The following is a 110,480-nucleotide window of genomic DNA, read 5'->3' on the forward strand; positions in this document are numbered from 1 at the left end:
CGGGCCTGGCTGGATACGCGCGGCGCGGCCTACACATTTCATGACTACAAGAAGGCCGGAATCGACGCTGGACACCTGGGTGAATGGATTGACCGAGCCGGCCTTGACGTGGTGCTTAACCGCGCGGGAACGACTTTTCGCAAGTTGCCTGAGGCGCAGCTCCAGGGATTGGACAAAGACCGCGCCATCGCCGTGATGATCGCGCAGCCCAGCTGCATAAAACGCCCGATCGTGGAACATCCGGGCGGCTTGCTAGTGGGTTTCAAACCTGGTGAATGGGAAGGCGCGTTGGCATGATCCTGTCGGACGAAACGCTATGGCTGCTGGAATGGGTGGCAGCAGCACTGGGCGTGATCAACATCGCGCTGCTGATCTTCCGTTCGCAGTGGAACTTCGCCTTCGCCATTGCCTCGGTCGCGATCTATGTCTTCATCTTTCTTGAAAAGCGCCTCTACGCTGAAAGTGGCTTGCAGGTGTTTTTCATCCTGGCCAATGTCTGGGGCTGGATTCTGTGGCGGCAAGTGGCGGCGAACCAGGGCATGGGCGAAGTGCCGGTGCGCTGGCTGGATTGGCAGAGCCGTGCAGTTTGGCTGGCGGCAACTGCCGCGGTCAGCCTAAACCTGGGCTGGGTCATGCACCGCTACACCAATGCCGCCATGCCCTTTGCCGACAGCGCGATCGCCGGGGCCAGCGTGGCCGCGCAAATCCTGCTGGGGTACCGCCGGATCGAAAACTGGGTGATCTGGATCGCGGTCGATGTGGCGGCCGTGCTGCTTTACATCAACCGCGGGCTGTATCCCACCGCCGGGCTTTACGGCGGAATGCTGGTGATGAGCTTGTTCGGCCTAAAGGAATGGGTCGAGGCTTTTCAGCGCAAACCGGCAGCCGCGTGATCACCGTCTGCTTCCACGGCGCAGAGAGCACTGGAAAGTCGGTGCTGGCGGCCAGGCTTGCCGAAGAACTGGATTGTCCCTGGGTCGCGGAATATGGCCGGACCTATTGCGAAGAGCGCGGCACCAGCCTTGTCATGGATGATTTGCTGGCCATCGCCCGCGGCGAACAGGACGCGATCGACAGCGCTCGCTCAACCGCGCCGGACCTGCTGATCCTCGATACCGATCAGCTCATGACCGCCGCCTGGGCGCAAAAACTGTTCGGCTGTGTGCCGGATGAACTTATGAGTTATCCGCGCGCCGACCTTTATTTTCTGTTCGAAGCCGATGTCCCGTGGCTGGATGATGGCACCCGCTTTTTCGGCGAGGCCAGCGAACGAGCTGAATTTGCCGCCCTGGCTGAACATGTACTGGTTAGCGCCAACGTGCCGTTTTGCCGCATTGGCGGAACGTGGGAACAGCGTGCCAGCACCGCCCGTCACATGCTAGATCAGGTCACGTCCGGGAATGATCCAGTCATTTCGTCACCGGGAACCTGTCGGTGATGCTTGCCAAGCGACGGCACATTCCATAGCCATGCCCCGCGGACGGCTTTAGCCGGGCCGCACGGAAAACAATTTGGGAGTAAATTGATGCGCAAGTTTGCTATCGTATCGCTTGGTGTTGCCAGCCTGGCGCTCGCCGCCTGCTCGGAAAAGACCGAAGACGCTGCCGCCACCACCGCCGATTCGGCTGCCAGCGATGCATCTGCTGCCGCTGATGCTGCCGGCGCCGCCGTAGCCGATGGCGCCGCGACAGCTGCCGCCGCTGCTGGCGCTGCTGCCGATGCAGCCGCTGATGGTGCGGCCAAGGTAGAAGGCGAAGTGCAGGGTCAACCTGCAGCCGAAGCCAAGAAGGACTGATCCCGCTCAAATTAGCGGACACGTCTAAAAACTGACCGCCGGGCGCCTGTGGACCGCGCCCGGCGGTTTGTTTTTATGCCGTGTTAGAAGCGGTTAACCGGTCCTTTGACCTTGCCATGCCAAAGCCCAGGCTCCAGGACAGTCGGGAACGACAACCACGGATGATGAGCGCATGACACTTCCCGCTGCGGTGACTTTGCTTGCTGCTATGGCTGGCAATCCCGATATCGGTGTGCCGCTGCAGGTCGATCTGGTCGCGCCGGCGATCAGCGCCGCACAGGAACCTGACCAGCCTTCAGGGACAGCGGCACAGACCAATCCTGCGCCGCCGCCAGTCGATCCGACAGCGCCAGCGCTTCCGCCCGAAGGCCAGGTGCCCCCGGCCGTGCCGAATGAAATCGTCGTCACCGGGCGCGGGCGCCCGCCTAAAAGCGATCCGCTCCAGGCGATCAACGCCCAGACCTTTGAAGTCGTCCAGGCGGTCGACAGCGCGATTGTCGCTCCGATTGCCTATGGCTATCGCTCGGTCCTGCCCGAACCGGTCAAGGACGGCCTGCACAACGTGCTGATCAATCTGACTGAACCCATCGTCTTCGTGAACGACGTGCTGCAACTGAAAATCGGGCGGGCGTTCAAGACGTTTGCCCGGTTCGTGATCAATTCCACGATCGGTGTCGCGGGACTGTTCGACGTTGCCAAGAAAAAGCCGTTCAAGATTGACTACCACGTAAACGGCTTTGCCTACACATTGGGTTATTACGGGGTCAAACCCGGTCCCTTCCTGTTTGTACCGCTGCTGGGCCCGACGACGGTGCGCGACATCATCGGACGCACGCTCGATCTGGCGCTGCTCCCAGGTGTGGCCGGCAAGCCATTCAACGATCCGATCTATGCCCTGGGCAGCGGCGCGCTAAAATCCATCGACGAGCGGCTGGAGCGGGACGACATGCTGGCCGCGATCCAGCAGGATTGTCCTGACCCCTATGCCGCCGAACGCGCATGGTATCTGGAAAAGCGCCAGGCGGTGATCGAAGGCCTGCACGGCCGCCAAGTCGATGTGATGTCCAAGCTGCCGCAGTGCTTGGCTGAAGGGCTCAAGAAACGGGCCGCCGCTCGCGCCGCTTTGCTTCCGGCAGGCGCACAGCAGTCCGCCACGCCGACCGATCTGTCGCCCCGGCCTTAGGTCCGCGTCACCGCGACAATGTAATTCAGCGCAAGGTCGTCCGACAGGTGTAACCCTTTGCCCGGACTCCAGGCGATCCCGCGCGGGTTGCCCATAGCCAAGCCGTGCGCTGCCAGCAGGTCGTGCAATTCAAGCGGAGTGGCAAAATCGTCCCAGTGGTGCGTGCCGCGCGGGACCATGCCGATACGTTCTGCCCCTTCGACCAGCAGCACCCGCGATCGGACTGTGCGGTTGGGTGTGGAAAGCACCATCAATCCGCCCGGCGCCAATCGTGCGGCCAGCATCCCAATGAAAGCGGACTTGTCAGCAACGTGTTCGATCACTTCCATGGACGTGACCAGATCGAAAGTGCCGGGGGCCAGTGTGTCCAGTTCGCCGTGGCGATAATCAATGGTCAGCCCTGCCCCTGCTGCATGGACCTTGGCTACGGCGATATTCTCTGCCGCTGCGTCCACCCCGGTTACCGCCGCGCCCAGCCGTGCCAGCGGTTCGCACAGCAGCCCCGCCCCGCAGCCTACATCCAGCGCCCGCTTGCCAGCCAATGGCCGGACGGCGCGCGAATCGCCCGCCCAATGCCGGTCGATCGCATCGCGCAGGAACACCAGCCGCACCGGGTTCAACCGGTGGAGCATGGCGGATGAACCCTTGGGATCCCACCAGTCCGCCGCCAGCTTGCCAAAATGCGCGGCTTCATCGGGACGGATCGTCGTAGTCGAACTTGCATTAGCCATGCCCCGACCCTAACAGGGCGCCCGCCGCAGCGCGAGGGGTGCTGGCGGCAATTTTATTGCGCAAGGAACGGGATTTTACGTGGCCCGCATCGTGATGAAGTTTGGTGGCACTTCGATGGCGGGATCGGAACGGATCCGCCGCGTGGCCAATATCGTTCGCCGTCAGCAGGCCGCCGGGCACGAAGTTGCCGTGGTGGTCAGCGCCATGGCGGGCGAGACCGACCGGCTGGTGGGCTTCTGCCGCGAGGCGAACCCGTTGTACGACCCCGCCGAATACGACGTCGTTGTGGCCAGCGGAGAACAGGTCACGGCCGGTTTGCTGGCGCTGACCCTTCAGGCGCTGGGTTGCAAGGCGCGGTCGTGGCTGGGCTGGCAATTGCCGATCCACACCGACAATGTCCATGCCAAGGCGCGGATCGAAGGAATCGATGCACAAGCGCTCCTGACCAGCATGGCCGCTGGCGAAATTGCAGTGATCCCCGGCTTCCAGGGGCTGTCCGATCACGGCCGCATTACTACGCTTGGCCGCGGCGGGTCCGATACATCGGCCGTGGCGGTTGCCGCCGGGATCGGCGCGGACCGCTGCGATATCTATACCGACGTCGACGGCGTCTACACCACCGATCCGCGGATTGTCGCAAAGGCGCGCAAACTCAAATACGTGACCTATGAAGAAATGCTCGAGCTGGCATCGGTCGGCTCGAAGGTCTTGCAGACCCGTTCGGTCAGTCTGGCAATGAAGGAAGGCGTCCGGGTACAGGTCCTGTCGAGCTTCATTGACGACGATGCAACACCGGCGGACGAAATCCCCGGCACGCTGATTGTCAGCGACGAAGAATTGGCCAGATTGACGGAGAACGTGGACATGGAACGCCAGCTGATCACCGGCATTGCCGCCGACAAGAACGAGGCCAAGATCATCCTGACCCGGGTGCCCGACCGGCCCGGCGCGGTGGCAACCATCTTTGGCCCGCTGGCGGGCGCGAATATCAACGTCGATATGATCATCCAGAACGTCGGGCGCGACAAAGGCGAAACGGACGTGACCTTTACCGTGCCCAGCGCCGACCTGCTGCGTGCCCAGACCCTGCTGGAAGCGCAAAAGGAAGCGATCGGTTACAACCGCATCATTACCGACGGCAAGGTTGCCAAGATCAGCGTTGTCGGGGTCGGCATGAAAAGCCACGCCGGTGTCGCCGCCACGATGTTCCGCGCGATGGCCGATCGCGGCATCAACATCCAGGCGATCAGCACCAGCGAAATCAAGGTGTCGGTCCTGATCGACGAAGATGAGACCGAGCTGGCTGTCCGCGTGCTGCACAGCGCCTATGGCATGGATGCAGAAGGCGAGGCCGCCTGATCAGCCGCCCCGGCGCGGGCGGGTTTCATAGTCGATCCGTATCCGGACCCATTCGCCTACCTTGTAGACCCCGCCCAGCCGCGGTGGGCGGACGCGGAATTGCCAGGCAGCGGCCAAAACCGCGCGGGCCATGTTGGAACCGGACGGATATTCGTCCAGCGCAACACAGTCATCCACCCTCCAGTCGGATACGGTGCGGCAGGCGATCAAGGCATAGGCCGGACCCTGCGCGGTCGAAAGATAGCCGGCCAGTTCGCCGTCCGACGGTTCGCGGTACCACGCCGCGGCGTAAAGCGGCTGGCCGTTGGGCGCCGATCCCACCCGCTTGCTGTCCCCTGCAACGCCGTTATCGGCTGGCCCGTACAGCGCCTTGGCCGGTCCCGGTGCAGGCGCCGTGCGCGGGACGCGCGATATATCAAGGGCGGCCATCTGGTTCTTGGGCACGGCGATATAGGCGGGCGGCGGTACGGCTGGGGCGACCAGCGGGGTTGGCGCGGGCGTCACCACATTTGCCTGCTTGGGCTGAACGCGCGAGGTCGTGCGGGCCGGCGCGGTTTTTGCAGGAGCCGCCTTTTCCGTCTTTGGCTTGTCATCGTCAGCGGGTCTTATGGCGATGCTGACCAGCGGCGTGCCGGGTTTGGTTTTTGGCTGATCCGGCGCCAGACCAAGCGACAAAACCGCCAGGATCAGCACCGCCTCGACCAGCAAGGTCAGGACAAGCGACGGAATACGCTGGCCATAACGGCTGCGCAGGCGGGCCAGCAGAGGCGTGGTCAATTCGGGCAATTTGTCGCGCACGGGTCACTTCATGGCTGGTCAGAACGCTTCAGGCCGCCTGGGCCAGCCGCCTGTCATATTCCGCCTGCGCCGCGCGGATCTGGTCCATGTTGGTTTCAGCCCAGCGCAGCAGCGGGCCGACATTTGCGGTCAGGCATTCGCCCAGCCCCGTCAATGCATATTCGACCGTTACCGGCACAGTTGCAAAAACCTGGCGCGTTATCAGGCCGTCTCGCTCTAGCCGCTTGAGCACCTGGCTGAGCACTTTTTGCGACAGCCCGCTAATCTCGCGCCGCAGCGCGTTGAACCGGGTCGCACCCTGCGTCAGCCGGTTCAGTACAAGCAGCGCCCACTTGTCGCCAACGTGATCAAGAACCGCCCGGGCCGGGCATTCAGCACTGTAGACATCATAGGCCATCGGCGTTCCTTCCGGGCAGTTTCCCTTGCGTAACCTGGTGTCAGGCGAGTGCCCTCTGGTCAGATGCCACATAGGACCTATGTAGCGATTCGTCATCAAGTTACTTTTAGAAACCAGCAACCACAGGGAAACCGTCATGACCAAGACAATCGTTATCTATCATTCGGGCTACGGCCATACCAAAGTCGTCGCCGAGCAGGTTGCCGCAGGCGCGCAAGGAACGCTCGTTGCGATCAGCCCCGATGGCGAGATTACACAGGACGACTGGGCCGCGCTGGACGCTGCCGATGCAATCGTGTTCGGCGCGCCCACCTATATGGGCAGCGCCAGCTGGCAATTCAAAAAGTTTGCCGACGCGACATCCAAGGTCTGGTTCACCCGCGGCTGGGCCGACAAGATATTCGGCGGCTTCACCAATTCGGCCAGCCCCTCGGGCGACAAGCAGGTTACCCTGATCGGAATGCAGACCCTGGCCAGCCAGCATGGCGGGATCTGGGTCAGTCTGGGCCTGGCACCCAGCAATGCCAAGGCATCAAGCCCCGCCGATCTCAACCATCTGGGCGGATCGGTCGGACTGATGACCCGCTCACCTTCTGATGCATCGGCCGAAGAAGTGCCCAGCGGCGATCTCGCCAGCGCACGCCATTACGGAGAACGGGTGGCCGCGATCGCGGGACGCCTCAAGGGCTGAGCTGAAACTACAAAGCAAAATCCCGCCCCGGTTGCCCGGGGCGGGACCTTGCGACCCTTTACGGGCTGTTGCTTCAGGCGGGTTCAACACCCTTGCCCAGATCAAAGCGGTCGGCGTTCATCACCTTGGTCCAGGCCTTGACGAAATCGCGCACGAACTTTTCCTCGTGCCCGTTTTCGGCATAGACCTGCGCCACGGCGCGCAGTTCACTGTTGGAACCGAACACCAGGTCGGCGCGGGTGGCGCGCCAGCTTTCGCCGCCCTTGGTCCGGTCGGTGGCGACAAACTCTTCCTCGTCGCTGCCGTCGACCGCTTTCCACACGTTGGTCATGTCGAGCAGGTTGACGAAGAAGTCATTGGTCAACTGCCCGGAACGCTTGGTGAAGCTGCCGTGTCCGCGTCCGCCGTGGTTGGCACCCAGCACGCGCAGGCCACCCACCAGTACGGTCATTTCGGGCACTGAGAGACCCAGCAGCGATGCCTTGTCGAGCATCAGTTCTTCGGTCTTTACCCGCAGCTTCTTGGGCAGATAGTTGCGAAACGCATCCGCCTGCGGTTCCAGAGGCGCGAAGCTGTCAGCATCGGTCTGATCGGCGCTGGCATCGCCGCGCCCGCCGGTGAACGGCACGGCGACGTTAAAGCCGGCGTCCTTGATCGCCTTTTCCAGACCGACCACGCCGCCCAGCACGATGGCATCGGCCATCGACAGGTTGCCGCGCAGGCCGTCCAGCACCGAAAGCACCTTGGCCAGTTCCGCGGGTTCGTTGGCGTCCCAGTCCTTTTGCGGAGCCAGCCGAATGCGTGCGCCATTGGCGCCGCCGCGGTGGTCCGACTTGCGATAGGTGCTGGCCGATGCCCAGGCGGTCTTGACCAGCTGGCTGACCGAAAGCCCGCTGCCGGCAATCGCCGCCTTGGCTGCTGCGATATCTGCTGCTGAAGGCGTGGTCCCGGCCGGCACCGGATCCTGCCAGATCAGGTCTTCGGCTGGAACTTCGGGGCCAAGGTAACGCACCTTGGGGCCCATGTCGCGGTGGCACAGCTTGAACCAGGCGCGGGCAAAGGCATCCTTGAAGGCTTCGTGATCGTTGCGGAACTTTTCCGAAACTGCGCGAAACTCGGGATCCATCTTCAGCGCCATGTCGGCGGTGGTCATCATGGTCGGCACCTTGACGCTGGCGTCCCAGGCAGCGGGGGCCATGTCTTCGGGCTTCTGGTTGATCGGCTGCCACTGCTGCGCGCCGGCGGGAGAGCGGACCAGCTCGTAATCGTAGTCAAGCAAAAGACGGAAGTAGTTCTCGCTCCAGGTGGTCGGGGTATTGACCCACGATCCCTCTATCCCGCTGGTCACCGTGTGCTGGCCGATCCCGCCATGCTCCTGGCTACTGACCCAGCCAAAGCCCTGCGAGATCATGTCACCGCCAGCCGGAGCATGCCCCAGAGTAGCCGCATCACCATTGCCGTGGGCCTTGCCGAAGGTGTGACCGCCAGCGGTTAGCGCGACGGTTTCTTCGGGGTTCATGGCCATGCGTTCGAATGTCGCCTTCATATCGCGCGCCGATTGCAGCGGATCTGGGTTGCCGCCCGGTCCTTCGGGATTGACATAGATCAGGCCCATCTGGATCGCGGCGAGAGGCCCGTCGAGTTCATCGAAACCATCATCGGGGCGGATGCGGGTGGCAACGCCTTCGTTGACCCACTTGTCTTCATCGCCCCAGTAGATGTCGCGTTCAGGCTCATAAACGTCCTTGCGGCCACCACCGAAGCCAAACACCGGGCCGCCCATCGATTCGATTGCGACGTTTCCGGCCAGGATGAACAGGTCGGCCCAGCTGATATTCTGGCCGTACTTCTGCTTGATCGGCCAAAGCAGGCGCCGCGCCTTGTCAAGGTTGCCGTTGTCCGGCCAGGAATCGAGCGGGGCAAAGCGCTGCTGACCCGAATTGGCGCCGCCGCGCCCGTCGCCGGTGCGATAGGTGCCGGCAGCGTGCCAGGCCATGCGGATAAAGAACGGGCCGTAATGGCCATAATCAGCCGGCCACCACGGCTGGCTATCGGTCATCAGCGCGGTCAGATCGGTCTTGAGAGCGTTGTAATCCAATGCATTGAACGCCTGCGCATAATCAAAATCCGGGCCCATCGGATCGCTGGCGCCATTGGGCGAGAGGATGTCGACCGCCAGGGCATCAGGCCACCAGTCGCGGTTCTGCCGGCCAAGCAGGGCCCGCACGCCGCCTTCATGAAACGGGCAACCGCCCTCGCTCGAACTGGCTTTCATATCCATGGCGTCTCTCCTGCATCTGTAGAATCTGATCCTTGCAATGTAGCGCAGGCGATAAATCGTTATAAACGATCATATTCACTTACTGTCTGTCAATTTATCGATTAATCGACCGGACTGCTTTCCGCCCTGCAAGGTCAGCCACTTGCCGTTGGCACCGGCCCTGCCTAAGCGTCGCCGGCATGACCACTTTTTCCCATACGCGCCGCCTGATGCAACGCGGCATCGACTTTCTGGGCACCGAATACGCCGTGCTGTGCGGCGCCATGTCGTGGGTGTCAGAACGCAGCCTGGTCTCGGCGATCAGCAACGCAGGCGGGTTCGGCGTGATCGCCTGCGGGGCCATGACCCCCGATCTGCTTGATGCAGAAATCACCGCGACCAAGGGGCTGACCGCCAAGCCTTTCGGCGTGAACCTTATCACCATGCACCCGATGCTGTTCGACCTGATCGCGGTCTGCGCCAGGCACAAGGTCAGCCACGTAGTCCTCGCTGGCGGTATCCCGCCCAAGGGCAGTGTCGATGCGATCAAGGCATTCGGCGGCAAGGTGCTGGTTTTTGCCCCCACCCTGGCGCTGGCCAGGAAGCTGCTGCGCAGCGGCGCCGACGCCCTGGTGATCGAAGGCAGCGAAGCGGGCGGCCACATCGGCCCCGTCGCAACCAGCGTTCTGGCGCAAGAGTTTTTGCCCGCACTGGCCGAGGACTACGTCGTTTTCGTTGCCGGCGGGATTGGCCACGGCGACATGATAGCCGCCTATCTGGAAATGGGCGCGTCGGGCGTGCAGCTGGGCACCGCCTTTGCCTGCGCCAGCGAATCGATCGCCCACCCCCTGTTCAAGAAGGCTTTCTTCCGGGCCAATGCGCGCGATGCGGTCGCATCGGTCCAGGTCGATCCGCGCCTGCCGGTCATCCCGGTCCGCGCATTGAAGAACAGGGGCACCGAAGAGTTTACCGCCAAGCAGCGCGAAGTGGCCGGACTGCTGGATGCCGGCGCCGTCGACATGGGCGAGGCGCAGTTGCAGATCGAACATTACTGGGCCGGCGCCCTGCGCCGTGCAGTGATCGACGGCGATGTTGAAAACGGCAGCCTGATGGCCGGCCAGTCGGTCGGCATGGTCACTGCCGAGGAACCCGTAGCAACGATCATGCAGCGCCTGGTGGAACAGAGCGAGGCAGCGCTGGGTCGCTAGACGGGCATCACCTTTCCGCCAATGCTGACAAAAAAGGGGCCGGAGCTTTGCAGCTCCGGCCCGGTTAGTTGCGTTCGCAGGAGGAACGTGGGGTGGCGGGATCGGGGGAGGAGAGGAGGAACCCAACCCCGCCAAGCTCGGATGCTCAGTAATTGTAGGCGCGCTCGCCATGTTCGCCGAGGTCAAGACCTTCGCGCTCGACTTCGGGGGTGACGCGCAGACCGGTAACGGCTTTGGCAGCATAGATTGCGATCACGGTGCCAATTCCCGACCATATGATCGTAGTGGCCACTGCCTTGAATTGGGTGGCAAGCTGGTCGGCCATCACCCAATCTTCACCCGCTGGACCGCCCAGTGCCGAAGAATAGACGATACCGGTGCCGATCGCCCCGATCATCCCGCCGATGCCGTGGATCCCGAAGGCATCCAATGCATCGTCATAGCCCAGTTTCGTCTTGAGCTTGGTAACCGCCAGATAGCAGATAAATGCCGCTACCGCGCCAAGGACAATCGCGCCCAGCGGCCCGGAATTGCCGGCAGCCGGGGTCACCGCGACCAGACCGGCAATGATGCCCGAGCAAAAGCCCAGCGCTGACGGTTTGTGTCCGGAAACCTTTTCGGCAAGCATCCAGGCCAGACCTGCGGCAGCCGTGGCGACGAAGGTGTTCATCATTGCCAGCGCGGCCGACCCGTTGGCTTCAAGCGCCGACCCGGCGTTGAAACCGAACCAGCCCACCCACAGCAGACCTGTACCGATGCCAGTCATGGTCAGTGAGTGCGGTGCCATGATTTCCTTGCCGTAGCCAACGCGCTTGCCCAGGATCAGGGCGGCGACCAACGCGGAAACGCCTGCGTTGATGTGCACGACCGTGCCCCCGGCAAAATCGAGCGCACCCATCACGAAGAACAGCCCGCTGCTGGCCCAGACCATGTGCGCGATGGGGAAATAGACGATGGTCAGCCAGATTGCGGCAAACACCATCACAGCCGAAAACTTCATCCGTTCGACTACCGAACCCAGCACCAGCGCCACGGTGATCGCGGCGAAAGTCATCTGGAAACAGACGAACACATATTCGGGGATGGCCACGCCGTCGGTGAAAGTAGCCGCGGTCGATTCTGACGTGACGCCCTTGAGGAATGCCTTGTCGAAGTTTGAAATGAACTGCTTCAGCGTGTCCCCGGCAAAATCGTTGCCGAACGACATCGAATAACCCCAGCCGACCCAGATCAGCATTGCCAGGCAGGCCACGGCGCCGATCTGCGTCATCACCGACAGCATGTTTTTCGTGCGGGCAAGACCGCCATAGAACAGCGCCAGGCCCGGCAGGATCATCATCAGGACCAGCAGAGTGGACGTCATCATCCACGCGGTATCGCCCTTGTCGACAGTTGGCGCAGCGGCTGCGGCAGCCTCTTGCGCGAAAGCGGCGCTGGCGGTCAGGAGGCTGGCCCCCACCGCGCCCACGCCGCATAGAAGTTTGCGGATCATTGGGAATTCCCCCCTGGTCAAGTTGATGTACGCAGCGCCGCTCACAGCGCGGTATCCCCGGTTTCGCCGGTGCGAATGCGGGTGGCCGATGCCAGGTCGAGCACGAAAACCTTGCCGTCGCCGATCGCTTCGGTACTTGCGCTTTGCTGGATGGTTTCGACCACCTGCGGCGCCAGGGCATCGCTGCACGCCACTTCGATCTTCACCTTGGGCAGCATGTTGGTGGAATATTCCGCGCCGCGGTAAATCTCGGTCTGTCCTTTTTGCCGGCCAAAGCCCTTGACCTCGGAAACGGTCATGCCGGCGACGCCGATGGCGCCGAGAGCGTCGCGCACCTCGTCGAGCTTGAACGGCTTGATGATGGCGATGATGTATTTCATGCCGACCCCCTGTTAGCCCGCCGGCCTCGCGCCGACTTCGCAATCGCAGCAAGAGCCGTGCCAAGCGGAACTTGTACAAGGTTTTCAGCAGTCGATTTGAAACGGCGCTGCGCCAGACGGGTTGCACAAGCGCGAAACCTGCGCACCTGCCTATTTTTTAGGCAACTCCAGGCTCGCCATCACGGGCAGATGGTCCGAAGCCTGGGCGGCCAGGGCGGAGTGGTGGACGCGGGCGCTCGACACGGTCCAGTCTTCGGACACCACGATCCGGTCGAGCTGTGCAACCGGACGGCGCGCGGGGAACGAGCGGCCGGGACTGAGCACGCGCCACGGGCCATGAAACTCACGCCAGCAGCCGCCGTGGATCGCCCATTCGTTGAAATCGCCCATCAGTACGGAAGGACAGGCCGGCCCGCACTTTTTCACGTCTGCAAGGATAGTGCGCAGCTGATGGCGGCGGCGCAGGCCGGACAGGTCCAGGTGCATACCGACCACGCGCAGCCGTTGGCCCTGCGCCAGCAGATCGGCACGCACGGCGCCGCGCGGCTCCAGTGTCGGCAAGGGAACAATCCCCGCCTCTGCCACCGTGATACCCTTTTTCACCAGCAAGGCATTGCCGTGCCAGCCGATCGAATCAGGGCGGTGGTTGAGCGGGACCGCGCGATAGTCCGACAGATCGTCGAGCATCTGGCGCGGCAACACCGTTTCGCGCCGGCCATAACGGCGGTCCGCTTCTTGCAGCGCAACGACATCGGCGTCGATTTCATGCAGCACCGCCAGGATGCGGTCGGGATCGCGCCGCCGGTCTAGCCCCACTGCCTTGTGGATGTTGTAACTGGCGAACGTGAGGCGCATTCAGCCCGCGATGTAGCGGTCGGTCGGCCGGGTCGGCAGTCCATCGATCGAGCGGGTGCGCTCTGCCATCTTTGCTTCCCACTTCGCCGGATCGGACTGGGCGTGGTATTTGACCAGCGTTTCGCGGGGATGATCAAGCTGCATGATCGGTACGCCCCACCCGCAGCTGGTCTGCACGCTGTCCACCGCGATGTCGAAGATCTGGCGGGTGCCGGGCAGCAGGGTGAAATGGGCCGCAAGCTCGTCCCAGGCAGCGTCCTGTGGCAGCACCGGCCTGCCAGTACCGTAAAGCCGCAGGATCAGCGCGGGCTGTTCAAAATTGCACATCATGATCGTGATCCGTCCATCTGCGGCCAGATGGGCGTGGGTTTCATTTCCCGACCCGCCAAGGTCGAGATAGGCCGCACGCCTTGGCCCGAGAACCTTGAACGTCCCGTCAAGCCCCTTGGGCGAAAGATTGATCCGGCCATCGGCAGCGGCAGTGGCAATGAAGAAAACCGATTGCCTGGCAATCATGGCGCAGTGCGCGTCGGTGATGTGGTCGGTGAACTCCATAGCCGCAGGTTAGGCGGGGCGTGGTTGCGGGGCAAGAAGAAGGATGGTCTACGCTGAGGCGCGAAAGACGTAAGGAAGGAGCAGTGGCGGCTCGGCGGACCCAAGGCCCACTTCCTGTTCCGCCGCGGCAATCGGCGGCAAAAAAATCACGAAAAGAGGCTGCTTCGCCGTAATCGTAAAGTCCCTGCGCCTGCGTTTATTATCCGCGTCCCCGCAGGAACCGCTGTTTACCGTTCCTTGGTCGCCGAAAACACCAGATCGGGGTTCTTTTCCTGCTGATAGGACACATCCCAGCTGCTGCGCGCCATGAACACCGGATCGCCATCGCGGTCCTTGGCCAGGTGAGCCATGTTGAAATCCGTAAAGCCCTTGAGCGCGGCATCGCTGCCTTTAAGCCAGCGCGCGGTTTCAAAAGGCGCAGCTTCCAGCATCGCCTCAACCTTGTATTCCGCTTCCAGCCGGCTGATCAGCACATCCAGCTGGAGCTGGCCGACCACCCCGACGATCCATTGCCCGCCCAGTTCCGGATAAAAGACCTGGATCACGCCTTCTTCGGACAGGTCATCCAGCGCTTTACGCAGCTGCTTGGTCTTGGTCGGGTCCTTCAGCGCGACGCGGCGCAGGATTTCAGGCGCAAAATTGGGCAAGCCGGTGAAGCGCACCTTGTTCGTCTCGCTCAGTGTATCGCCGACCCGCAAGGTGCCATGATTGGGGATACCGATGATGTCGCCCGGTTCGGCGGTATCGGCAATTTCGCGGTCCTGGGCAAAGAACAGGATCGGTGAATGGATCGCCACCGGCTTGCCCAGGGCGGACGGGGTCAGCTTCATCCCGCGTTTGAAGGTTCCTGAAACCAGCCGCATGAACGCGATCCGGTCACGGTGCTGGGGGTCCATATTGGCCTGGACCTTGAAGATGAAGCCGGTCACTTCCTTACCTTCGGGCGAAATGGTCCCGGCATCGCTGGGCTGCGGGCGCGGCGGCGGGGCATAGCGGGCGATTGCATCAATAAGTTCGGCCACGCCAAAGTTCTTGAGCGCCGATCCAAAATAGACCGGGGTAAGATCGCCGTGGCGGTAGGCCTCCAGATCAAAAGCGGGATAGCCGCCGCGGGCCAGTTCGATTTCCTCGGCAATGTCGTCAGGAATACCCTCGGCCGCAGTGCGCTTGCCCAGAAACTCGCGGCTGTCGCCTTCAGGGCGGCTGATCGTGTCAGTCGCAAAATCAAGCACGCCCTGGAACACGCCGCCCATACCGATCGGCCAGGACATCGGGCAAACATCAAGCGCCAGCGCATCGGCGACCTCGTCCAGCGTTTCGAACACCGAGCGGCCTTCGCGGTCGACCTTGTTGACAAAGGTGATGATCGGGACCGAGCGCAGGCGGCAGACCTCGAACAGCTTACGGGTTTGCGGTTCGATCCCTTTGGCCGCGTCAATTACCATGATCGCCGAATCGACTGCGGTCAGCGTGCGGTAGGTGTCTTCGGAGAAATCCTCGTGCCCCGGGGTGTCGAGGAGATTGAAAGTCACCACGCTGCCATCGGGACTGGTGCGTTCAAATGTCATCACGCTGGAAGTGACCGAAATGCCGCGCTGCTGCTCGATCTTCATCCAGTCCGACCGCGCCCGCCGCGCCTGACCCCGCGCCTTTACCTCGCCAGCAAGGTGGATCGCCCCGCCCTGTAACAGCAGCTTTTCGGTCAGCGTGGTTTTCCCGGCGTCCGGGTGGGAAATGATGGCGAAGGTGCGGCGGTTGGACATGGTGGGCGGCCATTAGCGGGGCAGCCGCGCAAGGTCTAGCCAAGCCCATCCCTGAGCAGTGCATTGGCCGCTTCTGCCACCTCGCCCAGGTTCGTTTCACTGTCCATCACGCCGAACCGCAGACCCAGAAACACGTTCATGCCCATAATCGCCCAGGCATGGACCTCGCTGGGAGCCACCTGCAATTCGCCTTTGTCATAGGCCGCTTGCAGGCGCTCCAGAATGCGTGCGGCCGTGCTCAGGTAATGGGCGCGCCAATCATCTGGCGCGACGAACTCGGCCTCGTCGATGATCCGGTAGATTTCCTTGTGTTCACGCGCGAAGCGAAGAAAGGCTCCGAGCGCGACGCCTTCGGCCGCGACAGCAGTGCCGCTGTGGCCGCGCAGCGCCGGTGCAACCTGATCGCGCACCCGCCCGCTCATGTCCTGGACCAGCGCCTTGAACAGCGCCTCTTTCGATTCGAAATAGGTATAGAAACTGCCCAGCGCGACGCCCGCACGGATGGTGATCGACACGATCGAACTTTCGTGAAAGCCGCGCTCGCCAAACTCGGCCGCGGCGGCATCGAGAATGGCCCGCTGGGTCCTGCGGCCACGCTCGGTCCGCGGGGTGCGCGATGGCTGTGCGGCACTGTTTGCAGGCACGCGTTTCCCCTTGATCTGTGCGCCAGAAGCAAAAGCCTGATGTGACATTCGCGCCACGTTTGCGCACCATTCCCTCTTCCCGGGCGAAGCGCAAGCATAACCAAGTTGAAAGTTGGTTCAACTTTTATATAACGGGACCAGAAAGCCGGTCGCAGCATCGGCTTCGCATTTTGAGGGAGAGATTTTCCGATGCACACGCGCACTCTGCTTTGCCGCGCTTCACTGATCGCCGCAGCAACCGCCGGCCTTTACGCCATGCCAGCTTTCGCACAGGAAACTGCGGGGCAGACCGCGGCGGACGAGGATGACGGCGCAATCATCGTCACCGCCCGCCGGCGCGAAGAAACGCTGACCAACGTGCCGATCGCGATCACTGCCATTTCCGGTGAAGAACTGGCGAACAGAGGCGCAATCGACATTACCGCGATTGCCGAACAGGCACCGAACGTGACGCTGGAGGCATCGCGCGGCACAAACTCGACCTTGTCGGCCTTCATCCGCGGGGTTGGCCAGCAGGATCCGGTGTCGGGTTTTGAACAGGGCGTCGGCATCTATCTTGATGATGTCTATCTGAACCGTCCGCAAGCCGCCGTGCTTGATATCTATGACGTCGAACGGATCGAAGTTCTGCGCGGACCGCAGGGCACACTCTATGGACGCAACACCATCGGCGGCGCGGTCAAGTACGTGACCAAGCGGCTCGGCGATGTCGCGCATCTCAGCCTTCGCGGCACTTATGGCAGCTATAACCAGGCTGACGGCGTAATTACTGCCAGCACCCCGATTGGTGACGGCACCGTGCGGATCGGGGGATCGCTTGCACGGCTGACCCGAAACGGGTTCGGGACCAACCTCACCACCAATGATGAAAACTATAACAAGAACATCTGGGCCGGCCGCGGTACGATCGAGCTTCACGCGGCTGACTTTTTTGCGCGCGTGTCAGGCGATTATTCGCGTGACACGTCGAATGCGCGCGGCGGCCACCGTCTGATGATCGGTGCACAAAGCGGCGCACCGATCCTTCCTAACGTGTTCGATACCCGCGGCGGGTTGACCTCACCCAAGCAGGACGTCGAAGCGTGGGGCGCCACCCTGTTCATGGAAGGGCATCCGACCGACAGCCTGACAGTCCGATCGATCACATCATACCGCAAGGACGACAGTTCTTCTCCGATCGATTTCGATGCGCTGCCGGCGACCGATGTTGATGTTCCGGCATTCTACAAGAACACCCAGCTCAGCCAGGAAGTGCAGGTACTGTACGATAGCGGGCCGGTACATGGCCTGGCGGGCTTCTATTACCTGGACGCCACTGCACTGACCCAGTTCGATGTACGCTTGTTCACGACACTGAACGGGCTGACGGCCTATACCAATGCCGATGTCCGTACCGAGACGATGGCCGGTTTTGCCAACTTCACCTTCGACCTCAATGACCAGTTCAGTGTGGAACTGGGGGGACGTTATACCTGGGATCAGCGCAAGGCCCGTATCCTTCGGCAGAATTACCTGGGCGGCGGGTCGACCACTTTCGGCGGCACCGGCGCCCCCTTCGGCGGGCCATCAACCAACTTTCGGGGTACCAACGCTTTCAAGAAGTTTACGCCAAAGGCATCGCTCGCGTGGAAGCCCAATAGCGACAACACGCTTTACGCCTCGTATTCGCAAGGCTTCAAAGGCGGGGGATTTGATCCGCGCGGGGTTGGCACCAACGCACCGGACGTCAACGGCAATGGCACCCGCGAGGATAGCGAGATCGCGGCTTACCTCAGCTTCAGGCCCGAAAAGGTCAACAGCTATGAAGTGGGCTACAAGACCCGCCTGTTCGATCGCAAGCTGTCGCTTAACCTGGCGGCGTTCCATGCCGACTACACCGATGTGCAGATTCCGGGCTCGGTGGCCTGCACGGTGGCTGGCCTGCCCAGCTTCTGCGGCGTGGTCAGCAATGCCGGCAAGGCCCGGATGCGCGGTGTCGAAGCCGAAGCGCGCCTGCGCACCGGCGGTCTGACGCTGCAGGGGTCACTTGGCTACATCGATGCCAAGTTCCGGCAATATATCACCAACATCGCCAGCAAACCTACCGATGTGGCGGCCTATCGCAAAATCCAGAACACGCCGGCCTGGACCGGCAACGTCAGCGCCGATTACGGCGTCGATCTTGGCGAAGGGTCACTCAACTTCGGTGCGGGCCTGTCCTGGAAGAGCAAGACCTACCAGTTCGAAACGCCCAGCGACTATCTTGACCAGCCCGCCTATGCACTGGTTGACGCAAGCCTGGTATATCACGCCCCCGACAAGCGTTGGTCGATCGGCGTGTTCGGCAAGAACCTGACCGACAAACGCTACAAGACATCGGGCTATATCTTCATTGCCGGCAATGCCGTGACCGGTGTTCCGGTCTTGACCCCCGGCGGGCAGCCGATCCCGACGCTGGGCAAGGAAGGCGTGCTGACTGCCTATTACGGCAATCCCCGCCAGGTCTATCTAACCGCTACGCTGAACTTCTGATTGCTTGCGATGTGCCGGGGATCACTGTCCCTGCGGCGCCATGATCAGGCCGCGCCGGCCCTGCAGGGTCAGCGCGGCCTTTTCATGATGATATAGATTGCCCCTGCCCCGCCATGCTTGCGGTGGGCCCCGCGCACTGCGGCGATGCTGCGGGCGTGGGGACCGGCGGCGAGCCAGTCGAGCACCTTGGCACGGATCGCGCCGCGCCGCTCGCCCCGGTCAGCGGACTCTACGGGACGCGGACGGCCGGTGATCACCAGCACCAGACGCGCGCCCATCGCGGCGGCCTGGGACAAGCCGCAGTCAAGCCGGGCGTGCGCCGCTTCAAGGCTGTGGCCGTGCAGGTCAAGCGTGAAGTCAGGCTGGATCGCCGCGCCTTTCAGCTTGCGCTCCCACGATGTATCGAGCCCGTGGCGGTCGAGCGGCCTTAGCGTGGGCCGCGGCTGGACCGGGCGCGCAGCGGGCGGCGCCGGCGGCGCCTTGGGACGTTTCGGCTGTGGCTGTGGCTGGACCGGCATGGACGTGGGCGCCGGGGCGGCCCTGGACGGGGCGGGGCGCTCCACCCGGGGCAGCGGTTTGACCGTGCGCGCCACCCGGCTCCACAGATCGGCCTCGTCCGGCGAAAGGCCGCGCGGCGGGCGCATTACTTCTTGTTCAGGCGGGCAAGCGTTCCCTTGGGCAGCAGCAGCACGGCCTGGCCGCGCCCGCTCATCCCGCCAGCAGTGCTCCGCGCCGCTGATCCCGCGCCCCAGAAGGTGTCAAACCGATTGGCGCCCTTGATCGCGCCGCCGGTATCCTGCGCGATCCACAGTCCGCTTGCTTCGCTCCGGTCAAGGGAAAGCCAAACCGGCGCACCAAGCGGAACATAGGCTGGATCGGTGGCAACACTGCTTTTCGCGCGGACCGGAACGCCCAGCGCTCCAAGTGGTCCCTCGCCATTCAATTCCTTGAAGAACACCCACGATTGGTTCTGCTCCATCAGGGCCCGGCCCTCGACCGGGTGCTCGCGGATATATTGCATGATCCCCTGCATCGAACCGGGATACTGGCCCGGCTGATCGCCGATCAGACCCTGGGCGCGCATCACGCCGCCGATCCCGGTGTAGGAAAGCCCGTTCTGCCCGGCATAACCGATCCGCATTACCGTGCCATCTGGCGCACGCAGCCGGCCCGAGCCCTGCACCTGCAAAAAGAATAGCTCAACCGGATCCGCCGCCCAGCCGATTTCCAGACCTTTGCCAGCCAACGCACCGGCATCAATCTGGGCGCGATCGTAATAGGGTACGAATTGGCCCGCCTCGTCGTAGCGGCCAAGCGGCTGGTTGCCCTTTTCGGTGGGTGGCGCGTCTTCAGCGCGGGCGCGAACCAGGTCAGGCGGCATGCGGTAGACCGGCACGTCGAAACCGGGCTGGCGGATGCGGACACCGGCGATTTCCGGTTCGTAATATCCCGTAGCGTAGGCCTTGCCGTCGCCAATTCGCACCGGCTCGAGCCAGGTTGAAAAGAACGCAGCGGCATTGCCAAGCGGCCAATTTGTTGCAGCCGAACAGGCCGCTTTCCAGTCCTCCGGCCGGGTCAGCCCCGACAAGTCAGTGCGGGTGGTTACGCGCGGGCAGCTTTCGCGGAACGATGCCAATGCTGATGCCGCGTCATCGCCGGCCAGGCCGAGCGAGGCAATCGATGGACCGGCCATCGCACCAAGCAGAAGGGCGCTGGAAAGAGTGGTTGCGGGCGGGGCAGGCACCGCCAGGGGCGGCCTGACGGGCGGAGGCGGAGTGCGAGTTTGAGGAATAATACGGCCGCAAGCCGCCAGCAGGGCTATCAAGAATAGCGCGGCCAACCGGCGAAAGGGCAGCCGCAGCACGGGCGCTTACCCCTCGTCGGTTTCGTCGAGCAGCCAGTCCGGACTTGCCGCAGCCGTGTTGCGGCTGAAAGTCCACATATCACGCGCTTCGATTGCATCGTCGAGCGAGCCGGCAATCATTACGCCCTCGGCATTTCGGGTCAGTGCCGCGATGTCGGCAAGAAATCGCACGGTGATCCGTGCGGTTGGCGCCTGGAAAGAGGCCGCAGCAATTGTCGCTTCCTCAATACGAACCAACCGATTGGCGAGCTGTTCGCCGGCTGCCTCGCGTGCGTCGATGGCAGCGGTGAAGCTGGCAAGCACAGCAGGGTCGCACAGGTGGGCAAGCGCTTCCTTGTCGCCCTTCCAAAACGCTTCCAAGACCATGCGGTAAGCCGCCTTGGCGCTATCGAGAAAGGCCAGCATATCAAACCGCCGGTCGGCAGCGGCGATTTCCTTGAGCCCGCGTTCGATCGCCGGGGTAACCCCGGGTACCAGGGCGCGGGGCGGCATGACACCGGGTCCGCTGGCGGGCATTTCCGGCGAAAGCGAGCGCGGCGCAGTGTCGGCCTTGGGCTCGAACCGCGGCTGAACAGGGCGTTCTTCGTGTTCAGCCCGGCGGCCGAGCACGGAATAAAGGCGCAGCCCAAGAAAGGCGGCAACCATGGCCAGGATTACGATTTCTACGGTCTTGTCCACAAATCCAGTCCTTGCCGCGAAAGATGCAAAAGCACGCAGCGCTCGCATCACTTTAGCCAGAGATAGGTAACAAAGACAAATGAACAACGCGTGGACAGCGCTGGTCGTGTATTTTTTAGGCTGAACCTGTTTACCGCCCCCTGAAGTTCGCAGTGCTGCTTAAGCGTTGCCGCACCGTCGGCGTGGTGCTAGGCGCGCGGCCACGTTCCAACCATTCAGCTTTGCAGGAAGCGATCAACCATGTCCGACGACGGCAGCATCATCACTGATCTTGGCCTTGAAAACCCGGTTCCAAACGGCGCCGATACTTCGCCCGTGGCGGGTGTCATATCGCAGTACGTCCGCGATCTGTCGGTGGAAAATCCCAATGCGCCGGAAAGCTTCCAGTGGCAGGACCCGCCGCAGATCGACGTGCAGTTCAACATCAGCGCGCGCCAGCTTAACGAGGAAGTGAGCGAGATCGCGCTCAAGATCGATATTACATCGAAGTGCGAAGCGGGCACCGCCTTCATCGTTGACCTGACCTATGCGGGCTTGGTCGGCATGCGTAATCTTGATGAAGGGTCAATGCACGCCTTCACCTATGCCGAAGCGCCGCGCATCCTGTTCCCGTTCGCCAGGCGCGTGGTGTCCGATGCCGTGCGCGATGCGGGCTTCCCGCCGCTGCTGCTCGAACCGATCGATTTCAACGGCCTCTACGTCCAGCAGCTACAGGCGCAGCAAGACGCCGAGACTGAAGCGGCGGAAGGTGCCGCGACCAATTGATCAGGTGTTACGCCGGCATGGTCTGCGGACAGGCTGACCGATGAACCTGGCCAAGGCGCTGGGATCGATCGGTGGCCTGACGCTGGCCAGCCGGGTCTTGGGCCTGGTCCGCGACAGCCTGTTCAGCCGCTATCTGGGGGCAAGTTTTGCTTCCGACGCGTTTCTGGTGGCGTTCCGACTGCCCAACATGTTTCGCGCGCTGTTTGCCGAAGGTGCGTTTTCCGCGGCCTTTATCCCGCTGTTCAACAAGAAGGTCACCGATCCTGACGGCCGTGGGCTGGACGATGGTATAGCCTTTGCCGAAGCCGCGCTGGCGGTTCTGTTGCCAGTCTTGCTGGTAATGACCCTGCTGCTTGAGGTTTTTGCATGGCCGGTCACTCTGGCGTTGTCGGGAAAATTCAACGGGATCAGCCCCGAACAGTTTGCCTTTGCGGTTCAGCTGTCCCGCCTGACGATCCCTTATCTGCTTTTTATCAGCCTGGTGTCGCTGCTCGGCGGGATTCTCAATTCCCTGCACAAGTTCTGGGTCAATGCCGCCGCGCCGATCCTTCTGAACCTGACGCTGATCGCAGCGTTGCTGGCATTCCACAGCCACGAGCCGCTGTTCACCGCGCGCAACCAGGCGATCGCCGTGTCGGTTTCGGGCCTGCTCCAGCTTGTCTGGCTGGCCTGGGCCTGCCGCGCCAACGGGGTCAGTCTGACACTGCGCCGACCGCGACTTACCCCAGAGGTAAAACACTTGCTCAGCCTGATCTGGCCCGCCGCTGCGGGCGCGGGAGCGGTCCAGATCAATTTGGTCATATCAACTGCGCTGGCCGCATCGCTGCTGGCGAGCGGATCGGTGACTTACATCTACATGGCCGACCGTCTGAACCAATTGCCACTGGGGCTGATCGGAATTGGCCTTGGAACGGTTCTTCTCCCGCTCATTTCGCGCCAGCTGGGCGAAGGCGATGAGGGCAAGGCGATGGATACGCAGAACCGCGGCATGGAACTGGCCCTGCTGCTGACCCTGCCAGCCACAACCGCGCTGGTCCTGTCGGGCGAACCGATTGCTGCTGCGCTGTTCGGCTATGGCCGTTTTACGCCGGAGGATGTTCATTTCACGGCCCAGGCGCTGGCCGCCTTTTCGGTAGGGCTGCCCAGCTATATCCTGATCAAGGTGCTGACCCCAGGCTATTACGCGCGCCACGATACCAAGACGCCGGTGCGCTATGCGATGATTTCGATGGCTGTGAACCTGGCGTTGAACCTGGCGCTGATCGTCCCCTTGCAGCACATGGGACCGCCCTTGGCCACGGCCATTGCCTCGACCGTAAACGTATGGATGCTTTACGCCACGCTCAAGCAACGGGGGCAGTTCGCTGCCGATGCCCGGCTGAAACGGCGTGCGCCGCGGCTGCTGCTGGCTGCACTGGCGATGGGTGTGGTCTTGTGGGCGGCGCAGGGGTGGATCATGCCCTATACCCACGGCCTGTGGTGGAGCCGGGTGCTGGCGCTGGGGGTGCTGGTCAGCGCCGGCGCGGTGGTCTATGCGCTCGCCACGGTAGTTCTTGGTGCCTTCAGCCGCGACGATATCAAGCTATTGCTGCGGCGCAAAGCCGCCTGACGACAGGGATTTTCGATGCGTATCGTTTCCGGCATCCAGCCGACAGGCAACCTGCACCTGGGCAATTATCTGGGCGCGATCCGCAACTGGGTGAAGATGCAGGACGAGGTTACCGGCGGCGGCGGGCAGTGTCTGTATTTCCTGGCCGATCTCCACGCCATTTCAATGCCGCACGATCCCGCTCAGCTGTCCGCGAACACCCGCGAAATGGTCGCTGCGCTGGTTGCATGCGGGATCGATCCCGAAAAATCCGTGCTGTTCAACCAGGCACAGGTTCCCGCGCATGCAGAGCTGCAGTGGCTGCTCAACGGCACGGCTCGCACCGGCTGGCTGAACCGCATGACCCAGTGGAAAGACAAGGCCGGGAAGAACCGCGAAGGAGCAAGCGTCGCGCTTTACACCTATCCGGTGCTGCAGGCCGCCGACGTGCTGCTCTATCAGGCGACCCACGTTCCGGTGGGCGATGACCAGAAGCAGCATCTGGAACTGGCCCGCGACATCGCGCAAAAGTTCAACAACGACTTTGCTGACGAAGGCGCCCCGGTCTTTACCCTGCCCGAACCGACCATTCCCCCCGAAGCAGCCCGGATCATGAGCCTGCGTGACGGCTTGGCCAAGATGAGCAAGTCCGATTCAAGCGACATGAGCCGGATTAATCTGATCGACGATGCCGACACCATCATGTCCAAGATCAGGAAAGCAAAGACCGATCCCGAAGTGCTGCCGTCTGACAAGGCCGGGCTGGACGGACGGGCGGAGGCGGCGAACCTGGTCGGGATTTATGCTGCGATGGCGGGCAAAACGGTCGATGCAGTGCTTGCGCAGTACGGCGGCGCGGGCTTCGGCCGGTTCAAACCCGCGCTAGGCGAATTGCTGGTCGAAACACTGGCCCCGATCAACGCCCGCTTTGTCAGTCTGCGGGAAGATGGCGAAGCGCTTGACGCGGTCTTGGCAAAGGGCGCGCTAAGGGCGCGCGAACTGGCCGCGCCAACTCTTTCAGCGGCCTATCAAGCGCTGGGGCTTGTCCGCTTCTAAACAACGCGGCGGCCGAAGCCACCTGCCGGTCGCTGGATCCCGTGAACTGGCCGGTGAACGGCGGGCGCGACTGGATTGCGCTCGTCGTCCGCAGCGAGGTCCTGGCGGGCAGCCAAAGCCCGTGCAATGGCAGCATCCCAGCCGGCCTCCTCATCTTCACGGGACAAGGATGCGGCAGGCGCGACTTCAGGTTCATAACCCTGCGGCATGCGCGCAGGCTGCGCCGTGGCCGCGCGATTGGCGGGACGAACGGCCGAATAATCATCGTCATCGGGTTCAAAGTACTGGGCGTAACTGCCTGAGCGGCTCTGGCCCTGAATGCAGCCGATTGCGATCATAAAGCCGAAGTCGATCAAGCTGACCAAACCTGCGACGCCGCCAAGACCCGGGCTGCGCAGTCCTTCAAGGCCTTGCGAAAAGCGGGTCAGGGTTGCCAGAATGCCCGCGCCGAACAGAATCCACGGCAAGGCTGCGGGCCAGCCGATGTCGCGGCAGCGGCGCATCATGATGACGCGGAAATATATGCCTACAGGCGCGACAAGCAGGAACAGCAGGACCGCTATGGAAATGTGTCCGCCAAGGGCCGCAGCTATGCACGCGCCAAGCAAACCGATGATTGCAACGATGTTGATGACAAATGCTGTCCAATAGCCTGAGCGGCCGAGACGCGATTTGTCCTGAACTGAGAATGACATGGGCCTTCCCCCCCCATTTGTAATGGGTGTACTGTCGCACCGCATTGATAAGGAAAGGATAACGTTCCCGCGCCGGGTCATCGCACCGGTGCAACCATTCAACCGCGATTAAGGCGGCTTGGCCCAAACCATCGTTAATTATACACTTTTCGCCGTTCGCACACGATTCGCGAGATTACGGCTCAGGAGGATCGGCACGATGTCTTACGATAACAGTTCGCTGGCACGCTGGGTCAGGGCGGCGCTGGTGCCGCTTATGCTGGCCGCACTTGCAGCTTGCGCTCAGCCCTTCAACGCCAAGGTATCCCGTTTCCAAAGTCAGCTTCCCGCCCCGCAGGGACAGACCTTTGCCGTCGTTGCCGATGATGCAGCGCTGGCAGGGGGTCTTGAGTTTGCGCAGTATGCCCGCCTGGTCGAAGGCCAAATGGCCAAGCTGGGTTACACGCCGGCAAGTCCCGAACAAGCCAACCTGCTCGTCCGCTTTGATTACGGCGTCGACAAGGGCCGCGAAAAGGTTAGCCGTTCGCTGGCGATGTACCGCGATCCGTTCTACAGCCCGTGGTACGGTTACAGCCGCTATGGATTTGGCTACAGCCGGTTCGGCTATGGCCGGCCGTGGGGATACGGCTGGTACGATCCGTTCTTTGATTCGGGCTATGAGAGCTATACGGTCTATACCAGCGGCATCAGCCTGAAGATCGACCGCAAGGGTGACGGCGCCCGCCTGTTCGAAGGCAAGGCTGAAGCTGCGTCAGTATCCAACCGGCTTGGCTATCTTGTTCCCAATCTGGTCGAAGCAATGTTTACCGATTTTCCCGGCAATTCGGGCGAAACGGTGCGCATTTCGGTCGCTCCGGAAAAGAAGATGAGCCAGCGCTAAGCGTTCGGTTTTGCGGCAATACGATAACAGGCGGGTCCGGACGCGGGCCCGCCTTTTTCGCATTCAGCTTCCCAGCGCCACCACCCCGCCGGTCGATCCAAAGCCGCCTTCACCTCGAAGGGTTTCGTCCAGCTCTTCGACTTTCAGCCAAACCCCTTGCGTGACCGGCGCCACCACCAATTGTGCCACCCGATCGCCGCGCCGCACGGCAAAGGGTTCGCTCCCGTGGTTGATCAGGATCACCTTCAGCTCGCCCCGATAGTCACTGTCTATCGTGCCAGGGGTATTGGGCACCGTAATGCCGTGCTTGAGCGCAAGGCCGGAACGCGGACGCACCTGGATCTCGAACCCGTGCGGAATGGCCACCGCGATACCGGTCGCAACGGCATGGCGCGCTCCGGACGGAAGGGTCACATCCTCTGCCGCCAGCACGTCCATGCCAGCGGCACCATCGGTGGCGTAGGCGGGCAGTTCCAGCCCCTCGAAATGAGGAAGACGCTTAACCGGGATCGGCACTGACGGGGTTGAGGGCATCGGCAATTCTTTCGACAAGGGCGGCGGCGACTGCGTCTTTTGCCATTTCCGGAAGACTTTCGACACCCGTTTCGGTGATGATATGCACCGCGTTCACCTCGCCCCCCATGACATCGCCCGACACGTCGTTGGCAACGATCCAGTCGGCGCCCTTGCGCTTGCGCTTGTCCTTGGCGTGGTCGATCACTTTTTCGGTTTCCGCCGCAAAGCCGACCACCAGCCTCGGGCGCTTGGGACTGGATGCGACAGAGGCCAGAATATCGGGATTTTCAGTCAGCCGCAAAGCCGGCGGTGCCGATCCGCGCTTCTTCATTTTTTCACCAGCGACTTCGGTGGTGCGCCAATCGGCCACGGCCGCAACCATCACCGCAGCATCAGCAGGAAGCGCCTTTTTCACGGCATCGGCCATTTCGACCGCAGTTTCCACGAACACCCGGTCTACCCCCGGTGGACATTCCAATGCCACCGGGCCGCTGACCAGTGTCACCTTGGCCCCCATCCGCGCAGCGGCCGCAGCAATCGCATAGCCCTGTTTGCCGCTGGATCGGTTCGCGATGTAGCGCACCGGATCTATCGGTTCGTGAGTCGGACCTGCGGTCACCAGCACATGCTTGCCCTCCAGCCGGTCGCTGACGGGGGCAAAGGCATCATCTCCGGCAAAATCGGGTTGGCCGAACAGGGGATCGTCGATCAGTGCATCGGCCAGCTTGCTGCCGGCAAAGCTGTCACCCTTGATCGGTTCGGGAACGGTCTGCCCGGTAACGGTATGGTTGATCGCATCGGGGTCGGTCGGCGGGGCCGACTTGGCCCGGCCCTTTTTCGACAGGATGGGTGCTGCCAAAAGCACTTCATCCGGCGGTGTTTCTTCAGGTGCCGGCTCGTCATCCGCAGAAACCGGCGGGATTACCTCACCCTCGATGGTCAGATCATCGTCACCAAACACAAGCTTTGATGTGGTTGTGCGCTTGATCAGGCCGGCTGCCAACCCGCCCAGGCCCAGGTCGACAGACTGGGCGAAGCTGTCGAAATCACGCGGAGCTTCGAGCGCGAGTTCGGGTTCCGGCGCAGGCAGCGCCAGTGCTTCCAATTGCAGCATCTGGCAGATCGCGTTCCACACCGCGACAGGTTCGGGCAGGCGCCCGGCGCCGTATTCGCCGCAGGCCATTGGGCCTTCATCGGGGTCAAGCACCGCGACGCCGCGTTCCATCAGAGTGCGCACATTGTCCTGTGTGGCGGCATGTTCCCACATCTTCACGTTCATCGCCGGCACGGCCAGAACCGGTTTGTCGGTGGCAAGCAGCAGCGTGGTCGCCAGATCATCGGCGATCCCCTGGACCATTTTGGCCATCAGGTTGGCGGTGGCCGGACAGACCACCACCAGATCGGCGGCCCGCGACAGCTGGATGTGGCCCATCTCAACCTCGGCCGTCAGATCCCACAGCGTGGTATGCACAGGATTTTCCGACAGAGCGGCCAGAGTCATCGCGGTAACGAAGTGCGATCCGCCTTCGGTCAGCACGCAGCTGACCTCGCCCCCGTTGCGGCGGATCAGGCGCACCAGTTCGCACGCCTTGTAGGCGGCAATCCCGCCGCCGACGATCAGAAGTATCTTGGGCCCGTTCATGGCGACCAGCTTGTGCAATTCCCCAGCCCCTTGCGCAACAGGCTTTGCATAAGGGTTTCCCTGCGCCACAAAGGATAAATCGCGGTTAACGGGGAGCGCCTTACCATGCGAATCATCTTGACGATCCTGGTCTTTCTGGTCGGATTTTTCGACCTTTTCATGGGGCTGAACTTCCTGTTTAACCCGCAGATCGCGGCACCCGGTCTGGGCGTCAGCGCCGCCGCAACCCAGGGCTGGTCCACCATCCGTGCCGATTTCACCGCCTTTTTCGGGGTTATCGCGGTGTGCATGATGCTGGGCGCGTGGCGCCGTAATGCCGACCTGTTGCTTGTCCCGGCTGCCCTGATGGGCACAGCATTCACCGTGCGGGCGATCAGTCTGGCACTCGACGGATTTTACCCCGGCTGGCCGCTGCCGATGTCCGTCGAAGGGTTTCACGTCTTGCTGCTGATCGCGGCGTGGCGTGTTCTGCCGCATCACCGGATAGAAGAATTGACCTCGTGATCGCCTAAACCGATCAGAGACTTCATGCGCGTAAACTTGCGCTTCATCCGTGCGCGCTTACATTGGCGGCACGAAAGGAATTGCGCGCATGAACGACGAACAACCCAGCGGTAACCCGTGGGTCAAGAACCTGCTGATCTGGGGCGGGGTGTTCCTTGTCCTGTTATCGGTGGTATCGCTGTTCAACGCGCGCGGGGACACTGCCGCGCAGCAGCTGGGCTATTCCGATTTCCGCACCAAGGTGAACGAAGGCGCAGTCGCTTCGGTCGAAGTCGGTGAAAACCGCATCACCGGGAAACTGAAGACGGGTGAGACATTCTCTACTGTCGCGCTGCCCAAGGATGAAAGCCTGGTTCCGCTGCTGCAGGACAAGGGCGTCAAATATGATGGCAAGGCGCCCGAACAAGGCAACATCGTCTTTGCGCTGCTGTTCAACATCCTGCCCTTCGTCCTGCTGATCGCTCTGGCGTTTTTCGCCATGCGCCAGTTACAGAAGGGCGGCGGATCAGGCGCGATGGGCTTTGGCAAAAGTAAGGCCAAGATGCTCACCGAAAAGCAGGGCCGCGTGACCTTTGCCGACGTTGCCGGGATCGACGAAGCCCGCGAAGAATTGGAAGAGATCGTCGACTTCCTCAAGGATCCGCATCGCTTTTCCAAGCTGGGCGGGCAGATTCCCAAGGGCGCGCTGCTGGTCGGATCGCCCGGCACTGGCAAAACCCTGCTGGCCCGCGCCATCGCGGGTGAGGCGGGCGTTCCGTTCTTCACCATTTCTGGCTCGGATTTTGTTGAAATGTTCGTTGGCGTCGGCGCCAGCCGCGTGCGCGACATGTTCGAACAGGCCAAGAAGAATGCGCCGTGCATTGTCTTCATTGACGAAATTGATGCGGTCGGCCGTCACCGCGGCCACGGGCTGGGCAATTCGAACGATGAGCGCGAACAGACGCTGAACCAGCTGCTGGTCGAGATGGACGGGTTTGAGGCTAACGAGGGTATCATCATCATCGCCGCCACCAACCGGCCCGACGTGCTCGATCCGGCGCTACTGCGACCAGGCCGCTTTGACCGCCAGGTGGTGGTGCCCCTGCCCGATATCGAAGGCCGGGAAAAAATCCTGGAAGTCCACATGAGAAAGGTGCCGCTCGCCCCCGATGTCGAAGCGCGGACGATTGCGCGCGGCACGCCCGGTTTTTCGGGTGCGGACCTGGCAAACCTGGTCAATGAGGCTGCCTTGCTGGCCGCCCGCCGCAACAAGCGGTTGGTCGCCCGGCAGGAGTTCGAGGATGCCAAGGACAAGGTAATGATGGGCGCCGAACGCCGCTCTATGGTCATGACCGACGAGGAAAAGAAAATGACCGCCTATCACGAGGCCGGTCACGCACTCGTCTCGGTGTTCGAAGCGGCGTCGGACCCGATCCACAAGGCCACGATCATCCCGCGCGGCGGCGCGCTGGGCATGGTGGTGCGGCTGCCCGAACGCGACCGGTATTCCTACCACCGCGATCAGATGCACGCACAGCTGGCCGTGGCGATGGGCGGACGCGTGGCCGAAGAAATCATCTTTGGTCACGATAAGGTTTCGTCTGGCGCATCGTCCGATATCCAGCAGGCCACTTCGCTGGCCCGCAACATGGTCACGCGATGGGGCATGTCAGACAAGCTGGGCCCGCTCCAGTATGAGGAACAATCTGAAGGTTACCTTGGCTATGGTTCAGCGCAGCGCACCATGCAGTCTGCCGATACCAACAAGCTGATCGATGCCGAAATCCGCGGTCTGGTCGAAGGCGGGCACAAGCGCGCGACTGACATCCTCAAAGGCAACGCCGAAAAGCTTCACCAGCTGGCCCAGGCCTTGCTCGAATACGAAACGCTGACCGGGGAAGAAATCGACGAGCTGGTCGCAAACGGCAAGATCGACCGGCCTGATGCGCCAAAGGGCGATGCATTGCGGCCCGTACCTGTGCGCGGATCTGCCATTCCCAAGGCCGGAAAGCGGTTTACCGAAGCGGCGCGATCGGCCCACAACGATTAGGCCGCTTACCCGCCTGTTTCAGCCACGATCAGGACAGTAAACAGGATCAGCGCGCTGGCTGCGATGAACAGCAGCGCGCCGGTCCGCCATAGTGCGCCAAGCCGGCTCAACTGATATGTGCCGCGTAGCTGCCTGTACATGTGAATGGGCGGCACGAGCAGACCGATCCCGGCCAGGAACGATGCGCCGGCCAGGTTTCCCACGACAATAGCCGTTGTCAGCAGGGTCATGAAGCAAAGCGAATAGGTGACAAATACCGTATGGTCATACAGCCGGAAGCGGCGACTGAACGGGAACAGCAGCCACACGAACGGCACCGAAATCGGGATCAGCGCCCAGCTGAATTTATAGGCATTTGTCTGCAGCTTGAACAGGCCCAGCCCGGGGTTCGCGCGAAAATCCCTGAAGGCCTGTTCGACCGCCGGCAGCTCGCTGTGGATCTTGACATCCTTCGAGTCCGCCGTTGGCTTGCCTGCCAAGGTTGCCTGCACTTCGCGAACCGATGCAAGCCCGGCTTCGCGCCCCGAAATCTCGCCATCGATTACGTCGGTCGGCTTGCCCGCCTTGGCCAGGGCATCCCGCTTGATGCGCAATGCCGCCAGTTCCCTTTCATTGGCCGCAAGGCCTGTCACCGTCTTGCCGTTAACGTCGATCGAGGCGAGATTGTCGAGCGACCCGCCGGCCTGCTTGATCACTGCAAACATCAGAAACACGCTGAACAGGAACAGCGCGATCGGGCTGATATAGCTGGCGCGGCGTCCGTCGATATATTCGCGGGTCAGCTTGCCCGGCCGCCAAGCCAGCAGCGGCAGCGTTCGCCAGATCTTGCCTTCGAAATGAAACACCCCGTGCAGCAGATCGTGAAGAAACGCGCCAATCGTCTTGTGAACGTGTGCGGCCTGGCCGCAGGAGTGGCAATGACTGCCGACCAGTGCGGTCCCGCAATTCAGGCAGGCGCTTTCAGCGGAGTGTCCGTCCGCCGCTTCGCCGTGGGTCGGTTCGACCGCCCGTGCCGCCATCGCGCCTTCTGCAATGCCCCCGATGATTTCGCCGCTCCCACTCAAGAAAGATACTCCCCTGTCGATACCGCTGTTCATGGTCTTGTCAGCTTGCTGCGGTCAAGCCACCGTGAAACATCGGATGGAGAGCGATTGATGAAGCGACTGAGTCTTGCCGTTACGGTTGCACTGACATTCGCGTCCCCCGCATTGGCCGCCGAACGCACGACAGAAGCGTTCTATGCCGATGCGGCTGCCCTCAAGGCCAAGGGCGCCATGGCCCTGTTTTCGGGCAAGCTGCGTCCGCTGATGCAAGAGGGTCAAGCCACTGGAGAGGCTTTGCGGCAACAACGGCAAGCGGCGATCAAGCGCGGCGAAAAGCCCACCTACTGCCCGCCCCAGAATGCCAAAATGGGATCTGAGGAGATGCTAAGCGGATTGGGGGCAATCCCGCAAAATGAACGCAGGGCCCTGCCGCTTAGTGTCGGCATGCTTCGTGTCCTCCAGGCAAAATGGCCGTGCCGCTGAAACGGCGTCACGGTTCGGCGATACCTAGCGCCGTACGTGTCACGTGAGGCCACCAATCGCTGTACCACAACAGCATCGCAGCGATCTGTCCTGTAACGAGCAGCAGGATGCCGTTCCGTAAGACCCGGTGCACCATTCCGCGGGTCAACCAGTCGTAACATGCGGCGGCGATCAGCAGTGCATTCATGCCGCTGTAGAGATGCGCCCAGGAATTGAACGGCCCGGTGCCGGTAAAGGTGTCGATCGCGGATCCCCACCAGCGCTGGTACGGTCCGCCCATGACCGCGGCCGTGGCGAGGTACATCAGCCGCTTGTGCCTGGGCGAATCGCCGCGATCGCGGATCGCCAGGAACGAGCAAGCAGCAAAGGCAATCAGGACATAGAGAGGAAATGTGAAGAACCGGACGTTTTCAGAGTCGGTCTTGGCCCAGAACCGCTGGCTGTAGATTTCTGCCCCCAGCCCCGTTGCGATCACCAGCACGGCCAGCAGCGCCCCGCCCATTCCCGCTAGCCGGTGCAGGTCTGGCCGGCCCCGGTTGACCAGGCTGACCTGAAGCGTCAGCAGCAGCAGCCAGCCGAAATAGACAAAGACATGAACCACCAGGATCGGCGGCGCGGCATAGGGCGCCTGGCCCGCATAGCGCTCGGCAATCGGTTCGCCGAAACCCATCGCAACAGCCAGCCAAGACGAAGCCACAAACGCCAGCCAGAACGCGCTGTCCCACTGATGTCGCTCTTGAAAACCAGTCTTCTGCATCGCCCCGCCCCCCGGTTTGAAGCCGGAATGCAAACAGGTTGGCGACGGGCTGTCAAATCAAGGCGGTGCAGCGTTGCAATCTTACGAAAAAGCCCGCGCAGCCGGTGGGGCGCGCGGGCTCGAATCGTTCGGATCAGGCCAGTTTAGCCTTCGTAATCGCCGCCCAGCGACGTGTTGCGAACCGGAGCCGCAGCTGTGATCCGCAGCGCCTCGGCCTGCTGGCTGAGCGAACCGATGTCATCGACATCGTCATCATCATCCGGCAGCACGCGCTGAAGCGAATTGACCACCGATTCCTTCAGCGCATCGGGGCGCACAGTCTGTTCGGCAATTTCGCGCAAAGCCACGACGGGGTTCTTATCCCGGTCACGGTCGATCGTCAGTTCGGCGCCGCCCGAAATCTCGCGCGCACGTTGCGCGGCCATCAGGACAAGATCGAACCGGTTGGGGATCTTGTCGACACAATCTTCAACGGTAACGCGCGCCATCGGGCACTCCTAATTCAGCACAAAAATGCGGGAATGATCGCTGTTACGCGTCGGGCGATTCGCAAGTCAAGAAAAATTACTATAAGATGTTGTTTTTATTAGGATAATTCTATCACTCATAACTGTGTCCTGCCAACGAATCATCGGCCAGGTCGCTGAACCGGGTGATGCGCGATTCAAACCGCATGCGGACCTTGCCGGTCGAACCGTGGCGCTGTTTGGCAACGATCAGTTCGGCGGTGCCATAAACCCGCTCCATCTCGGCCTGCCAGGCAGTATGGGCCTCATGCGTCTTAATATCGTCATTGTCCTGCGGCACCTTGGGTTCGCGCGCGGCGACGTAATAGTCTTCGCGGAACACAAACCAGACCATGTCGGCGTCCTGTTCGATCGAGCCGGATTCGCGCAAATCCGACAGCATCGGACGTTTCTCTTCGCGCTGTTCGACCGCGCGGGACAGCTGCGACAGCGCGATCACCGGCACGCTCAGTTCCTTGGCAAGTGTTTTGAGTCCCCGGCTGATTTCCGAGATTTCATTGACCCGGTTGTCGTTGGCCCGGCCCGAGCCCTGCAGCAGCTGCAGATAATCGACCACCACCAGCCCGATATCGTGCCGCCTTTTCAACCGTCGGGCGCGGGTGCGCAGCGCCGCGATGCTCAACGCCGGGGTGTCGTCGATATAAAGTGGCAATTCGGCCAGACGCTGACTGGCATAGGACAGCTGCTGGAAATCATCCCGGCTGATCTTGCCCATGCGCAGCGCCTCGCTGCTTATCCCTGACTGTTCCGCCAGGATACGCGTGGCCAACTGATCCGCGCTCATTTCAAGGCTGAAAAATGCCGTCGCCGCTCCGACCGACTTGTCGGCGTCAATACCGTCGGCGAGGTCGCGGCGCAGGCGGTCGGCCGCGTTGAAGGCAATATTGGTGGCGAGCGAGGTTTTGCCCATGCCGGGACGGCCCGCCAGGATGATCAGATCCGAATCGTGCAAGCCGCCGATTTTCTCATTCACGCTGGTAAGACCGGTTGTGGTCCCTGAAATGTGCCCGCCCGACAGCAGCGCCTGCTCTATCATGCCCAGCGCCGTTCGGGTGGCGACGGCAAAACCCTGTGCCTCGCTGCCCGTGCTCGCTCCCTCGGCCACTTTGTACAGCGCCGCTTCGGCAGCGGCGACCTGTTCCATCGGCTCGACGCTTTCCGAGGTGTCGAGCGCGTTGTTGACCAACGTGCGGCCGACCGCCACCAGTTCGCGCAGCAGAGCCAGGTCATAGATTTGACCTGCCAGTTCGCGCGGCGCCAGCAGGCCCTGTCCATCGGCTGTCAGCCGCGCCAGATAGGATGCTCCACCAAGATCCTTGAGCGCCTCGTCCGCCTCGAAATACGGTTTCAGCGTAATCGGCGTAACCACCGCCTTGCGGTCGAGCAGCTGGAGAATGCGCTCGTATATGCGGGCATGGATGGGTTCGAAGAAATGCTGGGGCAAAACCTGGGTCGTCAGCTCCTCGATCACCCGGTTATCGATCAGCACCGCGCCCAGGAACGCGGCTTCGGCCTCGACATTGCTGGGAAGGGCGCGCGCGGCAGTTTCGTCGGGGCGGGTGATGAGTTCGAGTTCGGCCATGGTTGCGCGTTCTTTGCGAAGACCGGCCTGCGGGTGCAAGCAGGGATTGATCCCTTATTACTCCACAGCCTGTGGAAGGCCAGCTGCCCCTTGCCCCGCCATTTTGCATCTGCGAAAAGCGCGGCGACCATGGCCGACCCAAGGATCATCGACATCGCGCTGGACGAAGCGACGATCCTGTGGCGCAACGCCGATATCGAGCAAGAGCGGCGCATCGCGATCTTCGATTTGATCGAGGAAAATACCTTCAAGCCGCTTCGCGCCTGGGACGCCGGACACCAGGGCCCATACCGTCTCAAACTGTCAGTCGACGATGGCCGCCTGATCATGGAAGCAAGCAGCGATGACGGCGCCGTGCTGGAAACGCTGATCCTTGGCCTGGGCCGGTTTCGCCGCCCGATTCGCGAATATTTCGCAATCTGTGACAGTTACTACCAGGCTATCCGGCGCGCTACGGCAAGCGAGATTGAAACCATCGACATGGCCCGCCGCGGCGTCCACAACGAAGCGGCTGAAATGCTGCTGGAGCGGTTGACGGGCAAGGTCGACACCGACTTTGCAACTGCCCGGCGGCTCTTTACCCTGATCTGCGTCCTGCATATCAGGGGCTGACATAACCGGGGCGCACGCGAAAAGTCATGGCTCGAAAATCACCGTCACGCCGGCTGCGGCTGCGTCTCTTGGGCGTCGCGCTGCTGATTGCGCTGGCGGGCGGCGCGTGGGGCTGGTGGCAGGTCAAGCACTGGCAACCCGACCGCCGGGTATTCCCGATGCAGGGCGCCGAGGTGGGCAGCGCCGACGGGGTGATCGACTGGCGGGCTTTAAAGGCGATCGGCGCAGAGTTTGCCTATCTCGACGCATCGGCCAGCGCCTTTGCCCGTGACGACAGTTTTTCGCGCAATCTTGAGGATGCCAAAGTGGCGAAAATCCAGGTCGGGGCGCTCCACCGCTATGATCCGTGCCAGCCGGCCGAACGGCAAGCTGCCAATTTCGTCACCGTAGTGCCGCGCGATCCCAAGATGCTGCCCCCGGCAGTCGAGCTTGACATGCTGGGGGACGATTGTCCCGTGCCGGTCAGCGACCAGAGTATCGAAAGCGAGCTGACAACGTTCCTCAACCAGATCGAAAACCACACCGGAAAGGCCGCCATCCTGAAGCTGACTCCGCGGTTTCAGTCGCGTTACCGCATAGCCTCGCAGATCGACCGCAACCTGTGGCTGGTCCGCACGCGCTTTCAGCCGGACTACGCAGGCCGGCCGTGGATGCTGTGGACCGCCAACGGCCAGCTTAGCAATCAGGCAACCAAGGATGGCCTGCGCTGGGTTGTCGTGCAGCCATGAAAGACAACAGGCCATGATTGACCGCGACACTCTTATCGCTGCAGCGAAGGAGGCAGTGTCCCGCGCATATGCCCCTTATAGCCGCTTTCAGGTCGGCGCTGCGTTGGGTTTCGCCGACGGCAACATTGTTACCGGCGCGAATGTCGAGAATGCCAGTTACGGGCTTGCCCTGTGCGCGGAGACAGCGGCAGTGGCGCGCGCCATGAACGACGGGAAGCGCAGTGATCTGGTTGCTATCGCGGTTACGGGAGGGATCGAAGGGGTTCTTGGGGATCCGGTAACCCCGTGCGGGCGCTGCCGGCAAGTACTGAGCGAATTGGCGCAGCTGGGCCAGACTGATCCGTTAGTGTGGTGTGTTGGATCGCACTCAATATCCGAACATAGGCTGTCCGACCTTCTGCCGCACGCCTTTGGCCCTGCCAGCTTGGGTTGAAAAAGACCGGGCGGCCGGTTTGAATACCACCAGCCGCCCGATACGTGCCTTACTTGGTAGCGTTGTCGGCTGCCTGCTTGGCGGCATCGCCAACGTCCTGCGCGGCAGCACCAACATCCTTCGCGGCATCGGCAATCGCGTTGTTCTTGGCCGCGTTGCTGTTCGACTGGTTCATGAAGAACACCACCCCGACGATCAGCGCGATGATCAGCACGATACCGATCAGCCACGATCCGCCGCCGCTGCGGCCTTCTTCCTTGATGATTGTTACATTGGGTTCATCAGACATAGTCACCTCCTGCTTTAACAGGGGCAAAAACGGACCATGGCGGCAAATGTTCCCGCAAATGCACACCAGTGCACGCAGCGGTCAGGCGGCTTGGCGCCCTTCCAGCCATTCGAGCAGCGCCCCCAGGCACTCGCGGCCAAGTTGGGCGGATCGTTCAGGTGACCAGTTCTGCACCAGACACGGCAGGTCGTCGTTGTCCTTGAACGGCATTTCGAGCGTCATGCTGACCGCACCGAACCGCTCGGCCAGCTGGTTGGTCGACATGGTCAGGTTGGCCTTGCCCGCGCGCGCCGCCGGGTAGCCCAGCCTGGTCTGGAAATCGGGCGTGCGCCGCGCCAGAATCCTTTTATAACCATCAAACCCGGCCTGCTGCGCCTCGTTCCATGACGGAATCCCTTCAAATCCCGCCAGAAACACTGCCGGGATCGCCTCATCACCATGCACGTCCATAGCGAAATGCACCCCGGTTTCGTCCATCGCATTGCGGATTGCCAGAACTTCGGGAGAACGTTCCGCAGAAGGGTGGGCCCATTCGCGGTTGAGGTTCACCCCGGCAAAATTGGTGCGCAGATGACCGCGGCACGACCCGTCGGGATTGGCGTTGGGCACTACATGGAACCGGCACAGCTGGCGCAGCCGCCGCGCGACCGGATCGGCGGGGTCAGTCAGGCAATCCAGCGCGCCTTCCATCCACCATTCGGCCATCGATTCGCCTGGATGCTGACGGGCATAGAGCCACACCTGCGTCTCACCTTCGCCCATTTCAAGGCAATCGATCGGCTGTCCTTCAAGGCTGTGTCCAAGACATCGATAGTTCACACCCTGAGAGCCCGCCGCCTGCGCGACCAGATCGTGGTGGCGTTCCATCGAATAGGGCGCAAAGTATGCAAACCAGCAAAGGTCGCTTTCGGGGGTATAAGTGATGGTCAATGAGCCATCCGCCGCTCCCTTGTCGAAACTGCACTCCGCGCGGGCCCAGAACTGGCGGTCTTCGCTGACCGCAGCGCGGTATGCCGGCCAGCCATCGGGATATGCCGAAGCATTGAGCCCGGTAATCTTCAACGTCAGCGTCTGCCCCGCCGCCCCGGCTGCGCGGAAATGGAACCACTGGAAAAAATCGGATTCGCGATCCTTACGTATCCTGAGCTGCGCGGTGGTTCCGGAAATGGACAGGACTTCGATGTTGCCGCTATCAAACGCGGCATCGATGCAAAGGGTGGATGCGGTCATTTAACCTCGATAGTCTCACCCGATTGACCAGGAAACCCCTCGAACAGCGCCTCAGCCATTTTTGCCGCGGCCAGGTCTGTGCTGGCCAGCGGCGATTTGGCATCAACGCTGAAGCTGGCACGTCCTTCCCACAGGGTGCGCGCGCTGACGCGGTCCTTGATCACTACACCAAGCTCGGTCTGCATCTGCTGGCCCGATCCGCCGCCCAGATTGAAGCCCAGACCCAGGCCAAGTCCGCTGCCATAGCTGCCGGTTGACCCGCCCACGCCCACGCTGACCGGTCCTGATTTGCGCGCCGGATCGGACAGGCTGCGGCTGACCCGCATTTGCGCAATCTGTCCGCCCTGTCCGGCAGCCGCTTCGGCATAGCCCAGCAAAGCAAGCTGGCGCTGCACGGCAAGTCTGTAGGTCTGCCATTCCAGCGATTTGCCATCGGTCCCCGGGGCCGGTTCGACCGCCACGGTACCGCGCGAAAGCGAAGCAAACTCAGGCGCATGAAACCGCGTAACCTGAACCGGACCGACCGGCGCAACACAACCTGACAGCGCCGCAAAGCCAAGTGCAGCGGCGGCAAGGGGCAGAAACTTCATGGTCCGGCAACCTCTCTTCCGTGTCACGTATCCAGACAATGTGTCCCTGAAAGTCGTTTCATGCAAGGATGTTAGCGTTTCAGGCTTTCCTCGCCGGTGCGGCCGGGAAAGCCATCGAACAGGGCTCTGGCAAGGCGCACTGCAACCGCGCCGTCATTCCATTTGTCGTCGCCTTCACGTGTGGCAATGGCGGCGCGGCCTTCCCACAGCACGGTGCCCGAAGCGCGATCGCGTATGCGCGCTTCCAGCATGGTCGACAGCAGTGCCCGCTTGGGCCTGGTTCCATCGACGTAAAGCCCCAGCCCCAGCATCGAGCCGCGGTTTGACAGCCCGACGCTCATCTCGCCGCTGACCGGCTTGCGCTTGACCTCGGCGGGCATCAGTTCGCTGCGCAGGATACGCACTTCGGCCACCTGCCCGCTTCCAGCAGACGGTGCGGTCCGATAACCTGACTGGATCAGTTCGCTTTCGACCGCCGCCTGGAACGCTGCATCCTGACGCAAGTCCGATCCGCCGCTGCCATCGGGCATCGCCACCACCGCGATCGTTCCGCTTTGCAGGGCGAAGGCTTCTTCGGCCCGGAACCGCGCCACTTCGATCTTTCCTTCGACGTTGCGGCTTGCGCGCGAACGCCAGTCGGGCTGATCGTAGCCGCGCCCAAACGTGTCATCCATGCCGCGCCACGGGCCTGCCTGGGCCAGAACCGCGGTTCCGCTCAAGGCCAGCAGAGCGGCGGCGGCAAAAGACGCTGGGCGGGACATTGGCATGGACGATCTTTCGCAGGGCAAGGCTGACAGCCAGCGCCTTACGCTTTCAGTCCCGCCACCTTGCCTTGTGATGAACGCCCCATACTGTATTGCGCCTTTTCCAAGTGTCGGCCTGAAGATCGAAGGACAGCGCCCCATGATCCCTACCCTTCCCGTTCTTGTCACTGGCGGCGCTGGCTACATTGGCAGCCATGCGGTTCTGGCCCTGACCGATGCCGGCTGGCCCGTCGCGGTGATTGACAACCTGACCACCGGTTTTCGCTGGGCAGTGCCCGACGGCGTGGCATTCTATCAGGGCGATATCGAGGATGCGGATCTGCTGGCGCGCATTTTTGCCGAACAGAAGATCGGCGCGATCATGCATTTTGCCGGATCGATCATCGTTCCCGAATCGGTCGAAAACCCGTTGAAGTATTATCACAACAACACTGCCAAGAGCCGGGCGCTGATCGCCGCTGCGGTCAAAGCCGGGGTGCCGCATTTCATCTTCAGTTCGACCGCGGCGACCTATGGGATTCCCAGGGTCTCGCCGGTTACTGAAGACAGCGAAAAGGCGCCGATCAATCCTTACGGGATGTCCAAGCTGATGACCGAGACGATGCTGGCCGATATAGCCGCGGCGCATCCCATCAACTATTGCGCACTACGCTATTTCAATGTCGCCGGGGCTGATCCGCGCGCGCGCAGCGGCCAATCCACCGCCGGGGCGACGCACCTGATCAAGGTCGCGGTTGAGGCGGCGCTGGGCAAACGCGGCCATGTCGAGGTGTTCGGCACCGATTATGCCACCCCCGACGGAACCGGCGTACGCGATTACATCCATGTCGCTGATCTGGCCAACGCACATGTGCTTGCCCTGCAGGCACTGATGGCCGATCCAGGCCGCTCGCTGACCATGAACGCGGGATATGGCCGGGGCTTCTCGGTACTCGAAGTGCTCGATGCGGTTGACCGCGTGACCAACAATCCGATCTTGCGCAAACTGTCGCCGCGCCGGGCCGGTGATCCCGATGCGCTGATATCGGACAACCGCCGGATCAAGGCGACCTTGCCGTGGCAGCCGCAATATGCCGATCTTGATACGATCGTCACCCACGCGCTGGCATGGGAACGTCGTTTGTCGGAAATCCGCGACACTTGATAGAGCGCCCTTGGCGACCGGGCTGCTTCATGGCAGCACCGCATCCATACCAGACAAGGGGCTCCATCGATGATCAAGCATGCCTTTTTTGCCGGCGCAGCCGCGCTGGCGCTGACCGCCATCTCCACCGCTGCCCATGCCGATGCCAGCGATGCCCAGATCGATGCGGTGATCGATGAAGGCCTGAACCGCAGCGAAGCGATGACCACTGCCTCGGCCCTGATGGACGGAATCGGCCCGCGCCTGACCAATTCTGAAGGCTATCGCCGCGCCGCCGACTGGGCGATCGCGCGGTTTGATTCGCTTGGCTTGCAGAACGTCCATCGCGAAGCGTTCGATTTCGGCCTGGGCTGGAACATCGACAGCTACAGCGCCCGCATGGTCGAGCCGCGCATGGTCAGCATGACCGCCATACCCGTGGCCTGGTCTCCGCCGACCAATGGTACGCTGCGCGCGCCGGTCATCGTCGCCCCGGTTGGCAATCCTGCCCGGTTCGAACTTTGGAAGCAGGAATGGAAGGGCAAGCTGGCGGGCAAGATCGTGATGACATCGATGCCCGGCAGCACGACCGAATCGGACAAGCCGGTGTTCCGCCGCCTGGATGACAAGGACCTTGGCGGCTATGACAAATACAGCCTGCCCAGCTTTGATCCCGATGCCACCGACCGCCGACTGCGCCGGGTCAACGTACCGCTGGATATCAGCCGCTTTCTGAAAGACGAAGGCGCACTGGCGATGGTCAAGATCAGCTACCGCGACGGTATGCTGGTCCACGGTGAGGGCTACAATTACCGCGCTGGCGAAACTCTGGCCTTGCCTGCCTTTGAACTGGCGGCAGAGGATTACCGCCGCCTGGTCCGCCTGGCCAAAACGGGCACCGCGCCGCAGATCGAATTGAACCTTGCCGCCCGCTATGACGACAAGGTCACCCGCGCAGAAAACCTGTTCGGCGATATCGCCGGCAGCGATCCCAAGGCCGGATACGTAATGGCCGGCGCACATTTCGATTCGTGGATCGCCGGCGACGGCGCGGCGGACAATGGCGCGGGCAGCGTGGTGGTAATCGAAGCTGCGCGCATCCTCAAACGTCTGGGCGTCAAGCCGCGCCGCACGATCCGATTTGCCCTGTGGACCGGCGAGGAACAGGGTCTGCTCGGCAGCCGCGCATATATCGAACAGCATCTGGCTACCCGCCCTGTCGATAGCAAGCTAACCGGCATCGCCGCCTATTCGGCCTGGGCCAACGCCTGGCCGATCACTCCCAAGGCGGGCTACGGCGATCTCAAGGCCTATTTCAATCTGGACAACGGCGGCGGCAAGATCCGCGGAGTCTATGCGGAAAACAACATTGCCGCCGAACCGATGCTCAAAAAGTGGCTCAGCCCGTTTGATGGTCTGGGTGCAAGCCGGGTCGTGACCAGCAAGACCGGCGGGACTGACCACGTCTTCATGCAGGCGATCGGGCTGCCCGGATACCAGTTCATCCAGGACCCGCTCGACTATGACAGCCGGGTCCACCATTCCAACCTGGATACGGTCGACCATTTGCGCGGCGACGATCTGCGCCAGGCGGCCACGATCATGGCCGCGATGCTGCTGCAGGCTGCGAACAGCGACAAGGACCTGCCGCGCCAGCCGCTGCCGGCCAAGCCCGTGCCGACCGATCCGTTTAAGGTGGCCGATCCGGATGAATAAGAAGGTGCCGGGGCGCGAATCTCTTGACTTCGCGGCCTGGCACCCATAACGGCCCCACTTCCAATTTCAGCGGGATTTGCCCGCACGAGAGAAACCATGAAGATTCGCAACAGCCTCAAGTCGCTCAAGGACCGCCACCGGGACAACCGCGTGATTCGCCGCCGTGGCCGGACCTATGTGATCAACAAGACCAACCGCCGCTTCAAGGCGCGCCAGGGCTAAACTGCTCTGGCTGGCGGGCCGGACCCGCCGGTTGCCAACGGCCCGCCTCCGCACAGGGGAGCGGGCCGCTGCCGTTTATGACCGGGAGGTATGGCGCCATGACACAGATCGAAGCGGTCGTGTTCGATGTCGGCAATGTGCTGGTGCGCTGGGATCGGCGGCTGCCTTTTGTCGGCCATTTTACTGATCCCGAAGACCTTGATCGTTTCCTTGAGGAGGTTATCCCCCTGTCATGGCACGCCGAGCACGACGCTGGCCGGCCCGCCGCTGAAATGGTGGCTGAACGCAGCGCGCTGTTCCCGGACCATGCCGCACTGATCGCCCGGTGGTTCACCCATTTTCACGAATCAGTGCCCGGGCCGGTGCCCGGTAGTCCCGAACTGGTGGAAGCCCTGCATGCCCGCGGCGTTCCGCTTTACGCGATTACCAATTTTGGCGCGGATACCTGGGCCGGATTTTCCCCGACTTTCAACTTGGCACAGCGCTTTCGCGACATCGTGGTGTCTGGGGTGGAGAAGCTGTCCAAGCCTGACCCGGCGATCTTTGCACTGGCAGCGGGGCGGTTTGGCCATGCGCCAGGGACGATGCTGTTTGTCGACGATAGTCTGCCCAATGTGGAGGCCGCCCGCGATTGCGGCTGGCATGCCCATCACTTTGTCGATGCGGACGGGCTGGAGGAAGATCTGCGCAACCGGCGCTTGCTGGCCTGATCCCACACAAAAAAGGGCCCCCGTTCAAAGGAACGAGGGCCGTTTGAGGGTGGGCTGTCAGGATGCCTGGTTTACGCTTCAGGCGGCAGCGTTGCAGTGCTGAAGGTCTTCAGCGCTGAGTTCGCCCTTGGGGGTGGCGAATTTGGTGACGGCGCCAAAAGTCTTGACGACCTGTCTGCATGTGTTGACCGCGCGCGATCCGTCGACCGGGCCGACGCAGGCATCGCCAGCGCACTTCCACAGAACGCCGTTGACGACCTTCTTGGCCGGGGCTTCAAGCCCGCTGACCAGAGTGGCGGAATAGGCATTGGTCCCCGCCTTGGCCGGCGAAACAGTCGCGCCGAAGCTGGCGATCGTGCCCGCCATGGCAAGGCCGGCGGCGAACAGCATGCGCGGCAGCGGATTCTGGGTCTGGATAATCATGGTTATTCCCCTTGTATGTCTGGAACGCAGGGACCGGCATTTCCTGGGAGGGAGGCTGTGTCGATTTGCGTTGCGAATCACTACCTATCAAGATAAGTTTTTAGTTGCAACCTGAAACTGTTCAGCGGGGCAAAGATTTTTTTGTGCAACCTTAAGCCAGATTGGTTTAGGGTCGGCCCATAGAAGAGGATCGCCAATGGGAAAGCTTCACGAACCGCTGGATTGCCAGAACTGCGGCCTGCCTGCTGCTCTTGAAGTGATGGGCGAACGTTGGTCGTTCATGATTCTGCGCGCCGCATTTAACGGCCTGCATCATTTCGAAGAGTTTCTTGGCGCGCTGGGCATTGCCCGCAACATCCTGTCGAATCGTCTGGCCCGTCTGGTCGAACACGGCATCATGAAGCGTGAGGCGCTTCCCGACGATCGCCGCAAGATCGAATATCGCCTGACAGAAAAAGGGCTTGATCTACTTCCTGCCATGCTGGCGCTGCGCCAGTGGGGAGAAAAGTACGGCGAAGGTGTGCCAAGCAATCCTGTGCTGTGCGATGTCCGAGACGGGCTGCCGATCGGCGCTATCAACATTCGCGCCCATGACAGCCGGGTCCTGGGGCCCAAGGATCTGGAATGGCGTGACCGCGCTGATGTGGGCGCAGCCATTCATAACGACGACGATGCACCGGTCCGTCCGGCGCTGAACGCATTGGGTTAGCAAGCAGCCAGACCAACGCTTACGTATTCCGGTTTGCGTTTCAGTCCATCTTCAATCACTATGCTGCAATGCAGCAAGTTCAGAAGCTACCCGATACCGACGAGCGCAAGTTCCTCGAAGCCATTGCCCGGCGTGTCCTGATCCGCGCCGACTATAATGGCGCGCAAATGCTGCTGGCCCCTCACCAACTGTTCGAACGGCACGATGAACTCTATGTGGGCGCGCTCAACATGGGCAAGGCCTGGCGCAGCGACGACGAGCGCCGGCTTGGCTTCTTCAAGCTTAAGGGCCTTGGCAACGTCAGCCTGACCGAAGATGGCTTTGAGCCGCTCGACCTTGAAGCGGCAGCTCTTCCCCGCCCCGAAGACCGCCTGCTGTTCGCGGTTTAAGCGCGGTTATGCGCGCGGCGCGGTGCGGCGATAACTGAGCGCTTCGGCCACGTGGATGCGCCCGATGCCTTCGCTGCCCGATAAATCGGCGATGGTGCGCGAAACCCGCAGCATTCGCGTATAGCCGCGCGCTGACAGGCGCATCGCTTCTGCCGCCTGCAGCAGCAGTTTGCGGCCCGGCTCGTCCGGCGTCGCGTGCGCTTCCAGCAAATCACCATCCAGTTCGGCATTGCTGCGTTTGGCCGTACCGCTAAGCCGCGCCATCTGCACTTGGCGAGCGGCAGCCACCCGTGCGGCCACTTCGGCGCTGCCTTCGGCAGGCGGCGGAAGGGCAAGGTCGGCGGCACTGACTGGATCCACCTCGACATGCAGGTCGATCCGGTCGAGCAGCGGTCCCGATACCTTTCCTTGATAATCGGCGGCGCAGCGCGGCGCGCGGCTGCAACCCAAGGCCGGATCGCCCAGATGCCCACAGCGGCACGGATTCATCGCAGCAACCAGCTGCACCCGCGCCGGAAACGTCACATGGGCATTGGCGCGGGCGACATCGACCACCCCGGTTTCGAGCGGCTGACGCAGGGAATCGAGCACGGCGCGCTGAAACTCGGGCAGTTCATCCAGAAACAGCACCCCCAGGTGCGCCAGGCTGACCTCCCCCGGTTTGACCCGCAGCCCGCCGCCGGTCAGCGCCGCCATCGAAGCCGAATGGTGCGGCGATCGGAACGGCCGGGCACGGCTGATCCGACCTTCTTCCAGCGTGCCGGCGACCGATGCGACCATCGACACTTCCAGCGCCTCTGCCGGAGACAGTTCGGGCAATATTCCCGGCAGGCACGAGGCAAGAAGCGACTTTCCCGCGCCCGGCGGCCCGATCAGCAGCAGGTTGTGCCCGCCCGCTGCGGCAATTTCGAGCGCACGCTTGGCCACTTCCTGGCCCTTGACCTGTTTAAGGTCCGGCCCGAAGCCTGGGGGATCGGCCTGACCGGGCTGCGGCGGGCTGAGCTGCTGGGTCCCCTTCAGATGATTAAGCAGGCTGACCAGATCGGGCGCGGCAACAACGGAAACGCCGCCCGCCCAGCTTGCCTCTGCCCCCTGGGCCGCGGGACAGACCAGCCCCTTGCCTGCGCTGCCGGCATGGATCGCTGCCAGCAGCACCCCGGGCGTCGCAACGATCCGCCCGTCAAGCGCCAGTTCGCCAACCGCGACGAAATCGGCCAGCTGCTCCGCATCGGTGACACCCATCGCCGCCAGCAGCGCCAGCGCTATCGGCAGGTCATAGTGCGATCCTTCCTTGGGCAGATCGGCAGGGGAAAGATTGATAGTGATCCGCTTGGGCGGCAGCGACAGGCCCATTGAAGCCAGCGCGGCATGGACCCGTTCGCGGCTTTCATTCACTGCCTTGTCGGGCAAGCCAACCAGATTGAACCGCGGCATGCCCGGCGCAATCTGGCACTGCACCTCAACACTTCGCGCCTCTAGCCCGAGATAGGCAACCGTAGAAACCAGCGCGACCACGCGTAAACCCCCGAACTAACGTATAATTACAGCGTGATGCAGGAGCGATCCCGCGCTGTCGAGGGGCGCAGCGGTAAAAGTGGCAGTAACTCGATTTTAACCGGCCTGCTTGGCAAAGCAGCAACACGCGCGGGCCGATTATGCACTGATGCGCACGCTTGCCGCCCTTCTGTTGCCGCTTCTGGCCCTGACCGTTTCGCCCGCCGCCGCGCGGGCAGCGGACGCTGGGTCTGTGGTTGTAACGGTGGAAGAGGTGGTATTCGAAAGCCAGGGGGGCTCGGAACGGATCGTGGGCGTGGCACCGCCGGCACTGCCGCGCGGCATTGCCACCTACGGTCCGTTCCGGGTGCTGGACGCTGGGCATGCCGCGCTGGTCGACGTGACCGACGCGCGCAGTCCGGCGCAATTCGGCGCGATGCTCAAGGCCCATCCCGGCATCGCCGTGATCGAAATGATCGAATGCCCTGGCACCGAAGATGACCGCGCCAACCTGCTGCTGGGCCGCATGATTCATGCCCGCGGGATAGCCACGCACGTCCCGGCAGGCGGATCTGTGCGCTCGGGCGGGGTCGAACTGTTTCTGGCAGGTGCCCGGCGCGTGGCCGATGAAGGATCTGAATTTGCCGTCCACGCCTGGGAAGACGAAGACGGCCGCGAGGCGACCGACTATCCCGCCGATGCTCCTGAAAACCGTGCCTACCTCGATTATTACCGCGAAATGGGCATGACCGCGCAGCAGGCCGCATCGTTTTATGCGATGACCAATTCAGTGCCTTTCGCCAATGCCAGGTGGCTGACCGCCGCCGACATGCGCGGCTGGGTCAGCCTGAACTAGAGCCAGGCACAGCTTGACTCCGGCACGTCCGTCACGTAACGGCGCGCCTCTGTTATTCGGTCGTCCAGATGGACGGTCTACTTGCCATAGAGATTCGAAGGTTTTGTCATGAAGCGCACTTTCCAGCCCAGCAACCTCGTTCGCGCCCGCCGTCATGGCTTTCGCGCCCGGACGGCTACGGTTGGCGGCCGCAACATTCTGCGCGCTCGCCGCGCCCGCGGACGCAAGAAGCTGTCCGCCTGAGCGAAAAGCCAAAGATGTCGGTCCTGACCAAACGGGCCGATTTTCTTGCTGCAAACCGGGGCTTGCGGGTAGCACGCCCCGGTTTTGTGTTGTTGGTAAACCGCAACGATTGCGATGCGATCCGCTATGGCATCACCGTGACCAAGAAGATCGGTAATGCCGTTGTGCGCAACCGGATGAAGCGCCGCTTTCGCGCACTGCTGCGCGAACTGTTGCCAAGCGCCGGGCTTCCCGCCCATGATCATATCCTGATCGGCCGCGACGGCGGGGTCGAACGAGAGTTTGCCAAACTGCGCGAGGAACTGGCCATGGCGCTTTTGCGCGCGGCGCAGGGCAAGGGCGATCCGCCCCGCCGCCCCAGAACCGGCCCGCGATGAAACAGCTGCTGATCCTGATCGCCCGGGGCTGGCAACTTGGCCCATCACGGATCTTGCCATCAAGCTGCCGTTTCGCCCCGTCCTGCTCGCAATATGCGATCGAGGCCTGGAAAAAGCACGGGGCGATTAAGGGTAGCTGGCTGGCGGCGAAGCGTATACTGCGCTGCCATCCGTGGGGTGGGCACGGCCACGATCCGGTGCCGTAACCCGCGCGGCCCGCTTGATCGTAATGCGCTTTCCCCCAATCTGACCTGCAACGACCGACAATACAGGACGCCTTCGTGGACAAGACCAATTCGCGTAACATCATCCTGGCCGTAGTGCTGACCGCGCTGCTGCTGTTCGGCTGGGATGCCGGGGTGCGCTATTTCTACCCGCAGGCGAACAAGCCCAAGCCCGCGCCCGTTGCCGCCGCATCGGCGCCGTCAGCCGCCGCTCCGGCCAAGCCGACGCGCGAAGGCGGGCTGACCAGCGCGGCCGATCAGGCGCTTGAAGCGCGTGATCTCAAGGCTGCGCTCAACCCTGCCGGCCGCGTGCCGATTGCGGCACCGGGACTTTCGGGATCCATCAACCTTACCGGCGGCGTGGTCGATGACCTGACGCTCAACCGCCATACCGCCGCGATCGACAAGAACAGCGGACCACAGCGGATCTATTCGCCCGCCGGGACGCCTGCGCAGGAATATGCGCAGTTTGGCTTCCTGGGCCAGGGCATCGGCGCACCCAATGCCGGCACGGTGTGGACTGCGCCCCAAGATGCAAAGCTGACCCCGCAGACCCCGGTCACCCTGACCGCCAGCAACGGCACTGGCCAGACCTTTACACTGACCTACGCGATCGACGCCGATTACATGATTACGGTTACCCAGACCGCTGCCAATACCGGCACCGCGCCAGTGGTGGTAAAGCCCTATGCACTGCTCAGCCGGACCAACAAGACCGCCAGCATCGACAGCTTCAACGTGCATTCCGGCCCGTTCGGCGCCTTTGACGGCAAGGTCAGTTTTGGTCCGAATTACAAGGATGTTTCCGAGGCACAGCAACAGGCCAATCCCGGCAAGACCAACTGGGTCGGTTTCACTGACATCTACTGGATGTCGGTGCTGATCCCTGACGCTGCCGGGGCGATCAGTGATTTCCGCAGCCTGGGCGCGGGCCAGTTTCGCGCCGATCTGGTCTATGGCGATATCGCCGTGGCGCCTGGCCGGCAGATCACCCGCACCACGCGGCTTTATGCCGGGGCCAAGGAATCCACTGTGCTCGACCGCTATGAAGATGCGGGCGTCACCAACTTCGGCCTGGCGATCGACTGGGGCTGGTTCAGCTGGTTTGCCCGTCCGATCTTCTGGCTGCTTAAGGCCCTGTTCGGCGCGGTCGGCAATTTCGGCGTGGCGATCATGCTGCTGACGGTGATCGTCAAAGGCATCATGTTCCCGGTATCACAGCGCCAGTTCGCCTCGATGGCGGCGATGAAGGCGATCCAGCCCAAGATGAAGGCGCTTCAGGACCGCTACAAGGACGACAAGCCGAAGGCCCAGGAAGAGATCATGAAGCTCTACAAGCAGGAGGGCGTCAATCCGCTCGCCGGATGCTTGCCGATCTTCCTGCAGATCCCGGTATTCTTTGCCTTGTACAAAACCCTGATCCTGTCGGTCGAAATGCGCCATCAGCCGTTCGTGCTGTGGATCAAGGACCTGTCTGCGCCCGATCCGGCGCATGTGCTCAACCTGTTCGGCCTGCTCAACTTCACCCCGCCGGCATTCCTTGGCATCGGGGTACTGGCCCTGCTGCTGGGCGTGACGATGTACTACCAATTCAAGCTGAACCCGGCGCAGATGGATCCCGTCCAGCAACAGATGTTCGCGATCATGCCGTGGGTGATGATGTTCATCATGGCGCCGTTTGCGGCTGGCCTGCTGCTTTACTGGATCACCAATAACGTGCTGACCATTGCGCAGCAGACGTATCTCTATTCCAAGCACCCGCAAATGAAGGCGCAGACCGATAAGGACGCGGCCGACGCCAAACGCGCCAAGGCCAAGGCCTGATCCGGTGGACGAAGCCGAAGTCCTCGCCGAACAGGCGCGCCGCCTGTTTGCAGGGCGTGTCGAGTTCCTCAAAAGTGCGCCCGGGCTGCAGTTTCTGCCCGATCCTGATTTTCCGGAACTGGCCTTTGCGGGCCGCTCCAACGTCGGCAAGTCCAGCCTGATCAACGCCGTGACCGGGCGCAAGGCGATCGCCCGCGCCTCGGTCACGCCGGGCCGGACACAAGAGCTGAACTTTTTCGACGTCGGAGAACCGACCAAGCTGCGGCTGGTCGACATGCCCGGTTACGGTTTTGCCAAGGCACCGATCAAGGTGGTCGATGCCTGGAAGCGGCTGGTCCGCGATTTCCTGCGCGGCCGCGCAGTGCTCAAACGCACTCTGGTGCTGATCGACAGCCGCCACGGGGTGAAGGACGTCGACCGCGACATGATGAAGATGCTGGATGAGGCCGCCGTGGGCTATCGCCTGGTCCTGACCAAGGCGGACAAGATCAAGGCAAGCGAACTGGAAACGGTCCTGATCGCAACCCAGGCCGAAGCGCGCAAGCATTCCGCAGCCTTTCCGGTGGTCCATGTGACGTCCAGCGAAAAGGGCATGGGCATTGCGCAGTTGCGCGCGGCGATCCTTGAAGACGCGGCGCTATGACCCGGAACGCTTGAGCACGGTGCGATTGCGGGGCAGCCATTCGTCCTTGCCATCATCCACCGGGTTGACCTCTTTCACTGTGATCATCGAATTGCCGGAACGAGTGGTTGTTTCGCGTACCTGGGCCATGCCATCGCCGTCGCGTCGCAGCTCGGTTTCCACCAGGATCCAGTGCCGCAGGTCCGTTGCAGGCTGCGGCTGGATAAGCCGGGCAGTGCCGCTGTCCAGGGGCCGGCCTTTTCGCGCGATGGCATAAGCGATAGCCGCGCTGGCCAGATCGACCTGCCTTACCGTCGTAATCCAGACCAGACCTGTCTGCGGACCGTCATCGAACTCGGCAGTGCGGACGGTGGTCACGCCGTCGCGCTGAGCGACCACAGAAACGCGAACGGGTAGTCCTTGCCACGCGTTGCTCTGGTAATCGCGGTATTGCAGTTCGCCGCGCCATTTGCCGGCTGTGCCCGCCAATAACTCATCAGGAGAAAGCGGGGCCTGGCCCGATACAGGCTGGGCCAGCACGACCAAGGTGGCAATGCCGCTGATAACGGATCGGAACATGTCGGCTACCTTTCGCAAATGGGAAAAAGACCGCCTGATCGGCAGCCCGCCCTTTGCATTTGCCGGGGGGCGCGGTCGCCTCATTCCAGCGCAACTTCATCTTTTTCAGGATTTGAGACGCGTCAGATCGCTATCGGGCAAACAGCTGGCCCAGATCGGCAAAGGCTTTCATCTCGATCGCGTTGCCCGATGGATCGCGAAAGAACATCGTGGCCTGTTCGCCCGGTTCGCCGCGAAAACGGACGTAGGGTTCGATGTCGAACCGGGTGCCAGCTGCTTTGAGCCGCGCGGCCAGATCTTCCCAGTCCTTCAGCGCCAGAACGATACCGAAATGCGGCACCGGCACGCCGTGCCCGTCAACCGGGTTGGTACCGGCGTCTGCGGCGGCCTCACCGGTGCAGTGCGCCACTATTTGATGGCCATAAAAATCAAAGTCGATCCACTGGTCGCTGCTGCGCCCTTCGGGACAGCCCATGACCCCGCCCCAGAAGGCACGTGCCTCAGCCAGATCGCGGACGGGAAAGGCAAGGTGGAAAGGACGCAGGCTCATGCGCTTACTTGGACCGATTCGTCTTTCCTACACAAGCGTCATTCCCGCATGGCATCGCGATGCTCCTGCGCCGCCCCAAACCTGTCCGCACCCGTATCCCGAACGCCCATATGCAAAACGGGCGCTGCACCTTGCCCCAGCCGCTTTGCCCGGCACGCGGCGGGGTCCCGTTTCTTCCGCATGGACACTGTGATTTCTGTGATCATGTTCAGCCTCGACAGGATAAACCTGAACGGTTACGGGTCCGTGGCATGAAGCTGATCCTGGGCAACAAGAACTATTCAAGCTGGTCGCTGCGCGGCTGGCTGGCGGCCAAGCAATCGGGTCTTCCCTTTGAAGAAATCATGGTACCGCTTTACGGCGATGATTGGGACGAGCGCAAACGCGACAATGATGCGATCGCGCCGTCATCGGGTAAGGTCCCGGTGCTGTGGGACGGCGACGCGGTGGTATGGGACAGCCTGGCGATCATCGAGTACCTTGCCGACAAGGTCGGGCGTGACCGGTTCTGGCCCAAGGGCGATGCTGCCCGGGCCATGGCCCGGTCGATGGTCGCTGAAATGCACAGCTCCTACCTCGCGCTGCGGCGCGAATGCCCGCTCAACGTGCGGCGCCGGGTTGAAGGCGCGCAAATCAGCGAAGCGGCCAAGGCCGATGTGGTGCGCATCCTGACCCTGTGGGCCGAAGCCCGCGCCCGCTTCGGCCAAGGCGGACCATTCCTGTTCGGCACCTTTTGCGCCGCAGACATCATCTATGCCCCGGTAGTGAGCCGATTTATCAGCTATGGCATCGGGGTGCCCGGCTTTGCCCTCGCCTATATGGAAGCAGTGTGGGAGCACGAGTGGATGCAGGCCTGGGTCTCCGCCGCTGAAGCCGAGGACTGGACCATCGAACAGTTTGAGACCGAGCCGGCGCGCCGTTAATCGTGACTACCGCGCCGCCCCCCGTCCTTCCCCTGGCCGAAGCCCTGATTGCCTGCCCCAGCGTAACCCCGGCAGCTGGGCTGGTGTTCGATTGCCTGGAAGGCCAATTGGCTCCGCTGGGTTTTGCAGTGCACCGCTTTCATGCGGGTGAGGCGCCCGATGGTCCGGTAGAAAACCTGTTCGCAATCCGCACGGGGCCTGAAGGTACCCGGCACTTCGCCTTTGCCGGCCATGTCGATGTTGTGCCGCCCGGCGAAGGTTGGGCCAGCGCGCCCTTTGCTCCCGAAGTGCGCGGCGATCTGCTCTATGGCCGCGGCGCGGTCGACATGAAGGGTTCGATTGCGGCAATGGTTGCTGCGGCTGCCGCGATACCCGCTGAAGCCGGCACGATCAGTTTCATCATCACCGGGGATGAGGAGGGCCCGGCGCGGTTCGGCACGGTCGCGCTGATCGAACACATGCGCGGACTGGCGTTCATCCCTGACCTGTGCCTGGTGGGGGAGCCGACCAGCGTCAACCGGCTGGGTGACATGATGAAGATCGGGCGGCGCGGCTCGGTCAACATCTGGCTGGAGGTTGAGGGCAAGGAAGGCCATGTCGCCTATCCGCATCTGGCAGACAACCCGATTACCCGGCTGATCAACATGCTTGCTGAACTCAAGGCCATGCCGCTGGACGATGGCAACACCTGGTTTCAGCCTTCAAATCTTGAAATTACCGATGTGACCGTGGGCAATCCTGCAACCAACGTCATCCCCAGCCGGGCCGCCGCGCGCCTGTCGATCCGTTTCAATGATGAACATACCGGGCAGGAACTGGCCGACCGCGTCATTGCCATTGCGGCAAAGCACGGCGGCACCGCACGCCCGGTTATCTCGGGCGAAGCGTTCATCACCCCGCCTGGTGTGTTCAGCGCGATGATTGCCGATGCGGTCGAAGCCGAAACAGGTTCGCGCCCCGAAGCCAGCACGACCGGCGGGACCAGCGACGCGCGCTTCCTCAAGAACCTGTGCCCGGTTATCGAGTTCGGGCTGTGCAACGCGACCATGCATAAACGCGACGAAGCGGTGGCAGTTGATGATCTGGATACTCTGGCGCGGATCTATGCCCGGATAGCCAGGGCTGCGTTGGCGGGCTGATTGCATTCGCCGGATCACGCGTTACCATCGCCGGCAAGATTGTTACAAGACGGGGAGCAAGCATCATGGCAGAACGGCGATCGGCAATAGGCTGGCTGCTCCACGTGTTGAGCGTCCACCTGACCCGCTGCATCATGATCGGGCTGGCGCTGGGAATCGTGGTCGGCTGGATGGTCAACCAGGGCCTGCTTGCCAGTATCGCCACCAATGAAACCTGGGCACGCAGTTTTCAGGTACTTTCGACCATCTTCCTCAACCTGATCAAGATGCTGGTCGCACCGCTGGTGCTGGCCACGATCATTTCCGGGCTGGCCCATATGGGCGATAGCGCCGCTGTTGGCCGGATCGGATTCCGTGCGATTGTGTGGTTCATCATCGCCAGCTTCATTTCGATCAGCCTGGGCCTGCTGATGGTCAACCTGTTTCAGCCTGGTGTCGGGGTTGATCTGACCGCCCCGACCCAAGCCGTGGGCGAGGTGAAGAAGCTCGATATGTTCGAGTTTATCGAACACGTATTTCCAAAGAATATCATCACCGCCATGGGCGAAAACAACGTTCTGCAAGTGCTTGTTTTCGCGCTGTTTGCCGGGATCGGCCTTACCGCCATCGGCGAAAAGGGCAAGCCGCTGGTCCGTGCCGCCGAAGCCCTGGCCGAACTGATGCTGCAAGTGACCGGCTATGTCATGCGGTTTGCCCCGTTCGCGGTGTTTGGCGCACTGGCCAAGGTGGTGGCGGAAAACGGCCTGGGCATCCTCGTCACCTATGCCAAGCTGCTGGGTGAGTTCTACTTTTCGCTCGGCTTGCTGTGGGCGTTCTTGCTGGGCATCGGCTTCGTCTTCCTGGGCACGCGCGTGCTGATGCTGGTGCGCTATGTCCGCGAACCCGTGCTGATTGCCTTTTCCACCGCCAGCAGCGAAGCGGCCATGCCCAAGTTGTTCGAACAGCTTGACCGGTTCGGCGTGCCAAGGCGAATTTCGGGCCTGATGGTGCCGCTGGGCTACAGCTTCAACCTTGACGGGTCGATGATGTACGCCAGCTTCGCAACAATCTTCATCGCCCAGGCCTATAACGTTGTACCTGATATAGGCACCCAGATCCTGATCCTGCTGACCCTGATGATCAGTTCGAAAGGCATTGCCGCAGTTCCCCGCGCCAGCCTGGTGGTGATCGCGGCCACGCTTGCCATGTTTGACTTGCCAGTCGAAGGAATCGCGCTGGTACTGGCCATCGACCAGTTCCTGGATATGGGCCGCACCGCTACCAACGTGCTGGGCAATTCGGTAGCAACGGCCGTGATCACCAAGTGGGAAGGCATGCTCCAGCCCCCGTTCGATCCCGACATGGACGAGCCCGACGCGCCCAGCCAGACGCCCGAGCATGGCAAGCGCGGACTGCATCTTGATCCGCGGCAGTAACTGTCAGCCAGGGCGCACGGGCTCGCTGCTTTTGGCCTTGAATACGCAAAGGTCGGCCACCGGGCAGCGCCAGCATTCGGGCCGCCGCGCTTTGCAGATGTAGCGGCCGTGCAGGATCAGCCAGTGGTGCGCGCCAATGCGGAACGGGGCGGGCACTTTCTTTTCAAGTTGTTTCTCCACTGCCAGCGGGGTCTTGCCCCTGGCCAAACCCGTCCGGTTGCCAACGCGGAAAATGTGGGTATCGACAGCAAACGTCTCGGCCCCGAAGGCGCAATTCATCACCACGTTGGCGGTCTTGCGGCCAACTCCCGGCAAGGCGGTCAGGGCATCGCGGTCCGCGGGAACCGCGCCCGCGTAATCGCGCACCAGTATCTCAGAGAGGGCGATGACATTCTTGGCCTTGCCGTTGAACAGACCGATGGTCTTGATGTGCTCTTTCAGTCCATCGACCCCCAGCGCCGCCATCTGCGCAGGGGTGGTCACATCCCGGAACAGCGCCCGGGTCGCCTTGTTGACGCCCACATCGGTGGATTGCGCTGACAGCACTACGGCGACCAGCAGCTGAAAGGTGTTGCTGAATGCCAGCTCGGTTTGGGGGGACGGGTTATCCTCGGCAAGGCGGCGAAAAAACTCGAACGTGTCGGCCTTGGTCAAAGCCCCAGCACCTGTGCCATGGTATAGCGTCCGGCGTCCCGGCCGATCAGCCACTGCGCCGCACGAACGGCCCCTTTGGCAAAGATACGGCGATTTTCGGCCAGGTGCGACACGGCAATCCGCTCATCGTCACCCAGAAAGTTGACCGTGTGATCGCCTGCCACGGACCCCCCGCGCAGACTTGCAAAGCCGATTGCGCCCGCAGTACGCGGACCGGTCATGCCGTCGCGCCCTCGCTCGCTGGCCGATGCCAAATCGATTCCGCGTCCCTGCGCTGCGGCTTGGCCCAGCAGCAGCGCCGTTCCTGACGGTGCGTCTACTTTCATGCGGTGGTGGGTTTCGGAGATCTCGATATCCCAACCCTCGCCCAATCGGCTTGCCGCCTCGCGCACCAAATGCGCCAACAGGGTCACCCCCAGCGAAGTATTGCCAGTTTGCAGCACGGCCACCTGCTCAGCCGCGTTGTCGCACAGGAAATGGTGGCGTTCTTCCAGTCCCGTTGTGCCGATCAAGATCGGAACCCGCGCCGCAACCGACGCATCAAGGTTTGCTTCCAGCGCGTGGGGGCTCGAAAAATCGACCAGCACATCACTGGCAGCAGCAAGCGCGCCGACATCGTCACCCATGTCGGCCCCGCCGGCGAACACATCGCCTCCAGCAGCAATCGCCTCGGCGAGTGCCTGCCCCATGCGCCCGGCGCTGCCAATGATGCCGATCCGTGCCATTGAATGTCCCCTTCAAGCCGTGCTTCATGGGCGACATGAACCGAATCCGCAATATCGTGATCCTGACTGGAGCGGGCGTGTCTGCTGAAAGTGGCATCGACACCTTTCGTGCCGGTACCGATGGCGGTCCCAGCCTATGGGAGCAGCACCGCATTGAAGACGTTGCAACGCCTGAAGGCTTTGTCCGTGATCCCGATCTGGTCCACCGGTTCTACGACATGCGCCGTGCCGCCATTCAGCAGAAGCAGCCCAACGCTGCGCATATGGCACTTGCCCGGCTGGACGCTGTCTGGACGGACAATCTGCTGATTGTCACGCAGAACGTCGATGACCTGCACGAGCGCGCCGGCGCACGCCGCGTCCTGCACATGCACGGCGAGCATCTTAAAGCATGGTGCACCGCCTGCAGGTCACGCAGCGCTTGGCGTGAAGCTCTGTTCGGACGGCCCCCCTGCCCCGTGTGTCAGTCGCGGTCACTGCGGCCCGATGTGGTCTGGTTCGGCGAGATGCCCTACGAAATGGACCGGATCCATGCTGCCCTGCTCGATGCCGATCTGTTTGTCAGCATCGGCACGTCTGGCGCGGTTTATCCTGCTGCCGGATTCGTCCGTAACGCCCGTGATCTGGGTGCGCAAACGCTCGAACTAAATCTCGAACCTAGCCAAGGTTCAGCCATGTTCCATGAAACGCGCCTGGGCAAAGCGGGCGATCTGGTCCCAGCCTGGGTAGCGGAGATATTAGGCGGCGGGTGAACAGCCTCTGCACGAAGGATCTTTGGTGATCCGCATCGTGCGCATGGCCGGCGCGAGCCCTTCGATCACGTGCAGCTTGCCCCATTGCGGATCGCCTAGCGATGCGTTTCCTTGTAGCAGTACGCGGATAGCCTGCATCGCTGCAAAGGCACCTATCATTCCAGTCATGGCCCCCAGCACACCGTCGGCAGCGCAGGTATCGCAATCGTCCACATCAAAGGCGTCGCCAACAAAGCAGCGATAGCAGCTTTCACCCGGCAAGTGACCGGCAAAGTTCGCGACCTGCCCCTGGAAGCGCCCGATTGCCGCACTTGTCAGCGGAATGCGAAGCGTAACGCAAGCATCCGACACCGCCAGACGCGTCGCGAAATTATCACATCCATCAAGGACCAGGTTCACACCCTCAAGTATCCGCCCAGCGTTGTTGCCATTTATCCGCCCGCTATGCGCGCGGACATCAAGTCTCTGATCAAATCGCCGGACCCACTGCGCGGCAAGCTCAGCCTTCGGCTTGCCGACATCGGCGGGGGTGAATACCGTCTGGCGTTGCAGATTGCTGGTCTCGACATGGTCATCGTCGATCAGCAGCAATGTACCCACACCTGCTGCGGCAAGATATTGCAGCGCGGGTGACCCAATTCCGCCGCATCCGACCAGCGCGACCGCCGACTTGGCTAAGGCAATCTGTCCCGCCCCGCCAACTTCGGGCAGCACTATGTGGCGTGCAAAGCGGTCAAGGCGGTCCGGCGGAAGCGTCATACGAGCCGCCTTACGCATAATCGCCGCGTGAGGCGAGACTATCGCTGCTTGCCCCATTGGCTCGTCTGCGGCATGCCTGTCACAAAGAATAAGACGGGATGAGCGATGCACTATGCCGAGCTGCGTCAAGCGCGCGCGGAACTGACCGGACCGGGCGGCCAGTTCGAAATTGTCAAAGAGGATATCCTGGGCAATCAAATCCTAGGCTACAAGAATGCCCCGTCTTCGGTGCGCGAACTGTGGCTGGCCTCGGCCGTCTTCGCTGACCGGACCTATTTGGTGTATCAGGACGAGCGGTTAAGCTATGCCGAGGCGCATAAGCAGGTCGCGGCCGTGGCTGCTTGGCTGTGGAACCAAGGCGTCCGTGCAGACGACCGCGTCGCTATTGCCATGCGTAACTATCCCGAATGGATGATAATTTACTGGGCCTGCGCCTGCATAGGCGTAGCGGCTGTGGGGATGAACGCATGGTGGACAAGCGAAGAAATTGATTATGCGCTGAAGGATGCTGATCCCAAGGTGCTGTTCTGCGATCAGGAACGCCTGACTCGTATTCGCGAAAGCGGCGATATTGCCGCAGCTTTGCCGCTGGTTGGCGTCAGGGTGACCGGCCACGCAGAAGGCGTAACCGATTGGAGCGAGGTACTGGCCCAGTCCGGCTCTATGCCTGCAGTGACGGTCGATCCCGATTCGGATGTCTGCATTTTCTACACCAGCGGCACAACTGGCTTTCCCAAGGGTGCGCAGTTGACCCATCGCGGCTGCGTGGCAAACCTCATGAACCTGCTGTATGCCGGGCTTTCGACTGCGACGGCCATGCAGCACGCCACCGGTGACCCGATCCCTGCCGATCCGCCGTTGCCGGTCACTCTGATCACGACGCCGCTGTTTCACGTTACCGCCAACAATTGCGGCGCCTATCCGGTGACAGCACTAGGCGGCACAATGGTGTTGATGTTTCGCTGGGACGCGGGTGAAGCTTTGCGCCTTATCGAACGCGAAAAGGTCACCACAATGAGCGGCGTGCCGATAATGGCGCGTGAAGTGATCAGCCACCCCGATTTCGCAAAACACGATACATCCAGCCTGCTCGCTTTGTCCGGCGGCGGTGCCCAGGTGCCGCCCGACCAAGTGCTGGAGATTGACCGCAAAGTGCCTGGCGCGCGGCCGACTACCGGCTATGGCATGACCGAAACTTGTGGGGTTATCACCTCAAACGGCGGCGATTTCTTCGTCGACCGGCCAGACAGTGCCGGACCAGCGCTGCCCAATTTTGAAACCCGCCTCGTCGACGATGACGGCAGCGAGGTAGCGCCGGGCGAAGCAGGCGAATTATGGGTTCGCGGATCTTCTGTAATCAAGGGCTACATCAATCGACCCGAAGCCACCGCAACCACGATCACCGATGGCTGGCTCCACACCGGCGACGTCGCCCGGATCGACGAGAACGGGTTCATTTATATCGTCGACCGCAAAAAGGACATCATCATCCGGGGCGGCGAAAACGTCAGCTGTAGCGAGGTCGAGGCCAGCCTGTATCGCCACGCAGCGATCGCCGAATGCTGCGTGTTCGGGGTGCCGGACGACCGAATGGGCGAAGAAATCGCCGCCGCCGTGGTGCTCAAGCCTGGTCAGACTGTCGATGCAGCTATGCTGGCGGATCATTGCGGCGTGCATCTTGCCAAGCACAAGGTTCCCCGCCACGTCACCTTTTTCACCGATCCGCTGCCGCGAAACGCCAGCGGGAAGTTCCTGCGCAAGGACCTGCGCGACATTTTGAGCCGGGAACTCAACAAGGTATAAGGACCGGGTGGATGGCTGATCTGGATGGACGCTTCGCACTGGTTACCGGCGCCTCACGCGGGCTAGGCGAGGCCGCCGCACGGGCACTGGCAGCGGCAGGAGCCAAAGTCGCGGTCACAGATCTGGCGGCGCCGCTTGATCTTGCTGCCGAAATCGGCGGTATTGCCCGTGCCCAAGACGTGACAAGCGAAACCGGCTGGGACGAAACCATTAGCTGGATTCGCGCCGAGTTCGGCGGGCTAGACGTACTGGTAAACAACGCAGGTCTCTGGTTATTTAGACTGATTACAGAAACTAGCTTGGACGACTGGCGCCGACTGCACACGGTCAATGTCGAGGGCGTATTCCTGGGTACCCGGGCAGCTATCCCTTTGCTTGCCGAGCGCGCGCACCTGTGGCGCGGAGGTACTTCAATCGTCAATATGTCCTCGGTCGCCGGGATCGAGGGTGCGGCTGGTGCGACCTGCTACAATTCGACAAAAGGTGCGGTGCGGCTATTTACCAAGGGTTGCGCCAAAGAACTCGCGGCATCCCGTATCAGGGTCAACTCGATTCACCCTGGAGTGATAGACACCGCGATGGGCCGCAATTTAATTGATGATTTTGCGGGGGCCCTAGGCGTAGGTAACAACGAAAGCCTTAATAACGTAGCCGCGCTACATCCCCTTGGTCACTTGGGCGAGGCGCAGGATGTAGCCAACGCAGTCGTCTATCTGGCGTCGGATCGCGCAGCGTTTTCTACTGGAAGCGAACTGGTGGTCGACGGCGGCTTTACTGCCTGATCGTAGCTTAGCGCTGCGCGAACGCCAGGCGCAGTCCGAATCCGACAAGGACAAAACCCGTCATCCGGTCCAGCCAGCGTATCACGGCCGGGCGGCGCATGACCTGAGCCAACGGAACGGTAGCCGCGATGAGAATGCCGAACCAGGCTAGACCAAGCAGCACATGGACCACGGCAAGCAAGAATGTGCCCAGAGCGACAGACATTCCAACCGGCACGAACTGCGGCAGGAAGGTAACATAAAAAACACCGATCTTTGGGTTCAGCAGATTTGTCGCCAAACCCTTGTGAAAGGCGCTGCCATTGCCGACTGGCTGGACGCTGGAATTGCTAACCAGTCCGCTTCGCGGACGGATCACCAAGGCAATGCCGAGCCAAAGAAGATAGGCCGCCCCTGCTAACTTGACCATGGTATAGGCCAGCTCCGATGCGCGAAGCACTGCCCCCAATCCCAGAGCTACTGCTGCGCCCCAGACCAGACAGCCCACGCCGATGCCCGCCGCCGTTAAGGCCGCCGCGCGCCGGCCCTCAATCGTGGCGGCGCGCAAAACCATCGCGGTGTCCGCCCCTGGCGTCACGGTCAGGATGGATACAGCTCCCAAGAACGCCAGGAAGAGCGGCAAATCTTTCATCTAGCCTGCCTGACGGAGAAATCGCGACTGTGAGCAGACCTGTCCATAATGCTGTTGATGAGTGGTGGACGATCACGCGAAATGCCGCGGAGGAGTTTCAGCTTTCGAGCTGGCGTAACAAGCTACGAACGTCGCCGTCCATATCGGCATCGCGCGTGCGCAAATCCTCAATCAGGCGAACTGCATGGATCACGGTGGAATGATCACGACCGCCGAACTTACGGCCAATTTCAGGATAGCTGCGCGGGGTCAGCACCTTAGCGAGGTACATTGCCACCTGGCGCGGGCGGACCACAGCGCGAGCGCGGCGTTTTGACGACATTTCAGTCCGGTCCACGCGATAAAATTGACAAACAGTACGCTGAATTTCGTCGATCGTTATCCGGCGGCGGTTAGCCGAAAGGATATCGGTAAGCTGTTCTTCGGCCAACTGAAGCGAAACGGCTTGGCCCGTCAGCTGCGCATAGGCGATCAGCTTGTTGAGGCCGCCAACCAGTTCGCGCACGTTGCGGTTTATGGTCCGGGCCAGAAACTCAATCACGTCAGCCGGCACATTGGTCGGGCTGAAGCGCTGCAGGCGATGTTCCAGGATCGAGCGACGCAATTCGATGTCAGCTGGCTGAATATCGGCAACCAGTCCCATCGACAGGCGCGAAAGTAGCCGCTGCTCTACTCCGTCAAGCGCCTGGGGCGCGCGGTCGGCGGCAAAAACCAGGCGCTTGCCTTCGGCCAGCAAAGCATCGATCGTGTAGAGCAGCTCTTCCTGAGCGCTAGCCTTGCCGATGATGAACTGAATATCATCGACGAGCAGCAGATCGAAACCGCGCAGCCGCGCCTTGAACTCGATCGTCTGATTCTGGCGCAAGGCCTGAACAAACTCGACCATGAAGCGTTCGGCGCTGCAATAGAAGATCCGCGCCCGAGGATGGGCGGCGAGATAGGCATGGCCTATGGCATGAAGCAGGTGCGTCTTACCCTGACCCGTTGCTGCTTTAAGATAAAGTGGGGCGAACTGCGGGGTTTCCGTAGCTGCCATGCGCTGCGCAGCATTGGCGGCCAATACGTTGGCCGCGCCGCTCACAAATGTTGTAAAGGTCAGCGATGGGTCGAGCCCGATCGAGGCCATGCCAAGCCCGTTGGCACCCAGCCCGCCCAGTTCGGCCGCGCCCATGCCCAAGGCATCGCCGGGCTGTGACAGCATCGCCCGGTCGTTGGCAGGACGTCGCACACCGTCTTCGCGACCAAGACGCAGGCCGGTCAGCGCACGGCGGCTGGGCATCACGGAGATACGGACGTGGCGTACATCCGGGCGCGCGATCTTCCAGGCCAGCGAAAGGCGGTCTAAAAAACGGTCAGCCACCCAGTTTGCTGAGAACTCGGTCGGAAGGAACATATCCAACGTCCCAGTTTCCTTACAGAAGGTGCCCAATTGGATCGGTTTGATCCACTGGCTGTGCAACTGGTGACCCAGATCCTTGCGCAGCCCCTGGCTGATGTCAGCCCAATCCGCAGCAAGATCGAGCGCTTCCTGTTCTTCCATCATGCGCCCTACATCGTTCCTGTTTCCGTCCACCGCGTTGCCGCGTTGTCCGCCAATACCAGTGCCATTCACTTGGTACGCCCCCAAAGTTAGTTCTGTCCTGCCCCATACGGCCACGCCGCATAAGGTAACCCATCACCAGCTGCCCAAGCCGATGCGTGCATTCGCGATTTTTTGTGATGCCCTGCACGAAGAACCCGTGCCGGACAGTTGTTGTGTTATGGACGAGGGGGCGTTCAGAGCAAGGCGTTGGACGTAAAAAAAATGAAATAAACCGCCTTGACGCGGGCAAGTGGCAGAGAATCCGGGGGTATATCCCTAACTATCTGTAAAGATGATTAATTATTTGGGGGATCGGCGCGAATCGCCGAATTTCACCGGGTTACCGCTCTGCAGCATGGTGCACATACGATTGCATGAAAAAGGCCGGCGAAAACCTCGCCGGCCCAATTATTCCGATGTTCTATATTCGTCCCAGCCAATGCGTCCCGATGCGGGACGAATCAACCGCAAAACGAATCAGATCGACGCGACTCGCTTGGTTAAACGCGAGAGTTTGCGCGAAGCTGTATTCTTGTGCAGCACGCCCCGAGCAACGCCGCGGGCCAGTTCCGGCTGGGCCGCCTTTAGTGCATCAGCCGCAGCAGATTTGTCGCCGCCTTCGATTGCCGCTTCCACCTTCTTTACGAAGGTGCGGATGCGACCGAGGCGATTGCCGTTGATCTCGGCGCGACGATCGTTGCGGCGGATGCGTTTGCGGGCTTGCGGCGTATTGGCCATGTTCGTCCTTGTAAAACTCGTGCAAAACCGGGGCGCCGAATGGAATCGGCACCGCGGGAAGCGCGGCCCTTAACTGGGGGTCGGCGAATCGTCAAGCGTGGCGCTTATTTTTGGCACTTTCCACAGAACCAAGTGCTTCGTCCGCCTTGTACAATGCGCCGGATTGCAGCGCCATCACGTATGCAAGGTTTGCCAGCGCGATCGTAGACATCGAAACGCTTAGAAAAATAGCCCAGCTCACCGTCGGGCCGTGCATAATCGCGCAGACTGGACCCTCCAGCTTGGATCGCTTCAGCAAGCACATCTTTTATCGCCGGAACCAGGCGGGTAAGAGCCGCACGGCTGACCAACCCGGCAGCCTTGCGCGGGTTGATCCGCGCCCGGAACAGCGCTTCGCACACATATATGTTGCCAAGGCCGGCTATGATACGCTGATCGAGCAGCATCAGCTTGATTGCCGCACTGCGGCCTGCCAGCGCACTGACGAGGTGGCTTACATCCAGCAAGTCGCCAAGCGGCTCGGGACCAAGCGCTGCAAAGCTTGGCCACCTTTCAAGCAAGCATGTGTCCACTAGATCGACCGAACCGAAGCGCCTAGGATCGCAAAGGGCAAGGCGCTGGCCAGCCACCGTTTCGATCACGAGATGGTCGTGAGGACCCAGTTCATCGGGCTCGATTCTCCAACGCCCTGACATGCCGAGATGAAAGATCAGCGACTGACCACGGTCGATATGGATCATCCCGTACTTGGCCCTGCGCCCCAATCCAATCACGGTTGCCCCGGTCATTGTCTGGATCAGGTTCTCAGGGAACGGTCGGCGCAGATCGGCCCGCCGTGTGGCGATCCGTGCGATAGTTTGACCGTCAAGAACACGTTCAAGCCCTCGAACAGTGGTTTCGACTTCGGGAAGTTCTGGCATGATTGGGTTTGGCCTAGGACCGCTCGCAAACGATGTCCATGCGAGTAAGATACGTTTCTCATTGAAACCGTTTGTGCCCGGTCGTAAGTGTCGCGAAATCCGTATCCGCTAGGAGATATGCCATGCCCGCTGCGCCTTATGATTCGTTCGTGCCGCACGTCGTTGCAATGCTGGGCAACATGAAAGCTTGGCTCGACAAAGCTGCCGCGCAGGGGGACGAAACCGTGATGCTGAACGCACGCCTGGCACCCGATATGCATCCCCTGCCCCGCCAGATTCAAATGGCGTCGGATGGCGCCAAGGGTGCGGCAGCCAGGATGATCGGGGACGATGCGCCCGCAATGCCGGATACCGAAAATAGCTTTGCCGAGCTAAAAGATCGCTGTGACAAGACTATAGCTTATCTCAGATCATTCGATCCTGCCTCATTCAATGCCGGCGCCCAGCGGGAGATTGTTCTGACCTTTCCCAATGGCGCGGGCATCAAGTTCGATACTGCTGAGCGGTTCCTGAATGGCTTCGCCCTACCCAACTTCTATTTCCACGCTACCGCGACATATGCGATCCTTCGCCAGCAAGGCGCAGAACTGGGCAAGGCAGATTTCCTGATGCATCTGGCACCGTTTATGTTTGCACCGCCTGCATCCACCTGACCAAAGGGGGAAACAGGCAGTCTTTAGTGGCACCGCGCCGAACGACCGGCTAAGGCCCGCAGCCATGAGTGAACAGGTATCCTTTGGCTACGAGACAGTGACCCCCGAAGAAAAGGTTGAGCGCGTCGGCGCCGTCTTTTCTAGTGTCGCGCGCAAGTACGACATCATGAACGATGCGATGTCTGCCGGGATGCACCGGCTTTGGAAAGACAAGTTCGTGCGGCGAATCAAGCCCCAGCCAAACGAGCAGGTCCTTGATATGGCGGGCGGAACGGGCGACATTGCGTTTCGTCTTGCTGCGGCAGGTGCGCAGGTCACCGTATCAGACATCAACCAGGACATGCTTGACGTCGGGATCGGACGGGCGATGGACAAGGGTGTCGACAGTCTGGTTTGGTCGCGCCAGAATGCTGAGGAATTAAGCTTTCCCGACCGTTTTTTCGATGCCTACACAATCGCTTTTGGCATTCGTAACGTCACGCACATCGACAAGGCCCTGTCGGAAGCGCACCGGGTGTTAAAGCATGGTGGGCGGTTCTATTGCCTTGAGTTTTCGACGACCGAATGGCCAGGGTTCAAGGAGGTCTACGATTTATATTCGCACAAGCTGGTGCCTAGGATTGGTAGCGCAATTGCAGGGGATGCCGACAGCTATCGTTATTTGATCGAATCGATCCGTAAGTTCCCTGCGATGCCGCAATTTGATGCGATGATCCGCAGCGCAGGCTTTGCCCGTACCCGGATCGAACCCATCCTGGGTGGACTGGTTGCCATTCATTCGGGTTGGAAAATCTGAAGTGACGGCTGCGTCGACGCATATTTTCCGGCTGTTGCGCTGGGGCCGCACGCTGGCCCGCCACGGCGCGCTGCGTGGGATTGAGAAGGATCCCAACACACCGCCTCAGGTCCGCCGCCTGACCCGGATCGCACGCTTCGCTGCCGCGCAACCACGGGTGCCTGACTATGCCGGTGCGTTTCAGGATATCGGCCCTGCCGCAATCAAACTGGGCCAAACGCTGGCAACACGCCCCGACATCGTCGGTGACGAGGCAGCAACCAACCTGCTTCTGCTGCAAGACAGTTTGCCGCCCGTGCCTTACGCGGCGATCAAGGCCGAGATCGAACGCAGCTTTGCCAAGCCGCTAAGCGCGCTGTTCGCCTCCATTGAAGAGGAGCCGGTCGGCGCCGCTTCGATCGCACAAGTCCATCGTGCGGTTACGACAGAGGGACGCACTGTCGCGGTCAAGGTCCTCCGCCCAGGCATCCGCGAAAAGTTTGCCGAAGACATCCAGACTTACGAATGGGCCGCCGCACATCTCGAAGCATTAGGCGGTGAGGCGACCCGTCTGCGTCCGCGACTTGTGATTGCAAACTTCAAACGATGGACGCTGCGAGAGCTTGACCTGCGGCGAGAGGCAGCGTCGGCGTCGGAACTTGCCGAGAAAATGGCTACTACCGAAGGGTATCGTGTACCCGGTATCGATTGGGACCGGACCAATGGCCGGGTCATGACTATCGACTGGATCGACGGGATAAAGATTAGTGAAACCGATGCTCTACGCGCCGCCGGTCACGATCTGAATGCCTTGGCGCAGCATCTGGTGCTGACGTTTCTAAAACAGGCAATCAGCATGGGCTATTTTCACGCTGACATGCATCAGGGTAACCTGTTCGTAGAACCCGACGGAACGATTGCCGCAATCGATTTTGGCATCATGGGACGCATCGACCGCCGCGCCCGGCTGTGGCTTGCCGAGATACTTTATGGCCTGACCACTGGAAACTACCGGCGCGTCGCCGAAATCCATTTCGAGGCGCAATACGTGCCAAGTTATCATTCAGTCGACGAGTTCGCGACCGCGCTGCGCGCCGTCGGCGAACCAACGCGAGGCCGCCCGGTTAGCGAACTTTCGGTGGGCCAGATGCTCGACAGCCTGTTCGCCATCACGCGCGAGTTCGATATGCAAACGCAGCCGCACCTGTTGTTGCTGCAAAAGACCATGGTTATGGTCGAAGGGCTCGCAACTCAGCTCAACCCTCAGATCAATATGTGGGATGTCGCATCTCCCTATGTTCGGGAATGGATCCGTGACGAACTTGGGCCCGAGGCGGCGATTGCCGACCGGCTCCGCAAAGATGCCGAAACGCTGCTGCGCCTGCCCGATCTGGTCCGGCGAATGGAAGAGAAGTACCCGCCCAAGGGCGGGGCGCCGGAACCGCCGCCGCTTCCGCAGGTTGACTTGATCTGGGACCGCCGCAAGGCCCAACGGCGCTGGCCGGGCTACCTGATTGCCGCGCTGGCTGGTGGCGGAGTGGTATGGGGGGTTCAGGCGCTGAACCTGTTGGGCTGAACCAATGGACCTCGACGCCCTTTTGCTCCACTTTTTCGGAACTGACGATCCTGAAACTCTTACCGCCACCGAGTTCGACCGCGCGGCCGAACAAATGAAAGTAGCCTTCGGCGTGGAACGCGAACCGGGCCGCAAGTTCGCATTGTGGACTTTGCTGCATGCATTCGACATGGCCCCATTGCCCGCCGAAGCCTTTGCCAAGGAGCCGGAGCTGAGAGCAGCCGCCGACGAATACATGTCGGCGGCTTTTCGATTGGAGCGGTTTGGCGACAGCGATGGTTAAGCCGGCGGTGCTGTTCGTGTGCTTGGGCAATATCTGTCGCTCGCCGCTGGCCGAAGCAGCGTTTAGGCAGCAGGCATCGGCGGCGGGCCTTGATGTGCTGGTCGATTCGGCCGGCACCGCTGACTACCATGTCGGCGAACCACCTGACCCACGCGCCATTCGCACGGCATTGCGTTTCGGAATGGATATGGCGGACTATCGCGGCCGCCAAGTGAGCGCAGATGATTTCGTGCGCTTCACTCACATCTTCGTTGCCGACCGATCCAACCTTCTCAACCTGCACCGTGTGGCGCCACAAGATCACGCGGCGCAAATCGGCTTGCTCCTCGATCTGATTCCGGGTCGCGAAGGCATGGACCTGACCGACCCGTGGTACGGAGATGAGGCTGGCTTCCTTGAGACTTGGTCCGACGTTTCCGCCGCAGCTCGGCACTTGGTGGCGCTATTGGAACGGTAAGCGCATCACGCCTTCGCGCCTGGCCGGCCGGATCACTGAACAGCTTGGCAGTAGTGGAGCCCAAGCATTCGGCGGCGCTGGTCGATTCACGACAGACTAGGCTTTGCCAGACCGTTTGATGCAAAACGCCCCAACCCGATTACCGGGCTGGGGCGTCCACAGATAATCCCAGGTGTGACTACTTAAAAGTCGACGCCGACCTTGACCCCGAAAAGTTGCGGCCGAGTTGGATAGGTTCGCGCATAAGGTGCGCAGAACCCCGTCGCGCAGAACGTGCCGCGTCCCAGTTCGCCGCGCGTGTCGAAGGCATTTTGGATGAACGCTTCGACACGCCATTTATCCCAATGGACTCCGGCGGAAAAATCGACGGAAGTGAACGCTTTGGTAAAACCAAGGGCGATGGCTTCGGAGTCAAGCAAAGCGGACCGTGTGCCGCCTTGGTGGCTGACGACTGTCTGGATGAAGCCCTTGCCGTTCGCCATCGGCGCTTCGTAACGTGCGGTAACGCTGCCCTTGAACTTGGGCATTACCGGCAGCCTGGTGCCCGCAGGTGCCACCGGCGGCACCAGAGGATCGCAGACAATGTTCTTGGTGACCGGGTCGACAGCGCAAAGATCGGTTGTGGTTTTGGCGTCGACATAGGTCCCTGACGCCGACAGCGAAAGGCCGCCAATCCGCGTCGAAATATCACCTTCGATACCATAAATGCGCGCATTGCCGGCGTTATAGGTGTTGGTGATGCCGTTGTTGTTGAGCGGTACCAGCCCGAATTGCACGTTCTTCCACTTTTCGTAGAATGCCGCGCCGTTGAAATAGACGTTGCCGAAATGCGTCTTCCAACCAACCTCATAATTGTCGAGCTTGTCGGACTTGAATGGGTCAACCCCGGGTCGGCGATTGTTTCCGCCGGGGCGGAAACCGCGTGAAACGGTGGCGTAAAGCATCAGGTTATCGCTCGGCTTGAAACGAAGGCCACCGCGCCAGATCACACCGCTTTCGACTTGTTTCTTGTCAATGCTAACGCACGGCGATTCAGGATATGTCGTACCCGCAATGCAAGCGCGCACACTGCTTCCGCCATTAAAACCCGAAAATCCGTACAAGGTATTGTCAGCAATATAACCACGGATGCCCGCGATCGCAGTAAGCGTAGGGGCCAGATCGTATTCGGCCTGCGCGAACATCGCGTAGTCCCGGTCTTTGCGGAAGATTCGTGAACGAAACACCGTGTCATTGTCAAAAACGCCCGGGAACCAGCTTGGCAAAGGCGCAGCTGTGATCCCTGCAACCTTGTAGTCGGCCCTGACCGTGTCGGTCTGGTGCTGCATGAACAGACCGGCGGTCAGGCGAAACGGCATGTCGCTTGGTGAGGAGACGCGTAGTTCCTGGGTCAGCTTGGTGTACTTGTCCCCCAGAACAACGCTTTGTGTCGGGTCGAGGAACCCGCCTTTCCCGTCAGGGAAGTAGGTCGCATAAGAACCATAGGTGTCATAGGCGACCGAATAGTAGGAATAGTCCGAAGTGCTATCGACCTTGCGTTCAAAATAGCCTCCCGAATAGGTCACGTCCCAATCGCTCAGCTTGCCTTGGATGGTTAGTGCAGCCTGCCACCAACGATCGTGGTTGCGGCTAGGCAGGAAGTCGGTAACGGCAAGGTCACCCTTGGTCGGATCGAACAAGAACCCGCCATTCGCGACCTGATTCTGATAGATGAACTGCGTCGTCGCGGTCCAGTTGTCATCCAGATCGATTTTCAGTGCCGCGCGGCCACCATAGGTTTCGACATCGTTGTAGTCGTTTTTGACCAGTGCGCTGTTGTTGACGGTCACGTTGGTAGTTGGGTCTGGATCGTCGAGCGTAAAGGTACGGGTATTTGGAAGATTGTCGATGTAGCCGCCCTGGCGGTCATAGAAGCCTACCACGCGAAGAGCCGCACTGTCGCCTAGCGGAAAATTGACATAGCCCTCGGCCGAGCCGCCGAAATCGCCCTTGCCATATTTGCTGAGTTGCAAGTCGACGCTGCCCGACGTCTCGCCGAGCTTTGGTGCGTTAGTGATCAGGCGCAGCACGCCCGACAGTGAGCTCGCGCCGAAGAGGGTACCCTGGGGGCCAGCCAGCGCTTCGACACGGGCTACGTCATAAACGTGGAAATCAACCGTTCCGCCGATCGTGGTGACCGGGATTTCATCGATGTACATCGAACTGGTCGGCAGCGGACCGATATGAAGGCCATCACCGCCGGACGATACGCCGCGAAAGAAGATTTGCGCCTGGCTGGGACCGAAAGACTGGAAGCTGACGCTGGGCAGCAACTTGGCATAGTCGTCAAAAGACTGGACGTTGGCCTGTTCAAGCTTTTGCGCACCCAATGCAGTTATGCTGATGGGGACGTCCTGCAACCGTTCTTCACGGCGCTGCGCAGTCACCACGATCGCATCGTCGTCACTTGCTTCGTCAGTCGCCGAAGCGTCCTGCGCAAAGGCCGCAGATGGGATAATCAAGGCAGTCGAGGACAGCAGGGCGAACAGGCTGCGTCGAAATTTCAAATGAGTCTTCATCTCATATCCCCGAATTTTGATACCGTAGAGCGGGTGTGAGTCAGCGTGCAGCGCGAAACAATCGACAAATCGACTTACTGCACACTTTTCGGATCAGGCGTTGCCCGCTTGCCACGCATCCGGCACGTCTGGATAGCAGCGTAACACATCACCAAGCGCGATTTTGAGCGGATCAAGCTGGTGATCGATATTGCGCCACCGGCCCTCGCCGCTGCGATTTATTGGCTGACGCACTTGTTCACTGCTGGGCGTACGAACCGGTCGGCGATTGCTGGCAAAATCGATACAGGCACGCTCGAACGGAAGGTTCAGGGCGGAGAGCAAAAGACCGATTTCCTGTTCTGGATCGTCGAGCAGGCGCTCGTGGATCACCCGGTGTATCCGTCCCGGCAGGACACGGTCGAAGTGCGCCATCAGGCGAACATAGTCGCCATAGTAATGACCGATGTCACCAAGATCATAGGAAAATGCCTGACCGCGGGCAAAATGCTGGCGGAAATTGGAGTAGCCGCAATCAAGCGGGTGTCGCCTTGCATCGATGATTCGTGCGTTCGGCAAAATCAAGTGGATCAAGCCGGCATGCATCCAGTTGTTGGGAAGCTTATCGATGAACAACGGCTTGCCTTCACGGCGCTGAATCCGGGTTGTCGCGAGATAGCTCTCGCCCAGTGCGGACAACTGGGCTGGCGCAAGGGAATCCAGGAGACGCGGGTATGCACCTTCACGGGCAAGCCGATTGACGATGCCTGGTATGTCGGGAAGTTCCATCGTTCCTTCTACCATGCTGTGGCTGGACAGGATCTGCTCGACAAGGGTCGATCCGGCTCGCGGCATGCCAACGATGAAGACCGGATCGGGCGCCTGGCATCCCTGTCCCTTGCGCCTGGCCACAAACTCGGGCGTGAACAGTTCGATGATCCGGTCAACCGCGCGCGCGGTGTCTGCGGCATCATAGGGCAACTCGCAGCGCCGTAGGCGATTGGCTTCCAGATAGTGATCGAACGCCGCCGCAGCCTGGCCGGAATCTTCGAGCGACTTGGCCAGCGCGAAATGCAGATGGTAGCGGTCGTCCGCGCTAATGCCCTGATCGCCAAGCGCGGTTTCGATCGCAGCACGGTCGGCCGCATCCATCCGGGCGGTCTTGAGGTTGGCGATGCTCCACCATGCTTCGCCGAAACCAGGGCGTTTGGCGATCGCAGTGCGGTATGCGGCAATTCCATCATCCAGCCTGCCAACGGTCTTGAGTGTATGCCCGTAGCTGAGCCAGATCGGCGCAGGGCTGTGTTCGCGCGACAGGATGTCCTCATACAGCGCAAGCGCTTCGTCGAACTCGCCGATGCGGCCCGCAACTGCCGCGCGCAGGGTCGCATGTGAAGGATCGTCAGGCTCCTCGCGGGATACCAGGTCCAGCTCGTTCAATGCCTCCGCCTCACGGTTTTGGCGGTGCAGCAACAGAGCCAGGTTTGAGCGAGCCGCTGTAAAACCGGGGGCGATCTCAAGCGCCCGGCGTAGTAACGTCTCTGCATCGCGCAGCCGCCCGATCCGTCCGGCCAATTCGGCTAGCATCCGGATAGCGTACACATCGAACGGATCAGCCTTGAGATGCTGGCGCAAAAGGGGTTCGGCCCTGCTCAGTTCGTTGGCATTGAGCGCCGCGGCTGCCTCGATCAGGCGAGGATGGTAGCCAGACGGATCCAGTTTGGGCGGCACGGCAAAGCGATCATCGGTCATGGGCCCAGCAACAAACATGGTGACGCCGTTCGATCAAGCGGTAGGTTGCGCGTCATCACCGGCGAGGAGCGATAGATGACGGGGCCGAACAAAGCCAAGCTGGGTTTCTGGGCGCTGCTGGCGCTGGTAGTCGGCAACATGATTGGATCGGGCATCTACCTGTTGCCGGCCACGCTGGCCCCGTTGGGCTGGAATCAGGCGGCGGGATGGATCGTGACCCTTGGCGGCGCGCTGTGCCTGGCGGCAGTGTTCGCCGGACTGGCGGCGCGCGTACCGCGCGCCGGCGGGCCCTATGCCTATGCCGATGCCGCGTTTGGCCCGGTGACCGGTTATACTGCGGCCTGGGCATATTGGGTGATGACCTGGGTGGGAAATGGAGCCATCGCGATTGCAGTGGTCAGCAACCTCAGCCTGATCTTTCCGGTTATTGGCACGATCGCCGGTTTGCCCGCCCTGCTGGCCATCGCCTTTGTCTGGCTGCTCACCCTGGTTAACCTGCGCGGGGTGCGCGAAGCGGGGCAGGTGCAGACCGTCACCACCGTGCTCAAGGTTCTGCCGCTGATCGCGCTGATTATCCTGGCGCTGTGGTTTGTGCTGAGCGGAGCGCCCCGCGCACCAGATCCTGGAATAGCGCTTTCGGGCAGCACGATAGCAACGGCTGCGGGACTGACCTTCTGGGGATTTCTTGGCCTTGAAAGCGCAACTGTCCCTGCCGACAAGGTTGAGAATGCCGCACGCAACGTGCCCCGCGCGACGATGATTGGCGTTGTCCTGACGGGCCTTGTGTACCTCGGCATATCGCTGGCATTCGCACTTTATATGCCGGTGGACGAGGCGGCCCGATCGCCCGCGCCGGTGGCAGATTTCCTGGGCAAGACGTTCGGCGCTGGTGTGGCAGTAGTGGTCGCCCTGTTCGCCGCGATCAGCGCCTTCGGCGCGCTTAACGGCTGGATCCTGGTTCAGGGCGAAATGCCCTGGGCAATGGCGCGGGGCGGTGTATTCCCGCGCTGGTTCGCCAAAGAAAATGCCAACGGCACTCCGGTGCGCGGACATCTGGTGTCCAGCGTGCTGCTGACCGGCATGATCCTGATCAATTCGCAAAAGGGCATGGGCAAACTGTTTGAGTTCATCGGCTCGGTCAGCATCGCCGCCGGGCTGGTCGCCTACCTTCTCAGCGCCCTGGCGGCGATCCGCTTGGTCGGGGATGACCGGCGGCTGACCGCCGCCGCGCTGGTCGCCGCTGCTTTCACGTTGTGGGCCGAATGGGGCCTTGGCTGGCAGGCAAACCTTTATGGCGGGGCGCTGATCCTGGCCGGACTGACGCTTTACCCCTTGGTCAGGACCGCAGGATCTTCCGGATCAGCGGCCGGTCAGCCAGGATAGCCCGCGCCGCGTTGTGGCCCGGAGCGCCCGTGACCCCGCCGCCGGGGTGCGTACCGGAACCGCACATGTAAAGTCCCCTGATCGGCCCGCGATAATCGCCATGGCCCAGCACCGGGCGCGCCGCCCACAGCTGGTCGATGCCCATCGTGCCGTGGAAGATGTCCCCGCCGATCAGTCCGAACTTGCGTTCCAGGTCAAGCGGCGAATGGATCTGCCGGGCGATCACCGATCCCTTGAAGTTTGGCGCGTGGTCGGTGACCGTGTCGATGATCAGATCAGCCACTTCTTCACGGTGCGCATCCCAGTCCAGCGTGGGATCGAACTGCTGGCAGAACAGCGATGCGACGTGCTGGCCGGGCGGGGCCAGGCTGTCATCGACGGTCGAAGGGATCTTGATCTCGACAATCGGCTTTTTCGACCAGCCGTGCTGCTGCGCATCGATAAAGGCCTGGTCCATGTAATCCATACCGGGCGCGATAATGATCCCGGCGGTGTGATGCTCGCCTTGCGCCTTGCCCGGAAGGACCGAAAAGCTGGGCAGCTCGGAAAGTGCCACGTTCATGCGGAAGGTGCCCGACCCGGTCTTGTATGTCTTCATCCGCCGCTTGAAATCATCGTCCAGATCGGCCCCGTCAACCAGCTGGCGATAGAGCAGCGCCGGGCCGACATTGGCCGCCACGATCGGCGCGACCAGTTCCTCGCCGCCGTCAAGCTTGACCCCGCGCACCTTGCCGCCATCGACCAGCAATTTTGCCACCGGCGCTTCCAGGGTGATTTCTACCCCGGCATCTTCGCAGGCGCGGGCCATGGCCTGCGTAATTGCGCCCATGCCGCCAACCGCGTGGCCCCAGGCACCCAGCTTGCCGTTAACTTCACCGAACACGTGGTGCAGCAGGACATAGGCACTTCCCGGCGTTGACACCCCGGCGTAATTGCCAACCACCGCGTCAAAGGCGAAGGCAGATTTGACGTGGTCGTCCTCAAACCAGGCGTCCAGAAAATCGCGCGCCGACTTGGTGAAGATCGCCAGCAGATCGCGCTGGGTGGCCATGTCCAGCCTGGCCATCGGCCAGCCCTGCTTTGCTGCCGCCAGCAGCGCATTCAGCCCGCCGCCGACATTGGGCGGTGCCTGCAGCGACAGTTCGCGCAAAACATTGGCGACCTTTTCCAGAGCGGCATCGTAGGCGGGATACGCTGCCGCATCCTTTTTGGAGAAACGGGCGAACTCGGCCTCGGTCCGGCCCGGACCTCCACCAAGCTTGAGGTACGTGTCGGGGAATGGAAAAAAGTTGCTGATTGTCCGTTCGATCACGCGGTAGCCATAGTCGTGCAGCTTCATGTCGGCGATGACCTTGGGCCGCAGCAGGCTGACGGTGTAACTGGCGGTTGAATTGCGGAAACCGGGATGAAACTCTTCGGTCACTGCCGCCCCGCCGACAATATGGCGCCGCTCCAGCACACGTACCCGCATTCCTGCCTTGGCCAGGTAAAAGGCGCAGGTCAGGCCGTTGTGGCCCCCACCGATAATCAGCGCGTCATAGGTCTTGGTCATGAAGGGTTCGATCTCGCTTGGAAGTTCACACAAACATCACAGGGTACTGGAAATAAAAAATGCGCCGATTCCCGCGGCAAAGCGGATGATGACAGCGGCCGGCAAAGTAGGAAAGCGATCACCGCCGGCTCCACCCTGGTGCAGGGGCAAAGGGCTGGCGCGCTTCGGGGATCAGGGTGCGGATCTTGCGGGCAAAGCTGCGCAGGCAAACCTCGCTTTGTGCAATCGGTCCGGTGCCATAGGTCTTGCTGGCCATACCTTGCTGGACGCGCGAAATCAGCCAGGTGTCCTCGGCATTGACGACGCGGTTGATCCGCCAGTTGGCATAGCGCGCCAGTTTCATTGCACGCTGCTGGCCCGGCGGGGTGTAGGTATCGGGCAGGCAATAGGCCACTTCGCGCAGCATGCAGGTGGTCGGCGTCAGCGGCAGCCACTGCATGAAATCGATCTGATCGGCATAGATGTCAAAGGCCATGTTGGGCCACAGCTTGTAGTACAGCCAGCGCCCCTGCGCCTCGGCAGGCAGGTGATCCGCGCTGGGCCGGTGCGCGGCATAGAAGCGCTCCCAGAAGTTCTGCCGGCTTGACCTTTCGACATCGCCGTACAGCCGGTCGGCCCAGCCGTGCGCTTCGATCCGGTAGCTTTTGCCGACCAGCCGGGTCAGCCCGTCGTGCGCGACGGGAATGTGGAGGTTGTCCGAATAATTATCGCCGACGTTCTTCCAGTTGACCCCGCGCGGGCGCAAGCGAACCTGGCCCATCGGCTGCATTTCGGCAAAGCGGTAGGGCGCAATCTCGGCCTCGAAGGGCGCCATCATTTCAGCTACCGAGGGAAAGCCGCGATCTTCCAGCCGGACGAACACAAATCCGTTCCATTGTTCGACGGCAACCGGCGCCAGGCCGTTTTCTTCAAGCTTCAGCGCCGGGTATTCGCCCTTCATCGGCACCCCGGTCAGCCGCCCGTCAGTTTCATACGTCCAGGCGTGATAAGGGCAGACAAGCTTGCGGGTGCAGCCAGCCGGGCCTTCTACCAGCCGCATCGCACGGTGGCGGCAGACATTGGTGAAAGCGCGCACTGCGCCGTCTTCACCCCGGATGACAATTACGCTTTCGCCGCAAAAATCGATCGTGCGGTAATCGCCGGGCTGCGCCAGCTCGTTTAGATGGCAGACGATTTGCCAGCTGGGACGGAACACGCGGTCAAGCTCAAGCGCGAAGAACTCGGGATCGGAATAGATCCAGCCCGGCAGGCTGACATCGGCGTCGGGGTCGGGCGCAGCGCTGACGATATCGGCAAAGGCGTGTTCAGGATTGCCCATGGCGGCGCACGACTCCGAAAGCTTGTTGGACAAATGTACAACAAGCGTTAGACCGGCGCAAGTGAACACGATCCCTGCCTTCACCCGCGCCGAACCCGATGCCCGCCGTGCCAGCCTGATCGCCGCCGCCGCGCAGGTACTGGCGCGTCACGGCGTCGCCGGCACCAGCGTGCGCGCAATCGCTGTTCAGGCGGGGGTATCGCCCGGTCTGGTCGGTCACTATTTTGACGGAATCGACGCGCTGATCGCGGAAACCTATGCGCATGTCGAAGCGCAAGTCGCCGCTGCCATCGATGCTGCTGTGGCCAGCGCCGGACCGGACCCGCGCGCCCGGCTTGATGCCTTCGTTACCGCCAGCTTTGCTCCGCCCGTCGCCTCTCCCGACCTGCTCGCAACATGGATCGCGTTCTGGAGCCTGGTGCCTTCGCGTCCTGCCATCGCCGGCCAGCATGATGAGCAATACGCTCAGTTCCGCGCGCGGGTGGAAGGGCTGCTGGGCGATTGCGGACTTGCCCGCGAACGGCAGCGCCTTGCTGCCATCGCCATCACCGCACTGGTGGATGGATTGTGGCTGGAACTGTGCCTTTCCCCCCACGCCTTCAGCGCGCAAGAAGCGGGGGGAATCGCACGCGCAAACCTTGACGCGCTACTTCGATAGGGCCGTGAACAGGCTGGTGTAATAAATCAGCGCCGGGCGCGTGTTGCGCAAGGCAATGCGTTCGTTAAGCCCGTGCGAGAAATCATCCGAATCCTTGGAAAACAGGGGGCTGGCGCCATAGCTTGGCACGCCGAGCGCGCGGAACCACATCGAATCGGATGCGCCCGATGCCTGCGAAGGAAACATCGGCGTCCCCGGCCATGCCTTGGCCAGCGCGGTTTGCGCCGCAGCGATGAAATCCGGGCGCAGCGGCGACGCCGGCGATGCGATCGAATCCTCACCCGATACAGCCGTGACCTTCAGCCCCGGCATGGCCGCGATCTTTTCCAGCGCTGCGCGGATTTCCTCGCGACTGTGGCCGGGAAAAATGCGGCAATTGACGTTGGCGGTGACCCGCTGGGGCAGCGCATTCTGCGCATGGCCACCCGAAATCATTGTGGGCACGCAGGTTGTTCCCACCTTGCCCACATAGGCCGGATTGGCGCGCAAGGTTTCCAGCGCCGCCGCGTCCTGGGGGTTGGCGGCAAAGGCGCGCATCGCCCCGGCCAGCGCGGGGTTTACCTCGAACCGGGCGGCCTGTTCGAAATAGGCCTTGGTCAGCGGGCTGAGTTCAGCCGGGAAGCGATAAGACCCGACCCGGTCCAGCGCCTGGGCGAGCTGGACGATGGCGTTGTCGGGCCGCGGGGCGGAACTGTGCCCGCCGGGATTGGTCATTTCCAGTTCGTAATCGTCGTAGGTCTTCTCGGCACCTTGCCAAGTCCAGTACAGCGGCTTTCCGCTTGTCTCATCAAAGGTGCCCCCGCCGCCGTCTATGTTGATTACCATTTCGGCATTCTTCAACCGCTCGGCGATCAGCCGGCTGGTTTTCATCGTTGTTTCCTCGTCGCCCGAAAACTCAAGCACCACAGTCCGGCGCGGCCGGTAACCCGCCTGGCGCAAGGCAATCAGCGTGGCTGTGCCCAGCGCCGCATCGAACTTCATGTCGCTCGCCCCGCGGCCAAACAGGTAGCCGTTTTCAACCACCGGGGTGAAGGGATCGCGGGTCCAGTCCTTGGGATCGGCTGCGACCACGTCGATGTGCCCGGAAATGACCAGCGGCCCCAGCGAAGGGTCGCTGCCCGGCCAGGTCGCCACCAGATAGGCCGTATCGTCGACCGGCACGATCTCGACATCCTTGTCCAGCCATCCCGCCTGGGTAAGCGCGGCCTTGACCACCTGCTGCGCCTCGGCCGTGCGGTTTTCCGGCCCGCGCACCGAGCGGATCGCGATCAGCCGCTTGGCCAGATCAAGCGTTTGCGCCTCGGCTTTCGTCAGGTCCGCAGCACGCTGACTGGCAACAGCGGGGCTGGCAGCAATGGCAAGGATCGGGATGAACGGCGCAATAATCTGACGCATGGCATTTCCTTGTGTCTAAAACCGTGTTCCAATTATTCGCTGGCTTAGCGAAGCATTTACTTATCCACGATATTTCGCCTCAGTAACAAAACAGGGGCGCGCGTTAATAATGGTTAGCAGACAGGCCGTGCTGCGCACCGCCGTAGCGCCCGAGTTGCGGGATTGGGTCGATAACCGACTCATCAGCGCACACATTCGAATCGTCAAGCCGATGGTTGCCGGCACACTTTTGAACGCGGCGGTGATCGTTGCCGCCCTGATCGGTCAGATCGGCGCACTGCATATCGCCATGTTCGCCGTTTCAAGCATCGCTGCCGCTTATCACCGCATGTGGCTCGCCGAAGGGATCGCCCGGGGACGCCGGCAGAAACGTCTGCACAAGATTGCTGCCGCCTTTGCCAGCAATACGGTCTGGATGGGGCTAAACATGGGCGTGCTGCTGGCGATCTGGCTGCCGGCAGTATCGACTGACACCCAGATCCTGCTGGCGATTTCGGCCACTACACAGATTGCTTCGGCGGCCTACACGGTTCGCACTCTGCCGCGTTCGGCCGCGGTCTATGTAGCCAGCCAGGCGCTTGGCCTGACCATGGGTCTGGCGCGCATGCCCACCCCCACGACGCTGGGTGCGATCGCGATCCTGCTGGCCGCGAGCGCCTTGCTGATCCGCATGGCCTTTACCGCGCGGGACCTGTTCATCACCCGCATCCTGTCCGATCGCGAGCTGGCCGCAAGCGCCCGCACCGTGAAACTGCTGCTTAATGAATATGAGGAAAGCGGATCGGACCTGTTGTTCGAAACCGACCGCGACGGCCGGCTTGTGGGCGTTTCGCAGCGGCTCGCCGCGGCTATCGGACGACCGGCTGAGGAACTGGAAGGCGCGCTGCTGAGCGAAATATTGAAACGCGATGCCGCAATCGATGAATTGCAGGGTGCGATTGCCGGCCGCAAGCGGATTACCGACCTTGTCGCCACCCTTGACGGGACCGACGGGCAATCACGCTGGTGGTCGATCACCGGGCGGCCGTGCTTCCCGGTTGACGGTGATCGGGCGGCTTTTCGGGGGGTCATCACCGACGTGACATCGCAGCGCATTGCCGAAGGGCGCGCCCAGCGCATGGCACAGTTCGATACGCTGACCGGCTTGCCCAACCGGGCCAGCTTTGATCTGGCTCTTGAGCACGTACTGGCACAACGATGCCAGGATGATCAGGTGGCCCTGTTGCTGGTCGATATCGATCACTTCAAGCATATCAACGATGTTCATGGCCACCCCGTTGGCGACGCATTGCTGCGTTTGCAGGCAGAAGCGATGGCAGGTTATGTCGAGGAAAGCGGGCTTGGCGGCATTGCGCCCGTGGTCGCCCGCCTGGGCGGCGACGAGTTCGCGATCATCGTGACCGGTGAGGACGCCTGCGACCATGCCGTGCGCCTTTCAGAGATTCTGATCGATGTGCTGTCCCAGCCGATCATGGTTGAAGGCCATGATCTGGCGGTAACGGTTTCGATCGGGGTTGCCCTGGCACCTTATCACTCCGATCAGAAGCTGCAGCTGCAGTCCTATGCCGGGATCGCCCTGCACAGCGCCAAGCAAGGCGGCCGGGCAACATGGGAAATGTTCGAACCGGGCATGGACGCCGTGCTGCACGAACGTCACTCGCTGGCCCTGGACCTGCGTTATGCCGTGCCGCGCGGTGAATTGCGCCTGTTCATTCAGCCGCTGGTCGACGTGGCGAGCGAAGCGATGACCGGTTACGAGGCGCTGCTGCGCTGGCAGCACCCGACCCGCGGGCTGGTAGCGCCCGACACGTTTATCCCGATTGCCGAGGAAACCGGCCTGATCGTGCCAATCGGCGAATGGGTCATCCGTTCCGCCTTTGCCGAAGCGGCATCATGGGAAGGCGACCAGACCATCGCGATCAACCTGTCGGCCGTGCAGATCGCCAACGCCAACCTGCTGCCGGTGATCGTCAATGCCCTGGGCGAAACCGGCCTTGACCCTGCCCGCGTCGAGTTCGAAATTACCGAAAGCGTGCTGCTGCACAATTCGGAAGCCAATATCGAAGTGCTCAACCGCCTGCACAGCCTGGGTGTAAAGATTGCGCTGGACGATTTTGGCACCGGCTATGCATCACTTACCTATTTGCTGACTTTCCCGTTCGACAAGATCAAGATCGATCGCCGCTTCATCTCGGAATTGTCAACGCGCGAGGAATCGCGGGCGATTGTCGGCGCAGTCATCGCGCTGGCCAACCAGCTGGGGATGTGCACCCTGGCCGAAGGGGTCGAGGAACCCGAACAGCTGGACGCGCTTCGCCAGCACGGCTGCCGCATGGTCCAGGGCTGGCTTTTCGGCAAGGCGCTGCCTTCAGAGGAATACCACCCGCGCCGTGAAATCGCGCTGGCCGCCCCTGCGCCGGTGCGCTTGCCCCGCACGCGCAAGGTCCGCATTGCGCAGACGTCTGCCCGCCGCGCGCGGGCCTGAACCCGCTCCTGAATTGGTTTGCGCCGCACTGGCGCGCAGGTCCCGGCGCTGCTAATCAGCAGTTGCGTGAAGCGGCGGAAGGCCGGGTCATGCTCCGGGAGAATCGACGATGACTTTCACAGCGGACCGCTTGCTGCTGTTCGGCGCGACCGGCGATCTTGCCCAGCGAATGCTGCTCCCTTCGCTGTGCGCGCTGCACGACGACAAGCTGATTGCGCCTGAACTGAAGATCATCGGAACGGCCCGGTCCGACTACGACGACGACAGCTACCGCAGCTTTGCGCGCGAGGCGCTGAACAAGCACCTGCCCGATTTTCGCAAGGCTGCGATCGACAGTTTCCTGCCGCGGCTGTCCTACCAGACGCTCGACGCCAACGAGGCGGATCATTTTGCCGACCTGTCCGACGAGATCGGCACGATCGACAAGGGCATGGCGATTTTCCTGTCGACCGCGCCCAGCCTGTTCGAGCCGACCATTGCCGGGTTGACCCAAGCCGGGCTGACCGGCGACAAGGTCCGTATCGGGCTGGAAAAGCCGCTCGGTGACAGTCTGGCGTCCAGCCGCGAGATCAACGACGCGGTTGCCCGCGCCTTTCCCGAAGACCGGATTTTCCGCATCGACCACTACCTGGGCAAGGAAACCGTCCAGAACCTTTTGGCGCTGCGCTTTGCCAACATCCTGTTTGAACCGCTGTGGAACGCGGCCCATATCGACCACGTCCAGATCACCATCGCCGAGACCGTAGGGCTGGAAAGCCGCGTCAGTTATTATGACGGCGCCGGAGCGCTGCGCGACATGGTGCAGAACCACATGCTGCAATTGCTGGCGCTGGTGGCGATGGAACCGCCCGCAAACTATGATGCCACTGCAATCCGCGATGAGAAGGTGAAGGTGCTGCGCGCGCTGCGTCCGATCCATCTCAACGAATCGGTAACCGGCCAGTACCGCAAGGGCGCGATCGACGGCCAACCGGTGCCCGGCTATGACGATGAACTGGGCAAGGACAGCGACACCGAAACCTTTGTCGCGCTGAAGGCCCATGTCGACAACTGGCGCTGGAAAGGCGTGCCGTTTTACCTGCGCACGGGCAAGCGTCTGCCAGAACGCAAGACAGAAATCGTCGTCAATTTCCGCTGCATCCCGCATTCGATCTTTGCCTCGCGCGGCGCCAAGACGCAGCCCAATGCGCTGGTCATCGGAATCCAGCCCGAAGAAAACGTGCAGCTGCAATTGATGTCCAAAGTGCCAGGCCTTGATCGCGAAGGCATCCGCCTGCGCGCGGTTCCGCTCAACATCACGATGCCCGATGCCTTTGCCGGTCCAAAAAAGCGGATCGCCTATGAGCGCCTGCTGCTTGATCTGATCGAGGGCGACCAAACCCTGTTCGTGCGCCGCGACGAGGTTGAGGCCCAGTGGAACTGGATCGACGAAGTGCGCGCGACCTGGGCCGAACACAGCCACAAGCCCAAACCCTATTCGGCCGGCAACTGGGGCCCATCGGCTGCCATCGCCCTGGCCGAACGCGATGGAGTGACCTGGCATGACTAAGCTTCATCCGGTGGTCGAACGCGTTACCGACCGGATCATCGACCGGTCGAAAGACGGCCGCCGCCGTTACCTTGACCTGATGGACCGCGAGGCGGAACGCTTTCCCGGACGCGGCGCACTGTCGTGCTCCAACCTGGCCCACGGTTTTGCCGCATCGGAAGGCGACAAGCCGGCAATTGCCAGTGGACGCGGCGCTAACCTGGCGATTGTCACCGCCTACAATGACATGCTGTCGGCGCATCAGCCCTATGCCCGCTATCCCGATGCGATGAAGCTTTACGCGCGCGAAGTCGGCGCCACCGCGCAGGTTGCCGGCGGCGTGCCGGCAATGTGCGATGGGGTTACCCAAGGGCAGGACGGCATGGAACTGTCGCTGTTCAGCCGCGACACGATTGCCTTGTCTGCGGCCATCGCGATGAGCCACGCGATGTTTGACGGCATGGCCTTGCTGGGCATTTGCGACAAGATCGTTCCCGGCCTGGTGATCGGGGCGCTGCGTTTTGGCCACTTGCCGGCGATCTTTGTTCCGTCCGGTCCGATGCCGTCGGGATTGGCCAACCGCGAAAAGCAGAAAGTCCGCCAGCTCTATGCCGAAGGCAAGGCCACCCGCGCAGACCTGCTGGCCAGCGAAAGCGCCAGCTACCATTCGGCCGGGACCTGCACGTTTTATGGCACCGCCAATTCCAACCAGATGATGATGGAAATGATGGGGCTGCATGTGCCGGGCGCTTCGTTCATTCCGCCTGGCACCCCGCTGCGGTCGGCTTTGACGCGAGAGGCGGTGCAGCGTCTGACCCGGATCGGGCGGGGCAGCGACGATTACCGCCCGATGGGCCGGGTGGTTGATGAAAAGGCTATCGTCAACGCGGTAGTCGGCCTGCTCGCCACCGGCGGATCGACCAACCACGCGATTCATCTGCCCGCTATGGCCCGGGCGGCGGGCATCCGGCTGGACTGGCAGGACATCGATGAACTGAGCGCCGCCGTACCCCTGATTGCGCGGGTCTATCCCAACGGCGCGGGCGATGTGAACCATTTCCACGCCGCCGGCGGCATGGGCTTTGTCGTGCGCGAATTGCTGGATGCAGGGCTGGCCCACGCAGATGTGCTGACCGTGGCAGAAGGCGGCATGGCTGCCTATGCCCAGGAACCGCACCTTGATGGCGATGCCCTGGTCTGGCGGCCTGCACCGATGCAAAGCGGCGATGATGCAATGCTTCGTCCGGTGGAAGGCGCGTTCCTGCCCGATGGCGGGATGCGGCTGGTCAAAGGCAATCTGGGCCGTGCAACGTTCAAGACCAGCGCGGTCGACGCAGCCCGCTGGACCATTGAGGCACCGTGCCGGGTGTTCGAAACGCAGGAAGCCGTGCAGGCCGCATTCAAGGCCGGAGAGCTTGAGCGCGATGTCATCGTTGTCGTCCGGTTCCAGGGACCGCGGGCCAACGGCATGCCCGAACTGCACAAGCTGACACCGCCGCTGGGGGTGCTGCAGGACCGCGGCTTCAAGGTCGCGCTGGTCACCGACGGACGCATGTCTGGCGCGTCGGGCAAAGTGCCGGCCGCGATCCATGTCACGCCAGAGGCACTGGGCGGCGGCGCGCTCGCGCGGCTGCGGGATGGCGACGTGATCAGACTGTGCGGTCATGACGGCACGCTCGAGGTCAAGGCCGATCTGGCGGGCCGCGTCGCGGCGCAGGCTCCGCGCGAAGACATGGGCATGGGCCGTGAACTGTTTGCCATGCTGCGCCGACACGCCGACGGCGCGGAACAGGGCGGATCGGCCATGCTGGCGGAGGCAGGACTATGACCACGGCGCTTGTCACGGTCGACATTGGCGGCACCCATGCGCGATTTGCGCTGGCCAGCATCGCGGAAAACGGCGCAATCACGCTGGGCGAACCGGTTACGCTTCACACCAGCGAACATGCCAGCTTCCAGACCGCGTGGGAACATTTCGCCCAGATCCAGGGCGGCAAGCTACCCCTGGCAGTGGCGATTGCCATTGCCGGGCCGGTCGGCGGCGAAGTGATCCGCTTTACCAACAACCCATGGGTGATCCGCCCGGCACTGATCCCCGAAAAGCTGGGCGCTGACCGCTATACCGTGATCAACGATTTCGGCGCGGTCGGCCATGCGGTGGCGCGGGCCGATGCCGACCATTTCCTGCATCTGGCCGGACCTGACGAGGCCCTGCCAACGGCCGGCACGATCAGCATTGTGGGGCCCGGCACCGGGCTTGGCGTCGCGCATATCTGGCGCGACGGCGCGGGCGGCTATCGCGTCCAGGCGACCGAGGGCGGGCATATCGACTATGCCCCTGTCGACACCATCGAAGACGCGATCCTGGCCCGGCTGCGGCTGCGCTATCGCCGCGTGTCGGCCGAACGCGTCGTCTCCGGGCCCGGCCTGGTCGATATCTACGAGGCACTGGCCCAGATGGAAGGCCGCGCAATCCAGCAGATTGACGACCGCACGCTGTGGCAGCTTGGCACCAGCGGCGAAGACAGCCTGGCGGCCGCCGCGGTTGACCGGTTCTGCCTGTCGCTTGGCTCGTTCGCCGGCGACGTGGCCCTGGCGCAAGGGGCGGGCGCAGTCGTCATCGCGGGCGGTCTGGGCCTGCGCATCAAGGATACGCTGCTCAGCTCCGGCTTTGCCAACCGGTTCATCGCCAAGGGGCGCTTTGAAGGCCTGATGGCCGCGCTTCCCGTGCGCCTGATCACCCATCCGCAGCCGGGCCTGTTCGGTGCCGCCGCTGCCTTTGCCAAGGAACACCTGTCGTGAGCCCAATCGAAGCCATCATGCGCAAGGCGCCAGTCATTCCGGTGCTGGTGATCGACAATGTTGCCCACGCCCGCCCGATTGCCGAAGCCTTGGTTGCCGGCGGCCTGCCGGTGCTGGAAGTGACCCTGCGCACCGCCGACGCGCTCGACGTGATCCGCGAAATGAAGCAGGTCCACGGTGCGATTGTTGGCGCAGGAACGGTGCTCAACCCCCACGCTCTTGAAGATGCCCTCAACGCCGGGAGCGAGTTCATTGTCTCGCCCGGGCTGACCGACGGCCTGGCCAAGGCCGCGATTGCTGCCGGGGTACCCTTTCTGCCCGGCACGGCGACATCGTCTGACATCATGCGCGGGCTCGACCTGGGGCTGGACCGGTTCAAGTTCTTTCCGGCCGAAGCCAACGGCGGCATTCCGGCGCTGAAAGCGATCGCCGCCCCGTTCGGCGCGGTACGGTTCTGCCCGACGGGCGGGATCACGGCGGCATCCGCGTCTGATTGGCTGGCGCTTGATGCGGTGCTGTGCTGCGGGGGATCATGGATCGTGCCAAAGGGTCCGCCCGATGTCGCTGCGATCACGGCCGCGGCCCGTGCAGCGGCGGCTCTGGCGCAGTGACGCTTAGCGCCCGGCTCGACGCGCGGCTTCAGGCGCTTCATCCGCAGACAGCGGAAACGCCGCTGTTCAACCCGGTTTTCCAGTTGGGGCTCGAACTTTCTCGCGAGATCGAGAATGGCGAGCTGACCCTCGACACGATCGCCGCCTTGGTGAACGAGCTGGAATGCGAAGGCTTGGTGGCCCGGGCAGCGCGGCTCAACCGCCTGGTAGCCCCGGTCGCGCCCGCCGACAACCAGGCCCGCCTCGCCCAGCTCGGCCGCGCCGACACGTTCGCCGATTACGCGGCGCACTGGGGCCGCCCGCTGATCCACGTGGTGTTCACCGCGCACCCCACTTTCCTCCTTACCCAGCGCCAGTCCGAAGCGGTAGTCGGCGCCGCATCATCGGGAAATATCGGGGCGCAGACCGCCTGCGTCGCGCCGCACGAGCGCGATGCGATCACGCTGGATACCGAGCACGCGGCCGCGATGGCCGCGCTGGCCCGCGCGCAGGACGCCCGCGACACGATCAACGCCGCGCTGCTCAGCCAGGCCAGAGCCGCCTGGCCCGAAGACTGGCGCGGCCTCAATCCGGTGCCGATGCGCTTTGCCAGCTGGGTCGGCTATGACATGGACGGGCGCACCGATATTTCGTGGTTCACATCGCTGCGCTATCGCCTGTCGGAAAAGGCTGAGCGGCTGGCCCGCTATGCCGCGCAATTGCGCGGCTTTGCCCCTGTCGTCTCCGCTGCCCTGGCCCGCGCCGCCGACCGGGCTGACGAAATGGCCGCGCTGTTTGCGCAGGACCTGTCCGCGCCCGAGGCGCTGTCATCGGCGGCAGACACGCTGACCGCCGATCACTCCGACAAGCTGACCAGCCTGACTGCAACAATTGCCGAGCTTGAAGGGCTGGCGGGCGAATCCGACGATGCCACTGCGCAGGTCCTTCTTGTCGTTGCTGCCGCGATGCGCGCAGACGGGCTTGGCATGGGCTGGATTCACTTCCGTGTGAACTCCAGCCAATTGCAGAACGCGATCCGCCGCCGCATCGACCCCGACGGCAAGCTTGACCTAGCCAGCCAGGCCGCGCTGGTCCGGATGCGCGAGCTGCTGGCCGAGGCGAAGCCGCTGCGCACCAATTTCGCCGCCCTGGCGATAGAGAACAGCACCGCCGTGCGCCAGTTTCTGGCGATGGCGCAGATCCTCCACCACGTCGATGCGGACACCCCGATCCGGATGCTGGTGGCCGAATGCGAACAGCCGACCACGGTGCTGGCCGCGCTGTATTTCGCGCGGCTGTTTGGGATCGACGACAAGGTCGACGTATCGCCGCTGTTCGAAACCGAAAGCGCGCTGGAACACGGCGGCCGCTTCCTTGACGCCCTGCTGGCCGAGGATGCCTATCGCACCTATGCCCGCACCCGTGGCCGGGTGGCGATCCAGACCGGCTTTTCCGATGCCGGACGCTTTGTGGGGCAGATTCCCGCCGCCCTTGCCATCGAACGCCTGCAAGGCCGCCTGTCCGAAGCCATGGCCGCCAACGGTTTGACCGATGTTGCCGCGCTGGTGTTCAACACCCACGGCGAATCGATGGGCCGCGGCGCGCACCCGTCGTCCTTTGCCGACCGGATCGAATGGCCGCTGTCCCCCTGGGCGCGGCGCCGCTTTGCCCGGGCTGGGATCAAGATGGAACCCGAAGTCAGCTTTCAGGGCGGCGACGGATATCTGTTCTTCGGCACGCCCGAATTGGCGCTGGCCACGCTGACCCGCTTTGCCGAGGCGGCCCCGGCCGAAACCGATGCTGCTGCACCAACCGATCCGTTTTACCGCCGCACCGACCTTTCCCTTGATTTCTACCGCGCGATCCGCCGGGTCCAGCAGGAATACTTGCACAGCCGGACTTATCCCCGCGCGGTGACCGCCTTTGGTCTGGGCCTGCTCAATGATACCGGCAGCCGCAAGAGCCGCCGCCAGTCTGATCTTGCCGCCGACCGCGAGATGAGCCTGCGCCAGATCCGCGCCATTCCGCACAACGCGGTGCTGCAACAGCTGGGCTATCCGGTAAACGTCATTGCCGGGTTCGGCACTGCAGCGGACGGCAATTACGAAGCTGTAGCCGGTCTGCTGCGCGAAAGCCCGCGTGGGCGCCAGCTGGTCCGCCTGGTCCGCGCCGCCAACGCGCTGGCCAGCATCAAGACGGTGGCCGCCTATGGCGAACTGTTCAATTCCGCCTACTGGTCCAGCCGCCCCTATCGCGGGGACGAAGATCACATTGCCGATGCCTGCCTGGCCCTGGCCGAATACCTCACTACCGATGACCGTGTCGGGGTATTCCGCCGCCTTGCCTCGCGCCTGCGGGTCGATGCGCTCAAGCTGCACCGCCTGCTCGATCTGATCCCGGACGAAGCGCCCTTGCCTGATCGCGAACACACCCGGCGGATGCTTGGCGTGCTCCAGGCGCTGCGGCTTGCATTGCTGCAGCACATGTTCCTCAAGGCCGTGTCAGCGCCGGCCTTCAGCCGCGCCAATGACATCAGCCGCGACGACGTGCTGGAAATGGTCTTTACCCTGCGCGTGGACGAGGCCCTTGCCCAGCTGCGCCGTGCCTTCCCGGTCCACTTTCCCAGCATCAGCGATTTCACCGTGACCGAACCAAGCGACTATCCCGACGAAGCCGCGGTGGGGTACGAGGCGATCCACCGCGACTTCATTGAACCGATCGAACGCGCGCAGGCATTGTCGCTGCGGATTACGACCGCGATTGCGAACGTGTTCGGGGCGCATGGGTGAGATGAACGTCAACGGTTGCACAGGAATGGATCAGGTTCCGGGATGGACCATACGGTTCACAACCCACTTGTGCTTTCCGATCAGTCGCACCCGCTCAAACTGAAGGCGCTCAAAGATCGATAACGAGCCGTTGAACAGGAAGGACGGGGATGCCTTGCGCCCTTCGGTGTCTTCGGGATAGCCTTCGACGCGTCCGCCGCCCATCTGCTCAATTTGCTCGATCGCACCGCTCAGCGCCGCAAAAGCCACGCCCTTGCCGCGATAGCCCTTGCTCGAGAAAAAGCAGGTGATGCGCCAATCTGGCAGTTTCGGCTTGGCTGCCAGATAAGCGCGCGAATTGTGAATGCAGGGAAGCTCTTCGGGCGAACCGAACTGGCACCAACCGGTGCACTTGGTCCCATCGTACACCAGCGCGGCATGGGCGCGGCCCTCTAGTACGAGGCGTTCCTTGGCCTCACGCTTTTTCGCCGGCGTTTCGCCAGTGTCCTTGCGGTGATACCACATGCACCAACACCCGCCCCAAATGCCATTGTTCGCTTCAACTAATGCGGCAAAGTCCGCCCACGTCGTCTGATCAAGCGGCTTGGTCTCATACGCGGTCATCGACATCAGACTGACAGCTTTTCAACAGTGGTCAACGCTGCCTTAATTGGACGGCTGAAGCACGGCGGAATCGAAAATTACTTGCTCCTCGATCGCCATTCCATCCTTGATTCGAAAGCGATCCACGCCCAGCCAATTGCGGCGCGTTCCATCGATCAACGCCGAACTCTCCCATGCAATGTAAAGCCGGTCGCCGTTCCCCGCGCAGTCGATTGGCGTGACAGTCAGGTCAACCATTGCGGTAAGCATGCCGGCCATGACGTCGATGTATTCGGCCCCCGAAAATGTGCCCGCACCGGAGAAATGGATGGTGGCCTCCGGTGCGATAAGTTCGCGCACGCGCGGACCTGTGGGAGCAGCCCAGAAAGACTTGAAACGGTCGAAGAAGTCCTCGTGTTCAGGCGTAAGCCCCGTTGCATGCATTTCGGACATTTCGGTCTCCGGTGCCAAGGTGAATCCGCGCCGGACATTTATGTGCCTTGCGCACGTAACAGGTCAAGTTGAAAATGGTGCGTAATGCACATATGTTCGGGTCATGCTTGATCGAACTGCTAACCTGCTAGGTGCTGTCGGACTGGCCGTTTCTGATCGCATCAAACAAACTGCACGCAACGTCCTCAATCACGCGGGCGAAACGCCGGCGGCGATGGTCATCATTGGGTACGGACTTGGACCTTCCAACGACCAGCTGCGAAGCATTCTGGGTTTATCGCACCCTGGATCAGTAAGGCTTGTTGATCGACTGGTCGCAGACGGGTTGGTCGAGCGACGCCAGGGCCGCGACAAGCGCGCTGTCGCGCTATACCTGACAAACCACGGCACGGCCCTTCGACGCAAGCTCCTGAAAGACCGCGTCGCTGCAATTCGCCCACTGTTAGACCCGTTGGATGAGGGCGAACAGGCAGCCTTGGCGGCGCTCTTGGGGAAGATGTTAAGCTCAACCGGCTCTTCGGACGCCGAACGCTGCAGGCTGTGCCGGCTGTGCGACGACAGTGTTTGCACTGACTGCCCGATTCCTGCCAACTTCAGGTGTGACAACAGTGCTGATTGAATGTCCGCAGCGGTCCCGTAACCTGGCTTGACATAGTCCTTTATTCGCTCACCGGCCAATCAATAACTCTAACCGGCCCATGCCGCAGCCTTGCCAGCGCCGCGTCCGCAAACTCCAGCGCCAGCCTTCCGCGCAGTTTGCGCCAGGCTGGAATCTTCAGTTCCGCCGCCGCCATTGCGTTTTCCCGCGCCGGGCCGAGCAGCTCGCGCTCGAACGCCGCGATAAGCGCCGGATCGCGCAGCACGGCGACGTAATCGCTGCTGGTGCGGTAGCTGGCGAAGTTGAAATTGCTCGATCCCAGCAGCAGCGTTTCGCCGTCGATCAGCAGCGCCTTGGCGTGGGTCATGTCCGGGGTCAGGCGCAGTTCAACCCCGGCGGTTCCGGCCACACCGATCAGGTAATCGCGCACCACCGGCTTGTTGCTTGCCGCCGAGGTATAGATTGTTGCCCGCGCCCCGGCCCGCGCGGCCTGCGCAAAGGCTGCAACGAAGGGCATGGTCGGATAAGCGCTGATCATGTCGACCGAACGCTTTGCCCCGCGCACCAGATCGAGCAGCGGTTCGAACAGGGCCGCGTTGCGGGCGCCGTCGCCATCGAAACTGATCAGCTCTATCGGACCGAACGCCGCCTTGGCCGCCATGGGCCGGCCCGCCCAGTCAGCAGCGAAATCAGCGGCAAGCCAGTCAGCCATGGCCGGGCTTTGGATACGCAGCATCAGATCGTGCCAGGCGAAGTTGTGATCGGAAAAGTTGATCCCGCCGATGTAGGCGGCATCATCCAGCACCAGCAGCTTCTTGTGGTTGCGCAAGGGATAGCGCAGCGGATGGCCCAGCACCGGGTTGGTGATCCGCACGCCCACGCCCTGCGCCGCCATGTCGCCGAACATCGCCAGGGTATCGGCCGCCTCCTGCTTCACCGCCGCGGGGCGGAAGGGCAGCGGCAGCATGGTATCGTTGATGACGTTGCGGGTGTAATCGTCAACCAGCACGCGGCGATCGGCGGCGCTGGCCGCCAGCACGGCATCAGCGACGCTCCGCCCGGCTGCATCCGCTTCAAACGTCATCGCCTGGACCAGGACGCGTCTGCTTGCGGCGGCCATATCGGCTTTTGCCCGATCCCAGAACGCTGCAGCGCCCACCAGCAGTTCCAGTTTCGGCTCGCTCATCGTTTGCGCCACTGGCAGGTGGCAAGGCCCAAGGCAAGGCGGCTGCGCCTTTAACCTTTGTCCCGCGCGAAGTCCCGCTGCGAAACGCCGTCCATTCCGCGCTGGCCTTTCAGGCGGAGGTACGGTTAGGGATACTGCACGCATGTGTTCGCAAGGGATCCCACCGCGATGAAGCCCAGTTCAACCGCAGCCCTGATCGGCGGCATCGGCCTTGCTGCACTGGCTTTGGTGGGGATGGTCGTATCGCCGCTTGCCACTGCACCCGAAAAAGCGCTGCCGCCAAGCCGCAACGGCGCGTTTGCCGTAGCTGACAAGGCTGGCCCCAAGCCCGCTCCCGCGCCAGCCCCCACACCTGCAGCGCCGAAGGACGAAGGCCTGGTGATCAAGCGGATCCTGCCGATCACCGGTCCGATCAAATACGGCGAATGGCACTGGGACGACAAAGGCGTGGCCGACGGCCCGTTGGTTGTTACGGTGGATCTGGATGCGCGGGTGCTGTCGGTGTTCAAGGGCGGGTACGAAATCGGCGCTACCGCAGTCCTGCTTGGCACCAGCGAAAAGCCCACGCCGCTGGGGGTCTTCCCGGTCAAGTGGAAGCACAAGGACCACTATTCATCCACCTATGACAGTGCCCCCATGCCCTACACGATGAACCTGACGGCCGACGGTGTGGCGATCCACGGCACCAAGGTGGAAAAGGGCTATGCCAGCCACGGCTGCATCGGGGTGCCCAATTCGTTCGGCGCAAAGCTGTTTGCCATCGCCCCGGTGGGGACCAGGGTTTACATCACGCGCGGCAAAATGTCGCAGCTGGGGGATAGCCTGATCTAGCGCGGCGCCATGCGGATTGCGCCATCCAGCCGGATGCACTGCCCGTTGAAATAGCTGTTGCGCGCCAGTTCCAGCGCCAGGCTGCCGAACTCTTCCGGTTTGCCCAGCCGCTTGGGGAAAGGCACCGATGCGGCCAGGCTTTCCAGCACTTGCGGTTTCGCCCCCAGCATCAGCGGAGTGGCAAATATCCCCGGCATGATCGAATTGACCCGGATCCCCAGGTCCGACAGATCGCGCGCCATCGGCAGGACCAAACCGTTGACCCCCGCCTTGGCCGAGCCATAAATGATCTGGCCGATCTGCCCATCCTGCGCCGCCACCGATGCGGTCAGCGTAATGCAGCCGCGTTCGCCGTCTTCCAGCGGTTCCAGCCCGGCCATCCCTTCTGCCGAGAGCGAGGCGATGCGGTAGCTGGCCACCAGGATGCCCTGCACGCCATAAATATAATCCTCGGTCGACAGGCGCTTCAGCCCGCCCGCGACCTTGTCATAGGCCAGCGTCTTGCCCCGGCGGCTGGTCATGGCGCAGTGGACGGTGATGCGTTCCTGCCCATGCGCGGCGCGGGCCTTGGCAAATCCGTCTACCACCGATTGTTCGTCGGTGATGTCGACTTGGCAGAACAGTCCGCCGATTGCCTTGGCTACGGCTTCGCCGTTGTCGGCATTGACATCAAAAATGGCGACCTTCACGCCTGCTGCGGCAAACGCGTGGGCCGTTGCCTCTCCCAAGCCAGAAGCGCCGCCGGTGACCACGGCAGCCGTGGTGGAATCGATGTGCATATGCTGCTCTCCCGCAAATTAATCGTCCGATTAATGCAGCGCGCCTTGACGGGCGGCAAGCACAATTCCAGCATGACCCAAACGGGCAAAGGAGAAGGTCATGACGGCAACCGCAGCATGGGGCGCAACCGCCCCTGAATCGGGCCTCAACCCGATGACCATCGATCGCCGGACCCTGCGCGACGAAGACGTGGCGATCGACATCACCTATTGCGGCGTGTGCCATTCCGACCTTCACGTCGCCCGCAATGACTGGGGGCGCAGTATCTATCCCTTCGTTCCGGGGCACGAGATTGTCGGCACGGTGCGCGCGGTGGGCGCGGGCGTAACGCGCTTCAAGGCGGGCGACCGCGTAGCAATCGGCACGGTAGTAGACAGTTGCCGCCGCTGCGATGCCTGCGATGAAGGCGAGGAGAACTATTGCCGCGAAGGGGTGACCGGCACTTACAATTCGAAAGACCGGATTGATGGCACGCCAACCTATGGCGGGTATTCAGCCGCGATCGTGGTGGCCGAACCTTATGTCCTGCGGGTGCCGGACGGGCTTGACATGGCAGCCGCCGCGCCGCTGCTGTGCGCCGGGATAACGACTTACAGCCCGCTGAAGAACTGGAAGGTCGGCCCCGGCAGCAAAGTCGGAGTGATCGGTCTGGGCGGACTGGGCCACATGGGGGTCAAGTTCGCCAAGGCGCTGGGCGCGCAGGTGACGATGATCACTACATCACCTGCCAAGGGTGATGATGCGCGGCTGCTTGGAGCCGACCATGTGCTGGTCTCAACCGACAAGGCGGCGATGAAGGCCGCCAACCGCAGCTTTGACTTTCTGCTCGACACGATCCCGGTCCAGCATGACGTGACGCCCTACCTCATGCTGCTCGACCGGCAGGGAACACTGTGCCTGGTCGGGATGATCGACATGATGCCCGGCTTCCATTCGGGCCTCTTGCTGATGGGGCAAAAGGCAGTGGCCGGATCGGGTGTGGGCGGGATCGCGCAGACGCAGGAAATGCTCGATTTCTGCGCCGAAAAGGGCATCGTCGCGGAAATCGAGATGATCCGTATAGACGAGATAAATCACGCCTATGCACGGATGGAAAAAGCCGATGTGAAGTACCGCTTCGTGATCGACATGGCGACGCTGTGACCCAGACCGTCGAACTTTTCTGGTCGTTCCGCAGCCCTTATTCCTATCTTGTCGTCCCCCGGCTGCAGGAACTGGAACGCGATTGGGACGCGGCGGCAAAGGTGCGGCCCGTCGTGCCCATCGCCGTGCGCCAGCCCGAGTTTTTCGCCCATGCCGATCCGCTGTGGACCAGCTACCTGATGCGCGATTGCACGCGCAGCGCCGAGTTTGCCGGCATGCCCCTGCGTTGGCCGCGCCCTGACCCGGTGGTGATGGATTTCGCAACGCGGACTTACCCCAGGGAACAACCCCATATCCACCGCCTGACCCGGCTGGGGCAGCTGGCCAGCGAGCGCGGCTTTGGCCTGCCCCTGCTGCGCGAAGTCAGCCACCTGATCTGGTCGGGTGAGGTCGACGGCTGGAACGAAGGCGATCACCTTGCCGGGGCTATATCGCGCGCCGGTGGTGATATGGCGGAAATGGATGCGGTCTTGGCCAGCGAGGCTGGACGGCTTGACGCTGCGATCAAGCAGAACGAGGCCGATCAGCGGCTGGGCGGCCATTACGGCGTGCCGCTGATGGTTCTGGAGGGCGAGCCGTTTTTCGGACAGGACCGTTATGACCAGCTGGTGTGGCGAATGCAGCAAAAGGGGATGAAGCGGCGCTAGCTGCGGCGCTGCGGCGCTTTGGTAAAGGTCCAGCCGTCCGGCATAGCGCGCGCTACCAGCGTTCCGATCGAGGCCGGCTGACGCGCCACCAGCGCATCGAACACCCGCGCCGCGGCGCTTCCGCGCGGTGCTGTCCCGTCAAGTTCGGCAACAATCCGGGCAATCACTCGCAGTGCCACCGCCCGCGGAGCGCGAGGACGATACGTCAGGCCAAGTCCGCCGCGAACCACACAGTCGTCCCATTCCTGAACCGCCATCCAATTAAGCGCGGCATCGGCATCGGCAAGGTGCGCAGCACTGGCAGCCAGCGCGGGCACGTCGATCCAGTCCGCCGTCTCAAGGGCCTTGCGCAGCCGTGCGCGGTCAAACCGGTCGTCGCTGTTGGACGGGTCCTGCACGGTCGCAATGCCTGCCGCACTGACAACGGCAGCAAGGTCAGCCCTTCGCCAGCCGAGCACCGGACGCAGCAACGGCAGCGCCGTTCCTGGCACCAGCCCCCGCGCCCGCACGCCGGCCAGCCCCGCAACGCCGCTCCCCCGGATCAGCCGCAACAGCAGTGTTTCTGCCTGATCGTCGGCGTGATGCGCAGTCATCAGCGCGGCTAGTCCCAGCCGCTCTGCCCAACCGGCCAGTGCAGCATAACGCGCGGTGCGGGCTTCAGTCTGGATGTTTCCGGGTTGGACGCTGACATTCAGCACGCCATGCGGCACTTCCAAGCGCGCGCAGATCGCGGCGACCAGCTCTGCCTCTGCGGCCGATTCGGCACGCAATCCGTGATCCACTGTCGCCGCAGCGATCCGACCTGGCAGCGCCGCATGGGCCAACAGCAGCAAGGCGATACTGTCGGGCCCGCCCGAAACCGCTACCCCCAGATGCCCATCACTGCCCCACAAGGCGTTGAGATCGGCCGAAAACCGAGCGGTCAGTTCAGGCGGCGGCAAACTATCAATTGCACTTAACCTCTTTGCGCAACGCGTCGTACTGGGTCTTCAGACGCCCGGCCGCTTCGGCCGAATAGTCATCGCCAAACTGGGCCAATGCCACGCAGGACCGCGTGGTATCTTTAAGCTGGCGCATGGCTTGCGCCAGATTAAGCAGGCTGTCTGGCGCGCGATCGCCCTTTTTGTCGGCCTGGTAATTCTGCAGGAACCAGCTGGCCGCCTCGCGCGCGTTGCCTTCATCCAGATAGGCTCGGCCAAGCAGGTTGCGGGCAAAGCTGACCCGGCTGTGCTTGGGATACTTTTGCAGGAACATTTTTAATTGCTGCTGCGCTTCGGGATAGAACTTGGCATCGTAAAGGCGAAAGCCGTAACTGTATTCATCATCGCCAACATCGCTGGTCGACGGCTTCTGGATCGCCTTTACCGCCGCAACACGCGATGTAGCAGCAGCAGCCGGTATAGCCGGAGCGGCCGCGGCTGGTGCCGGCTTGGGCGCTGATGCACCGCCGGTCATCGCGGCCAGGTTGGTATTGGTTGTGGACCCGGTGCTGACCGCCGAAGCCGCAGGCGCTGCAGATGTGGTCGTGGCTGTTGGCGCGGGCACCAGCGCGGCGGGGGCGCCGGCCGCAGGCGCGGTTTCCGTCGCGGCAGGGGGCAACCGCGCTTCGAGCTTGGCCAGCCGATTGGCGTTTTCCTCACCCTGTGCGGTCAGCCGGGCAAGCTGCGCTTCAACCGCATCCATCCGAACCAGCAGATCGCTGACCGGGGTGGTAGCAGGCGTCCCGGTTGGCGCGGTAACGGGCTGACCAGGCTGGACCTGAGGCGGGAAATATTTGCCATCGCCACCCGGAAACACCTGGCGCTGCAGCGCCTTTACTTCCGCTTCGACCGCGCGCAGCCGCGCATCGGTGTTGGCAGGCGTACTTTGCGCCAGCGCAGGTGCGGCCAAGGCCAGGACCAGGGTGACAAGAACCGGGCGCGTCGCGCGGAGCAGTCGGGTCATGATGTGCAATCCGTCCTCAAATAACGCAGAGCGCCGCCTATGTGGCAGCGCAGCCAAACCTGCGATTAACCATCAATGCCCTGTTAGCCGCACGCTGACCGCCGTGTCGAGCATCGCTTGGACGCTTTTGCGCAGGTTTTAGGCCCGATCAGGTGCCCGCAGGGGTGGGCACGGGCGCAGACGGTGCGGCGACTTCAGGCGCTGCGGGCGGCGTCCCGGCGGTAACCAGCTGCGCAGAAGGGCGCTCGGTCTGGGCAACGCGGCGGGGCAGTGCAGCGCCGTCAGGCCGGCGCGCAGGCTGGGCCATTGCCGCGGCAGTAGGCGATGCCGCATTTACTGCGGGGGCCGCGGACGAAGCGGGAGCCGCATTGCGGGCCAGCAATGCAGCAGCCGTAACCGGCACGTCACGCACCGTTTGCTGGGTTTCGGAAAGCTTGGGAACAGCCTGGCCGCCGACGGTGATGGCCAGCGCTTCGGGATGGGCGGTCCACAATTTGACGTCGGCCACATCCTGCGGAACGGTCCAGACTTCGCCTTGGGTCATTTCCCGTTGCATCAGCTGCTTGCCAGTGCCGTCGGTAAACTTGACCCATACCGACGGGGCCAGCGCGGTGAAAACAACCGGTCCATTGATCGGCGCCGTGGCGGGATTTGCGGCAGCGATGGCCGGTGCGGCGCTTTCTTCCGTCAGGATCGATGGCAGTTCGCCAGCCGGGGCATAATAGCTGCGCCATGCAAAAGCGATTCCAGCCACGATTACCAGCAGCGCTGCCAGACCGGCAATCCAGGCAAAGCGCGCACCAGGTACGCGCGCCGGATCGCCCGGTTCGAACGCCGGGATCCCGCGCAGCGGCGCTGGCTCCTGATGCATCAGTTCGGCGCGCACGGCATCCACAATTTCGCGTTCGTCAAGGCCGAGCGCCTTGGCGTAACTGCGCGAAAATCCAACTGCATAAGTCCGCGCTGGCAAGGCAGAGAAATCGCTCGCCTCGATCGCGGCAAGATGGCGTTCGGGAATCTTGGTCACGCCGGACAGCTGCGCGCGGCTCATCCCAGACGCTTCACGCGCGCGCCTTAAGCGAGCGCCGACATTCTCCAGAGGCAATTCTGCCTCAGTCACTTCAGTCTCCGACATTCCGACCCCGAAAATTGGTGTTCTTTTTATATCCGGGTGCAGAAAATCGTTCAGCGCCGCTCAAGTCAACGCAATTCCGTCCATTCGGGGGCAGAGTGACGACAGGATGCGCGGGAAACGTGACAGGCCGGTAATGCGGGCCGCCTCAATCAACGTCGATATCGCGTTCCTGAGCCCACGCGGTTAGTGCTGCGCGCAAATCTGGAGGCGGCGATACAAGCCACTGATTCATCGCCGTACCGATGTCGGTAAGATCAACCTTGCGGACCAGTTCCTTGATTGGACCGACCGCGGCGGGCGTAATCGACAGGCGGCGGATACCGATACCCATCAGGGCCAGTGCTTCAAGGCGCCGACCGCCCATTTCGCCGCAGACGGTTACGTCCACCTCGTGGCCGACAACCCCTGCCAGCACACGCCGCAAAAACCGCATGATCGCCGGGCTAAGCCAATCGTAACGCTCTGCGAGCTTGGGATTCGACCGGTCAGCTGCGAACAGGAACTGAGTCAGATCGTTAGTGCCGATTGACAGAAACGACAGCCGCGGCGCCAGTATGTCAAGCTGTTCGGCCAGCGCCGGGACTTCGAGCATGGCGCCATAGCGGATCGCTTCGGGCAGCTTTTTCTTCAAGCCCCTGAGATAGGCAAGCTGGCTTTCAAAAACGGCCTTGGCGGCATCGAACTCCCACGGTTCGCTGACCATCGGGAACATCACGTTGAGCGTGCGGCCCGCTGCCGCTTCCAGCAGGGCGCGCGCCTGGACTTTAAGCAAGCCTTCGCGCTCCAGGGCCACGCGAAGGGCGCGCCAGCCCATCGCGGGATTTTCCTCATGTTCGCCGTCGTTATGGCGCAGATAGGGCAGAACCTTATCGCCGCCGATATCGACGGTGCGGAAGACCACCGGCTTGTCACCGGCTGACTCCATCACATCGCGGTACAGGCGGGTCTGGCGTTCGCGCTGCGGCAGTGTGGCAGACACCAGGAACTGGAACTCGGTGCGGAACAGCCCGACCCCGTCAGCGCCGGTCAGCGCCAGGTTTGGCATGTCATCGCGCAGCCCCGCGTTCATCATCACCAAGATGCGCGTTCCGTCCCGGGTAAACGGTTCGACATCGCGCAGCGCGGCATAAGCGGCAGCACGTTCCTTGCTTTTGGCAAACCGCGCTTCGAACGCTTCGGCCACAGCCGGCAGCGGACGGGCGACGACATCTCCCTTGTCCGCATCCAGCAGCAACGGATCGCCGTCACGAATTACTCCCCGCAGGCCGCGCACCCGGCCCAGCACCGGGATCCCCATGGCACGCGCCACGATGACCACATGGGCGGTCAGCGATCCTTCTTCCAGCACCACGCCCTTGAGCCGCCGCTTGTCGTATTCAAGCAGTTCGGCTGGCCCCAGATTGCGGGCAATAAGGATCGAATCCTGGCGCAGGCCCATGCTGGCGGCGGTGCCCATCTGGCCCGAAACAATTCGCAGCAGCCGGTTCGACAGGTCTTCCAGGTCGTGCATCCGGTCAGCCAAGAGCGGATCGTCGATCTGGCGCATCCGCATCCGGGTGCGCTGCTGCACTCGTTCGATCGCAGCCTCGGCGGTCAGCCCGCTGTCGATCGCTTCGATGATCCGGCGGCTCCAGCCTTCGTCATAGGCAAACATCCGGTACGTTTCGAGCACCTCCTCGTGCTCTCCGCCCACGCCGAACTCGGCCTGGGCCTGCATCCGGTCGATCTGTTCGCGCATCTTGTCAAAGGCCAGGTAAACCCGCTGCAATTCGGCATCGCGGTCATCGGCCATGACGTGTTCGATGGTAATGCGCGGCTGGTGGAATACCGCGGCACCGGCGGCAAGGCCCTTCACCAGCGTCAGCCCGGACAAGCGTTGCGGCCCGGAAAGCTTTGGCGACAGGCCGGCAACTTCCTCCTCGTCGACCAGGGCGGCGTTGGAAATCAATTCGGACAGGACCATGGCGGTGGTCTGCAATGCCTCGATTTCGACTTCCTCGTAGCGGCGCGGATCGACATGCTGAACGCACAAGACACCTACCGCCCGTTCGCGCCGGACGATCGGCACTCCGGCGAACGAGTGAAACTTGTCCTCGCCGGTTTCAGGGCGATAGGAAAAGTCGGGATGGGCGGTCGCTTCTGCCAGGTTGAGGGTTTCGGTATTCTCGGCAATCGTGCCGACCAGACCTTCGCCGATGGCCATGCGGGTGACGTGGACGGCCTCTTGCGCCAGCCCGCGGGTGGCGAACAGTTCAAGCATGCCTTCACGCAGCAGGTAGATCGAACACACCTCGCTATCCAGGCCCTCACCGATCACTTCGACCACGGTGTTGAGCTTGGCCTGGGCGTGATTGCGCGATGCCATCACGTCATGCAGGCGGGTCAGGATCGTGCGAGCCGCGGATACGGCGCTGGGAACGGTCATGGGCCGACCCTAACCGAAAGCGGGTCCCAAGAAAACGCGGCTTACCGAAAATATCCGCGCCGCGCTTCCCCGATCAGTATCGGGAGAACGCGGCCGAAAAGTACTGGCCTAAGTGAGGGTGAGTTCTTCCTTGATGCGCAATTTGCGCTTCTTCAATGTCTGGACAAGCGAAAGGTCTGGCAGGGGTCGGCTCATTTCATCCTGAAGCTGCCGTTCGATACCGGCATGCTTAAGCTGCAATGCGCTGACGTGCGACTGTTCCATTCTGGAATCTCCTTCTGGTCCGCCCCCGATTGGGGTCACAGGATTCCTTACAGCTGCGTTCGGGCATCCCGACTCGCTAACCAGCAGGGCCTGTGATTGTCATGAAATCATATTAAGCCTATCTTGCGAAGCGTCTTGATTACCCGATGCGGCAAGTGCCGCCCGGACTGCGACGAACCGGCATCAGGGAGTGCGCGCGTGAATGAAGAGGAAATGCGCAAGCGCCTGGAAGTGCTGCGGATCGAGCATCGCGATCTTGACGCGGCGATCGATGCGCTGACCGGGGGCGGCAGCAGCGACCAGTTACAGATTGCGCGCCTGAAAAAGCGCAAACTCAAGCTGAAAGACCAGATCGCGATGATTGCCGATTACCTTATCCCGGACATTATCGCCTGATCGGTTTAGCCGGTAAACTGACGCATTTTCCGGGGTTTGGGGCAAAAATTGTCCCTCACTGGCACAGTCTCGATATGGGTGTGCGTAACTGAATATACACCATTGGCAGGGGCGATTCGGCAGGCCTATCGCAGCCACCATGGCGACCCCGGCAAACATCAACCCCCGCATCGTCGAAGCGCTTTATGGCGAAGCGCTGGCCCTGTCCGATGACGTGCGATCCGCCTTCGCGCAGCATGCTGCGATCGAGGGGGATGACGCCGACCTGATCAAGGTCGCCCTGTCGTGCGAAGCGCTGCGCACCACTACGCGGATGATGCACGCGGTGGCCTGGCTGCTCAATCACCGGGCCTACTTTGCCGGTGATCTGTCCGAGTTCCAGTTGCGCCGCTACGGCAAACTGGTCGATTTTCCTGAAGGCGATTCCAGCCACCTGGCGCTGCTTGATCCCGCGATGCGCGAACTGATCCGGGCGACCGAGCTGTTCCACGCCCGGCTCAAGCGTCTGGACAACGGCTGGCGTGATCGCCCGACCGGCGCGCCAAGTGCAATTACCCGGCTGCGCGAACGGCTGGCCCAGCACGCCTTATAGCGATGCTTGGAATGGCGCGCATTAAGCGCCATATCGGACGGCGATGAGCATTCCGCCCAAACCCTGGCCAACCGGCCTTGCCGAACAGTGCGAACCACTGGTCCGCCGCGTGCTGGCCCCCAATGCTTCGCCCTATACCTACACTGGCACCCAGACATACCTGGTCGGTGCGGGCGGCGATGTGGCGGTGATCGACCCCGGCCCGGCCGGAACCGGCGTTGCGGGACACGCCGACACCCACGGCGAAGGACACGTCGATGCGATCATCGCGGCGATTGGCACGGCCCGGCTGGCCGCAATCCTGTGTACCCACACCCACCGCGACCATTCTCCAGCCGCCGCAGAACTGAAAGCGCGCACCGGCGCTCCGATCATTGGCTGCGCGCCCCTGGCGATGGATGACGACGGCCCGCGCGCCGACGCCGCGTTTGATCCCGACTATAGCCCTGACCGCGTGCTGAGCGACGGCGAGCGGCTGGCGGGTGACGGCTGGACGATCCAGGCGGTGGCCACCCCCGGCCACACCAGTAACCACCTGTGTTACGCCGTCCTGGAAAGCGGCGCGCTGTTTACAGGGGATCACGTCATGGCCTGGTCGACCAGCGTCGTGTCGCCGCCCGATGGCGACATGAGCGCCTATATGAAAAGCCTGCAGAAACTGCACGACCGCGATGACCGGGTCTATTACCCGGCGCACGGCCCTGCGGTGGAAATGCCACGCCAGCTGGTCCGCGGGATGCTGGGCCACCGCCGTCAGCGTGAAGCGCAGATTCTGCGCCTGCTGGGTGAAGGACCCCACCGCATCGCTGATATGGTGCCGGTGATGTACAAGGGCCTGGATCCGCGCCTGACCGGGGCAGCAGGGCGGTCGGTCCTGGCCCACATGATCGACCTGCGGCACCAGGGCCGCGTAACCAATGAGGGGGACCTATGGACAATCGCAGCCTGACCACGGCCCCGCCCCGCACCGTGGGCCTGGCGGCGGGATTGGCAGCCGCCATGGCACTGGCCGGATGGCTGGGGTGGAAAGCATACGGCCCGCAAGACTTGGGCGATCCCATCGCCAACAGTCTGGTGGCGCTGGAAAAGCAGGACAAGCTGACAGTCTTTTCCGCGCAGCTATCGCCCGTGGTCGCTGCCGACGACGCGCGGCTGTTCGGCATACTGAAAAGCCGCCAGGTTGCTGTCATTCCTGCCCGGGTCGACTATGTCATCGACATGACGGCAATGGATCGCAGCCGGATGAAGTGGGATGCACAGGCCATGCGGCTTGACGTCACCTTGCCGCCGATCCGGATTGGCCGGCCCAACCTTGACGAAGGCAAGGCACAATATCTGCGCGAGGGGGTATGGATCACTCCTGATGCACAGGCCAAACTGACCCGTGACAACAGCCTGCTGGCCGAAAAGCAGGCAAGCGATCAGGCGGCCAATCCGGTGCTGGTTGATCTGGCCCGCGGCGCGGCGAAGGACGCGGTCGAACGCAACCTGGCAATACCGTTACAGGTTGCAGGATACGGCGACGTAACCGTGCGGGTGCGGATCGACGGCGAACCGGCCCCGCAGTAGTGTCTCTTGCCAGCATCTTTGCGCAGGCGTAGCAGTCCGTAAAATCACCTGAATCAACGTCAGGGTCGCGCAGCTGTGGAAGGTTTTCACAATGGCGACTCTTGCTGATCCTGCATTCGCGGATTCCGACGTTCCCATCGTGCCGCGCGGAGAGGATTTTTTTGCCAGGCTGGCTATCGCGATGGCGGTGGTCGTGGTCGCGGGCTTTTCGATGCAGCTGGCCATGGGCCGCTCAACCTTCGCATCGCCGCTGCGGGTTCATGTCCACGCAGTCCTGTTCATGGGCTGGGTGGCGATCTTCCTGCTGCAAAGCCGCCTGGGAACCAAAGGCCCGATCGCTCTGCACCGCAAGCTTGGCTGGCTGGCGCTGGGTTGGATGGCGGCGATGCTCGCAGCGGCAATGACCGTGATCGTCGCCATGACGCGCGACGGCCACGTGCCGTTCTTCTTTGCGCCGCAGCACTTTCTGCTGGCCGATCCGGCAACATTGCTGGGGTTTGCGGGCCTCACGATTGCTGCAGTCATCCGGCGCCGCCAGACTGACTGGCATGCGCGCTTGCATGCCAGCGGCATGGCGATGCTGACCGGACCGGCCTTTGGGCGATTGTTGCCTATGCCGCTGCTGGCTCCCTGGGCGTTTGAAGCAGCGGGCGCCGGATCGGCCCTGTTCCTTATTGCAGGGATGATACGGGACAAACGCCGAAGCGGCTCAGTCCACCGCGCCTGGTGGATCGGCATTGCAACTCTTGCTGCCTCGTTGATCGGTGCGCGGGCGTTAGCGGTCACTCCGCTCGGCTCTGCAATCTATCAAGCGGCAGTCGCGGGATATCCGGGCCAAACCGTGCCGGGGCTTGAATATCCGCCGCCGCCCGGCACACCCTTGCGAACCGGGCGCTGATCCGCCACTTTGGGGTCATGACCGATCAGCCCACGTCTCTCGCCGGCCTTGACCTGCGCACCGAAATCGACCGCCTGCGCAAGGATCGCAATGCCATCATCCTGGCGCACTATTACCAGCGCCCGGAAATCCAGGACCTGGCCGATTTCGTTGGCGATTCGCTTGAGCTGAGCCGCAAGGCGGCCAGTTCTGACGCTGATGTCATCGCGTTCTGCGGGGTCAAGTTCATGGCAGAAACAGCCAAGATTCTGGCGCCCGACAAGATCGTCGTGCTGCCCGATCTTAATGCCGGGTGCAGTCTTGAAGATTCCTGCCCGCCGGAAAAGTTCGCGGCATTTCGCAAGGCGCATCCCGATCACATTGCGCTGACCTACATCAACTGTTCGACCGAGGTGAAGGCGCTGTCCGATATCATCGTCACCAGTTCCAGCGCCGAGACGATACTGGCCCAGATTCCCGAGGGGCAAAAGATCATCTTTGGCCCCGACCGGCATCTGGGCGGATATCTGGCGCGCAAGTTCAACCGTGACATGCTGCTCTGGCCAGGGGTGTGCATCGTGCACGAGGCCTTCAGCGAAACCGAGCTGCTCAAGCTGAAAGCCCAGCATCCCGGTGCTCCCGTGGCGGCGCATCCTGAATGCCCGCCATCGATCGTCGACCACGCCGACTACGTCGGATCGACCAGCGGCATACTGAACTTTGCCAAGACCTTTCCCGGTGACACGCTGATCGTGGCGACAGAGCCGCACATCATCCACCAGATGGAAAAGGCGCTGCCCGAAAAGACCTTTATCGGCGCGCCGGGCGCCGATGGCCAGTGCAGCTGCAACGTGTGCCCCTATATGGCGCTTAATACGCTGGAAAAGCTGTATACCACGCTGCTCGACCTTACCCCGCGGATCGAGATCGAAGAAAGTCTGCGCCTTCAGGCCAAAAAAAGCCTCGACCGGATGCTCGAAATGGCCAGCAGCACGGTTGGCATGGGCGATCTGGGCGCACGCTGAAAACAAGACGGCCGCCCCGCAGTACCGGGGCGGCCGTTTCGTTGCCGAGCTGCCGTCAGATAAACAGGATGTCGGTGACCAGCGGATCGCTGCCCATCACGGCAATCGAAAGATCGGCCAGGCCATCGCCGTTTGTGTCACCCTGCAACAGATCGCCGGAAAACCGCAGTTCGCCTGCATGTCCGGAAAATGCGCTGTCACCGATCCAGGTGAAATCTATCTGCGTTGCGCGCAGGTCGATCTTGTCAGCGCCCGACTGGAAATCCTCGATCACGTCGCCCTGTTCGATGAAACGGAACGAAAATGTGTCGTTGCCGGCTCCGCCCCACAGGCTGTCAGCCCCTTCGAACCCGTCGATGACATCATCACCGCCCAGGCCTTTAAGCACATTGTTGACCGCGTTGCCGTAAAGCACATCGCGCGCGCTACCACCGATGCCATTTTCAATGATCGTGCCATAGGCGATCGAGATATTGTCAAACTCTGTCGCGAACACGCCCGTGACGCCCGTTTCGGCAGCGATTTTGTTGGCGGCAAGCGTCAACCGAGACGCAGAGACCGACGCCAACGTGCTTGCCAGCACCGGCCCGAAGTTGACGCCCAGCTCGCTGCTGAGAGCCGCACGGTTGGCATTTACTTCGGACAGGGTAGGCACTGCAGCGCCTGCCGAACTGAACTTGCCGTCGTGCAGATCAAGGAACACAGAAGCGGTAAATCCCGAAAGATCGATCGTATCGTTGCCGCCGGCATCAAAGATGGAAATGGCAGGCCATTTATTCTGGGTGAAATCGAAGACGTCCCGTCCGGCGGTTGAATTGAACCCATACACCGTATCGCCTGTCCGCGTGGTCAGGTCCGCGCCGTATTTGGTCTGCGCGGTCAGGATATCGTGGATCATGGGGGTCTGTTCGTAATTGTTGAGGAACTGGCCCCAGTTCACCCACGACGCCCCCGTTTCGCCGGCACGCCAATAGCTCATGATTGAATACTGGGTGCTGTCCTGCGCGTATTCGGCGTAATTGACGTAATTGAGCGCCAGGTTCGGATCGTAATTGTAGTTGCCAGGATGCGACAAGCCGATGGTGTGGCCCAGTTCGTGGACCAGCGTGGTTGCACCGTATCCGCCCAGGCTGAGCCAATTGTTGGTATAGTTTATCGTGGGATCGGCGATGAACACGTCCGATTGATATTTCTGCCCGTTGCCTGGGTAATACGCATAGGCCTGCGCCGGATCAAAGCTGTTGGCGAACTGGATGTCCGCACCGATACCTTTTTTCTCGACAAATGACGGTGCGACCAGATCGTCCCACAACTGGATCGATTGACGCGCTTCGGCGCGCTGCGCACTGCTGAACGGGGAAAAACCGTCGGGCGCGGTAAAGCCGAAGTTCTTGTTGTTGTAGACACCGGTCAGGTGCGACAGGTCGGTGAAGCTGTAGGTTATGACGCCATTCTGGGTTGGCAACGTGCGGCCCGAATCGATTTGATCAACCACTTTATCCAGCGTGTAGATCGGCTTGGAGCGGTAGGTATTTCCGCCGCCGGCATAAATATCCAGATTGAACGACAAGGGATCATCGGCGCTGGCGGCAACCGCGGTCACGTTCGCCGCCGCGGTATATTTTCCGATAAGTTCGAAAGCGTCGGCTTTGGGGTAGGCGGCAAGTTCTGTTTCGAGCGTAGAATCCGAAACTGCAGGCTTCACGGTGCGCGACATATATTTTGACTCCGATTGGCTTTGTTACCCCAGCCGGACAGACCAGTATTGGCAACAGCCTGATCAATGCGCCACATCATGAGAGAATTAGCAAGGCCGCTCAGCAATTTAACACAAATTGCCGGATAATTGCATTTTCACGCAAATATATTATTTCGCAGAGAACTTTACGTGCGCCAATCCCAGCGCCGCGGCGACCAGCGCCATGCCCAGCAGATCGGGCCAGCCCAACACCTCGTCAAAGACCAGCCAGCCAACCGCCACCGCAATTGCCGGCTGACTAAGCAGCGCCAGCCCAAACACCAACGCGCTGAAATGCCGCAATGAAAAGATCAGCAGACCCTGCCCTATCACCTGGCTAAGCAAAGCCAGCGCGATCAGTGGCCACCACTGACCGGGAATGATCCGTTCGCCCAGTCCGGCAGCAATTCCCAGCATTACCGGCGCACCGACAATGCTTGACCAGAACAACAGCGACCAATTGCCCAGGCTGGCCCGCGGCCGCTGCAGCAGCAGGATATACCCGGCATAAAGCAGCCCCGCCAGAAGGCAGAACACGTCGCCGATCAGTGTCGCTTGGTCGATCTCAAGCGAACGTCCCAGCAAGATCGCCGATCCAAGCAGCGCCAGGCCAAAGGCCAGCCATTCGTTTCGAAGCGGCCAGCGGCGCAGGGCGAACATCCCCCACGCCATCACCACCAGGCTGCCAGCATTGCCGAACAGCGTGGCATTGCCCATGCGCGTATAATGAATGCCGATGTGCCATGATCCCAGATCAAGTGCGAAAAACACGCCGGCCCCGACGATCGCCCACCAGACAGGCGGACTGAATCCGGTCAGGCGCTGCTTGCTGACAACCGCCATCCCGCCCAGCAGCGGCAGCGCCAGCACCAGGCGCCAGAACCCGGCAGAGACCGGCCCTGCATCGGTCATGCGGACGAACCACGGCCCTAGGGCAAGTGCGGCGTTGCCACCCATCAGCGCGGCAAAGCGCCAACCGTTCCTGAATCTGCCGGCCCCCGTTGCATTCCCCATGGACACGCCTTAGCTCCGCCAGGTCGATTGCAAAACGAAATTGAAGGACTGGCCTGCCGATGCACGATTCCCTGTTCCAGCCGCTGCGCCTTGGCGCGATCGAAGCGCCCAATCGCATCTTGATGGCCCCGCTGACGCGCGGTCGTTCCGACCCGGGATCGGTCCCCAACGCGATGATGACAGAATACTATCGCCAGCGCGCCGGTGCCGGGCTGATCATCAGCGAGGCGACGGGCATCAGCGTCGAAGGTCTGGGCTGGCCCGCCGCGCCGGGGATCTGGAGCCAGGCGCAGGTCGAAGGGTGGAAGCCGGTGACCGACGCGGTTCACAATGCCGGCGGGCGCATCGTACTGCAGCTGTGGCACATGGGCCGGCTTGTCCACCCGGATTTCCTGGGCGGTGCTGCACCGGTTTCGGCCAGTGCCACCACCGCGCCCGATCATGCCCACACGCCGACCGGCCGCAAACCTTTCGAACCGGCCCGCGCCGCCACGCTGGATGATATCAGCCGGATCGTCGACGATTATGGAAAGGCCGCCCAAAATGCACAGGCGGCCGGGTTCGACGGGGTCCAGCTGCACGGCGCCAACGGGTACCTGGTCGACCAGTTCCTGCGCGCCGGCACCAATTTGCGCGATGACGATTATGGCGGCAGCGCGGAAAACCGGACCCGATTCCTGCGCGAGGTACTGGAACGTCTGGTGGCGGTCTGGGGCAAGGGCCGCGTTTCAGTGCGGCTGTCCCCCAATGGAGAAACGCAAGGCTGCGATGATCCTGATCCGGCCACGCTGTTCGCCGCTGCCGCGCGGGTTTGCCAGCAGGCCGGTCTGGGATTTGTCGAGCTGCGCCAACCCGGTTCGGACGGCACATTCGGACGCACCGATGTTCCGCAGCAGGATGCAGTCATCCGGTCGATATACACCGGACCGCTGGTGCTCAATTCGGACTACACCGCAGATCAGGCTGATACCGATGTCAGTTCCGGGCGCTGCGATGCGATCAGTTTCGGCCGGCCGTTCATTTCCAATCCGGACCTGCCGTGGCGGATCCGCAACGGCGCGCAATGGGCGCCCAATGTCGATGCTCCGAAAAGCTGGTACTTGCCAGGGCCTGAAGGCTATATCGATTATCCTGCACTTGAAGCAGTAGGCTGAAGGAAACGCGGACAATGGCAATGCGGTCCTGGCTGTTCGTACCTGCAGACAGCGAAAAAAAGCTGGGCAAGGCACCGTCTGCCGGGGCCGACGTGCTGATCGTTGACCTTGAGGATTCGGTCGTTCCGGACAACAAGGCGCTGGCCCGGGTTATGGCGTGCAAATGGCTGCAGGCACACCGCACGCAGATCACCGGTGGCAGGGCTTTTGGGCGCTGGGTGCGGATCAACGCCCTCGATACGCCGTATTGGCGCGAGGATCTTCACGCCGTGCTGCCCGGCGCGCCCGACGGGATCATGCTGCCGAAGTCGGCCGGACCTGAAGCGGTTCAGCAGCTTGCCGCCGAGCTGTACGAGCTGGAAGGACGCAGCGGCGTACCTGCAGGGTCAACCCGCATTCTGCCCCTGGTCAGCGAAACCGCCGCCGCCGCGCTGACCATCCCCACGTACGCGACCGCATCGTTGCCCCGCCTGGCCGGGCTGACCTGGGGCGCGGAAGACCTGTCGGCCGCAATCGGCGCCAGCCGCAAGCGCGACAAGTCCGGACAGTGGACCGATGTTTTCCGTTTCGTGCGCAGCCAGACGGTGCTTAGCGCCCACGCGCGGGGCGTGGCGGCGATTGACACGCTCTACGCCGATTTCGCTGATGGTGAGGGGCTGAAAGCCGCTGCCGATGCCGCGCGCGCCGATGGCTTTGCGGGGATGCTGGCAATTCATCCAGCCCAGGTCCCGATAATCAACCAGGCGTTTACGCCGACAGCTGCCGAAATCGAGGAGGCTCAGGCCATCGTCGCAGCGTTTGCGGCAAATCCGGCTGCGGGGGCCTTGCAGAT

113 protein-coding genes are annotated in these 110,480 nt (G+C 62.2%); 62 read left to right on the forward strand and 51 right to left on the reverse strand.

The genetic code is table 11. The features are described 5' to 3' along the window. The 5 genes from Q0L62_RS04405 to Q0L62_RS04425 form a co-directional block, all read left to right on the forward strand. Window positions 1-297: ArsC/Spx/MgsR family protein (locus Q0L62_RS04405; RefSeq protein ID WP_296676978.1), on the forward strand; the 297-nt coding region annotated here is incomplete at its 5' end. Beyond that, window positions 294-893, forward strand: coding sequence for a nicotinamide riboside transporter PnuC (gene pnuC, locus Q0L62_RS04410; protein ID WP_296676982.1), 600 nt, complete (start codon window positions 294-296; stop codon window positions 891-893). The genes Q0L62_RS04405 and pnuC, both read left to right, overlap by 4 nt. Then, window positions 890-1,438 carry an ATP-binding protein gene (locus Q0L62_RS04415; protein WP_296676984.1) on the forward strand — a complete coding sequence of 183 codons (549 nt, stop codon included), beginning with the start codon at window positions 890-892 and terminating at the stop codon, window positions 1,436-1,438. Before pnuC ends, Q0L62_RS04415 begins: the two co-directional genes overlap by 4 nt. Before the next feature lie 87 nt (window positions 1,439-1,525). After that, the gene (locus Q0L62_RS04420; RefSeq protein ID WP_296676987.1) at window positions 1,526-1,795 is read left to right on the forward strand and encodes a hypothetical protein; all 270 of its coding nucleotides are present in this window, start codon (window positions 1,526-1,528) and stop codon (window positions 1,793-1,795) included. A 172-nt stretch (window positions 1,796-1,967) separates the two neighbouring features. Beyond that, window positions 1,968-2,978 carry an MlaA family lipoprotein gene (locus tag Q0L62_RS04425; RefSeq protein WP_296676989.1) on the forward strand — a complete coding sequence of 337 codons (1,011 nt, stop codon included), beginning with the start codon at window positions 1,968-1,970 and terminating at the stop codon, window positions 2,976-2,978. Here Q0L62_RS04425 and ubiG read toward each other — a convergent pair. After that, entirely contained in the window at window positions 2,975-3,709 is a 735-nt protein-coding gene (gene ubiG, locus Q0L62_RS04430) for a bifunctional 2-polyprenyl-6-hydroxyphenol methylase/3-demethylubiquinol 3-O-methyltransferase UbiG (RefSeq protein ID WP_296676991.1), read from the reverse strand. The two genes, Q0L62_RS04425 and ubiG, sit on opposite strands and share 4 nt — an antisense overlap. 79 nt (window positions 3,710-3,788) lie before the next feature. Here ubiG and Q0L62_RS04435 point away from each other — a divergent pair, with 79 nt between their 5' ends. After that, window positions 3,789-5,069, forward strand: coding sequence for an aspartate kinase (locus Q0L62_RS04435; protein ID WP_296676994.1), 1,281 nt, complete (start codon window positions 3,789-3,791; stop codon window positions 5,067-5,069). Here Q0L62_RS04435 and Q0L62_RS04440 read toward each other — a convergent pair whose 3' ends face one another. After that, window positions 5,070-5,867, reverse strand: a complete 798-nt coding sequence (locus tag Q0L62_RS04440; RefSeq protein WP_296676996.1) for a hypothetical protein — start codon at window positions 5,865-5,867, stop codon at window positions 5,070-5,072. A 28-nt stretch (window positions 5,868-5,895) separates the two neighbouring features. Further along, complete coding sequence (locus Q0L62_RS04445) at window positions 5,896-6,264, reverse strand: helix-turn-helix domain-containing protein (protein ID WP_296676999.1); 369 nt, start codon at window positions 6,262-6,264, stop codon at window positions 5,896-5,898. Between the two features lie 136 nt (window positions 6,265-6,400). On the opposite strand from Q0L62_RS04445, the gene Q0L62_RS04450 reads away from it, so the two are divergent. After that, a complete protein-coding gene (locus Q0L62_RS04450) occupies window positions 6,401-6,955 on the forward strand; it encodes a flavodoxin family protein (protein WP_296677001.1) in 555 nt (184 codons plus the stop codon). A 73-nt stretch (window positions 6,956-7,028) separates the two neighbouring features. Here the strand turns inward: Q0L62_RS04450 and katG are convergent, their stop codons facing one another. Then, complete coding sequence (katG, locus tag Q0L62_RS04455; protein ID WP_296677004.1) at window positions 7,029-9,236, reverse strand: catalase/peroxidase HPI; 2,208 nt, start codon at window positions 9,234-9,236, stop codon at window positions 7,029-7,031. A gap of 179 nt (window positions 9,237-9,415) precedes the next feature. Between katG and Q0L62_RS04460 the strand changes: the two genes are divergently transcribed. After that, window positions 9,416-10,423: a nitronate monooxygenase gene (locus Q0L62_RS04460; protein ID WP_296677006.1), complete on the forward strand. Its 1,008-nt coding sequence runs from the start codon at window positions 9,416-9,418 to the stop codon at window positions 10,421-10,423. A gap of 145 nt (window positions 10,424-10,568) precedes the next feature. On the opposite strand, the gene Q0L62_RS04465 is transcribed toward Q0L62_RS04460, so the two are convergent. From Q0L62_RS04465 to Q0L62_RS04490, 6 genes are all read right to left on the reverse strand, one after another. Continuing rightward, a complete protein-coding gene (locus Q0L62_RS04465) occupies window positions 10,569-11,915 on the reverse strand; it encodes an ammonium transporter (protein WP_296677009.1) in 1,347 nt (448 codons plus the stop codon). A gap of 41 nt (window positions 11,916-11,956) precedes the next feature. Continuing rightward, on the reverse strand, window positions 11,957-12,295 hold the full coding sequence (locus Q0L62_RS04470; RefSeq protein ID WP_100867766.1) for a P-II family nitrogen regulator: 339 nt from the start codon (window positions 12,293-12,295) through the stop codon (window positions 11,957-11,959). Between the two features lie 150 nt (window positions 12,296-12,445). Next, the gene (locus Q0L62_RS04475) at window positions 12,446-13,150 is read right to left on the reverse strand and encodes an endonuclease/exonuclease/phosphatase family protein (protein ID WP_296677017.1); all 705 of its coding nucleotides are present in this window, start codon (window positions 13,148-13,150) and stop codon (window positions 12,446-12,448) included. Then, window positions 13,151-13,705: a pyridoxamine 5'-phosphate oxidase family protein gene (locus tag Q0L62_RS04480; protein WP_296677020.1), complete on the reverse strand. Its 555-nt coding sequence runs from the start codon at window positions 13,703-13,705 to the stop codon at window positions 13,151-13,153. 227 nt (window positions 13,706-13,932) lie between these two features. Then, entirely contained in the window at window positions 13,933-15,468 is a 1,536-nt protein-coding gene (locus tag Q0L62_RS04485; protein ID WP_296677022.1) for a peptide chain release factor 3, read from the reverse strand. A 35-nt stretch (window positions 15,469-15,503) separates the two neighbouring features. After that, window positions 15,504-16,112, reverse strand: a complete 609-nt coding sequence (locus tag Q0L62_RS04490; RefSeq protein ID WP_296677025.1) for a TetR/AcrR family transcriptional regulator — start codon at window positions 16,110-16,112, stop codon at window positions 15,504-15,506. A 189-nt stretch (window positions 16,113-16,301) separates the two neighbouring features. On the opposite strand from Q0L62_RS04490, the gene Q0L62_RS04495 reads away from it, so the two are divergent. Then, on the forward strand, window positions 16,302-18,623 hold the full coding sequence (locus tag Q0L62_RS04495) for a TonB-dependent receptor (protein ID WP_296677029.1): 2,322 nt from the start codon (window positions 16,302-16,304) through the stop codon (window positions 18,621-18,623). A gap of 68 nt (window positions 18,624-18,691) precedes the next feature. Here the strand turns inward: Q0L62_RS04495 and Q0L62_RS04500 are convergent, their stop codons facing one another. Genes Q0L62_RS04500 through Q0L62_RS04510 form a run of 3 tightly spaced genes read right to left on the reverse strand, consistent with a single transcriptional unit; the run spans window position 18,692 to window position 21,165 of the window. Then, window positions 18,692-19,267 carry a Smr/MutS family protein gene (locus Q0L62_RS04500; RefSeq protein ID WP_296677032.1) on the reverse strand — a complete coding sequence of 192 codons (576 nt, stop codon included), beginning with the start codon at window positions 19,265-19,267 and terminating at the stop codon, window positions 18,692-18,694. Further along, window positions 19,267-20,478: a murein transglycosylase A gene (locus tag Q0L62_RS04505; protein WP_296677254.1), complete on the reverse strand. Its 1,212-nt coding sequence runs from the start codon at window positions 20,476-20,478 to the stop codon at window positions 19,267-19,269. The genes Q0L62_RS04500 and Q0L62_RS04505 overlap by 1 nt, the downstream gene beginning before the upstream one ends. A gap of 15 nt (window positions 20,479-20,493) precedes the next feature. Beyond that, the gene (locus Q0L62_RS04510) at window positions 20,494-21,165 is read right to left on the reverse strand and encodes a Tim44/TimA family putative adaptor protein (protein WP_296677034.1); all 672 of its coding nucleotides are present in this window, start codon (window positions 21,163-21,165) and stop codon (window positions 20,494-20,496) included. A gap of 240 nt (window positions 21,166-21,405) precedes the next feature. On the opposite strand from Q0L62_RS04510, the gene secB reads away from it, so the two are divergent. Genes secB through trpS form a run of 3 tightly spaced genes read left to right on the forward strand, consistent with a single transcriptional unit; the run spans window position 21,406 to window position 24,574 of the window. Beyond that, window positions 21,406-21,930 (forward strand): protein-export chaperone SecB, encoded by a 525-nt coding sequence (gene secB, locus Q0L62_RS04515; RefSeq protein WP_296677036.1) that lies wholly within the window; start codon window positions 21,406-21,408, stop codon window positions 21,928-21,930. A gap of 40 nt (window positions 21,931-21,970) precedes the next feature. Then, the gene (murJ, locus tag Q0L62_RS04520; RefSeq protein ID WP_296677038.1) at window positions 21,971-23,539 is read left to right on the forward strand and encodes a murein biosynthesis integral membrane protein MurJ; all 1,569 of its coding nucleotides are present in this window, start codon (window positions 21,971-21,973) and stop codon (window positions 23,537-23,539) included. A gap of 15 nt (window positions 23,540-23,554) precedes the next feature. Beyond that, entirely contained in the window at window positions 23,555-24,574 is a 1,020-nt protein-coding gene (trpS, locus tag Q0L62_RS04525) for a tryptophan--tRNA ligase (RefSeq protein WP_296677041.1), read from the forward strand. Here the strand turns inward: trpS and Q0L62_RS04530 are convergent. After that, window positions 24,571-25,269 carry a DUF805 domain-containing protein gene (locus Q0L62_RS04530; protein ID WP_296677043.1) on the reverse strand — a complete coding sequence of 233 codons (699 nt, stop codon included), beginning with the start codon at window positions 25,267-25,269 and terminating at the stop codon, window positions 24,571-24,573. The two genes, trpS and Q0L62_RS04530, sit on opposite strands and share 4 nt — an antisense overlap. Before the next feature lie 199 nt (window positions 25,270-25,468). Between Q0L62_RS04530 and Q0L62_RS04535 the strand changes: the two genes are divergently transcribed. Then, window positions 25,469-26,149, forward strand: coding sequence for a DUF4136 domain-containing protein (locus Q0L62_RS04535; protein ID WP_296677045.1), 681 nt, complete (start codon window positions 25,469-25,471; stop codon window positions 26,147-26,149). Window positions 26,150-26,212: 63 nt separating this feature from the next. On the opposite strand, the gene dut is transcribed toward Q0L62_RS04535, so the two are convergent. Together dut and Q0L62_RS04545 are read right to left on the reverse strand one after the other, a co-directional pair. After that, the gene (gene dut / locus Q0L62_RS04540) at window positions 26,213-26,683 is read right to left on the reverse strand and encodes a dUTP diphosphatase (RefSeq protein WP_296677048.1); all 471 of its coding nucleotides are present in this window, start codon (window positions 26,681-26,683) and stop codon (window positions 26,213-26,215) included. Further along, window positions 26,649-28,307 carry a phosphopantothenate--cysteine ligase family flavoprotein gene (locus Q0L62_RS04545; RefSeq protein WP_296677050.1) on the reverse strand — a complete coding sequence of 553 codons (1,659 nt, stop codon included), beginning with the start codon at window positions 28,305-28,307 and terminating at the stop codon, window positions 26,649-26,651. Before Q0L62_RS04545 ends, dut begins: the two co-directional genes overlap by 35 nt. A 105-nt stretch (window positions 28,308-28,412) precedes the next feature. On the opposite strand from Q0L62_RS04545, the gene Q0L62_RS04550 reads away from it, so the two are divergent. Further along, window positions 28,413-28,811, forward strand: a complete 399-nt coding sequence (locus tag Q0L62_RS04550; protein ID WP_296677052.1) for a hypothetical protein — start codon at window positions 28,413-28,415, stop codon at window positions 28,809-28,811. Between the two features lie 88 nt (window positions 28,812-28,899). Then, complete coding sequence (gene ftsH, locus Q0L62_RS04555) at window positions 28,900-30,840, forward strand: ATP-dependent zinc metalloprotease FtsH (protein WP_296677055.1); 1,941 nt, start codon at window positions 28,900-28,902, stop codon at window positions 30,838-30,840. Window positions 30,841-30,845: 5 nt separating this feature from the next. Here the strand turns inward: ftsH and Q0L62_RS04560 are convergent, their stop codons facing one another. Further along, window positions 30,846-31,904, reverse strand: coding sequence for a DUF3667 domain-containing protein (locus Q0L62_RS04560; RefSeq protein ID WP_296677058.1), 1,059 nt, complete (start codon window positions 31,902-31,904; stop codon window positions 30,846-30,848). 90 nt (window positions 31,905-31,994) lie between these two features. Between Q0L62_RS04560 and Q0L62_RS04565 the strand changes: the two genes are divergently transcribed. Beyond that, window positions 31,995-32,366: a hypothetical protein gene (locus Q0L62_RS04565; protein ID WP_296677060.1), complete on the forward strand. Its 372-nt coding sequence runs from the start codon at window positions 31,995-31,997 to the stop codon at window positions 32,364-32,366. 7 nt (window positions 32,367-32,373) lie between these two features. Here Q0L62_RS04565 and Q0L62_RS04570 read toward each other — a convergent pair whose 3' ends face one another. The 3 genes from Q0L62_RS04570 to Q0L62_RS04580 form a co-directional block, all read right to left on the reverse strand. Further along, window positions 32,374-33,123, reverse strand: a complete 750-nt coding sequence (locus tag Q0L62_RS04570; RefSeq protein ID WP_296677062.1) for a hypothetical protein — start codon at window positions 33,121-33,123, stop codon at window positions 32,374-32,376. Between the two features lie 143 nt (window positions 33,124-33,266). Continuing rightward, on the reverse strand, window positions 33,267-33,611 hold the full coding sequence (gene rpoZ, locus Q0L62_RS04575) for a DNA-directed RNA polymerase subunit omega (RefSeq protein WP_296677066.1): 345 nt from the start codon (window positions 33,609-33,611) through the stop codon (window positions 33,267-33,269). Between the two features lie 112 nt (window positions 33,612-33,723). Next, window positions 33,724-35,232 (reverse strand): replicative DNA helicase, encoded by a 1,509-nt coding sequence (locus Q0L62_RS04580; protein WP_296677068.1) that lies wholly within the window; start codon window positions 35,230-35,232, stop codon window positions 33,724-33,726. 129 nt (window positions 35,233-35,361) lie between these two features. Here Q0L62_RS04580 and Q0L62_RS04585 point away from each other — a divergent pair, with 129 nt between their 5' ends. Genes Q0L62_RS04585 through Q0L62_RS04595 form a run of 3 tightly spaced genes read left to right on the forward strand, consistent with a single transcriptional unit; the run spans window position 35,362 to window position 37,005 of the window. Then, window positions 35,362-35,844, forward strand: coding sequence for a UPF0262 family protein (locus tag Q0L62_RS04585; RefSeq protein ID WP_296677071.1), 483 nt, complete (start codon window positions 35,362-35,364; stop codon window positions 35,842-35,844). Window positions 35,845-35,870: 26 nt separating this feature from the next. Continuing rightward, a complete protein-coding gene (locus Q0L62_RS04590; RefSeq protein WP_296677073.1) occupies window positions 35,871-36,572 on the forward strand; it encodes a glycoside hydrolase family 25 protein in 702 nt (233 codons plus the stop codon). A 13-nt stretch (window positions 36,573-36,585) separates the two neighbouring features. Further along, window positions 36,586-37,005 carry a cytidine deaminase gene (locus tag Q0L62_RS04595; protein ID WP_296677078.1) on the forward strand — a complete coding sequence of 140 codons (420 nt, stop codon included), beginning with the start codon at window positions 36,586-36,588 and terminating at the stop codon, window positions 37,003-37,005. A 49-nt stretch (window positions 37,006-37,054) separates the two neighbouring features. Here Q0L62_RS04595 and Q0L62_RS04600 read toward each other — a convergent pair whose 3' ends face one another. The 4 genes from Q0L62_RS04600 to Q0L62_RS04615 form a co-directional block, all read right to left on the reverse strand. Further along, a complete protein-coding gene (locus tag Q0L62_RS04600) occupies window positions 37,055-37,294 on the reverse strand; it encodes a hypothetical protein (protein ID WP_296677080.1) in 240 nt (79 codons plus the stop codon). 81 nt (window positions 37,295-37,375) lie between these two features. Next, window positions 37,376-38,524, reverse strand: a complete 1,149-nt coding sequence (locus Q0L62_RS04605; RefSeq protein ID WP_296677083.1) for a M14-type cytosolic carboxypeptidase — start codon at window positions 38,522-38,524, stop codon at window positions 37,376-37,378. Further along, on the reverse strand, window positions 38,521-39,114 hold the full coding sequence (locus tag Q0L62_RS04610) for a DUF4136 domain-containing protein (protein ID WP_296677086.1): 594 nt from the start codon (window positions 39,112-39,114) through the stop codon (window positions 38,521-38,523). The genes Q0L62_RS04605 and Q0L62_RS04610 overlap by 4 nt, the downstream gene beginning before the upstream one ends. Before the next feature lie 71 nt (window positions 39,115-39,185). Beyond that, window positions 39,186-39,881, reverse strand: coding sequence for a hypothetical protein (locus Q0L62_RS04615; protein ID WP_296677088.1), 696 nt, complete (start codon window positions 39,879-39,881; stop codon window positions 39,186-39,188). A 136-nt stretch (window positions 39,882-40,017) separates the two neighbouring features. Here Q0L62_RS04615 and galE point away from each other — a divergent pair, with 136 nt between their 5' ends. The 4 genes from galE (at window position 40,018) to Q0L62_RS04635 (ending at window position 43,649) form a co-directional block, all read left to right on the forward strand. Then, window positions 40,018-41,022, forward strand: coding sequence for a UDP-glucose 4-epimerase GalE (gene galE / locus Q0L62_RS04620; protein WP_296677091.1), 1,005 nt, complete (start codon window positions 40,018-40,020; stop codon window positions 41,020-41,022). Window positions 41,023-41,091: 69 nt separating this feature from the next. Beyond that, on the forward strand, window positions 41,092-42,717 hold the full coding sequence (locus Q0L62_RS04625; protein ID WP_296677094.1) for a M20/M25/M40 family metallo-hydrolase: 1,626 nt from the start codon (window positions 41,092-41,094) through the stop codon (window positions 42,715-42,717). 96 nt (window positions 42,718-42,813) lie between these two features. Continuing rightward, on the forward strand, window positions 42,814-42,939 hold the full coding sequence (ykgO, locus tag Q0L62_RS04630; RefSeq protein WP_003046794.1) for a type B 50S ribosomal protein L36: 126 nt from the start codon (window positions 42,814-42,816) through the stop codon (window positions 42,937-42,939). Between the two features lie 98 nt (window positions 42,940-43,037). Further along, window positions 43,038-43,649: an HAD family hydrolase gene (locus Q0L62_RS04635; RefSeq protein ID WP_296677095.1), complete on the forward strand. Its 612-nt coding sequence runs from the start codon at window positions 43,038-43,040 to the stop codon at window positions 43,647-43,649. A 78-nt stretch (window positions 43,650-43,727) separates the two neighbouring features. Here Q0L62_RS04635 and Q0L62_RS04640 read toward each other — a convergent pair whose 3' ends face one another. Beyond that, a complete protein-coding gene (locus Q0L62_RS04640) occupies window positions 43,728-44,072 on the reverse strand; it encodes a hypothetical protein (RefSeq protein ID WP_296677098.1) in 345 nt (114 codons plus the stop codon). A gap of 196 nt (window positions 44,073-44,268) precedes the next feature. Here Q0L62_RS04640 and Q0L62_RS04645 point away from each other — a divergent pair, with 196 nt between their 5' ends. Then, a complete protein-coding gene (locus Q0L62_RS04645) occupies window positions 44,269-44,781 on the forward strand; it encodes a helix-turn-helix domain-containing protein (RefSeq protein WP_296677101.1) in 513 nt (170 codons plus the stop codon). A 68-nt stretch (window positions 44,782-44,849) separates the two neighbouring features. After that, on the forward strand, window positions 44,850-45,170 hold the full coding sequence (locus Q0L62_RS04650) for a hypothetical protein (RefSeq protein WP_296677103.1): 321 nt from the start codon (window positions 44,850-44,852) through the stop codon (window positions 45,168-45,170). A 6-nt stretch (window positions 45,171-45,176) separates the two neighbouring features. Here Q0L62_RS04650 and Q0L62_RS04655 read toward each other — a convergent pair whose 3' ends face one another. Next, on the reverse strand, window positions 45,177-46,685 hold the full coding sequence (locus Q0L62_RS04655) for a YifB family Mg chelatase-like AAA ATPase (protein ID WP_296677105.1): 1,509 nt from the start codon (window positions 46,683-46,685) through the stop codon (window positions 45,177-45,179). 148 nt (window positions 46,686-46,833) lie between these two features. Here Q0L62_RS04655 and Q0L62_RS04660 point away from each other — a divergent pair, with 148 nt between their 5' ends. The 6 genes from Q0L62_RS04660 to yihA all read left to right on the forward strand — a co-directional run bounded on the left by Q0L62_RS04660 (window position 46,834) and on the right by yihA (window position 50,831). Then, window positions 46,834-47,520 carry an alpha/beta hydrolase gene (locus Q0L62_RS04660; protein WP_296677108.1) on the forward strand — a complete coding sequence of 229 codons (687 nt, stop codon included), beginning with the start codon at window positions 46,834-46,836 and terminating at the stop codon, window positions 47,518-47,520. Window positions 47,521-47,628: 108 nt separating this feature from the next. Further along, the gene (gene rpmH, locus Q0L62_RS04665) at window positions 47,629-47,763 is read left to right on the forward strand and encodes a 50S ribosomal protein L34 (protein ID WP_295530826.1); all 135 of its coding nucleotides are present in this window, start codon (window positions 47,629-47,631) and stop codon (window positions 47,761-47,763) included. A gap of 14 nt (window positions 47,764-47,777) precedes the next feature. Next, window positions 47,778-48,140: a ribonuclease P protein component gene (rnpA, locus tag Q0L62_RS04670; protein ID WP_296677111.1), complete on the forward strand. Its 363-nt coding sequence runs from the start codon at window positions 47,778-47,780 to the stop codon at window positions 48,138-48,140. Further along, window positions 48,137-48,346, forward strand: coding sequence for a membrane protein insertion efficiency factor YidD (gene yidD / locus Q0L62_RS04675; protein ID WP_296677115.1), 210 nt, complete (start codon window positions 48,137-48,139; stop codon window positions 48,344-48,346). The genes rnpA and yidD overlap by 4 nt, the downstream gene beginning before the upstream one ends. A gap of 75 nt (window positions 48,347-48,421) precedes the next feature. After that, the gene (gene yidC / locus Q0L62_RS04680; protein WP_296677118.1) at window positions 48,422-50,188 is read left to right on the forward strand and encodes a membrane protein insertase YidC; all 1,767 of its coding nucleotides are present in this window, start codon (window positions 48,422-48,424) and stop codon (window positions 50,186-50,188) included. Between the two features lie 4 nt (window positions 50,189-50,192). After that, a complete protein-coding gene (gene yihA, locus Q0L62_RS04685; protein ID WP_296677120.1) occupies window positions 50,193-50,831 on the forward strand; it encodes a ribosome biogenesis GTP-binding protein YihA/YsxC in 639 nt (212 codons plus the stop codon). Here the strand turns inward: yihA and Q0L62_RS04690 are convergent. Together Q0L62_RS04690 and Q0L62_RS04695 are read right to left on the reverse strand one after the other, a co-directional pair. Continuing rightward, the gene (locus Q0L62_RS04690) at window positions 50,826-51,389 is read right to left on the reverse strand and encodes a hypothetical protein (protein WP_296677122.1); all 564 of its coding nucleotides are present in this window, start codon (window positions 51,387-51,389) and stop codon (window positions 50,826-50,828) included. The two genes, yihA and Q0L62_RS04690, sit on opposite strands and share 6 nt — an antisense overlap. Window positions 51,390-51,519: 130 nt before the next feature. Further along, the gene (locus tag Q0L62_RS04695; protein ID WP_296677125.1) at window positions 51,520-51,939 is read right to left on the reverse strand and encodes a VOC family protein; all 420 of its coding nucleotides are present in this window, start codon (window positions 51,937-51,939) and stop codon (window positions 51,520-51,522) included. A gap of 251 nt (window positions 51,940-52,190) precedes the next feature. Here Q0L62_RS04695 and Q0L62_RS04700 point away from each other — a divergent pair, with 251 nt between their 5' ends. The 3 genes from Q0L62_RS04700 to Q0L62_RS04710 all read left to right on the forward strand — a co-directional run bounded on the left by Q0L62_RS04700 (window position 52,191) and on the right by Q0L62_RS04710 (window position 55,416). After that, window positions 52,191-52,862 carry a glutathione S-transferase family protein gene (locus tag Q0L62_RS04700; protein WP_296677128.1) on the forward strand — a complete coding sequence of 224 codons (672 nt, stop codon included), beginning with the start codon at window positions 52,191-52,193 and terminating at the stop codon, window positions 52,860-52,862. A 2-nt stretch (window positions 52,863-52,864) separates the two neighbouring features. Beyond that, window positions 52,865-54,001 (forward strand): succinyl-diaminopimelate desuccinylase, encoded by a 1,137-nt coding sequence (gene dapE, locus Q0L62_RS04705; protein WP_296677130.1) that lies wholly within the window; start codon window positions 52,865-52,867, stop codon window positions 53,999-54,001. A 107-nt stretch (window positions 54,002-54,108) separates the two neighbouring features. Beyond that, window positions 54,109-55,416, forward strand: coding sequence for a dicarboxylate/amino acid:cation symporter (locus tag Q0L62_RS04710; protein ID WP_296677256.1), 1,308 nt, complete (start codon window positions 54,109-54,111; stop codon window positions 55,414-55,416). Between the two features lie 3 nt (window positions 55,417-55,419). On the opposite strand, the gene nth is transcribed toward Q0L62_RS04710, so the two are convergent. Both nth and dapB read right to left on the reverse strand, forming a co-directional pair. Further along, a complete protein-coding gene (gene nth, locus Q0L62_RS04715) occupies window positions 55,420-56,070 on the reverse strand; it encodes an endonuclease III (RefSeq protein ID WP_296677133.1) in 651 nt (216 codons plus the stop codon). Next, complete coding sequence (gene dapB, locus Q0L62_RS04720) at window positions 56,067-56,795, reverse strand: 4-hydroxy-tetrahydrodipicolinate reductase (RefSeq protein WP_296677136.1); 729 nt, start codon at window positions 56,793-56,795, stop codon at window positions 56,067-56,069. The genes nth and dapB overlap by 4 nt, the downstream gene beginning before the upstream one ends. A 35-nt stretch (window positions 56,796-56,830) precedes the next feature. Here dapB and Q0L62_RS04725 point away from each other — a divergent pair, with 35 nt between their 5' ends. Continuing rightward, window positions 56,831-57,547 (forward strand): NAD-dependent deacylase, encoded by a 717-nt coding sequence (locus tag Q0L62_RS04725; RefSeq protein ID WP_296677138.1) that lies wholly within the window; start codon window positions 56,831-56,833, stop codon window positions 57,545-57,547. On the opposite strand, the gene Q0L62_RS04730 is transcribed toward Q0L62_RS04725, so the two are convergent. Continuing rightward, window positions 57,533-58,306 (reverse strand): HesA/MoeB/ThiF family protein, encoded by a 774-nt coding sequence (locus tag Q0L62_RS04730; RefSeq protein WP_296677141.1) that lies wholly within the window; start codon window positions 58,304-58,306, stop codon window positions 57,533-57,535. The two genes, Q0L62_RS04725 and Q0L62_RS04730, sit on opposite strands and share 15 nt — an antisense overlap. Window positions 58,307-58,411: 105 nt before the next feature. Between Q0L62_RS04730 and Q0L62_RS04735 the strand changes: the two genes are divergently transcribed. Both Q0L62_RS04735 and Q0L62_RS04740 read left to right on the forward strand, forming a co-directional pair. Continuing rightward, a complete protein-coding gene (locus Q0L62_RS04735) occupies window positions 58,412-60,109 on the forward strand; it encodes a class I adenylate-forming enzyme family protein (RefSeq protein WP_296677142.1) in 1,698 nt (565 codons plus the stop codon). 11 nt (window positions 60,110-60,120) lie between these two features. After that, on the forward strand, window positions 60,121-60,891 hold the full coding sequence (locus tag Q0L62_RS04740; protein WP_296677145.1) for a glucose 1-dehydrogenase: 771 nt from the start codon (window positions 60,121-60,123) through the stop codon (window positions 60,889-60,891). A gap of 7 nt (window positions 60,892-60,898) precedes the next feature. Here the strand turns inward: Q0L62_RS04740 and Q0L62_RS04745 are convergent, their stop codons facing one another. The 4 genes from Q0L62_RS04745 to mutM form a co-directional block, all read right to left on the reverse strand. After that, on the reverse strand, window positions 60,899-61,522 hold the full coding sequence (locus Q0L62_RS04745) for a LysE family translocator (protein ID WP_296677147.1): 624 nt from the start codon (window positions 61,520-61,522) through the stop codon (window positions 60,899-60,901). A 97-nt stretch (window positions 61,523-61,619) separates the two neighbouring features. Then, complete coding sequence (gene dnaA / locus Q0L62_RS04750) at window positions 61,620-63,065, reverse strand: chromosomal replication initiator protein DnaA (RefSeq protein WP_296677257.1); 1,446 nt, start codon at window positions 63,063-63,065, stop codon at window positions 61,620-61,622. A gap of 516 nt (window positions 63,066-63,581) precedes the next feature. Then, a complete protein-coding gene (gene rpsT, locus Q0L62_RS04755; RefSeq protein WP_296677150.1) occupies window positions 63,582-63,842 on the reverse strand; it encodes a 30S ribosomal protein S20 in 261 nt (86 codons plus the stop codon). A 104-nt stretch (window positions 63,843-63,946) separates the two neighbouring features. Then, a complete protein-coding gene (mutM, locus tag Q0L62_RS04760) occupies window positions 63,947-64,762 on the reverse strand; it encodes a bifunctional DNA-formamidopyrimidine glycosylase/DNA-(apurinic or apyrimidinic site) lyase (protein WP_296677152.1) in 816 nt (271 codons plus the stop codon). Between the two features lie 122 nt (window positions 64,763-64,884). Here mutM and Q0L62_RS04765 point away from each other — a divergent pair, with 122 nt between their 5' ends. The 5 genes from Q0L62_RS04765 to Q0L62_RS04785 all read left to right on the forward strand — a co-directional run bounded on the left by Q0L62_RS04765 (window position 64,885) and on the right by Q0L62_RS04785 (window position 68,506). Continuing rightward, window positions 64,885-65,415: a DUF1993 family protein gene (locus Q0L62_RS04765; protein ID WP_296677155.1), complete on the forward strand. Its 531-nt coding sequence runs from the start codon at window positions 64,885-64,887 to the stop codon at window positions 65,413-65,415. Window positions 65,416-65,479: 64 nt separating this feature from the next. Further along, window positions 65,480-66,211, forward strand: coding sequence for a class I SAM-dependent methyltransferase (locus tag Q0L62_RS04770; protein ID WP_296677159.1), 732 nt, complete (start codon window positions 65,480-65,482; stop codon window positions 66,209-66,211). Between the two features lies 1 nt (window position 66,212). Continuing rightward, the gene (gene ubiB / locus Q0L62_RS04775; RefSeq protein ID WP_296677162.1) at window positions 66,213-67,766 is read left to right on the forward strand and encodes a 2-polyprenylphenol 6-hydroxylase; all 1,554 of its coding nucleotides are present in this window, start codon (window positions 66,213-66,215) and stop codon (window positions 67,764-67,766) included. Window positions 67,767-67,770: 4 nt separating this feature from the next. Next, a complete protein-coding gene (locus tag Q0L62_RS04780) occupies window positions 67,771-68,049 on the forward strand; it encodes a hypothetical protein (RefSeq protein ID WP_296677164.1) in 279 nt (92 codons plus the stop codon). Continuing rightward, window positions 68,042-68,506 (forward strand): low molecular weight protein-tyrosine-phosphatase, encoded by a 465-nt coding sequence (locus tag Q0L62_RS04785; RefSeq protein WP_296677167.1) that lies wholly within the window; start codon window positions 68,042-68,044, stop codon window positions 68,504-68,506. The genes Q0L62_RS04780 and Q0L62_RS04785 overlap by 8 nt, the downstream gene beginning before the upstream one ends. A gap of 182 nt (window positions 68,507-68,688) precedes the next feature. Here Q0L62_RS04785 and Q0L62_RS04790 read toward each other — a convergent pair whose 3' ends face one another. After that, on the reverse strand, window positions 68,689-71,064 hold the full coding sequence (locus Q0L62_RS04790; protein WP_296677170.1) for a TonB-dependent receptor: 2,376 nt from the start codon (window positions 71,062-71,064) through the stop codon (window positions 68,689-68,691). Window positions 71,065-71,157: 93 nt separating this feature from the next. Beyond that, on the reverse strand, window positions 71,158-72,795 hold the full coding sequence (locus Q0L62_RS04795) for a tetratricopeptide repeat-containing sulfotransferase family protein (RefSeq protein WP_296677172.1): 1,638 nt from the start codon (window positions 72,793-72,795) through the stop codon (window positions 71,158-71,160). Between the two features lie 75 nt (window positions 72,796-72,870). On the opposite strand from Q0L62_RS04795, the gene Q0L62_RS04800 reads away from it, so the two are divergent. After that, window positions 72,871-74,178, forward strand: a complete 1,308-nt coding sequence (locus tag Q0L62_RS04800; RefSeq protein ID WP_296677176.1) for an amino acid permease — start codon at window positions 72,871-72,873, stop codon at window positions 74,176-74,178. Here the strand turns inward: Q0L62_RS04800 and Q0L62_RS04805 are convergent. Both Q0L62_RS04805 and Q0L62_RS04810 read right to left on the reverse strand, forming a co-directional pair. Next, window positions 74,132-75,730, reverse strand: a complete 1,599-nt coding sequence (locus tag Q0L62_RS04805; protein ID WP_296677179.1) for an NAD(P)/FAD-dependent oxidoreductase — start codon at window positions 75,728-75,730, stop codon at window positions 74,132-74,134. The genes Q0L62_RS04800 and Q0L62_RS04805 overlap by 47 nt on opposite strands. Window positions 75,731-75,848: 118 nt before the next feature. Next, entirely contained in the window at window positions 75,849-77,048 is a 1,200-nt protein-coding gene (locus Q0L62_RS04810; protein WP_296677182.1) for an aromatic ring-hydroxylating dioxygenase subunit alpha, read from the reverse strand. A 61-nt stretch (window positions 77,049-77,109) separates the two neighbouring features. Here Q0L62_RS04810 and Q0L62_RS04815 point away from each other — a divergent pair, with 61 nt between their 5' ends. Next, on the forward strand, window positions 77,110-77,706 hold the full coding sequence (locus Q0L62_RS04815) for a TetR family transcriptional regulator C-terminal domain-containing protein (RefSeq protein ID WP_296677183.1): 597 nt from the start codon (window positions 77,110-77,112) through the stop codon (window positions 77,704-77,706). On the opposite strand, the gene Q0L62_RS04820 is transcribed toward Q0L62_RS04815, so the two are convergent. Further along, window positions 77,695-79,101 carry a M20/M25/M40 family metallo-hydrolase gene (locus Q0L62_RS04820; protein WP_296677186.1) on the reverse strand — a complete coding sequence of 469 codons (1,407 nt, stop codon included), beginning with the start codon at window positions 79,099-79,101 and terminating at the stop codon, window positions 77,695-77,697. The genes Q0L62_RS04815 and Q0L62_RS04820 overlap by 12 nt on opposite strands. 109 nt (window positions 79,102-79,210) lie before the next feature. Here Q0L62_RS04820 and Q0L62_RS04825 point away from each other — a divergent pair, with 109 nt between their 5' ends. From Q0L62_RS04825 to Q0L62_RS04850, 6 genes are all read left to right on the forward strand, one after another. Then, window positions 79,211-81,586 carry an EAL domain-containing protein gene (locus Q0L62_RS04825; RefSeq protein WP_296677189.1) on the forward strand — a complete coding sequence of 792 codons (2,376 nt, stop codon included), beginning with the start codon at window positions 79,211-79,213 and terminating at the stop codon, window positions 81,584-81,586. A gap of 109 nt (window positions 81,587-81,695) precedes the next feature. After that, window positions 81,696-83,135, forward strand: coding sequence for a glucose-6-phosphate dehydrogenase (gene zwf, locus Q0L62_RS04830; protein WP_296677190.1), 1,440 nt, complete (start codon window positions 81,696-81,698; stop codon window positions 83,133-83,135). Further along, window positions 83,128-84,942 (forward strand): phosphogluconate dehydratase, encoded by a 1,815-nt coding sequence (gene edd / locus Q0L62_RS04835; RefSeq protein ID WP_296677192.1) that lies wholly within the window; start codon window positions 83,128-83,130, stop codon window positions 84,940-84,942. Before zwf ends, edd begins: the two co-directional genes overlap by 8 nt. Next, window positions 84,939-85,916, forward strand: coding sequence for a glucokinase (locus tag Q0L62_RS04840; RefSeq protein ID WP_296677195.1), 978 nt, complete (start codon window positions 84,939-84,941; stop codon window positions 85,914-85,916). The genes edd and Q0L62_RS04840 overlap by 4 nt, the downstream gene beginning before the upstream one ends. Window positions 85,917-85,933: 17 nt before the next feature. Beyond that, window positions 85,934-86,527 (forward strand): bifunctional 4-hydroxy-2-oxoglutarate aldolase/2-dehydro-3-deoxy-phosphogluconate aldolase, encoded by a 594-nt coding sequence (eda, locus tag Q0L62_RS04845; RefSeq protein WP_296677259.1) that lies wholly within the window; start codon window positions 85,934-85,936, stop codon window positions 86,525-86,527. Beyond that, window positions 86,524-89,295 carry a phosphoenolpyruvate carboxylase gene (locus Q0L62_RS04850; RefSeq protein WP_296677198.1) on the forward strand — a complete coding sequence of 924 codons (2,772 nt, stop codon included), beginning with the start codon at window positions 86,524-86,526 and terminating at the stop codon, window positions 89,293-89,295. The genes eda and Q0L62_RS04850 overlap by 4 nt, the downstream gene beginning before the upstream one ends. 30 nt (window positions 89,296-89,325) lie before the next feature. Here Q0L62_RS04850 and Q0L62_RS04855 read toward each other — a convergent pair whose 3' ends face one another. Both Q0L62_RS04855 and Q0L62_RS04860 read right to left on the reverse strand, forming a co-directional pair. After that, window positions 89,326-89,904, reverse strand: coding sequence for a hypothetical protein (locus Q0L62_RS04855; RefSeq protein ID WP_296677200.1), 579 nt, complete (start codon window positions 89,902-89,904; stop codon window positions 89,326-89,328). Between the two features lie 36 nt (window positions 89,905-89,940). Beyond that, window positions 89,941-90,330 carry a nuclear transport factor 2 family protein gene (locus Q0L62_RS04860; protein WP_296677202.1) on the reverse strand — a complete coding sequence of 130 codons (390 nt, stop codon included), beginning with the start codon at window positions 90,328-90,330 and terminating at the stop codon, window positions 89,941-89,943. Between the two features lie 103 nt (window positions 90,331-90,433). Here Q0L62_RS04860 and Q0L62_RS04865 point away from each other — a divergent pair, with 103 nt between their 5' ends. Beyond that, window positions 90,434-90,949, forward strand: coding sequence for a MarR family winged helix-turn-helix transcriptional regulator (locus Q0L62_RS04865; RefSeq protein WP_296677206.1), 516 nt, complete (start codon window positions 90,434-90,436; stop codon window positions 90,947-90,949). Between the two features lie 40 nt (window positions 90,950-90,989). Here Q0L62_RS04865 and Q0L62_RS04870 read toward each other — a convergent pair whose 3' ends face one another. Next, entirely contained in the window at window positions 90,990-92,114 is a 1,125-nt protein-coding gene (locus tag Q0L62_RS04870) for a phosphatidylserine/phosphatidylglycerophosphate/cardiolipin synthase family protein (protein ID WP_296677209.1), read from the reverse strand. Window positions 92,115-92,282: 168 nt separating this feature from the next. On the opposite strand from Q0L62_RS04870, the gene Q0L62_RS04875 reads away from it, so the two are divergent. Next, window positions 92,283-92,945, forward strand: coding sequence for a L,D-transpeptidase family protein (locus Q0L62_RS04875; RefSeq protein WP_296677211.1), 663 nt, complete (start codon window positions 92,283-92,285; stop codon window positions 92,943-92,945). On the opposite strand, the gene Q0L62_RS04880 is transcribed toward Q0L62_RS04875, so the two are convergent. Beyond that, on the reverse strand, window positions 92,942-93,724 hold the full coding sequence (locus Q0L62_RS04880; RefSeq protein WP_296677214.1) for an SDR family oxidoreductase: 783 nt from the start codon (window positions 93,722-93,724) through the stop codon (window positions 92,942-92,944). The genes Q0L62_RS04875 and Q0L62_RS04880 overlap by 4 nt on opposite strands. A 100-nt stretch (window positions 93,725-93,824) precedes the next feature. Here Q0L62_RS04880 and Q0L62_RS04885 point away from each other — a divergent pair, with 100 nt between their 5' ends. Both Q0L62_RS04885 and Q0L62_RS04890 read left to right on the forward strand, forming a co-directional pair. Then, window positions 93,825-94,868 (forward strand): NAD(P)-dependent alcohol dehydrogenase, encoded by a 1,044-nt coding sequence (locus Q0L62_RS04885; RefSeq protein ID WP_296677215.1) that lies wholly within the window; start codon window positions 93,825-93,827, stop codon window positions 94,866-94,868. After that, window positions 94,865-95,515: a 2-hydroxychromene-2-carboxylate isomerase gene (locus Q0L62_RS04890; RefSeq protein WP_296677218.1), complete on the forward strand. Its 651-nt coding sequence runs from the start codon at window positions 94,865-94,867 to the stop codon at window positions 95,513-95,515. Before Q0L62_RS04885 ends, Q0L62_RS04890 begins: the two co-directional genes overlap by 4 nt. On the opposite strand, the gene tilS is transcribed toward Q0L62_RS04890, so the two are convergent. The 5 genes from tilS to Q0L62_RS04915 form a co-directional block, all read right to left on the reverse strand. Next, window positions 95,512-96,456, reverse strand: a complete 945-nt coding sequence (gene tilS / locus Q0L62_RS04895; RefSeq protein WP_296677221.1) for a tRNA lysidine(34) synthetase TilS — start codon at window positions 96,454-96,456, stop codon at window positions 95,512-95,514. The genes Q0L62_RS04890 and tilS overlap by 4 nt on opposite strands. Before the next feature lie 4 nt (window positions 96,457-96,460). After that, window positions 96,461-97,459 (reverse strand): hypothetical protein, encoded by a 999-nt coding sequence (locus Q0L62_RS04900; RefSeq protein WP_296677222.1) that lies wholly within the window; start codon window positions 97,457-97,459, stop codon window positions 96,461-96,463. A 148-nt stretch (window positions 97,460-97,607) separates the two neighbouring features. Next, window positions 97,608-98,594 carry a helix-turn-helix domain-containing protein gene (locus tag Q0L62_RS04905; RefSeq protein ID WP_296677225.1) on the reverse strand — a complete coding sequence of 329 codons (987 nt, stop codon included), beginning with the start codon at window positions 98,592-98,594 and terminating at the stop codon, window positions 97,608-97,610. A gap of 145 nt (window positions 98,595-98,739) precedes the next feature. Then, complete coding sequence (ptsP, locus tag Q0L62_RS04910) at window positions 98,740-101,019, reverse strand: phosphoenolpyruvate--protein phosphotransferase (protein ID WP_296677227.1); 2,280 nt, start codon at window positions 101,017-101,019, stop codon at window positions 98,740-98,742. 108 nt (window positions 101,020-101,127) lie between these two features. Further along, a complete protein-coding gene (locus Q0L62_RS04915) occupies window positions 101,128-101,283 on the reverse strand; it encodes a DUF465 domain-containing protein (RefSeq protein WP_296677229.1) in 156 nt (51 codons plus the stop codon). A gap of 198 nt (window positions 101,284-101,481) precedes the next feature. Between Q0L62_RS04915 and Q0L62_RS04920 the strand changes: the two genes are divergently transcribed. From Q0L62_RS04920 to nadA, 6 genes are all read left to right on the forward strand, one after another. Continuing rightward, on the forward strand, window positions 101,482-101,679 hold the full coding sequence (locus tag Q0L62_RS04920; protein ID WP_296677232.1) for a DUF465 domain-containing protein: 198 nt from the start codon (window positions 101,482-101,484) through the stop codon (window positions 101,677-101,679). 139 nt (window positions 101,680-101,818) lie between these two features. Then, window positions 101,819-102,271 (forward strand): DUF1465 family protein, encoded by a 453-nt coding sequence (locus Q0L62_RS04925; RefSeq protein WP_296677235.1) that lies wholly within the window; start codon window positions 101,819-101,821, stop codon window positions 102,269-102,271. A gap of 43 nt (window positions 102,272-102,314) precedes the next feature. After that, a complete protein-coding gene (locus Q0L62_RS04930) occupies window positions 102,315-103,220 on the forward strand; it encodes an MBL fold metallo-hydrolase (RefSeq protein WP_296677237.1) in 906 nt (301 codons plus the stop codon). Beyond that, the gene (locus Q0L62_RS04935) at window positions 103,202-103,840 is read left to right on the forward strand and encodes a DUF4230 domain-containing protein (protein WP_296677240.1); all 639 of its coding nucleotides are present in this window, start codon (window positions 103,202-103,204) and stop codon (window positions 103,838-103,840) included. The genes Q0L62_RS04930 and Q0L62_RS04935 overlap by 19 nt, the downstream gene beginning before the upstream one ends. A 91-nt stretch (window positions 103,841-103,931) precedes the next feature. Continuing rightward, window positions 103,932-104,738, forward strand: coding sequence for a hypothetical protein (locus tag Q0L62_RS04940; RefSeq protein ID WP_296677243.1), 807 nt, complete (start codon window positions 103,932-103,934; stop codon window positions 104,736-104,738). 17 nt (window positions 104,739-104,755) lie between these two features. After that, window positions 104,756-105,742 (forward strand): quinolinate synthase NadA, encoded by a 987-nt coding sequence (gene nadA, locus Q0L62_RS04945; protein ID WP_296677246.1) that lies wholly within the window; start codon window positions 104,756-104,758, stop codon window positions 105,740-105,742. Window positions 105,743-105,797: 55 nt separating this feature from the next. Here the strand turns inward: nadA and Q0L62_RS04950 are convergent, their stop codons facing one another. Together Q0L62_RS04950 and Q0L62_RS04955 are read right to left on the reverse strand one after the other, a co-directional pair. Further along, a complete protein-coding gene (locus tag Q0L62_RS04950; protein ID WP_296677247.1) occupies window positions 105,798-107,459 on the reverse strand; it encodes a M10 family metallopeptidase C-terminal domain-containing protein in 1,662 nt (553 codons plus the stop codon). 150 nt (window positions 107,460-107,609) lie between these two features. Beyond that, window positions 107,610-108,494 (reverse strand): DMT family transporter, encoded by an 885-nt coding sequence (locus Q0L62_RS04955; protein ID WP_296677249.1) that lies wholly within the window; start codon window positions 108,492-108,494, stop codon window positions 107,610-107,612. Window positions 108,495-108,553: 59 nt separating this feature from the next. On the opposite strand from Q0L62_RS04955, the gene Q0L62_RS04960 reads away from it, so the two are divergent. Beyond that, complete coding sequence (locus tag Q0L62_RS04960) at window positions 108,554-109,648, forward strand: alkene reductase (protein WP_296677251.1); 1,095 nt, start codon at window positions 108,554-108,556, stop codon at window positions 109,646-109,648. 14 nt (window positions 109,649-109,662) lie between these two features. Beyond that, on the forward strand, window positions 109,663-110,480 hold an 818-nt coding region (locus Q0L62_RS04965; protein WP_296677253.1), incomplete at its 3' end, for a CoA ester lyase.

Source organism: Novosphingobium sp. (assembly GCF_024642085.1).
Taxonomy (GTDB): domain Bacteria; phylum Pseudomonadota; class Alphaproteobacteria; order Sphingomonadales; family Sphingomonadaceae; genus Novosphingobium.

Coding starts and splice junctions, on each gene's coding strand:
- Q0L62_RS04805 (WP_296677179.1), bottom strand. CDS start 75,730: ATGACCAAGACCTATGACGCGCTGATTATCGGTGGGGGCCACAACGGC.
- Q0L62_RS04590 (WP_296677073.1), top strand. CDS start 35,871: ATGGCTCGAAAATCACCGTCACGCCGGCTGCGGCTGCGTCTCTTGGGC.
- Q0L62_RS04875 (WP_296677211.1), top strand. CDS start 92,283: ATGAAGCCCAGTTCAACCGCAGCCCTGATCGGCGGCATCGGCCTTGCT.
- Q0L62_RS04690 (WP_296677122.1), bottom strand. CDS start 51,389: ATGTTCCGATCCGTTATCAGCGGCATTGCCACCTTGGTCGTGCTGGCC.
- dut (WP_296677048.1), bottom strand. CDS start 26,683: ATGCCCTCAACCCCGTCAGTGCCGATCCCGGTTAAGCGTCTTCCTCAT.
- Q0L62_RS04905 (WP_296677225.1), bottom strand. CDS start 98,594: ATGTCGGAGACTGAAGTGACTGAGGCAGAATTGCCTCTGGAGAATGTC.
- Q0L62_RS04840 (WP_296677195.1), top strand. CDS start 84,939: ATGACCACGGCGCTTGTCACGGTCGACATTGGCGGCACCCATGCGCGA.
- Q0L62_RS04955 (WP_296677249.1), bottom strand. CDS start 108,494: ATGGGGAATGCAACGGGGGCCGGCAGATTCAGGAACGGTTGGCGCTTT.
- Q0L62_RS04570 (WP_296677062.1), bottom strand. CDS start 33,123: ATGCAGAAGACTGGTTTTCAAGAGCGACATCAGTGGGACAGCGCGTTC.
- ubiG (WP_296676991.1), bottom strand. CDS start 3,709: ATGGCTAATGCAAGTTCGACTACGACGATCCGTCCCGATGAAGCCGCG.
- Q0L62_RS04725 (WP_296677138.1), top strand. CDS start 56,831: ATGAACCGAATCCGCAATATCGTGATCCTGACTGGAGCGGGCGTGTCT.
- Q0L62_RS04530 (WP_296677043.1), bottom strand. CDS start 25,269: ATGTCATTCTCAGTTCAGGACAAATCGCGTCTCGGCCGCTCAGGCTAT.
- yidD (WP_296677115.1), top strand. CDS start 48,137: ATGAAACAGCTGCTGATCCTGATCGCCCGGGGCTGGCAACTTGGCCCA.
- Q0L62_RS04615 (WP_296677088.1), bottom strand. CDS start 39,881: ATGCCAATGTCCCGCCCAGCGTCTTTTGCCGCCGCCGCTCTGCTGGCC.
- Q0L62_RS04930 (WP_296677237.1), top strand. CDS start 102,315: ATGAGCATTCCGCCCAAACCCTGGCCAACCGGCCTTGCCGAACAGTGC.
- mutM (WP_296677152.1), bottom strand. CDS start 64,762: ATGCCAGAACTTCCCGAAGTCGAAACCACTGTTCGAGGGCTTGAACGT.
- Q0L62_RS04695 (WP_296677125.1), bottom strand. CDS start 51,939: ATGAGCCTGCGTCCTTTCCACCTTGCCTTTCCCGTCCGCGATCTGGCT.
- Q0L62_RS04940 (WP_296677243.1), top strand. CDS start 103,932: ATGGCGACTCTTGCTGATCCTGCATTCGCGGATTCCGACGTTCCCATC.
- Q0L62_RS04480 (WP_296677020.1), bottom strand. CDS start 13,705: ATGGAGTTCACCGACCACATCACCGACGCGCACTGCGCCATGATTGCC.
- Q0L62_RS04865 (WP_296677206.1), top strand. CDS start 90,434: ATGCTTGATCGAACTGCTAACCTGCTAGGTGCTGTCGGACTGGCCGTT.
- Q0L62_RS04765 (WP_296677155.1), top strand. CDS start 64,885: ATGCCCGCTGCGCCTTATGATTCGTTCGTGCCGCACGTCGTTGCAATG.
- Q0L62_RS04625 (WP_296677094.1), top strand. CDS start 41,092: ATGATCAAGCATGCCTTTTTTGCCGGCGCAGCCGCGCTGGCGCTGACC.
- Q0L62_RS04610 (WP_296677086.1), bottom strand. CDS start 39,114: ATGAAGTTTCTGCCCCTTGCCGCCGCTGCACTTGGCTTTGCGGCGCTG.
- Q0L62_RS04645 (WP_296677101.1), top strand. CDS start 44,269: ATGGGAAAGCTTCACGAACCGCTGGATTGCCAGAACTGCGGCCTGCCT.
- Q0L62_RS04700 (WP_296677128.1), top strand. CDS start 52,191: ATGAAGCTGATCCTGGGCAACAAGAACTATTCAAGCTGGTCGCTGCGC.
- Q0L62_RS04785 (WP_296677167.1), top strand. CDS start 68,042: ATGGTTAAGCCGGCGGTGCTGTTCGTGTGCTTGGGCAATATCTGTCGC.
- Q0L62_RS04730 (WP_296677141.1), bottom strand. CDS start 58,306: ATGACGCTTCCGCCGGACCGCCTTGACCGCTTTGCACGCCACATAGTG.
- rnpA (WP_296677111.1), top strand. CDS start 47,778: ATGTCGGTCCTGACCAAACGGGCCGATTTTCTTGCTGCAAACCGGGGC.
- edd (WP_296677192.1), top strand. CDS start 83,128: ATGACTAAGCTTCATCCGGTGGTCGAACGCGTTACCGACCGGATCATC.
- galE (WP_296677091.1), top strand. CDS start 40,018: ATGATCCCTACCCTTCCCGTTCTTGTCACTGGCGGCGCTGGCTACATT.
- Q0L62_RS04660 (WP_296677108.1), top strand. CDS start 46,834: ATGCGCACGCTTGCCGCCCTTCTGTTGCCGCTTCTGGCCCTGACCGTT.
- rpmH (WP_295530826.1), top strand. CDS start 47,629: ATGAAGCGCACTTTCCAGCCCAGCAACCTCGTTCGCGCCCGCCGTCAT.
- Q0L62_RS04600 (WP_296677080.1), bottom strand. CDS start 37,294: ATGTCTGATGAACCCAATGTAACAATCATCAAGGAAGAAGGCCGCAGC.
- pnuC (WP_296676982.1), top strand. CDS start 294: ATGATCCTGTCGGACGAAACGCTATGGCTGCTGGAATGGGTGGCAGCA.
- Q0L62_RS04585 (WP_296677071.1), top strand. CDS start 35,362: ATGGCCGACCCAAGGATCATCGACATCGCGCTGGACGAAGCGACGATC.
- dapB (WP_296677136.1), bottom strand. CDS start 56,795: ATGGCACGGATCGGCATCATTGGCAGCGCCGGGCGCATGGGGCAGGCA.
- Q0L62_RS04885 (WP_296677215.1), top strand. CDS start 93,825: ATGACGGCAACCGCAGCATGGGGCGCAACCGCCCCTGAATCGGGCCTC.
- Q0L62_RS04420 (WP_296676987.1), top strand. CDS start 1,526: ATGCGCAAGTTTGCTATCGTATCGCTTGGTGTTGCCAGCCTGGCGCTC.
- Q0L62_RS04800 (WP_296677176.1), top strand. CDS start 72,871: ATGACGGGGCCGAACAAAGCCAAGCTGGGTTTCTGGGCGCTGCTGGCG.
- eda (WP_296677259.1), top strand. CDS start 85,934: ATGCGCAAGGCGCCAGTCATTCCGGTGCTGGTGATCGACAATGTTGCC.
- zwf (WP_296677190.1), top strand. CDS start 81,696: ATGACTTTCACAGCGGACCGCTTGCTGCTGTTCGGCGCGACCGGCGAT.
- nadA (WP_296677246.1), top strand. CDS start 104,756: ATGACCGATCAGCCCACGTCTCTCGCCGGCCTTGACCTGCGCACCGAA.
- Q0L62_RS04475 (WP_296677017.1), bottom strand. CDS start 13,150: ATGCGCCTCACGTTCGCCAGTTACAACATCCACAAGGCAGTGGGGCTA.
- Q0L62_RS04565 (WP_296677060.1), top strand. CDS start 31,995: ATGAAGCGACTGAGTCTTGCCGTTACGGTTGCACTGACATTCGCGTCC.
- Q0L62_RS04855 (WP_296677200.1), bottom strand. CDS start 89,904: ATGTCGATGACCGCGTATGAGACCAAGCCGCTTGATCAGACGACGTGG.
- Q0L62_RS04450 (WP_296677001.1), top strand. CDS start 6,401: ATGACCAAGACAATCGTTATCTATCATTCGGGCTACGGCCATACCAAA.
- murJ (WP_296677038.1), top strand. CDS start 21,971: ATGAACCTGGCCAAGGCGCTGGGATCGATCGGTGGCCTGACGCTGGCC.
- Q0L62_RS04770 (WP_296677159.1), top strand. CDS start 65,480: ATGAGTGAACAGGTATCCTTTGGCTACGAGACAGTGACCCCCGAAGAA.
- rpoZ (WP_296677066.1), bottom strand. CDS start 33,611: ATGGCGCGCGTTACCGTTGAAGATTGTGTCGACAAGATCCCCAACCGG.
- Q0L62_RS04900 (WP_296677222.1), bottom strand. CDS start 97,459: ATGACCCGACTGCTCCGCGCGACGCGCCCGGTTCTTGTCACCCTGGTC.
- Q0L62_RS04550 (WP_296677052.1), top strand. CDS start 28,413: ATGCGAATCATCTTGACGATCCTGGTCTTTCTGGTCGGATTTTTCGAC.
- ftsH (WP_296677055.1), top strand. CDS start 28,900: ATGAACGACGAACAACCCAGCGGTAACCCGTGGGTCAAGAACCTGCTG.
- Q0L62_RS04950 (WP_296677247.1), bottom strand. CDS start 107,459: ATGTCGCGCACCGTGAAGCCTGCAGTTTCGGATTCTACGCTCGAAACA.
- Q0L62_RS04425 (WP_296676989.1), top strand. CDS start 1,968: ATGACACTTCCCGCTGCGGTGACTTTGCTTGCTGCTATGGCTGGCAAT.
- rpsT (WP_296677150.1), bottom strand. CDS start 63,842: ATGGCCAATACGCCGCAAGCCCGCAAACGCATCCGCCGCAACGATCGT.
- Q0L62_RS04880 (WP_296677214.1), bottom strand. CDS start 93,724: ATGCACATCGATTCCACCACGGCTGCCGTGGTCACCGGCGGCGCTTCT.
- Q0L62_RS04960 (WP_296677251.1), top strand. CDS start 108,554: ATGCACGATTCCCTGTTCCAGCCGCTGCGCCTTGGCGCGATCGAAGCG.
- Q0L62_RS04470 (WP_100867766.1), bottom strand. CDS start 12,295: ATGAAATACATCATCGCCATCATCAAGCCGTTCAAGCTCGACGAGGTG.
- secB (WP_296677036.1), top strand. CDS start 21,406: ATGTCCGACGACGGCAGCATCATCACTGATCTTGGCCTTGAAAACCCG.
- Q0L62_RS04820 (WP_296677186.1), bottom strand. CDS start 79,101: ATGCGTCAGATTATTGCGCCGTTCATCCCGATCCTTGCCATTGCTGCC.
- Q0L62_RS04485 (WP_296677022.1), bottom strand. CDS start 15,468: ATGTCCAACCGCCGCACCTTCGCCATCATTTCCCACCCGGACGCCGGG.
- trpS (WP_296677041.1), top strand. CDS start 23,555: ATGCGTATCGTTTCCGGCATCCAGCCGACAGGCAACCTGCACCTGGGC.
- Q0L62_RS04535 (WP_296677045.1), top strand. CDS start 25,469: ATGTCTTACGATAACAGTTCGCTGGCACGCTGGGTCAGGGCGGCGCTG.
- Q0L62_RS04780 (WP_296677164.1), top strand. CDS start 67,771: ATGGACCTCGACGCCCTTTTGCTCCACTTTTTCGGAACTGACGATCCT.
- Q0L62_RS04740 (WP_296677145.1), top strand. CDS start 60,121: ATGGCTGATCTGGATGGACGCTTCGCACTGGTTACCGGCGCCTCACGC.
- Q0L62_RS04795 (WP_296677172.1), bottom strand. CDS start 72,795: ATGACCGATGATCGCTTTGCCGTGCCGCCCAAACTGGATCCGTCTGGC.
- Q0L62_RS04595 (WP_296677078.1), top strand. CDS start 36,586: ATGATTGACCGCGACACTCTTATCGCTGCAGCGAAGGAGGCAGTGTCC.
- Q0L62_RS04870 (WP_296677209.1), bottom strand. CDS start 92,114: ATGAGCGAGCCGAAACTGGAACTGCTGGTGGGCGCTGCAGCGTTCTGG.
- Q0L62_RS04790 (WP_296677170.1), bottom strand. CDS start 71,064: ATGAAGACTCATTTGAAATTTCGACGCAGCCTGTTCGCCCTGCTGTCC.
- Q0L62_RS04545 (WP_296677050.1), bottom strand. CDS start 28,307: ATGAACGGGCCCAAGATACTTCTGATCGTCGGCGGCGGGATTGCCGCC.
- ykgO (WP_003046794.1), top strand. CDS start 42,814: ATGAAGATTCGCAACAGCCTCAAGTCGCTCAAGGACCGCCACCGGGAC.
- Q0L62_RS04640 (WP_296677098.1), bottom strand. CDS start 44,072: ATGATTATCCAGACCCAGAATCCGCTGCCGCGCATGCTGTTCGCCGCC.
- Q0L62_RS04935 (WP_296677240.1), top strand. CDS start 103,202: ATGGACAATCGCAGCCTGACCACGGCCCCGCCCCGCACCGTGGGCCTG.
- Q0L62_RS04605 (WP_296677083.1), bottom strand. CDS start 38,524: ATGACCGCATCCACCCTTTGCATCGATGCCGCGTTTGATAGCGGCAAC.
- Q0L62_RS04735 (WP_296677142.1), top strand. CDS start 58,412: ATGCACTATGCCGAGCTGCGTCAAGCGCGCGCGGAACTGACCGGACCG.
- Q0L62_RS04465 (WP_296677009.1), bottom strand. CDS start 11,915: ATGATCCGCAAACTTCTATGCGGCGTGGGCGCGGTGGGGGCCAGCCTC.
- Q0L62_RS04915 (WP_296677229.1), bottom strand. CDS start 101,283: ATGGAACAGTCGCACGTCAGCGCATTGCAGCTTAAGCATGCCGGTATC.
- Q0L62_RS04635 (WP_296677095.1), top strand. CDS start 43,038: ATGACACAGATCGAAGCGGTCGTGTTCGATGTCGGCAATGTGCTGGTG.
- Q0L62_RS04825 (WP_296677189.1), top strand. CDS start 79,211: ATGGTTAGCAGACAGGCCGTGCTGCGCACCGCCGTAGCGCCCGAGTTG.
- Q0L62_RS04445 (WP_296676999.1), bottom strand. CDS start 6,264: ATGGCCTATGATGTCTACAGTGCTGAATGCCCGGCCCGGGCGGTTCTT.
- Q0L62_RS04925 (WP_296677235.1), top strand. CDS start 101,819: ATGGCGACCCCGGCAAACATCAACCCCCGCATCGTCGAAGCGCTTTAT.
- Q0L62_RS04580 (WP_296677068.1), bottom strand. CDS start 35,232: ATGGCCGAACTCGAACTCATCACCCGCCCCGACGAAACTGCCGCGCGC.
- Q0L62_RS04650 (WP_296677103.1), top strand. CDS start 44,850: ATGCAGCAAGTTCAGAAGCTACCCGATACCGACGAGCGCAAGTTCCTC.
- Q0L62_RS04745 (WP_296677147.1), bottom strand. CDS start 61,522: ATGAAAGATTTGCCGCTCTTCCTGGCGTTCTTGGGAGCTGTATCCATC.
- Q0L62_RS04495 (WP_296677029.1), top strand. CDS start 16,302: ATGCACACGCGCACTCTGCTTTGCCGCGCTTCACTGATCGCCGCAGCA.
- ptsP (WP_296677227.1), bottom strand. CDS start 101,019: ATGACCGTTCCCAGCGCCGTATCCGCGGCTCGCACGATCCTGACCCGC.
- Q0L62_RS04860 (WP_296677202.1), bottom strand. CDS start 90,330: ATGTCCGAAATGCATGCAACGGGGCTTACGCCTGAACACGAGGACTTC.
- Q0L62_RS04810 (WP_296677182.1), bottom strand. CDS start 77,048: ATGGGCAATCCTGAACACGCCTTTGCCGATATCGTCAGCGCTGCGCCC.
- Q0L62_RS04500 (WP_296677032.1), bottom strand. CDS start 19,267: ATGCGCCCGCCGCGCGGCCTTTCGCCGGACGAGGCCGATCTGTGGAGC.
- Q0L62_RS04460 (WP_296677006.1), top strand. CDS start 9,416: ATGACCACTTTTTCCCATACGCGCCGCCTGATGCAACGCGGCATCGAC.
- katG (WP_296677004.1), bottom strand. CDS start 9,236: ATGGATATGAAAGCCAGTTCGAGCGAGGGCGGTTGCCCGTTTCATGAA.
- dnaA (WP_296677257.1), bottom strand. CDS start 63,065: ATGATGGAAGAACAGGAAGCGCTCGATCTTGCTGCGGATTGGGCTGAC.